The organism is Paenibacillus sp. W2I17 (assembly GCF_030815985.1).
Lineage (GTDB): Bacteria > Bacillota > Bacilli > Paenibacillales > Paenibacillaceae > Paenibacillus.
Map to the genome: position 1 here is coordinate 6,685,732 of NZ_JAUSXM010000001.1, position 115,343 is coordinate 6,801,074.

Here is a 115,343-nt window from a genome sequence, read left to right on the forward strand (position 1 = left end):
GGACAACGCCGTACGTATCATGACGATTCACCGGAGTAAAGGTTTGGAGTTTCCAATTGTCTTTGTCGGTGGCATATCCAAGATGTTTAATCAGCAGGACTTGAACGCGCCGTTTCTAATGCATAAGGAACTAGGATTTGGTCCGAGGTTTGTGGATCGTGAGAACCGGGTTGCCTATCCTACATTAGCCAATCTGGCGATTCGTCGTCGTGCGCAATTTGAACTGCTTGCTGAAGAGATGCGTGTGCTGTATGTTGCGTTGACCCGTCCCAAAGAGAAAATGATTCTGCTGGGTACCGTAAAAGATGCCGCGAAAAAAGCGCTGGCGTGGTCTCAGGTCAAAGATAGCCCTAAACTGGCATTGCCAGACCATCTGCTTGCTGCTGGACGGAGTTACCTGGACTGGATTGGACCATCCCTGATGAGACATCCAGATGCGGTTGTGCTGCGTGAACTTGCTGGAAGCAATGATTCGTTCTCAGCCTGTCTTGCAGATGATCAATCACGATGGGCGATCTCTATTATTTCCGCCGATCAGGTATCCCGTGACCATGTGGTGGATCAGACACTCGGAGAAGAAGACGGGATGACTGAGGTACGGAAAGAACGAATTGCTGCGCTAAAAGCCGTTCAGCCTGTGAAGTTGGTTACATCCTCAACGGTAGAAGAGCTGACGAAGATTGCACAAGATACGGCTAACCAAAACATTGAAGATGAAGGTGCAGATACAGTAGCTCTTCAACAAGAGGAGACACGGCTGATCCAGGAGGTTGATCAACGGCTTTCTTGGACGTACCCCTATGAAGCAGCAACTCAAGTGGCAGCCAGCACATCTGTCACGGAGTTGAAAACGTTACTTGCGATGCAGGACATCCAGTCCGTAGAGGTGATGGAGGAACTGGGAGAACAGTCCGAGAAATTATTGGATTATAACACCCCAGGAATCAATTACACCAAAGATGAAGCAGGCCATGTACTACGTGGCGTATCCGATGAATCTAACGAGCGTGAGACTGGATCATGGACAGATTCAAACGGTACGGTGAACCTTCCGGATGCGGGATCTGCAGGTACGTCTTTCAAACTGCACCTGCGTCGTCCCAAATTCATGGAGGCAACGCAGTTGACAGGGGCAGAACGGGGGAACGTGTATCATACGTTGATGCAGCATCTTCCTATAGATGGATCGGCCATTGATTCACAGCTTATTGAGCAGACCACTCAGCGATTGGTAGAGCTTCAGATTTTGCTGCCCCACCACGTGGAGGCTATCGAACTCGAAGAACTGGTCGAATTTTTCGATACAGAACCAGGGAAAGAGCTGTTGCGTGCAGCGTGGGTAAAACGGGAGATTCCGTTTGTGTATGGACTTCCGGCACATCAGTCTCCTGTGGAATGGCTACATGAACGGGCGGCGAACTCAGATATACAGATGCTAAAAGAAGGTAGCAAAATGCAGGCAACGATTGAAAATGAAACCGTGCTTGTACAGGGGATTATCGATTGTCTGTATGAGGTGGACGGCGAGCTTGTCTTGCTTGATTACAAGACGGATCGAGTTTTGGAGCATCGTGGTGGTTTGGATGAACTTACCAAAAATTATCGCTTCCAGCTAGATCTGTATGGACGGGCTATTGAAGATATATTAGGTCGGAAAGTTGACCGGAAATGGCTGTACTTTTTTGATGGTGGACATGCAGTGGAATTGTAAAGGAACTGGATCGGAATTTAAAACCATGGATTTCATATGGGAGAGGGGTGGAACGGACGATGCGTATTCTGCATACAGGGGACTGGCATTTGGGAAAAACGCTGGAAGGACGAAGCCGACTGCGTGAACAGGAAGATTTCGTTGATGAACTCGTCAGGGTCGCTGATGAGCAGCAGGCAGATGCCATATTGATGGCCGGAGATGTGTATGATTCGGTGAATCCTCCCGCAGCGGCGGAACAGCTTTTTTATGAAGCGGCAGCACGTCTGACGGAGCATGGAAGACCTCTTGTGGTGATTGCTGGAAATCATGATCAGCCAGAACGTGTAGCTTCTGTAACTCCACTTGTGAACAGACAGGGCATTACACTCGTAGGGATGCCTACTTCAGAAGCGGTAACCATCCATGCAAAGCGAACCGGAGAAATTGCACAGATTGCCGCATTACCTTATCCTTCTGAAGCCAGATTGAATGAACTGCTGACAACAGATGGTGACGAAAATGTGCTTCGTCAGGCATACAGTCACCGTGTGGGCATGTTAATGCAGCGTCTGGCAGCTTCTTTTCGCCCGGATACCGTGAACTTGGCCATGAGCCATATCTATGTGCTCGGCGGACTTGAGAGTGATTCGGAACGTCCGATTCAGATCGGTGGGGCCTACACGGTCGACCCTTCATCTTTAGCGACTGGTGCGCAATACACGGCGCTTGGGCATCTTCATCGTGCACAGGCTGTCAAAGGAGACGGTGTGATTCGATATAGCGGTTCTCCTCTCGCCTACAGCTTCTCGGAAGCAGGGCAGAGCAAGTCTGTTACGATGGTTGATCTGGCACCGGGCGGAGCTGCACAGGTGGAGGAAGTTTTGTTAACGTCCGGGCGTCCGCTTGTGCGTTGGCAGGCGCGTGGTGGTTTGGCAGAAGTATATCGCTGGCTGGACGAGGGACGTGATCCACAGGCTTTTATCGACATGGAAGTGTGGCTGGACGAGGCGATGTCCCTGAAGGAGATTCAGCAGCTGCGAAAATCACATGAAGGTATCATCCATATTCGCCCGGTGTATCCCGAGATGGCTGCAGCAGGCCTTTTGGAGCAACGATCCGAGCTGCCTGTACATGAACTGTTCCGCAAATTCTATCAGCGTCAGACCGGTGGTGCACAGCCGGAAGACAGCCTGGTACAGCTTTTCCTGGAACTTGTGGATGAAGACGAGCCGGGTGTGCGTGAGGAGGTCGAGGAAAGATGAAGCCGATTTTATTAAAAGTTGCCGGACTGCAAAGCTATCGGGAGATGCAGGAGATTGATTTTACCGTGCTGACGGAGACGGGACTATTCGGTATTTTTGGTCCAACGGGCAGTGGTAAATCTTCCTTGCTCGATGCCATCACACTCGCCATGTACGGAAAAGTGGAACGCGCGGTGAACGGGACGCAAGGCATTATGAACCATGCAGAAGATTCGTTGTCAGTTGCTTTTACATTTGAACTGATGTCGGCGGAAGGCACTCGAAGGTTCCGGGTAGAGCGACGTTTCAAACGAAATAATGAAGTGTCGGTGAGTAACACGATCAGCAAATTCATAGAGACGATTAATGGCGAAGAACAGGTACTTGCCGACAAATTGGCAGATGTGAATCGCTGTGTTGAAGATGTGATCGGTTTGAAGATGGATGATTTTACACGGGCAGTGGTTCTTCCGCAAGGGAAGTTTGCCGAGTTTTTATCACTTAAAGGCAGCGAACGTCGTCAGATGCTGCAACGATTGTTCCATCTGGAGAAGTATGGGGATCAGTTGGCCATCAAATTAAGTCGGCGGGTCAAGGATAATGATATGGTTCACCAATCTCTTGCTGCGGAGCAACAGGGACTGGGCAATGCCAGCAAGGAGACGCTGGAAGAAACGAAACGTCTACTTCAAACCGCTGTTCAGCAGTCTGAATTGTCCCGCAAAGCACTGGATGAAGCTGCGAAGGAAGCTGAACAACTGGGCAAAATTCGTGAGTTAAGTAACGAACGGCAGGCTCGGACAGATGAACAGCAGAAGCTGAAAGCAATGGAACCACAGATAGAGGCAGGGGAACAACGGCTGAAACAATCCGTTGCGGCAGATGCAATACTGCCTGCGTTGCAGACGGTTCGAGATGCCACGGCTACACAGAAGCAGCGGCAGGATACCGCCGAGACAGCTCATCAGCAAGCACTGGAACATGAGCGTCTGGCTGTTCAGGAAGCGGAGAAGGCTGAGACGGCACGTAAGCAAATGACTGAGGAAGAACCGAAACTTTTGCTGCGCCTGGAGCAACTCGAACAAGCAAAAGAGCTGCAACGGGAACGGGACGGGCTTCAGGCCGATTGCTCGCGCCTCGCGCAGCTTCTGGAACAGGGGCAGGGCGAACAGACTGCGCTAGGGCAGCAGCTTGAGAAAGAAAAGGAGTTGCAACAGCGTGGACGCAAACGACGTGAGGAACTACAGGAGAGCCTCAAGCCAAATGAAGTGAAGTCAGAGGAACGCAGACAGCTGCAGGCTGCGCTTGAACTGAAGCATCGTGTGGATACTGCCGCGGAGCAGTTGCAGCAAAATAAGGCTGACATGCAAGCCTATAAGCAGTCGGCAGAACAGGGAGCCGACAAGCTGAAGGCGGCGGCTGAGGAAGAAAAACGCCTGAGTGATGAGCGTCAGCATCTGGTAGAACAGGCGTCAGCAGGTCTTGAGGCCTTGCTTGCCTGTGAGCAGGATATTAGCCGCGAACAAAGCCTGCTGGCCCTTGCGGAGGAACAGCTGCGTGGCACAATGCGCGAGCAGGAGCTGCACCGGCTGTCCTCCGCCTTGCGCGCCGAGCTGCGTGACGGCGAGCCATGCCCGGTGTGCGGCTCGCCGCATCACCCGCTCCCGGCTGCGCGGCCGGGAGAAGGTCCGCACGCAGGCGATGCGGACCTGGAACTGCTGCGCAGCCTGCACGCGGAGCTGCAGGAGCTGCGCTTTGGGCTGCGCCAGCAGCTGCACGAACGTCGCAGCCTGCTGCCGCAGCTTGGCGCTGCGGCCGGCGAAGCTCCTGCCGCAGCCGAGGCCGCGCCTGCGGCAGCGGAGCCCGAGCCCGCCGGGTCGCCCGAACATGGGCGCTCCCCGGCAGGCTGGGCATCGCGTGCCGCTGCGCTGCGCGAAGCCGCGCAGGCGCTGGCTGCCGCAACAGCGCCGCTCCAGGCCGAAGCCGCCGCGTTGCAGCAGGCGGCTGTGGGCGCGCAGCAGCGCCGCATGGAAGCGGCAGCTGCGCAGGAGGCCGGCCGTGCCGGGCTCGCCCAGGCGGAGCGCAAGCTGGCCGAGAGCGAGGCTGCAGCGGCTGCCTTGCAGGGCCGCTGGGCCGCGGAACTGCCGGGCATCGCTCAGGAGGAGGCCAAGGCCCTCTATCAGGCGATGCAGGAGCGCGATGCGCGCGCCGAAGACATCAAGGAACGTCTGAACAAAAGCGTGACGTTCCTTGATGAAAAAGACCAAATCATCCAATCTCTCCAGCAGAAGCTGGTGGAATTGGAAAAACAACTGATTCAGTGGCAAACGGAGTGGCAGGGCAATAGCAAACAGCTGGCAGAGAAGGAAGAACGTTTGCGCCAGTGGGTTGGGGAGCAGCGGGTAGAAGATCTGATTACTGCGGCTCAGGCTCGTCTGGATGGACTGCGGAAAACAGCTTCGGACTCGGCACAACGCTTCAAAGAAGCGGATACACTGAAGCAGGAATCAGCCAAGAAAGACGTCATGGCACAGCAGGCAGCCGCCTCGGCCACAGAACATCTGCAACAGGCACAGGAACGGTGGAAGCAATTGCTGGAAAAATCTCCGTTTGACTCGGATGATGCTGTTGTATCGGCGGCAATTCCTTCACAGGAAGCAGAACGACTGGCAGGAGAGATCCAGCAGCACCGTGAACGTGAGCGTGAACTGGCATCCCAGTTGCGTGAATTGGAACAAAAGCTGGATGGAGCTGTCGTATCGGAGGAACAGTGGTTAGCCTGCACCGAACGTTTGCAGCAGGTCCGAATTGAGGATGAGGCTGCCCTTCGTGCCAAAGCACGTGCAGAACGTGATCTGGAGGATGTGGAGCAGCGACATGTTCGCTGGACCGAACTGGAGAACAAGCGGGTGGAGGTAAGCCGTCAAGGTGAGCTGCTCAGCAAATTGCAATCCGCGTTCAGAGGCAATGCTTTTGTCGAGTATATTGCCGAAGAACAACTGATGCAGGTTAGTCATGCGGCATCTCAGCGTCTGCGCTTCCTGACCAAACAGCGTTATTCACTGGAGGTGGATTCCGGTGGCGGTTTTGTGATCTGTGATGATGCCAACGGGGGAGTCAAACGACCGGTATCAACGTTGTCAGGTGGCGAGACGTTTTTGACCTCATTGTCGCTGGCCTTGGCACTGTCGGCCCAGATTCAGCTGCGAGGTCAGTACCCACTTCAATTCTTCTTCCTGGATGAAGGGTTTGGTACCCTTGACCCTGAGCTGTTGGATACCGTCATTACGTCTTTGGAAAAATTGCATGACGACCGATTAGCTGTTGGTGTAATCAGTCACGTGCCTGAACTGCGTGCACGCTTGCCGCGCAAACTTGTGGTGATTCCAGCAGGTGAGGCCGGAAACGGCTCACGTGTGGTCTTGGAGACCCTGTAGAGGGAAACGTGTATGATGCATATCCGCTTACAATACGGACTTGGGCCAGAATGCCGAAAATATAGTGCGGATGTATGTTTGTTACGAGTAGTGATCTGTCACCGATCGAAGAGCAGAACGTGGAGAAAAGAGGGAAGCAGTACGCTTCTCTCTACCCCAATTCTCAGCGAAATAAATGATAAAAGCTCTTATAGTCCAAGCAACTGAATATTACCGAATTGATAATGTAAAAATATTTCTTTTCTTGCTTTTATAACATAGTGGAGTGAGTTACATCACAGATACAGGTTCATCCGGCTGTTATACTACAGTTAAGCCGACAAACTTTATTTAAGTACCCCGGCGGACATCTGATCAGGACGTTTCCTGAATAGATGTCCGCGCAGCAGACTTCCAAGGAAGCCGCTCACGGGGTGCTTCATTTTTTGTGTTTTTTCGTCAGTAGTGTCAATTCGCCCAGTTCTGAATACCATGAAAAGGTGATCAAGAGCAGAATCAGGGAGGCGTTGGCAAGTGGAAAAAGTGGAAGCGAAGAAAATATGTAAGGAACATATGCACCGTTATGTATGTGTACAGATGAATGATGGTATGCACTACGATGGCATTATGGAAAATGTGGATGACGAAATGATCTACTTGGCTGTTCCCGTTGGACCAGAAGCCATGGTGAATCATGCGAACTGGGCTCCGAATGCAATGCCCGGAGCAAACTACCCGATAGGTCATACTCGCGGGTTTTACCCAGGATACGGGTACCCTACTCCTTATCCGTATTATGGTTATGGCCGTAGACGTTTTAACCGACTGGTGCTCCCGTTATTTGCGCTTACAGCGTTAACCCTTTTACCGTACTATTGAAATTGAAAAAAACAGGCATAACTACAGTGATTCATTCTCATGCTTCTTATGAAAATCCTCGAAAATACAAACTGAGGATGGATGTTTTTGTTCATGCTACTATACAGTATGGAATATAGAAGTCTTATCACATACGAAGTCTCAGCCTGATGTATCGCAACAGTCATTGCAATACAACTGGCAACATACGAACATCCAAAAGGTCATGCCTGTGCAGAAGCGAACTTCTGTAAGGCATGACCTTTTTTTGAACCTGATTAGTGTAAGATCGAAGATGAACGGATAGCACATAACTTGTATTTAAACCTACTGAAAGCAGACCTGGCCTGAACGTCCGCAGCAGCAATCGGTGTACTGCATCCTGAATATGCGAGAACGTGCCTATGTGCAAGCTTACGATCAAGACACCGAAAAAGCTTTAATTCTCTATTCCGATAAAAAGCTTCGCTTCGTGTGGAATCGATGCTGTTCTCTTGCCCACGGTTGGAGGAGCAGAGCATGATGTGAGCGCTGACGAATCTGAGGCATCTTATTAACGGCTTTGAAGCATCCGCAAAATTTTAAGGAGTCTGAGACACGTTATTACCGAATAAAGAGCCGTTTTCAGCATTTTTTTGAGGGTGTTTTGGGAAATAACGTGCCTGATGTTCCTCATAATTTCAAATAAGTGCTTGAACATCAAATAAGACGCCCTGTGTTCCTTAGAAAATCGTCGACTACCCATTCGCGAGTATCAGCCAGCATGGGTTTCAAAATGCCCTTAACTTAATGCGGATTTCAAATCCTCAAGTAAATCTTCAACATCCTCGATCCCAACGGAGATACGAATCAAACCATCCGTGATCCCCAATTCTTGCCGACGTTCATAGGGAATGGAAGCATGTGTCATTCGGGCAGGTACAGAAATTAAACTTTCCACCGCGCCCAGACTTTCAGCCAATGTGAAATAACGGACTTTGCTTAACACGTCATCTACTTTTTCAGCACTGCCTACATCAAAGGAAACCATACCGCCGTATCCTCTGGCTTGCGTGGAAGCAAGATTGTGCTGTGGATGGTCGGGCAACCCGGGATAATAGACTTTGCTCACTGTTGGATGCTGATTCAAAAATGTCACAAGTTGCTCTGTATTGCGTTCTTGCGCTTCCATTCGCAATCCCAATGTTTTAAGACCTCGCATTAACAGCCAGGAATCCATAGGTCCCAGAACTGCGCCAATTGCATTTTGAATAAAATGCAGATCTTCACCAAGTTGCTCGCTGTTGACAACCGCAAGTCCTGCCACGACATCACTATGCCCACCGATATATTTTGTTGCAGAATGCAATACAATATCTGCCCCCAGAGCCAGCGGAGTTTGCCAATAAGGCGTACTAAACGTGTTGTCCACAATGAATAGCAACTCATGTTGTTTCGACCATTTCGCTACAGCAGCAATATCGGTGACCTTGAGTAACGGATTGGTAGGTGTTTCTACATAGATGGCCTTTGTATTAGATTGCAAAGCTTGCTCCAGTGCTTGTAGTGAGGTGGTATCTACAAAGGTAGACTCGATCCCCAGACGATTCAGCACCTTGGTGAAAATGCGGTAAGTCCCGCCGTATACATCATCCGTCAGAATGACGTGATCTCCAGTTTCCAACAGAGACAGTACAGCGTGAATTGCAGCCATTCCCGAACTAAAAGCAAAACCTCGAACGCCATCCTCCAGCTCTTTAATGACTTCTTCCAACGCATGACGGGTAGGGTTCCCTGTTCGTGAATACTCGTATCCTTTGTGTACGCCAACCGATTCTTGCTCATACGTGCTTACTTGATAGATCGGTACACTCACTGCTCCAGTGTGTGGATCACCAACAATACCTGCATGAATCAGTTTGGTTTTTGGTCTCATTTTATTGTCCTCCATTATAGATATTTTGGCTTAAATACCGTTCGCTGCTATCCGGGAAAATAACAACGATGTTACTTCCGGGAGCTGCGTGAACAGCTTCGTTTAATGCGGCTTGCATAGCTGCACCTGAGGAACTTCCTACCAGTAAGCCTTCCAACAAGGCTAGATCCTTGACCCGCTCAAAGGCATCTTCATCTGAGATCGTATGAATGGCATCAAAGTAACTCACATCCATAAAAGAAGATAACGTTTCGACCCCTATTCCTTCTGTACGATGTGGTCCCGCTGGACCTCCTGCGAGAATCGAACCTTCGGGTTCTACGATACATGTTTTAATTAACGGGTTTTGCTCCTTCAAATAGCGAGATACTCCCATGAAAGTTCCGCCAGACCCGGCTCCGGCGACATATACATCCACCTGACCGTTCAGATCACGCCAAATCTCAGGGCCCAGATGTTCATAATGTGCGAGTGGGTTATCCGCATTGGAGAACTGACCTGGAATATACGAACCCGGTATTTCTTTCGCCAGCGATTCCGCCTTGCGTATGGCACCAGTGATACCTTCTGACGTGGGTGTGTTCACGACCTTAGCTCCAAGGGCTTTCATCAACTGCTGCTTCTCTTCGCTGAACTTCTGAGGTACCGTGAAAATGACCTTTAAATTCAGGCCTACAGCCGCCATTGCAAGACCAATGCCTGTATTGCCTGCGGTAGCTTCGATTACCGTTCCACCTGGCTTAACATCTCCTCGTGCCAAGGCCTTCTCCAATAAAAAAATGCCGATCCGGTCTTTCACACTTCCTCCAGGATTCATGAATTCCAGTTTGGCGAACAGGCGGATTCCTTCCGGTAATGGATATCGAGTTAATTCAAGCAGAGGTGTATTACCTATAAGTTCCTGTACATGTTGATAAACGGTCAAATTAACCAATCTCCTTTTGTGTGTCATTAACCATACATATTTGTTTAATTGGGAAAAGTGCGTGATAAAACCATATTTCGATAAAATGGCTTGGTATACTTCCAATGTTGTATAGTGTTCGGCTTGATGATAGATGGACAGTTGACCTAGATTACCTAATTGTGTGTCTAGAGATTGGACGTGGGTTTTTACTTTTAGTATGATAGAGGGGAATACATACACTGGAATACAAAGGAGGGTATGAACTATGGATTGCTTATTTTGCAAAATTGTAGAGGGCAGCATTCCCTCCAATAAAGTACTGGAGAATGACCATGTTATCGTTTTTCATGACATCCAGCCCGCTGCACCGACACATGTTCTTGTCATTCCGAAGAAACATATTTCTTCCATGAATGAAGTTACCGCAGAAGATCTGCCATTGATCGGCGAGATTCATCTGGCTGCTCAAGAAGCGGCGAAGCGTCTTGGCGTGGAGGAAACAGGATATCGCTTAATCAACAATTGTGGTAAGGATGGAGAACAAACCGTTCATCATCTGCATTACCATTTGTTGGGTGGTACCAGACTTGGCGTGTTGACAAGTCTGTCCGATTCTCACAAATAAACGAGCTAATGGGTACTAATATTGAGGATTTAGTCATATGCATTAAATCCACGAATGTGTGACCAAATGCTTATATAATGAATTCATTTCATAATACCTTTGAGTTATAAAATGGATTCAAATAAGTGATCATTACATTGAGGTTGACACCTTTATTATCTTTCGCCTATAATGTAAGATGATGAACCGTGTTATTGCTCTTGGACGGTCTGGTCGGAGGGAGGGAAAACTGGTGTCTGAAACTAAAGTTCGCAAAAACGAGACTATTGATGCTGCACTTCGTCGTTTTAAACGCTCCATCGCTAAAGATGGCGTATTGGCTGAGGTGAAGAAACGTAAGCATTATGAGAAGCCAAGCGTAAAGCGCAAGAAAAAGTCCGAGGCTGCTCGTAAGAGAAAGTTTTAGGAGGATTTTAATTACATGAATCTTAGCGAACGATTGAACGAAGATATGAAGCAAGCGATGAAGAGTAAGGACAAGTTCAGACTCTCCAACATTCGGTTGATTCGTTCGACGATCAAGAATCTTGAAATAGATTTGAAAAGAGATTTGGATGACAACGAAGTGCTTGATATCCTGAGTCGTGAAATCAAACAGCGCAAAGATGCCCTCCAAGAATTTGACAAAGCGGGCCGTGAAGATCTCGCGGCAAATGCAAAAGCGGAAATTGAAGTACTCATCCAGTACCTTCCCACACAGCTTACCGAAGAAGAAATTAAAGTTATTGTACAGCAGACCATCCAGGAAACCGGTGCTTCTTCGAAAGCCGAGATGGGGAAAGTCATGGCGGCCCTTATGCCGAAAGTTAAAGGCAAAGCGGACGGCAAACTGGTAAATCAAGCAGTTCAACAATTTCTGCAATAAAGCAAATCAATAAACACCTTCTGACTTGTCAGGAGGTGTTTTTTCCATTTATCAGAAAGCATGATGTCCTTGGGATGACGGAATTTCTTTTTAATGGTTAATATATATTATTATGGATTTTTATTCTTGCAATTGATCGAGTTTTCAAATATAATTTTAAGATTTTGAAACGAAATGTTGCATTGCACGTAATAAATACCATAAGCTGGACAGTATAACATTAATGGAAAAGGGGGGACTATTGTGAAGGGAAAGCGCCGGAAGAAGCTTACGGGGCCATTGATGCTCTTAATGCTGCTGACGCTGTTGCTTCCTGTTTGGATTGGATCACCGTCAGCGCATGCAGCTGAGAAGAGTGGTGCCGTATATATTATTCCGGTTGATAAACCAATCGAGCAGGGACTTGGCAAGTTCATGGAACGCGGGTTCAAGCAAGCAGAAGAGATGAATGCTGGCCTGATCGTTCTTGATATCAATACGCCGGGAGGCCGTGTCGACACTGCAGAAGCATTGGGTACCCTGATCAAGGACAGTCCGATCGAGACTGTTGCATTTGTTCGTGGAGATGCTGCTTCAGCCGGGAGTTTTCTGGCTCTGAATGCAGATAAGATCGTAATGTCACCAGGCAGTATGATTGGTGCGGCAGCAATGGTGGACAGTACGGGTAAACATGTTGATGATCCAAAACTCGTTGCATTCTGGAAAAGCAAAATGCAGGGAGCGGCTGAAATCAGTGGTCGTGATGGCAAGATTGCAGCTGGAATGACGGATGTTAACATCGTTGTTGAAATGCCAGAGATCAATAAAACCAAGCAAAAAGGTGAAATTATTGCTCTCTCGGCTGAAGAAGCGCTGAAAGTTGGTTATGCCGACCACATCAGCAACACACCGGAAGAAGCGGCAGCTTGGGCAGGTTACAGTCAGGATGACGTTTTTAAGGTAGAACGAACGACAGCGGAGAATATTTCCTCTTTTCTTACCAATCCGGTTGTTATGACTGTGTTATTGTTCCTCGGAATCGCGGGTGTGATCATTGAATTGATTGTTCCTGGTTTTGGAGTTCCAGGTATTGTAGGTATCGTGTGTTTCGTATTGTATTTCTCGGGTAACTACATTGCGGGATTTGCCGGAGCAGAGACATGGGTGCTATTCACCGTCGGACTCATCATGATGATTCTGGAGATGTTTATTCCGAGCTTTGGTATTCTGGGGATTTTGGGATCAATTGCGCTTGTGGCCGGTGTTGTAAGGGCTGCTTATGATACGAGTGATGCATTTGTATCTCTGGGTATCGCTTTTGGAGCAGCACTGGTAGTCATTGCGATCATCTCAATTATCTTTAAGGATCGAGGAATTTGGAATCGGTTCATACTGAGTGACAGCATGTCTGCGGATCGTGGTTATTCATCAGCCACAGAACGCAAAGAGCTGGTTGGTCTGCAAGGAATCAGTCTGACACCGCTTCGTCCTTCTGGAACAGCGATGTTTGAAGGGGAACGAATTGACGTTGTTACCGACGGAGATTTTATTCCCATCGATACTCCGATTATTGTGATTAAAGCGGAAGGTACCCGGATTGTGGTTCAGCAAGCTTTGCCGGTGTAACTCGCTCTGTTGTCGAAGCGGGTTAACGCTTCGGCAATGTACATAACCATTAGCTGAAACTGCCAGCGAGGTGGTGCATTCTTTCATTTAGCAGCGGACTCAAGAATGTCTTCTCAAATATTTTTATCAAATTCAAATTGCAAATGGAGGAATTTAAACAATGGACACATCAATGATTACGATTTTGCTCATTGCGGTAGTAGGTATTATCGTATTGAGCGTATTCTTCAGCTTTTTCCCGGTTATGCTCTGGGTTTCAGCGATTGCATCCGGCGTACGTGTAAGTATTATTACACTGGTAGCGATGAGACTGAGACGTGTAACGCCTAGCCGTATCGTTAATCCAATGATTAAAGCAACTAAAGCCGGTCTTAAACTCTCAATGAACCAACTGGAAAGTCACTTCTTGGCCGGTGGTAACGTTGACCGTGTTGTAAACGCTCTGATTGCTGCACAACGTGCCAACATTCCACTCGAATTTGAACGTGCTGCTGCGATTGACCTCGCAGGTCGTGACGTATTACAAGCCGTACAGATGAGCGTTAACCCACGTGTTATTGAAACACCAATTGTGTCTGCGGTTGCCAAAGATGGTATTGAAGTTAAAGTTAGAGCGCGGGTTACGGTTCGTGCCAATATTGACCGTCTCGTCGGTGGTGCTGGTGAAGAAACGATCATCGCCCGTGTTGGTGAAGGTATCGTAAGTACGAACGGTTCCTCCAATTCTCACAAAGACGTCTTGGAAAATCCGGATCTGATCTCCCGTACCGTATTGTCCAAAGGTCTGGATGCAGGTACTGCATTTGAAATCCTGTCCATTGATATTGCGGACGTTGATGTAGGTAAAAACATTGGTGCCTTCTTGCAAACAGAGCAAGCAGAAGCTGACAAACGTATCGCTCAGGCAAAAGCGGAAGAGCGTCGTGCAATGGCCGTAGCCCAAGAGCAAGAGATGAAAGCACGCGTAGTGGAAATGAGAGCACGCGTTGTTGAATCCGAATCCCAAGTACCTCTCGCCATGGCTGAGGCACTTCGTAACGGTAAAATCGGTGTGATGGATTATATGAACCTGAAGAACATTGAAGCGGATACTCAAATGCGTAACACATTGGGAAAACCTGGTGAAGGTTCGAATTCCAACGATCAGGGTGATTCCAAAAACGGAAGATAGGCGGTGAGTGCATATGGGCCTATTTGAATGGATTTTTGATAATCTGTATATTGTGGCCGTCATCGGTTTTGCACTCTTCTCCTTCTTGGGGAAAGCTGCCAAATCGGCTGATCCGAACAAAAAGCGTCCTGCCAACGGGATGCCTACATTTGGAGGCAGTGGTGATTCAGGCCGGGATGAACGTTCAAGAGACAATTCATCTCCGCAGCAGTCTTCCGGACCTACAGACCCCCGCTATGATGAACAGTATGACGATCGGTATGATGACGTGCAATATGAGAATCAGTATGATGAGCCGTATTCGGAGCCTGCTGCATCTTCTCGCCCCGCAACTGACTACAGAAGTGAGGGCACGATGAGTGCGATGGCAAATTCACTTGAGGAACAGATGAGAGGCATGGAAGAACAGCAGCGCTTGATTGAAGAACGCTTGAATCGCATCTCTTCTGCGAATCGGCCAGTTGTGTCTGATTCCAGTTGGGATGAGACCAGCACCGATGAATCGGGAGCGTCTCCACTTCGTCCTGCTGATATTCGTACAGGTGTCCTGTGGGCAGAAGTACTGGGTTCCCCTCGTTCCAAGCAACCGTTTGGTACAAGAGGAAAACTGTAAACAAGTCAATTTATTGGACGGAAATAAAGCCGTCTCTGGTGAGCATAAAGCCGCCGGAGACGGCTTTTTCTGTGTTCTATCCTTTTTTCTCAACATTCGTCCCTAACACGCCCCGGAATTTTCATAAATTCATGAATCTGCGCATAAGTTGAACTGTAGAGGAAGGGGGAAGACCTTCGAATGACCCGGATCAGCCGCAAGCTGCGCAGATGGACCAGTGAAGTGTTGGATCTGCCGCAGGATGTGCTTTATGATATGCCACGGTTAACCCTGATCGGCAGTAAGCAACTGTATATAGAGAATCATCGCGGTGTCATCCATTTTACACCGGATCGTATCGTGTTGGCTCTTTCCCAAGGCCAGTTGGAGATCAAAGGAACTGCCTTGGTGATACGTAACATTTTGCCGGATGAAGTAGCTGTTGAAGGAACAATTCTGGATATTCATATGAATGGAGTGGAGGGGAACGGATGAAGCAGCCCAGTCTGTACAAACTGCGGGGAGCAGTCCGAATCAGGGTCACTGGGGGAGACATTGAAACATTAATCAACACGGTGGCAGAGCAGGGACTGGAAGTTTGGGACCTGCGTGCTCACGATGGACGCGTGGCAGAGATGAATATTCTGCTGCCGCATTTTTTCAGGTTGCGTCCTGTATTGAAACGGACAGGCTGCAGGGTGAAAGTAACCCATCGCAGCGGTTTCCCCTTTTTTGCGGCCCGATTATTGCGGAGGAAGTTCTTTCTTGGGGGGATGCTGTTTTTTGTGGCAGCTTTGTTTGCGTTGTCGTCCATGGTATGGAGTGTGGAGGTTAAGGGTAACGTCACCATTCCCACCGACGAGGTGCTTGCAGCAGCGAAGAAAGAGGGCATATATCCTTTGCAATGGGGGTTCCGTCTGCAAAGCCAAGACAAGCTCTCCAGGCAGCTTGCACTCGCTCTGCCGGATGTAACCTGGATTGGCGTGAGCAAAGAGGGGACAACCATTACCATTCAGGTCGTAGAATCGGCGCAACCAAAGCGCGAACCATTGCTGAATCCCAGACATCTGATCAGTAAGTCAGATGCTGTTGTCACTCAAATCTATGCGGAGCAGGGACGCCCTGTTGTTCAGAAGGACATGCGTGTCAAAAAGGGTCAGGTATTGATCTCGGGGATTCTCGGGGATGAGGAGAACACCAAAACCATCGTTGCCAAAGGCGAAGTTCGTGGTCTGGTATGGCGTGAGTATCAGGTAGAGGTTCCGCTGGTGCAAAAACATAATACAATGACAGGTGAGAGCAAAGAACGTTTTTACATGGTGCTGGGGAATTGGGCGATCCAACTGTGGGGGTACGGAAGTACACCTTTCAGTTCATTTGATACCGAGAGTAATCATAAACCATTGACGTGGCGATCCTTTACACTTCCCATGGGTTGGCTGACAGAGAAAGATCTGGAGACCCAAGAGCATGAGCAACAACAGACGATAGAATGGGCCAGAACAAAAGGATTGGAAGGAGCAAGGAACGATATTATCGCCAAAAACGGCAAAGGAACAAAAATTATAAGTGAAAAAATTTTGCATGAGAAGAAAGAGAATGGTAAAGTTTATATGAAAGTCTTATTTGAAGTAGAAGAAAGCATTGCGGAAGAACTTCCGCTAGTCCATAGTCAAGGAGAATGAGGATATTTGTCAGAGCAAACACGCAGCATACAAATCTCCCTCCAGAGTGCGGGAGAGGGCCAATCTCTTTTTGGACCCCAAGATACTTTTCTTAAACTGATTGAATCCGAGATTCCCGCCCAGATTGCATCCCGTGAAGCGGAGATTGTGATTTTTGGCAACGCACAGCAGGTGGAATCGCTTGAACAATTATTTGATGTGTTATTGCAATTGATACGCAATGGATATGTGTTAACCGAGAGAGATGTGAAGTATGCAATTGAACTTGCCAAGGATATGCGGGCAGACCAGCTATTGGATCTGTTCAAGGGCGAGATTACAACGACATATCGAGGTAAACCAATCCGTGTTAAAACCATTGGACAGAAGCACTATGTAACTACAATTAAAAAACGTGATATTGTATTTGGCATTGGTCCTGCCGGTACGGGTAAAACCTACCTTGCTGTTGTACTGGCTGTTGCCGCAATTAAAGAAGGTAGCGTCAAACGCATTGTACTCACACGGCCTGCTGTTGAAGCGGGAGAGAGTCTTGGATTTTTGCCAGGTGATCTTCAGGAAAAGGTAGACCCTTATCTGAGACCACTGTACGATGCCCTATATGACGTTATGGGACAGGAACAGACCGCGAAGGCACTGGAGCGAGGGTTAATCGAAATCGCGCCACTCGCCTACATGCGGGGGCGTACGCTGGATGACTCCTTCATCATTCTGGATGAAGCGCAGAACACAACGCCGGAACAGATGAAGATGTTTCTAACCCGTCTTGGTTTTGGCTCCAAAATGGTCATCACCGGAGACGTGACACAGATTGATTTACCGCGTGGTAAGAAATCCGGGCTTGTGGAAGCGAATACGATCTTGAACGAAGTTAACGAGATTGGATTTGTCTATTTTGCCGAGCAAGATGTTGTACGGCATTCCCTTGTCCAGAAAATTATCGTGGCTTACAACCACGCCGCAGAAAATCAAGCATAGAAAGGGATTGTCTAAAGTGACCTCGAAGGAACCGTCAAAAGGCAAATCTTTTCAGAATAAGGCTACAGGATGGAAGTATAGCGTGTGGGCACGCTATCTTCTGTTTTTGTTTCTGGTGATTCTTTTCTACGTGAGTCTGGCTTCCAAGTTGCTCCCTGAGCGCTATGATATTCAGGAAGGGACACGGAGTGAAGTGGATATTGCTGCGCCCATGCAGATTCCGAATAACAAGGCCACACTCAAAGCACAGGAAGAAGCTGCTGAACGGGTACAGCCCATATTTCAGATTGTCCAGTTACGAAACGAAAATTTGATGACTACCTTGCTTGATCGTGTAGATCGATTAAATCAGGATGATCAGATTTCAAGTCAGGACAAGATTGATATTTATCGGGATGAAATTCCGCAGCGCCAGAAGGATTTTGTGACCAACTATATCAATAATAATCGGAAAGCCGGTACATACTCCGAGACTCTTTTGGAAGAGATCAGAAATGTGGTACAGGAGCAAAGCTACCGTATTCCCGAAGAAACTTACATCAAAATCTCACGTCTGACATCGGATGATATCCAGGAGATGAAACCGGTTGCGAGGGATATTGTTGCCCGGTTAATGACGGATCAGATCAGCGATGCAACCACTGCACGTGCCAAAGTAGCCGAGATGGTGAGTGTCAGCTCTCTTGGTAAGCGTACGCAACGTGAGGTCGTGCAAGAGCTTGCTCGCCTCGTGGTGACCGCTAATCGCTTCTACGACGAAGAGGGAACCAAGGAAGCGAAAGTTCAGGCGCGAGAGAACACGCAAACTGTCTTTATCAAGCAAGGGGACACATTAGTTGCCAAGGGTGAGATGATCACCCCGGAGATGTATACTTTGCTGGATGAGAATGATTTGCTGAAAAATGAAGTGAACTACTGGCCGCAGCTTGGACTTCTTATGTTTTCCTGCCTGTTGTCAGCAGCCATTCTGATGTATATTCAGCAAGGCAGCGGAACACATTTTAAGTATAATAATGCCCAGCTATTGATGCTTGTTCTCATCTTTATTATAACGATTGTAGTTATGCATGTGACAGCGATTATCCAAACCAATGAGCGGTCTTATGTGGGCTTCCTTGCACCTGTTGCGGTAGGGGCGATGTTAATTGCGCTGTTGCTGGATACGTCGCTTGCCTTTGTATGTTCGATTTTGATCGGTATGTTGTCCAGCATTATTTTGAATACGCATCAGGGTCAACTTTTTGACTTCGAACTAGGTTTCTTCGCTGTATTGGTTTCATTTGTTGCGATCTTCGCAACTCATAAGGCTAGCCAGCGATCAACGATCCTGAAAGGGGCCATCATGGTCTGCCTGTTCGGGTCGATAGCCGTCTTCACCTTGGCTTTGATTGACTCGGGCGATTGGAACCGAACCACGACACTGTATGGTGTTGGGTTTGCATTTGCAGGTGGCGTGCTGACTGCCATACTGGTCATTGGGCTGATGCCATTTTTCGAAACTTCATTTGGCATTTTATCAGCGCTCAAACTGGTAGAACTATCTAATCCGAACCATCCGCTTCTTCGCAAGTTGCTGACGGAGACACCGGGTACCTATCATCACAGCGTTATGGTAGGGAATCTGTCCGAAGCAGCAGCAGAAGCCATAGGAGCTAACGGATTGCTCTGCCGAGTCGGTTCGTATTATCATGATATTGGCAAGACGAAGCGCCCCATCTATTTTATTGAAAATCAGAACAATATGGAGAATCCACATGATTCAATTGATCCGAAACTGAGCAAATCCATTATCGTTGCCCATGCGCGCGATGGGGTGGAAATGCAGAAGGATTACAAGCTGCCCAGACCTATTCGGGATATTGCGGAACAGCATCACGGCACGACATTTCTCCACTATTTCTATCACAAAGCACTGCGCCAGGCGGAAGAAGCAGGTGTTGAGCCTGATTTCACGGAAGAAGATTTCCGTTACCCTGGGCCAAAGGCTCAGTCCAAGGAATCGGCTATTGTCGGCATTGCTGATAGTGTGGAGGCTGCTGTGAGATCTTTGCGCAAACCGACAGTGGAGCAAGTGGAGTCCATGATTGAGAAGATTATTAAAGGACGATTGGACGATCATCAATTCAATGATTGTGACCTTACGATGCGTGAACTGGATATCGTCGCCAGAACATTGAAGGAAACGGTGATGGGTATCTTCCACTCCAGGATCGAATATCCGGAGGAAATTAAGAAACCAAAGCCGACTTCACCCGAAGCGGGCTAATTTAATAATAGTTCGTGTTCAAAAAGGTTGGTTTTCAGTACCGAGAAGATGGGATGAAGTTAGAAATGGAGTAGCGGAGCGTAGGGAAAACTACGTGAGCAACGGACATTTCGGCTGAATTCCATATTCGATGTTGATGATGCCCTTAGGCATCATTTGTAATCAAAAGCGGGCTTTTTGAACAACCTCTAATATTAGTAGACAGGAGTTATGAAGGAATGAGTCTTAATCTGGCATGGAATAATGAACAACAGGATAAAGAAATTACAGAACCGATGATTGCAATGCTGGAACAGTTGCTGAATCTCGCGGGAGAAGCGGAAGGTGTTGCAGACGGGGAAGTGGCTCTGACTTTTGTAAACGATGAGCAGATCCATGAGTTGAACCGTGATTATCGCGGTATTGACCGTCCAACGGATGTATTATCTTTTGCGATGAACGAAACGGTGGATGAAGAACTCGATATTATCTATGAGCTGGACGAAGATGAAGAAATGGAAGAAATGCCGGATGTTCTTGGAGACATCATCATTTCCGTACCACGGACCATCCTGCAAAGTGAAGAGTATGGACACTCATTTGAACGTGAGCTTGGTTTTCTGTTTGTCCATGGTTTCTTGCACCTGCTCGGATACGACCATCAGGATGAAGCCAGTGAGGCTGAAATGATGGGCAAACAAGAAGCGGTATTGGCCCAGGCCGGGTTGACACGATAATGAAAAGACGCTCCTGGGGTCTGGTATTCCGCAATGCTGCGGAAGGAATCGCATATGGGTTGCGGACTCAGCGTAATGTGAGAGTTCACACGGGAGTGGCTATTTTGATGTGTGTAGCCGGCTTTTTTTTCAGAATCTCAAGAACGGATTGGATGTTTGTGCTGACCGCTGTCTTTTTGGTCCTGGTGACTGAATTGATGAACACGGCTGTAGAGGCAGCGGTTGACTTGGCACACCCCCATATCCATCCGCTGGCAAAAGCGGCAAAGGATACCGCGGCCGGGGCAGTTCTGCTGGCTGCGGTATTCGCCGTCATCATCGGTTGTATCGTTTTCATTAAGCCGGTGATGAGCTGGCTAGGTTTGTACTGATTTTGTAGTAACTTTGATTTGTTTTGATTTGATTTTAATACTACACACTAATTGTAAAGTTGGATCTTTTTTAAGTTGAACTTCTGATTTACACGATAACGTAGAGGCCAGAAATAACTTGTAGAAGCGTAGCGTTCGCCTTTATCCCCGGATTTTCACATTGAAAAGTGAATCAAAAAATCTGGGGATAACAGCGATCGAAGGGTTATTCTGGACTCGGAGTGACTAGTGTAAATTTGGCTTTGGTTGAACTTAATTCGTAGGTAGTAACTTTATATTGCACCCTAAGGGAGAGAATAATGATGGATAACGGTTTGTTAATGCAAGAAGCAATTAAGGCACGTACGAAGGCGTATACGCCGTACTCCCATTTTGGTGTAGGCGCGGCTTTGCTTGACAGTGAAGGTCATGTGCATCATGGTTGTAATATTGAGAATGCTGCGTATACACCAGGTAACTGTGCTGAGCGTACAGCGATGTTCAGTGCCATTGCAGGTGGGCAGAAGCCTCGCAGCTTCAAAGCGATCGCCATTGTGGGCGACACGGATGGTCCGATTGCTCCATGTGGCGTATGTCGTCAGGTGATGTACGAACTGTGTGAACCCGATATGAAAGTCATCTTGGGGAACTTGAAAGGTGATCTGCAAGAGACCACCGTTGCTGAACTGTTACCTTGGGCTTTTGGGCCTTCTGATCTGAATTCTGCCAAAAAATAAACCAATATTCCAGGCCTAGGCGCCTGAGGAGGAACATATGAAAAAACAAGCATTTAAATCCGGTTTTGTAGCCATTATTGGACGTCCAAACGTAGGTAAATCCACACTGATGAACCAAGTTATCGGACAGAAAATTGCGATTATGTCGGACAAGCCACAAACCACTCGTAATAAAATTCATGGTGTGTATACATCCGAACATCAGCAAATCGTATTCCTGGACACACCGGGTATTCACAAACGTCAATCCAAACTTGGCGATTACATGAATCAGACTGCTCTGAATACACTTGGAGAAGTAGAAGCAGCACTGTTCCTGATTGACGCTTCGGAAGGCTTGGGTGGCGGTGACCGTTATATTGCGGAACAGTTGAAAAATATCCGTACGCCTGTCATTCTTGTCATGAATAAAATAGACAAAATTGAGCCGGAAGCACTGCTGCCACTCATTGAGACGTATCGCAAGCTTCACGATTTCGCTGAAATCGTTCCTGTCTCTGCCATGCTTGGCAGCAATGTCAGCACGTTGCTGGAACAGCTCGGCAAGTATTTGCCAGAAGGTCCACAGTACTATCCTGATGACCAAGTTACTGACCATCCGGAGCAGTTTGTATGTGCCGAGTTGATTCGTGAGAAAATTCTGCAAATGACTCGTGAAGAAGTGCCTCACTCCATTGCTGTAACGATCGAAGATATGAAAGTGCAGGATAATGGTGTCGTTTATATCTCAGCCGTCATTTTTGTGGAACGGGATTCACAAAAAGGCATCATTATCGGCAAGCAAGGTGCCCTTCTGAAAGAAGTGGGTAAAAGAGCTCGACATGACATTCAGAATTTGCTTGGCTCCAAAATTTTCATGGACCTGTGGGTTAAAGTGAAAAAAGACTGGAGAAATCAGGATAGAGTTCTGCGTGACCTTGGCTTTGGCCGCGACTAATCGTCGGAATTGTATCCAGTAATTGCAACACATAGTTTACCTTGCAAGACTCCATCCTATTTGGTAGATGCAGACGTCATTTCCGAAGAGAGGATGAAATTCCGATGCGAGATTTTTCGTGGAAGGTTTTTGCGATGACGGGGGATGTAGAGTCCTATTTGTTATATACCGAGGCTTGTAACTCGTTAGGACAGGAGTCGGATAATGCAAGGGAAGTGATTGAAGATGAAGAAGCCGAAGGATAATTGGCTGATTCGGGAATGGTTAGGTGACGAGGCATGCTATACAGGGTGGAAGGGATTGTCATCCGCAGCATGGACTACGGCGAAGGGAACAAAATCATTACGCTTTGCACCGAAAGCGGCGGGAAAGTAGGGGTACTCGTCCGCGGTGCCAAAAAGCCCAAGAGCCGACATGCTGCACTGGTGCAGCCGTTTACGTATGGTCAATATGTATATTTTCGCAATACAGGTCTAGGCACACTGAACGCTGGAGAAATTGTTGAATCCTATCATGAGTTGCGTGAAGATCTGGTCAAGGCCTCTTATGCTTCTTATGCGTGTGAACTATTGGATCGGGTGCTTCAGGATGAAGAGACAGGTACATTTTGGTTCAAACAGTTAAAGGCGTGTTTGCAGGCGTTGAAGGAAGAGAAAGATCCGGTTGTTATTACAAGTCTGTACGAAATGAAAATATTACAGGCATCCGGATATGGTCCGCAGTTCGATGAATGCATCTCCTGTAACCAGGAGCGACCAGATGAGCAGTTGTTTATAAGCCCCAGACTTGGTGGAGTCTTGTGTCGAGCATGCAAACATTTCGATCCTCCAGCGATGTCAGTAAGTCCAAAGGCTCTGAAGTTGTTGCGCTTGTTCGCACAGTTGGATCTGCAGCGCTTGGGGAATATATCAGTGAGTGAGTCTACCCGTAATGAGATCAAAAAGTTGATGCGTGCCTTTATGGATCATCAGCTTGGTCTGAATCTTAAATCCCGTTCTTTCCTCGATCAGATGGAGAAGTACGGGATTTGAGGCGTTTTGGTGGAAGTGAAACTATATCTTGACTTCATACTAGATTTTATATATTATGAAATATAATTTCTCTTTATGAGACATGCATTGAACGAGAAAGTAAAAGACTGGATTTATTGCATTTATGGAGACAAGTCGTTGTACATACTTGAGAATCATGAATGAGCGAGCCGGGGATGGTGGGAGCCTGGCTGAATCGGTCTTTGAAACGGCACTCGGGAGCATGAATGGACACGGAAAAGTGGGCTGGAACGAACAGGATCATCCTGTTTGATCTAAGCCAAGTAGGGTGGAACCGCGGGAATAGCTCTCGTCCCTACGTCTGTACAACAGGCGTAGGACGGGGGCTATTTATTGTTGTCTTCACCGTCCTAAGCTTGCTAACAAACCATTGAAAAGGAGCATGATTATGAATTTTCAGCAGATGATTCTAACGCTGCAGCAATTCTGGGCCGAGCATAACTGTATTATTGTCCAGCCATACGATACGGAAAAAGGGGCAGGTACGATGAACCCGATGACCTTTTTGCGTTCGCTTGGACCCGAACCTTGGAAAGTGGCCTATGTGGAGCCTTCCCGTCGTCCTTCGGACGGACGTTATGGTGAGAACCCTAACCGGCTGTACCAGCATCATCAGTTCCAAGTAATCATCAAGCCTTCACCGGACAATATTCAGGAAATTTATCTGGAAAGTCTGAAACGTCTGGGCATTGATCCGCTCAAACATGATATTCGGTTTGTTGAAGATAACTGGGAGAATCCTTCCCTTGGTTGTGCAGGTCTTGGTTGGGAAGTATGGTTGGACGGAATGGAAATTACACAATTTACGTATTTCCAGCAGGTTGGTGGAATCGAGACAAATCCGGTAGCTGTTGAAATTACGTATGGTATGGAGCGTTTGGCTTCTTACATTCAAGATAAAGAGAATGTGTTTGATCTGGAATGGGTGGAAGGTATCACTTATGGTGATGTATTCCGTCAGCCAGAATTCGAACACTCCAAATATACGTTTGAAGTATCTGATGTCAAAATGCTGTTTACACTCTTCAACATGCATGAAGAAGAAGCAAACAAGGCCATGGCGCAGCATCTGGTATTCCCGGCATATGACTATGTGCTGAAATGTTCCCACACGTTCAACCTGTTGGATGCACGTGGGGCCATCAGTGTAACGGAACGTACGGGTTATATCACACGTGTTCGTAATCTGGCTCGTCAAGTTGCTGCAACATATATGGAAGAGCGTGAGAAGCTAGGCTTCCCGCTGATCAAGAAAGGGGGAACCGAGCATGTCTAAGGATCTGTTGTTTGAAATCGGTCTGGAAGAGGTACCTGCACGCTTCATGCGCGCAGCAATCGCACAGCTGCAAGAACGTGTCGTGAAATGGCTTGACGCATCCCGCATTTCTTATGGTGAAGTGAATGCATATGCTACACCGCGCCGACTGGCTGTTTTGATTCAAAATGTGGCTGAAAAGCAGGAAGATATTGAGGAAGAAGTGAAGGGTCCTTCACGCAAAATTGCCCTGGACGACAGTGGCAATTGGAGCAAGGCTGCACTCGGATTCGCCCGCAGTCAAGGCGTTGAACCCGACCAATTCACGTTCAAGGAACTGAACGGTGTCGAATATATCTATGCAACAAAGAGCAGCAAAGGTGTGGAAACGGCTTCTGTGGTTGGCGAAGGATTACTTTCTGTATTACATGCCATGACATTCCCGAAATTCATGCGTTGGGCTTCCTATGATTTCAAATTTGTACGTCCAATCCGCTGGATTGTGGCTATGCTCGGCAGTGATGTTATCGATCTGGAAGTGACAGGTGTTAAGTCGGGTAATGTAACTCGCGGACATCGTTTCCTCGGTAAGGAGGCTGTGATCTCCAATCCGTCTTCATACGTGGAAGTGTTGCGTGCAGAACATGTCATTGCTGATATCCAGGAACGTGAACAGATGATTGTATCCCAGATTCAGACACTGGCTGCTGAGAAAAAATGGGATATCGCGATTAAGGAAGACTTGCTGGAGGAAGTCCTGTTTCTGGTGGAAACACCTACCGTATTGTTCGGGACATTTGATTCCTCATTTTTGAATATTCCACAAGAAGTATTGATTACTTCCATGCGTGAGCATCAGCGTTATTTCCCTGTATTGGACAATGAAGGACAATTGTTGCCATTCTTCGTGACGGTACGTAACGGTGGAAGTGATTCACTGGACGTTATTGCCAAAGGGAATGAAAAAGTTCTGCGTGCACGTCTGTCTGATGCCAAGTTCTTCTATGAGGAAGACCAGAAGCTACAGATTAAGGATGCATTGTCGAAGCTGGAAAGTATCGTCTTCCAGGAAGAGCTGGGAACGGTTGGAGATAAAGTACGCCGTATTCGCAAGATTGCCGATGGACTTGCTGCCAAACTGCAAGTGTCCGGTGATGTTGCTGAATCCGTTAGCCGCTCAGCAGATATCTGCAAATTCGATCTGGTGACACTGATGGTGGGAGAATTCCCGGAACTGCAAGGTGTGATGGGTGAGGATTACGCTCGTAAAGCTGGCGAAAAAGAAGAAGTGGCCAAAGCGGTATTCGAACACTATCAGCCACGTTTCGCTGGAGATCAATCCCCTGCTTCTCTTGTTGGTGCCATTGTGAGTGCTGCGGACAAAATGGATACAATCGTGGGTTGTTTCTCCATCAACATTATTCCAACGGGGTCTCAGGATCCGTATGCGCTGCGCCGTCAGGCTGCAGGTATTGTACAGATTTTGCTGGATCACAAGCTTCCGCTGACATTGTCAGACGTGTTCGGAGTAGCACTTCAAGTGCATGCACAGATGAACCTGTTGAAACGTGCAGATGAAGAGGTTCGTAAAGATCTGCAAGACTTCTTCGGTCTTCGTGTGAAAAAATTGTTGTCCGAAACAGTTCGCTACGACGTAGTGGATGCCGTAATTTCTTCCGGATTCGATGATATCAGCGCTGTGGTTCCAAAAGGTGAAGCATTGATGGCGGCTGTTCTGACAGGAGACGCATTTAAAACAACGGTTGAATCGTTCAACCGTGTGGGTAATCTGGCTGCCAAAGCATCCAATGCTTCCGTACATCCAGAACTGTTCACAGAAGATGGAGAACGTCAGCTACATGAGGCATGGAGCAAAACGAATGCAGAATATCGTCAGGCGTTGACTCAGCATCATGCTGCTGAAGCACTGGCTATTGCATCTGCCTGGAAGGATGGTATTACCTCATTCTTCGATTCGGTTATGGTTATGGCTGAAGATGAAGCTGTTCGGGCGAATCGACTTGCCTTGCTCGCGGCTATTGATCGTGACTTGAAAGGATTTGCGGATTTTTCCAAGTTGGTTTGGTAATTGGACGTATTTCATGAGTCCTTTTCCACAGACTTGGCGCAAAGCTAAAATTCAGTATTAAAGAAGGATATATGAGGGTATAAATATACGGAACGGGTTGTGAAATGTATTTTTTACAACAGCTCCGTATTTTAGCCTTTGATTTCCCTTGTTGTGCCAGAAGGATTTTGCCTGGCCGGGGTCGTATATAACAATATGCAGCTATTTTATGAAAACCGGGTGGTCTGGGTTTGAGTGAGTTGAATATACGTCACATTGTTGTGGATGGTGATGCTTGCCCGGTCAAAACCGAGATTGCGCAAACCGCTCGCCTTTTCAACATCCCCGTATTGTTAGTCTCTTCATTTGATCATTTGCTTCAAGGAGGAGAAGGGGTACGAACCGTGCAAGTGGATCGCAGTGATCAGAGCGCAGACCTGTATATTGCTAATCATATTAAGCCATATGATGTAGTTATCACTCAGGACTATGGACTTGCGGCACTTGCGCTTGGCAAACGTTGTTATGTTTTGTCTTTTCGTGGTCGTGAGTTCAACGATCGTGACATTGATTTCATGTTGGATTCTCGTCATACTGCGGCCAAAGCACGAAAAAGAGGCCATTACGGGAAAGGCCCAAAGCCTTTCACAGAGCAGGATCGAGAAATGTTTCAACATAAACTGACAAAACTTTTAAAAGATTTGCAGGAGAATGTGTAAGTTTATCGAATTATATTTACGTGTTGAAGAGATGAAGGTGGCCAGAGATGAGTACCGGACAAGGCGGTATACCCGAAAGTATTATTGAATCGGTGTTACAGCAGAATGATATTGTCGATACGGTGAGCCGATTTGTGCATCTGACCAAACAGGGGAAGTATATGAAGGGCCTCTGTCCTTTTCATTCCGAGAAGACGCCTTCGTTCACCGTTACACCTGAGAAACAAATTTTCTACTGCTACGGTTGCGGCACGGGTGGAAATGCCATCAAATTCAGGATGGAAATCGAAGGGTTATCCTTTCCCGAGGCTGTCAAAACGATGGCGGAAGAAAGTCACATCTCTATGGGGGACTGGCAAGGGCGTGAATCTGCTCATGTGAATCCGGAGACTGAACGTCTGTTGGAGGCTTATGAGCTTACCGCGAAGCTGTATCATTTTTTGTTGAAAAATACAGAGCACGGCAAGTCAGCCATGGAGTATTTACGCTCAAGAGGTTTTGGCGACAAGTTGATCGACCAGTTCCAGATTGGTTTTGCACCAAATCGTTGGGACACACTGGTACAATTTCTTGAGAAACGTAACTATCCGCTCGAAGAGATGGAAAAGGGTGGGCTTCTGTCACCGCGAAATGAAGGTCAGGGATATGTGGACCGATTCCGAGACCGGATTATGTTCCCGATTAATGGCAGGAGCGGTAAACCGATTGCATTTGCAGGACGCATATTGGGAGATGGGCAACCGAAGTATCTAAATTCACCGGAAACCCGGTTATTTAACAAAAGCCGTGTTCTCTATAATCTGCATCATGCCAAAAATGCAATTCGCAAACAAAGACAAGCCATTTTGTTCGAGGGATATGGAGATGTCATCTCCGCATGGGATCAGGATATCCAGAATGGTGTAGCGGCAATGGGCACTGCGTTAACCGAGAATCAGGCACTGATGCTCAAAGGGATGTGCGACGAAGTCATCATATGTTATGACGGCGACAGAGCAGGACAGGCTGCTGCACTCAAAAACTTCCCTATTCTTGAGGAAGCTGGATTGCAGGTCAAAGTGGCTCTCATTCCCGAGGGACTTGACCCGGATGATTTTATCCGGAAGCATGGTGGTGAACGGTTCCGAAACCAGATTGTGGACGGTGCCGTGACAACTACAAAATTTAAACTTATAAACTTAAAAAAAAGCCATATACTGCTAGAGGGTGGCGGACAAATCGCCTATTCGAAAGAAGCAGTAAAGTTGATTGCACCCTTACCTTCTCCAACAGAAAGGGAAGTGTATCTTCGTGAACTGGCTGCAGAAGTGGACGTATCGTTCGAAACATTGAAGCAGGAGTGTAATGAAGAACGGGAGGCAATGAAAAATAACCTCCAGTATGGGGATAATAACCCGAAAAGGTGGAATAATGGTAGGCAACAAAATAGGCAGGTGCCTACACCCAATCTGTTGCCGGCTTATCACGCTGCCGAACGCAAACTGATTGCCTGGATGTTGCAGGATGATGAGGCTGCCCAGTACGTGAATGAGCATCTTGGTGAAGCTTTTAACTTGGATGATCATGCAGCTATTGCTGCTTATCTATATGCCTACTATGCGCAAGGCAAACCGTCGGATACAAGCCGTTTTATGTCTTCACTGCATGACGATCGTCTGGAGAAAACGGTCAGTTCAATCTCGATGATGGATGGTCCAGGTGAATGGAGTATTCAAATGCTCGATGATTGCATCAGGGAAGTGCTGAAGCATCCGCGTAAGAAAGAGTACGATTTGAAAAAAGAAGAAATGATTGCTGCAGAGCGGGCAGGTGATTCTGTACGCGCGGCACAGATTGCAATTGAAATGATTGCCCTAGAGAGACAGTGAACGTCTGATGATTAGATGTTTCTAGGGAGGAGGGAGTCGAGTTATGGCGAATGATCAGCATACTGAACTAGAAACAGAATTGACACTGGATCAGGTTAAAGATCAATTGATTGAATCAGGTAAAAAAAGAGCTTCGCTGAATTACAAGGAAATTATAGAGAAACTCTCTCCTTTTGAGCAGGATGCAGAGCAAATGGATGAGTTCTATGAGCAACTGAGCGATCTGGGTATCGATGTAGTGAATGAAAATAATGAAGAGGTTACACTTCGTCCTAGTGAAGATTCCGAGAACAACACCAGAGAGGGAGAGGACGAATTCCACTTTGATGATGATCTGAGCTTGCCGCCAGGTATCAAAATCAATGACCCTGTCCGTATGTATCTCAAGGAAATTGGTCGTGTGCCATTGTTGTCGGCAGATGATGAAGTACAACTGGCTAAACGGATTGAGAACGGGGATGAAGAAGCCAAGCGTCGTCTGGCTGAAGCGAACCTTCGACTTGTAGTCAGTATCGCCAAGCGTTACGTTGGACGTGGAATGTTGTTCCTTGATTTGATTCAGGAAGGTAATATGGGTCTGATCAAAGCGGTTGAGAAGTTCGACCACAAAAAAGGATACAAGTTCAGTACGTATGCTACATGGTGGATTCGCCAAGCAATCACTCGTGCTATTGCTGACCAGGCGCGTACAATTCGTATCCCTGTGCACATGGTGGAGACGATTAATAAGCTGATCCGGGTATCCCGTCAGCTGTTGCAGGAACTTGGGCGTGAACCGACACCAGAAGAAATCGCTGCTGAGATGGATCTGAGTGTAGAGAAAGTTCGTGAAATTACGAAGATTGCACAGGAACCGGTTTCTCTGGAAACACCGATTGGTGAGGAAGATGATTCCCATCTGGGTGACTTCATTGAGGATCAGGAAGCACTTGCTCCGGCGGATGCTGCTGCGTATGAGTTGCTGAAAGAACAGCTCGAAGATGTATTGGATACACTGACTGAACGTGAAGAGAACGTGCTTCGTCTACGTTTTGGTCTGGACGATGGACGGACGAGAACGCTGGAGGAAGTTGGCAAGGTATTTGGTGTTACGCGTGAGCGTATTCGTCAGATCGAAGCCAAGGCTCTTCGTAAATTGCGTCACCCGAGTCGTAGTAAACGACTCAAGGATTTCCTCGAATAATCGAACTATGGGAGACTTTCCGCAAGACGCTTTAGCGGCGGCGGGGTCTCCTTTATTTTTAATTTAAACGTCTTGATTTCTTGGTTTTGGAAATTCATCCTTGAAATGTTTTATTGGATTTTATTTTATCGCTTTTCCTTGTTCAATGCAAATCAATAAATTAAATGAATGGTGTAGGTGCTTCATGAAACTTTCGAATCGATTACAGCGAATACATGATCAAATTCCCAATGGCAGCCGCATGGCTGACATCGGTTCAGACCACGCGTTGCTGCCAGTAGCCGCAATTCGCAGTGGGAAAGCTACAAGTGCAGTAGCCGGGGAAGTCAATCCTGGCCCTTATGATGCTGCATGCAAACAAGTCAGTGATGCTGGCCTGAAAGAAAAAATCACGGTGCGTCGTGGAGACGGTCTTGATGTGATCTCTGCGGGTGAAGTGGATGTCATCACCATAGCAGGCATGGGCGGTGCCTTGATTGCTTCTATTTTGGACCGAGGTATATCCAAGCTGGAAGGAGTCCAGTTGCTTATTTTGCAACCAAATGTGGGTGAGGATATCCTCAGACGCTGGTTACTGGAGCATCACTGGGTAGTTGTAGCAGAACAGTTGCTCGAAGAAGATGGCAAGATCTATGAGATTATAACGGCGATGCCACAATCCGTAAGCCCGATTGCCAATGTAGAGGTGTATCGTGCACGTCCGCTTCAAGGCGGGGCAGAATTAACGGAAGATTTGCTGCTGCGGATGGGACCTTATTTGGTGGATCGTCCAACGGATGTATTTTTTGCCAAATGGGAAAGTGAGATCATCAAACTGCAAGGGGTTGTTAACTCCATCTCCAAATCCGATCAGGATTCTTCCCGGGACAAAGCGGCTGAGGTAGAGCGTCTTATCGCAAACTTGAAGGAGGTTTTGGCATGTTTGCCAAAGGTCAAACTGTAATTCAACTGATGGAGCAACTCGCTCCCAAACATCTGGCTGTACCGGATGACCGCATTGGTCTCCAGCTCGGCAGTTTGCAAAAAGAAATCCGTCACGTGTTAGTAGCTTTGGACGTGACGGATGAAGTGGTGGACGAAGCGATTCGCATCGGAGCCAACCTGATTATCGCTCATCACGCCATCATTTTCCGTCCGGTTAAGTCACTGAGTACAGATACACCTATGGGTAAATTGTATGAAAAGCTGATTAAGCATGATATTGCTGTCTATATCAGTCATACAAACCTGGATGTGGCCGAGGGTGGTATGAATGACTGGATGGCCGAGGCACTTGGCATCGAGAGTAAAGAATCGTTGGAAGATGTACACACAGATCATCTGTACAAGCTGGCTGTCTTTGTGCCTCGTACCCATCATGAGCAGGTTCTTCAGGCCATTCTGGAAGCCGGAGCGGGGAGTATCGGTCAATACAATAAGTGCAGCTTCAACACTGAAGGTACAGGAACGTTTTTACCTGGGGAAGGGACTCAACCGTTTATCGGTACCCAAGGGCAGATGGAACGTGTGGAAGAAATGCGGATTGAGACCATCGTACCCCAAAGTCTGAGAAGTAAGGTGGTTCAAGCGATGCTTAAGGCTCATCCGTATGAGGAAGTGGCCTATGACCTCTATGCAATGGATTTAAAGGGTCGTACGCTCGGTCTGGGACGCTTGGGACCCCTTAGGGAGCCTAAGACATTAGGTGAGCTAGTGGAGGTCGTGAAGACCCAATTCAATGTGCCTTATGTACGTGTTGTAGGAGATCTGAACAAGCAGATCAAAAAAGCAGCGGTTCTTGGCGGCTCTGGCAGCCGTTACGCGCTGACTGCCCGCTTCAAAGGTGCGGATGTTATTGTGACCGGAGATATTGATTATCACACGGCTCATGATGCGTTAATGGCAGGTATGTGTATCATCGACCCGGGACATAATTCCGAGAAGATTATGAAACCAAAAACAGCGGATTGGCTTCGTTCCCGTTTGGAAGAAAAACGATATGATACGCAAGTTACAGCTTCAGAGGTAAATACGGAAGTATTCCAATTTATCTAAAAAGACCTTTGCTATGTGGTTTCCAGTAATATTAAGCTTGTCTGGGAACCTAAATGCCTGTATACTATGTAATGTTGTTCGGAAAGCTTGACAGACAATCGCTGGTGGCCTTTGTTGCCACGAGAGGAAAGTCCGGGCTCCACAGGGCAGGATGCTGGATAACGTCCAGTCAGCGCGAGTTGAAGGATAGTGCCACAGAAATGGACCGCCGATGGCCGGATTTTCCGGCACAGGCAAGGATGGAACCGAGGTGTAAGAGACCCCGAGGAACGCTGGTGACTTCGTTCCTGGTAAACCCCATCTGGAGCAAGACCTAATGGGACACAGCCGCCTCTTCGGAGGAGGCAACCTTAGCCCGAGGTGTGTCTAGGTTGGTCGCTTGAGCTGTGCAGCAATGTATGGCCTAGATAGATGATTGTCGCTTCTGGTGGGAGGGTAGTTCCCGTATGAACCACGAAGAGCACAGAACCCGGCTTACGGTAAGCTTTCCTAACTGCAACAACAACACTATTGCAACACCATGTAGTCCACCTATCAGTCGAGGACAACTCGTATGAATCATCCGATGGCCTGACTGATCAGAAGGACCATGAACATCTAAAAAAACATAACTCCTGTTGATAACAGGTTCTATAAAAATAAGGCGGCAGTTCCGAGATTCTCGGGCCTGCCGCCTTATTTTTATTTCTCATATCAAGTTATTTAACCTTCATACGTTAATGGAATAGCGAAGCGTTTATGACAGTTCATTACAGTGTAACAACACTGTCCGATGTTAAGGAAGCATGCCAACGTTGGATGGCGCGATCCATTCTTTCCACGGCTTCCGGAAGGAGCTCAGGGTCCGTATGAGTAAAGTTGATTCGCATGCGGTTTAACTCTGGTGTACCTGCATAGAAGGAATCACCTGGCACAATGCACACTTTCTCCTGGATACCGTAAGTGAACAGATTGCTTGCAAGCATGCCTTCAGGCAATTGCAGCCACAAGAACATGCCGCCTTGTGGTGAATTCCACGAGATGCCTTCCCAAGCTTTGGCTGCCATAAGAGTAGTCAGTGTTTTCATGCGTTGTTCGTAATCCTCTGAAATATGGCGGATATGCGCATCCAGATCGAAAGATTCAAGCAGTGCATGAAGCGCTCTTTGGTCAATGCTGCTGGAGTGCAAGTCGGCACCTTGTTTGGCTCGTGCTGCCATTTTGACAATATCGGGAGCAGCCAGTATCCAGCCCGTACGAAGGCCAGGTGCTACCGTTTTGGAGAATGTACTGGTGTATATAACGTTGGAAGGGCCGTCATAGGATGCTGCATCCAGTTCTGCGAGAGCAGGGACATCCAATTGCTCCGGATTAAACCGAATTTCACCATAGGGATCATCTTCCAGAATGAGTACACCATACTTGCGGCACAGATCCACAGCCTGCTGTCTTCTTTCTCGCGACCATACTTTTCCCGTAGGATTGGAGAACGTGGGATTAATGTAGACAAGTTTTGGACGATGCAACTGGAGCTGTTCCTCCAGAGATTCAGGCAACATACCGTGATCATCACAGGCTACGCCGTGAGATTCAGCCTGATAGGAATGAATGACTTGCAGAGCAGCGAGGTAGGTTGGTGATTCAACCAATACGCGGTCACCCGGGTCGAGAAGGATGCGGCAAACCAAGTCAATGGATTGCTGTGAACCCGTAGTGAGAAGCATGTGATCGGGTGAAGCGGGAATGCCCTTGGATTCAAGACGTTCGGCGATTTTGGCGCGAAGAGGACGGTAACCTTCAGTCTCCGCATATTGAAGAGCGGCTGCTCCGCTCATAAATACTTTTTCATATGCAACGCGGATGGCTTCCAGCGGGAATGAAGTCTGGGCTGGTAATCCACCGGCTAGTGAGATCATTCCAGGTGCCTGAGCGGCCTGGAGCATGTCGCGAACGACAGAGGACGGGGTGTTTTGTGCCATTTTGGACCAAGGGATACTCATGTTATTCTCATCTCCTGTTATTCACTGTTATACTGATATTATAAACTATAATAGACGGACTACACTATAACAGTAAAATGAAGATCATAACAGTTGGGGGAGTACATATGCATATTGAATTAAAGCGGGGAAGCAGTACCAAATTGTACGTGCAGATTGCGCTAACGATTGCCGATCGCATCAGATCAGGACTCATTGAACCCGGAACCCGGCTTCCTTCTGTTCGTAAAATGACCACGGATTTGGGTGTCAGCCTGGTCACTGTATCCAAAGCGTATGCTGAACTTGAAGCGATTCAATTGATCACCTGCTCCCAGGGGAAAGGTTGTTATGTGAGAGGTACATTGAACGTGGATCAGATGGAGGATGTGGAGCGAACGCAGCGAAACAATGCCAACAGTGAATCCAGTACGTCATGGAATTGGCAGATGGCACTGGTGGATTATTTACCGCGAGCGCAGCTCTGGAGACATTTTGATACGTCACCTCAAGTACGGTATGAACTTCATATGTCAGCGATTCAGCCTGAACTGTTGCCTACACGAGAGATTATCGACAGCGCCTACCGACTCTCCTCTAATCATACCGAGCGTATGGCAGCTTACGGATCTTTTCAGGGGGATCGGGAGCTTAGACAGATCTTTGCCGAACATTTTGCCGAGCGTGGACTACAGGCTGCACCTGAACGCATGTTAATTACAAGTGGTGCTCAGCAGGGGATCGATCTTGTGGCACGGACTTTTGTCGGACCTGGGGATGTAGTATACATGGAGGCACCAAGCTATACCGGAGCCATTGATGTATTTACGAGTAGAGGCGCGAAGATCATTACGGTCCCGATGGATGACGAAGGCATGCGTATTGATCTGTTGACCCGATTATGTGATACCTATCCGCCCAAGCTGATCTATACGATCCCGACCTATCACAATCCAACAGGTATCACGATGAGTGCAAGAAGACGGGCACAGCTTCTTAATCTCGCGCAAAGCTACCACTGCCTCATTCTAGAGGATGATCCGTTTGCAGATCTTTATTTTAGGGAACCTCCCCCGGCTTCCATTAAATCGATGGATGGGACAGGTCATGTCGTATATATCAAAAGCTTCAGCAAGGTGCTGTCTCCCGGTTGCCGTATAGCCTGTGCCATCGCAGAAGGAAGTGTATTGACCCGGCTTGTGGCCGCGAAATCTACGGCGGATTTGGGGAGTCCGCTGCTTACACAAAAGGCATTGCAATCTTTTATTCAGAATCAGTACGGTGCCTATGTATCCCGATTGAGGGATGAATTGTATTCTCGCTTGTGCGCAGCATCTGAAGTGCTGGAAGAGCATGCTACTACGGGCATGCAATGGCGATTGCCAGAGGGAGGACTCAATCTGTGGCTCCAACTTCCGAGTAACTTGGATATGCGTGAGTTGCATCATCAGTCACTTGCTGCAGGGGTTTCTTTCCTGCCAGGTTCCGCCTGTTATGTAGGGGAGATGGATACACCAAGTCTGCGTATCTGCTTCACTGTAACAAACGTTGAGCTTTTGTGTGAAGGACTTCGTGTACTGTGCCAAGTCATTGACAGAGTTAAACCTGGGCAGGGTGGGACAGTGGCGGACAGGCTACCGCTCATATAATTTTTCGGACTATGGACATACATCCAATCCACTTTCGATCTGTTGCAATAGGTTATAGTATCACCAGAAAGGGAGTTGGTTTTGAAATGAACCATTACTGTCCACCGCTTTGCCCGATTGTCTGTGACCCGATCCAGGTTGTTGAGGATTATTACATCCCACAAATCGTGCCTGTAATCCACCCGATTGAAGTGATCAAAAAACATCACTGTGTTCCGATTCATCACCACATGTATCCTGTTGTTGTCAAAGAAGAAGACCCTTGCTATGTATCCAGCCATAATCCGAAGAAAAAATCCGTGAAAAAATCAAGCAAAGCCCGCACAACTTCTCGCAAACGCTAATCGCAGCGGGTGCCCCGGGGAATTGGATATAAACCAAAAAGAGCAGCGTACGCCCCGGGGCGCAGCTGCTTTTGTATTTTTTACAGATTATCCTCATTACGCTTACTGCGTATACTTTTTCATCGTATTATCCATTTGTTGTCTGACATGTTGCGGCCAGAACTGCAAAGGAGCGCTGTTGCCTGATGCGGCTTGCAGTGCCTTATAGACATCGATTTGGCCATAGCCGAAATACTTGTCGTGACCCGGATCACCGAGGTCAATAACACTTTGGCGCATCAAATCCATCACTTCCGTGTTGGTCAAGTCCGGGTTCAACGAACGAATCAAACCTGCAAGTGCGGCTACATGAGGGCTAGCCATGGACGTTCCAGACAAGGCCGCATACTGATTGTTTGGATAGGTACTGGCGATACTGGACCCCGGAGCCATCACATCCACATAGTCCCCGTAGTTGGAATAGGAAGCTTTGCTCATATCCGGGTCCGTAGCAGATACGGCAAATACTTCCGGATAAGCAGCAGGGTATCCTGGACGCTCGGTATTATCATTTCCCGTAGCTGCAATCAGGACGATATCCCGGTCAAAAGCGTATTTAATGGCATCATGAAGAAATTGCGCATCAGCATAATTGCCCAGACTCATATTGATAACTTTGGCTCCATGATCGGCTGCCCAGATGATGCCTTCGGCAACGGCATACGTGGTACCAGAACCCGAGTTGTCGAGTACTTTAACCGGTAGTACCTTGTTATACCAGCTCATGCCTGCCACGCCTTCATTATTGTTGACAGTAGCGCCGATAATGCCTGCGACATGTGTTCCATGTCCCACATCATCCATCGGTTGGCTTCCCGGCTCGACCACATTATAACCCTCAAGGAGCTTGCCCTTCAGGTCAGGATGATTCATATCAACCCCCGTGTCGACCACCGCAACGATGACATCTTTGTTTCCCTTGGTAATATTCCAACCTCTGTTTGTCTCAATCGCAGGCAGGTTCCACTGATAATCGGAGAACAAAATGTCATTGGGTATCGTTACATCTGTTTGTTCAGTTACAGTATCATTGGTTAAATACATATAGTGGGGTTCCATATAGAGTGGATTCCATTTGCTTTCGAAATAACTATGCAATTGTTTATAACTCATGTGTTCTGACCGAAAAACATACGTGTATCCCAGCTTGCGCGCAGATTGCGCTCTCAGATCGGATTTAATGATACGCATATCCCGTTCACCGGGATCTTGGCGAAAACGGATGACGATTTCATTTTCGTAAAAATGACTGGCATTTGCATTATCATGTCCGGTCTTCACTGTGATTTCGTTAAGCGTATCCGGGTGAACAGACTCAATTTTGAATTTACCCTCACGAGGATAAGGGATCATGCGCAGATTTTTGCGCTGATGTTGTTCAACAGCATTTAATACGTTCTGGCTGAACAAGGCAATTACAGCTCTTCTGCCATCTTTGGAGGGTTGCCCCATAACAAAATATTTTTCCTTTCCCAAAGGAAAAGAAGAGGATTCAAAACTTTGACGTTTGTTTACCGCTTTTTTGGCAAGGTTGAGCGAATGTTGAAGCTTCTGTTGTTCCAACTTGCTTCCTTGTGAGGTGGCTTGATCAAAGGGCTTGTTAAAAGAGCCATTGGTATTCATAAGATGAATGGATCTGATATGTTCATGTGAACTTTGGAGATCATTCACATATCGGCTAACCTGCGCAGCATTCATTGTGGCGGTTTTCTCCAGCATGATACTGAGATGTTGCTTGGCATCCATACGGGTCAGAAGATCGGTTGCTTTGATATCCTGCACTTTCAGGCGCTGCTTACTCGTGTGCTCTTCATGAGCAGAGTCGGACAGGGCACTTGGCTTAGGTTCGGGACGATTGGATGTTGGGAGCAAAAGCGTCAGGGCGAGTGCTCCTGCACCAGCTGCAAGGGCCCAGTTAATCCATTTCGGTCTGGACATGGTGGATGGAACCTCCTTCGTTCATTTTGGACAATCATTAACAGTGCTTCGTCGTTGTCACTGGTTATATCTATCGTTAGAAAAAGCGGATATTTTTATGCAGGCGAGTTCGAGTCTAACTGCGTATAATAGGCATGTTTAACGGCAGAAGCGGAAAGCATGATTAAGGGATACCGCTCGTCATCTTTTTATGGTAGGATTATAGCTGAGAATTCAAAGGTCAGGGGAAAACCACCGTTGGCCGACCTATATGTAAGGACTTATTTAAGGGGGAGCTACCTTTATGTCAGCAGCCAATGTACAGAAAACATGTGAGTCAACTAGGGAAAAGTTAAAACCGGCTATCGATCGGATTGAAAATTTTTTGAATGAGAATGCTTTGCCTGAACTGGATCAGAATCAGACGGAAGAATCAACAGCCTTCTACAAAGGATTTCTTTCAGATCTCCGTCATTTGCTCGTTTTTTCTGAAGTTTCTTACGAAAAACTTGGCGTTGTGCTGCGTCGTGCCAACTTTGATGTCGATTTTGCCGAAAAGGCTCTTTATAATACGTATCACCAATGCGTAAATAGCTTTTTCTATCCCAAAAATGAATGTTATTCCGAAGACGGAAGATATGCTTACACAGGACAAGATGCCATTCGTTTCCGTGACAAGCCAATCCGTGCAGTACGGGATGTCATTCTTGAGGTTTCCAAAACGTACGAAGAATTGCGCGATGATCTGGCATATTATGAAAGTGATTACCTGACTCAGCGCCGTATGCAAAATCAACGGAATCACGCCTAATGAACGTTTAAACCTGAATATGAATTGGACGAAACCGCCCTTGTGGCGGTTTTTTTGTGTTTTTAAGTGAGAATCAGACGAGGTGTGATCATGTCATCATCTGGCATTTTGACGGGGAATATCAGGTTTGTGGCGGGGAGACAATAGTAGTCGAGGTGATAAAAAATGAGCCAAGACAAACCAATTGTCAAATGCAGCGTCTCCAACTGCAACTTTTGGGGAGAAAACAACTTCTGCCACGCTGATGCCATCATGATTGACATTGACCAACATGCCACCCGTCGTCTGCATGAGGAATTTGCCGGTGAGACATTTGACTCCGATCACCATGATCATGCACGCACATCCTCTGCAACATGCTGTCACACGTTCAAACCCAAGTGAGCAGTCATCCCTATTCATAACGGAGGTGCTTCCCAATGAAAAATGACGATAATAACATCCATTCTACTGATCGCCCTGAAACCAAGGGTGACGTTGAAAAACAGCGTATGCGCGTTGATTATCCCAGAAAAGCACATCGGGAAGAATACGGGGCAGAGGTCGCTCCTCCGACTGTTGTAAGAACAGGAGGTACCGAACGCTCAGAACCTGTACCTGAGAAACATGAGGCAGACCGTGTCATGGAGTCAACAGGCAAGGTCGCGGGTTACATGGGACTTGCCTTCGGCATCGCGTCCTTGTTCATGTGGTCAATCGTACTTGGACCGGCCGCAGCCGTACTGGGTTACTATGCATATGTGAATGGTCGTAAAACAGCGGGAGCCTGGTCCATTGGACTGGGTATTGTAGCCACGCTGAGTTATTTTTTCATGATTCCATTCGCTCGCTAACGTATAAAATATTCATTCAACAGCCTTCTGTTCTCACCCAAATGTGGTGAATTACAGAAGGTTTTTTTCGTATATGCGAAGGTTAGGTGGGAAGATTCATATATTTTTTTGAAAACAATGGAACCTTGCTGTAAAACGATGTAGAATAAGGTCATAATACGCTTAATTATACGGGAGTGGGTATAACTCATGCAGATTGATCCAAGCGGATCGCGGCAGTTGTTGGAACTGCAATTATCCAATGTGAATAACCAAACCAGTGGATCACAACCAAATGCTGGTTCAACTGTGGATTTCGCCAATGTGATGGACGGGCTGTTAGGTACGGGTGCCAATTCGACGAGTAATACGGATTCCACCGCTACGGTCTCCAAAAGATCCAGTGATGGTTTGTTGTGGCTGCAACTCGGAAGCACGTACAATCCGGATATAAATACGGCAGGATCGTCCTCTGTCTCCAATAACATCGTTGGGTCCTTATTATCTTCATCCAATACAGGAATCGTGGATTCCGGGGCATCTGTACCTACGGATTATGAATCTTTGATTGCAGAGGCAAGTGCTAAATACAGTGTTCCTGAATCATTGATCAAGGCCGTCATTGACACAGAGTCCAATTTTAACCCCAATGTCGTGTCCTCCGCGGGTGCCAAAGGGCTTATGCAATTAATGGATGGTACGGCTGCAGGGCTGGGTGTGAGTAATTCATTTGACCCTGCTCAGAACATTGATGCGGGTACTAAGTATCTTTCCCTTCAGCTCCAGCGTTTCGGTGGAGAAGTGAAGATGGCACTTGCTGCATATAATGCAGGACCGGGCCGTGTTTCACGTCTGGGCGTGTCTAGTGATAGCGAACTGATGAGTGTACTTAACCGTTTGCCTTCTGAAACACAGAATTATATCTCCAAGGTGGAGAAGGCACAGTCGAAATATGTGATCTAAACTCACAGATAGACATTTGCGATAACAATGATAGGCAGGACAAGATCAAATGTGGGAACAGTAGCGCTTGAAATGCCTGTTCCCGGTTGGTCTTTTTGTGTTGTATGGGTATCGTGTTACAATGCTCACTGTAGGTACATGAACGAAGAGATAAAGGGAGGTCTAACCTCATTTGAAATATTTTGATTATGCTGCAACCACACCTCCCCATCCGGATGTGATTCGTACGATGGCCGAAATTATGGAGACACAATTCGGTAATCCGTCCTCCATCCATGGGTATGGAGAGCGTGCTCATCAGTTGCTGCGTCGTGCACGATCCGGCTGTGCTGCGGCAATCGGCGTTAAGCCTGAGGAGATTGTATTTACTTCCGGTGCGACCGAGAGCAATAATCTTGCGATAAAAGGTGCGGCATTACGTTATCAATCACGAGGCAGACACATCATCACTACGGCTACCGAGCATGCCTCGGTGTATGAAAGTTTTATGCAGTTGCAACTGTGGGGATGGGAAGTGACATTAGTTCCTGTGAATTCCGATGGAGTGGTCAACGCTCAGCAGGTTGTAGACGCGATCAGGCCCGACACGGTGCTTGTGAGTCTGATGCATGTAAATAATGAAACAGGAGCCATCCATCCGATTGCAGAAATCGGCAAACAGCTCAAAAAGAAAGCACCACGGGTGCTTTTCCATGTGGATGGTGTTCAAGGCTTTGGAAAAATGAAGGCTACACCTGCCGCTTGGGGGGCAGATCTATACAGTCTGTCTGCTCACAAGATTCGTGGACCGAAGGGAGCAGGTCTCCTGTATGTGCGAAGTGGAGTGGAGCTTACGCCACTATTGTCAGGAGGATCACAGGAGCAGGGCCTAAGAGCAGGCACAGAAAACGTGGCCTTGCTGGTAGGCATGGCAAAGGCCATGCGAATGGCAGCAGAAGATCAGGTTGATTTTGCCCGGCGTACAACGGTGCTCCGTGATCGATTGATGGACACGATACGTGACATTCCTGAATTTGAATTGAACAGTAGCCCAGAGGGGGCACCTCATATTGTACACTTCTCCTATCCCGGGATGAAGGCAGAAGTGGCGCTGCACACCTTGGAGCAACTTGGCGTAACCATATCGACCCAATCTGCCTGTTCTTCGCGTTCGGCTGAACCTAGTCGGGCTCTACTTGCGATGGGCAGAGATGCAGCTTGTGCTGGTGGCGGATTGCGTATTAGTCTTGGAGATGAACATACAGAAGAAGATGTAGCCTTGCTTGAACAGGCTTTACATCAGATGGTGGCGCAGTTGCGGCCCCTCGAAAGGCGGATGTAATGGATATGAAATATGATATGCTGCTTCTCCGTTTCGGAGAATTTATGTTAAAAGGGAAAAATCGTGCCCGATTTGAAAAAACGATCATTACACAGGTGAAAGCTTTGCTTAAACCTTATCCAGGAGCGAGCCTTCGCAAAGAATATGGCCGTGTCTATGTAGATCTTGGCGGTGAATCACATACTGAACTGATTAAGGTGCTGAAGCGGGTATTCGGTGTGATGTCGATTAGTCCGGTTAAAGTTACTCCATCAGAGCTTGATGAGATTGTAAAAACAGCAGTTGCGTTTATGGACGAAAGGGAACATGAATTCAAGGAAGGTACCACATTCAAGGTGAATGTAAGGCGGGTATGGAAGGAGTTCCCGAACTCTTCCCATGAAATGAATCATCTGGTTGGTTCCCCGATCCTTCGAAAGTTCCAGCAATTGAGTGTTGATGTTCGCCAACCTGATATTGAGCTGCGAGTGGAAATTCGGGATCAGGGCACCTATATTTTCAACGAAACCATTCCGGCAGTAGGCGGGTTTCCGCTGGGCACGAATGGAAAAGCGATGGTACTGCTATCAGGTGGAATAGACAGCCCGGTTGCAGCCTGGTCTTCCATGCGCCGTGGACTTGAAGTCGAATGTGTACATTTTTACAGTTACCCGTTCACAAGCGAGCGTGCCAAAGAGAAAGTCATTGATTTGGCACGTGCCCTTGCTGATCATGCAGGAACAATCAAGCTGCATCTGGTTCCATTTACGGAGATCCAAACGGCATTTACCCAACTGGGCCAGGATAACCTGATTATTACGCTGATGCGACGTTCAATGCTGCGAATTGCATCCAAACTTGCCGAGCGTGAGCGGGCATTAGCACTGATCACCGGGGATAGCTTGGGCCAAGTAGCGAGTCAGACTCTGCCGAGTATGAATGTCATTGGTCGTGCGACGGATCTGCCACTGTTGCGACCACTGGTTATGATGGATAAACAGGAGATCATTACCCTGTCCAAACAGATCGGAACGTATGACATTTCTATTTTGCCATATGAGGATTGCTGTACTCTCTTTGTGCCAAAGTCACCTTCAACCAATCCAAATCTTCGAATTGTGGATAAAATAGAATCAACAATGAGCCATCTGTCAGAATGGGTGGATCAAGCGGTGGAACAAACTGAAACGATCACACTGCACGCCGGTGAAACTTCTGTGGTAACGAATCCGACAGGCGACAATGGCATGAAGGATGACTGGTTCTAAACTCAATAAAAATTAGCATGGCTGACATAATAAGGGCTATGTTAACTGCAAAAAAGGACTGTCCGATGAAATATCGTTCAGTCCTTTGCTGTATTCAGATGAAATTGTTATTTTAAATTAGCCTAAGAATAGGAACGTTGCTGTTCCCCGCCAGATCCCTTGTGGCTGGAACTGCTGGAGCGTTTGCGATAACCTGCAAAGACTACACCTGCAATAACCACAACGATGAAGAGAATGCGCAATGCCGGATGTTCAGTAAAGTAAGGTAAGAGTCGCTGTTCCTCCGTGATCATATTAGAAGCCGTATACCCGAGAACAATGGCTCCGACATAGATGATCCAAGGAAAATGATTAATTAGTTTGATAAACAGGGTACTGCCCCAGACGATAATAGGTACACTAATCAGGAGTCCAAGGATGACAAGCACGAGATGCTGCTGCGCTGCTCCAGCAACTGCAATCACGTTATCTAATCCCATGGCTGCATCCGCGATTACGATGGTACGAATAGCGGTCCACAAGGAAGTTCCCGCCTGGACATCATTGTGTTCATCACCCTGATCCGCCAATAATTTATAGGCAATCCAGATCAGAAGTATGCCTCCCACAAGCAAGAGCCACGGAACTTTAAGCAACCATAAAACAACAACTGTTGCTAAAATTCGAATCAAAAGTGCGCCGCCAGTTCCATATAGAATCGCCTTTTTCTGCACGGAAGGGTGCAAATTTCGAGCTGCGAGACCAATGACGATGGCATTATCCCCAGCCAGAATTAGATCAATAAAGACAACGTTCAGCAAAGCCAGCCAGAATGTGGGACTAAATAGCTCCATGAGATATGTCACTCCTTATATACGGTTCAATCATTAAGAATAGCATGGACAACTCCGACATACAAGTTAATGTGGGGGGATGAGGACATGGATACACTATGGCTTTTAACTGAAATTTTAATGATCAATCTGGTATTAAGTGGAGATAATGCGGTTGTTATTGCGCTTGCCAGTAAGGATCTGCCACCAATACAACGCAAAAAAGCGGTATGGTGGGGAGCTTTTGGTGCGGTACTGCTGCGTTGTGTATTAACCTTTGTAGCAGTATTATTGCTGGGAATTCCCTTTATCCAAGCGGCAGGTGGGCTGTTGCTACTCTGGATTGCAGTGAAGCTGCTGCTTCAAAATGATGATGAAGTACATATTCGAGAAGTTTCTACGACCTGGAAAGCGATTCAAACCATTCTGATTGCCGATTTTGTAATGAGTCTGGATAATGTTTTAGCCATAGCGGCTTTGGCAGATGGAGATTTGGCTCTGATCGTCATTGGTATTGCAATCAGTATCCCCATCGTCGTATGGGGGAGCGGGTTAATTGTTGGTTTGTTGAAGCGATTTCCGATTCTTGTATTCGTCGGATCAGGCATTCTGGCCTTCACAGCAGGTGAGATGGTGATGAAAGACCCCAAGTTAGGAGAATGGCTGGGAGGTATGGCATCAGAGGTGCATACGCTGCTTCCCGTAGCAATGGCTTGTCTTGTGGTTGCGATTGGAGGCGCACATAAATTTGTGCGTAAGAACGCATAGTTTAATTTTGGATAAAAGCTTGAACATACGACCGTCTGAACCGTCCGGTTTAGGCGGTTTTGTGTTGAGAGAATACACTTGTGAATACAACAACCACTAGGCTGTCATAAGTTGCACATTTTAGGGTAATAAAGGTAAAGAACTCACACAAAGTGCGACATAAAGTATAGTTTTTTGCCGAAACATCGGATACACTAGTAGCAGGATTACAGGTTTGGAAATCAACAGTCAGCATGGAATGCGTATCACTTATGAAGAAATAAAGTACATAGCCATAGTATAAGAGGTGATTGATGATGAGGATGAGAAATGAAAAAGCGATTGGACTATTTATTGTAGCTGCGGGAATTATTATTCTGCTTGGCAAGTTTGGCGTGTTTGGATTTATTGGTCGCAATTTCTGGCCTTTGCTGATCCTGCTGCCAGGCATCGCCCTTCATGCGTTATATTATGCGCGTATTTCACCATCGTGGTCACTCGTTCCTGCCGGCATACTAACGGTGTATGGTGTTTTATTCAGTATAACGAATACATGGGGCGCTGGACTTATGAGCAGGATGTGGCCAGCATTCTTGCTTGGGATCGCCATAGGGTTACTCGAATATGGAATGGCTGAACGACGAAGACCGGAATATGTGTTACCTGCAGCTTTGATCCTTGGTGCGGTGTCCATCATATTATTCGGATTTACCTTGCTGCAAACGGGAATAATCTATGTACTTGCTGTCCTTTTGATCTTGGGCGGAGTCTGGTTATTACTTGGACGAGGACGTCAAGGGAGAGGCTGGTAACATTCCCAGTGGTCTTTTCGTGCGAAATATCTTGATTTTTACCTATAATAAACTATAATATAAGGGATATAGACATGCGTCGGGATATCACCGACGCTTATTTTGTGAGTAACCTGCGAAATTGCGGGAAGTTTAAGTAGATATGATTTGAAATTGGAAAGGATATGGATACAAAACATGCATTCAAGAGAACACATTCGCAATATTGCGATTATTGCCCACGTCGACCACGGAAAAACAACACTCGTTGACAAGTTGCTCCAGCAATCCGGTACTTACCGAGATCACGAAACGGTACAGGAGCGCGTAATGGACTCCAACGATTTGGAGCGTGAACGCGGTATTACGATTTTGGCCAAAAACACGGCTATAACTTATAAAGATTACCTGATTAATATTGTGGATACACCAGGACACGCCGACTTCGGTGGTGAAGTTGAACGTATCATGAAAATGGTTGACGGTGTATTGCTCGTTGTTGATGCTTATGAAGGCTGTATGCCACAAACGAAGTTCGTACTTCGTAAAGCACTTGAGCATAACTTGACACCAATCGTTGTTGTAAACAAAATTGACCGTCCAGCGGCTCGTCCGACTGAGGTTATTGATGAAGTATTGGACCTGTTCATTGAACTGGGTGCCAACGATCAACAACTCGAATTCCCTGTTGTATATGCTTCCGCATTGAACGGAACATCCAGCATGGATAATGATCCTGCCAAACAAGATGACAACATGATGGCGATCTACAATACCATCGTTAGTCATATCCCACACCCTACCGAAAATGTTGAAGAACCACTTCAATTCCTCGTTACTTTGATGGACTACAATGAATACCTTGGCCGTATTGCCATTGGTCGTGTTAACCGCGGTGTGATCCGTCAAGGACAATCGGTAACGGTTATTATGCGTGATGGTAAGAGCAAAACTGCACGTATCGAGAAACTGTTTGGTTTCCAAGGTCTCAAACGTATTGAGACGGAAGAAGCAGGAGCAGGCGACATCGTTGCCATTGCAGGGATCAAGGACATCAACATTGGTGAAACCATTGCCGACCCTAACAACCCGGAAGCTTTGCCAGTTCTGAAAATTGATGAGCCAACACTGCAAATGACGTTCCTCGTGAACAACAGTCCATTCGCAGGTCGTGAAGGTAAATGGGTAACTTCCCGTAAACTTCGTGAGCGTTTGTTAAAAGAGTTAGAAACAGACGTTTCCCTTCGTGTTGACGAAACGGATAGCCCTGATGCATTTATCGTTTCCGGACGTGGTGAGCTTCACTTGGGTATCCTGATTGAAAATATGCGTCGTGAAGGATATGAGCTTCAAGTATCCAAACCAGAAGTTATCGTAAGAGAAGTTGACGGTAAGAAAATGGAACCTGTTGAGCGCTTGTTGATTGATATCCCTGAAGAGAGCATGGGTTCCGTAATGGAGAGCCTGGGCGCACGTAAAGCAGAGATGGTTAACATGGTTAACACAGGCAGTGGTCAAGTTCGTCTGGAGTTCCTGATTCCAGCACGTGGTTTGATCGGATATAGCACAAACTTCCTGACATTGACTCGTGGTTACGGTGTAATGAACCATGCATTTGACAGCTACGCTCCAGTAGTATCCGGTCAAGTGGGTGGACGTCACCAAGGCGTGTTGATCTCAACTGAAACGGGTACATCTACGTTCTATGGCATGATGGGTGTTGAAGATCGCGGTACGCTCTTCTTGGAGCCGGGTACTGAAATCTACGAAGGTATGATTGTTGGTGAACATACACGTGACAATGATATCGTTGTTAACATCTGCAAAGAAAAACAACTGACTAACGTTCGTTCTTCCGGTAAAGATGATACGGTTAAAATCAAAACTCCGATTATCTTCTCGTTGGAACAGGCGCTTGAATATCTGAATGAAGATGAATATTGTGAGATTACACCAAAATCTATTCGTCTTCGTAAAAAGATCCTGAACAAATCCGAGCGTGAACGTGCAGAAAAACAACGCAAAATGGCTTCTAAAGCCTAATAACAACAAAATAATATATATAAGTTAGCGTTTGATTGGCCCGACAAGTAACGAGAGCTTGTACAGCTAAAGTAGTGTAGGGATCAGAATCGATTCTGAAGAAGCGAAGCGTTCGCCTTTATCCCCGGATTTTACCATTAAAAAATGGATCAAAAAAATCTGGGGATAACAGCGATCGTAAGAACGAGCTGAGACCGAAACGGTCACGACGCACGTACTGGGCTCTCTAAGTTGCTAGAGGGGATTCCATCAACCCAGTTAACTTATATCCTAGCATGAACACGAAAGGAGCTGGCTGTGCATGCAAGCATGGTTCGCATCACACCCGATCGTAGCCTACATCGTCATCTTTGTATTGATTACTTACGTATATAACAAGGTTTTTCGGGTACGTCAGAAATTACCGCTTGGTAAGGAAATCGTTCTCTATATTTTGATGGCGATGGGCACATTCATGCTTCTTATTTTTCAAATCGACAAGCTTCCCATCATTCAATGTTTGCTGGTGGCGGTTGGTTTGATGTTATTAGTGAGAGTGCGTTATTTTATTGAAGGTCGTCAAAAGAAAAAAGCGGAAGCTGCCGCTCGAAACTCATAAATCCTGTCTTGTACAGACCATCCGTTTTCCTTAGGGAAAGCGGTTGTCTTTTATTTAGACAAAAACAGATGTGATAAAGGTGTTGAAGATATGAACTCAAATTCGAACGGACTGCCTCCACGGAGACAGGCACCAACGCAATCCGGTGCTTCTGGATCGAAAAATGGCAAGGGCAAGCAGCCTAAGAAGAAAAAGAGAATGAATGCTTTTGGCAGAATCCTTTTAAGTCTATTGGTTATTGCCATTGTGGTAGGCGGTGGATATGCGTACTGGGTATACAATCAAGTCGTGGATACAGGCATCGATAAACCGGTACCTCCCGGGATGTCAGCCACAACCAAACCGATCACGATGCTGTTATTAGGCACAGATAACCGTCCTGAAACTGGCACATATCTCTCGGATGTTGTTATGGTAGCTTCGTTGAATCCGGAGACCAAGACGGCAACCATTGTATCTTTGCCTCGAGACACGCGTATTCAATTGGATGGGTACAAATCCAACAAGCTGAATTCCTATTATCCAAGATTCAAAGCACAGGAAAAAACCACTGGCAAAAATGCAGAGGATCAGATGAAAGAAATGATGGGCAAGTATTTGGATGTAGATATTAATTATACAACCGTCCTGAATTTCCAGGCATTCCGTGATGCTGTCAATGCCGTGGGTGGCGTGGATGTGACTGTGGATAAAAATATGTGTTATAGAGATACAGCCGATGGTACAGATATCAATCTGGTCGCAGGCGCACAACATCTCGATGGTAAAGCAGCACTAGATTTTGTTCGTTACCGCAAATCCAATTGTAATCCGAAGACTGATGAATCCAATGACTTTGATCGTAACAAACGTCAAAACCAAGTGCTGAACTCCATGCTAGATCAGATGAAATCTCTTGGGGGCATTACAAAGATCAGCAAAGTGATTGGTGCAGTTGACAAGAATATGACGACAGATGTGGAATCGGAACAAATGAAAAACTTTATCTCGACGTATTGGAACATTTCCACTTCGGATGTACATTATACTCCGGTTACCGGAGAGTGGAGAAGTCCATATGTGTATATTAATGAGACGGAACTCGCCAATGCAAAGCAGGCATTACAAAATACACTTTCAGGTAAAGTAACCACTTCAACTTCAGGTGAATAACCTTCATTCTTTTGGGATTGGAAGCACGTTAATCGGTATGCTATAATAACATAAACCAAGTACAAGAATTGCATAAAGAAGGTTAGGGGGCTGGTTGAATGTCCGAAGCCGTCACACAATTAACTGAATCTCTTTTACAGCAATTCAAGAATGAGACCTTTGTGCTTCTGAGCACAGTGGATGTAGAATCCGGAGGTCCGACTTCAACAGCCATCTCCTGGATTTATGCGGAGAATGCTTCTACTTTTCGTTTAGCGATCGATCATCGTTCACGTTTAGTGAATAACATGATTACTAATCCGCTCATTACAGTGACTGTCTTTGGAGAAGAGACGGTCTACGCAGTGAACGGACGTGCTGCGGTACGTCAAGATCCGCTGCAGGACGTTCCATTTAATATGTGCTGTTTTGACATTACAATTGAAGCGGTGAGGAATGCTCTGTTTTACGGCGCTCAATTGTCCTCTGTGCCTCAATATGTCAAAATATATGATCAGCGTGCTGCTGAGAAATTAGATGAGCAGGTTTTTGCTGCCATGAAAAAAGCCTAGTGAGAGATCACTGGGCTTTTTGTTGTCTTTTGTCAGATGAATGCAGCTGCTGCATTTGTTGTTTTTGATTCACGTTTTCATCCGGATTTTGGCGGACTTTGACGTCTTTCGGGAGTTGAGGGATAATTCGTCCCACCATGTCAGCAAGTTCTGAAGCAAAACCGGAGATTGGGTGCCCTTGACGAATATGTTCACCGATTTCTTTAATTCGTTCAGTGACATCTGCATCTGCAGTAACGATGGAATCTACACCTTCGGGGTCTTTGCGAAGCGCTTCGGCAACAGAGTACTTAATGGTACCAACCCGAGCACGTTCCAGTTCACCATCAACATCGATGCCAACTACGGCTGTATTACCGAGTATGACGCAGTTCGCATCTTCAACACCTTCCACTTGCTTGGCAAGGGCTTTAAGGTGATTGATTCGTTTTTCATTTGGCATCCGGCCACTCTGTGCATCATCCGCAATGTTGGTATCATGGACTTCACCTGTATTCTCATTGAGACGGTCCAAACGTGAAGGATTCATCCGATCTTCCTGTGCATTAAGCATATGAGATCCTTTCCCTTGATCTTGCTGAGTTGTTACATTTCCTCCGTAACCTTTCGCATGTGTACCTTGATTCGGCGAAGCGCTGCGTGTGGAACTGTTGCAACCTGTAAGTATAAAGATCAGAAGCAGCGTGCAAACCCATATTTTCATAAATGTTCATCCTTTCTTGGAGTTTTTCAGAATGGTTGACAATTATTTTGCCCTAGTCGAATACATTTATGTATGGGATCATGATTGTCCATGCCGCTGCTGAAAGATCACACTATTCATGCCTTTAACGACGCCGCTTTGGAGGGGATTGAATGAAAAAGATTTTTGTATTGGATACCAACGTGCTTCTGCATGACCCCAATGCCATATTTGCCTTTGAGGAACATGAGGTAATCATTCCCGCGGTTGTACTGGAGGAGATCGACTCCAAAAAAAGAAATGCCGATGAAATTGGGCGTAATGCCCGTAATGTATCCAGACTGTTAGACGGATTACGTGAGCTGGGTCACTTGCACAGTGGGGTACCTTTGGCTAATGGAGGTAACCTGAAAGTAGAGCTGAATCATCGGAGTTTCGTGAAAGTTCAGGAAATGTTTGGTGAAGTGTCCAACGATAATCGCATTTTGGCTGTCGCACTGAATTATCAGATTGAAGAGAATGAAAAGGAAGTAGTCGAAAGACAGGTCGTGCTTGTCAGTAAAGATGTACTTGTGCGTATCAAAGCGGATGTACTTGGTCTGTTCACACAGGATTACTTATCAGATCGGACGGCAGGACTCAGTGAGTTATATCCAGGATATACGGCCCTAAAAGTTCATCCGTCAGTGATTGATGAGTTTTACACATATCGTTTTTTACCAATCAAACCGTTGCAGTTGTCTTATTCGTTGTATCCGAATGAATTTGTCATTCTCAAGGATGAGATGGGAACCAATAAATCGGCTTTGCTTAAAGTCAATACAGAGGGAACAAAGCTGGAGCCGCTTTTCCTCAGTAATGATAATGTCTGGGGTATTAGCGCACGTAACGCACAACAACGCATGGCACTGGAACTGCTTTTGAATGATGACATCCCGCTTGTTACCATCACCGGTAAAGCTGGAACAGGGAAAACCTTGCTGGCACTTGCAGCAGGTCTGCTAAAGGTAGAGGATGATCATAAATACAAAAAACTGTTGATCGCTCGTCCTGTCGTTCCGATGGGGAAAGATATCGGTTACTTGCCTGGTGAGAAGGAGGAAAAACTTCGTCCATGGATGCAGCCGATTTATGATAATCTGGAGTTTTTGTTTGACACCAAAAAAGCCGGAGATATCGATAAAATTCTAATGGGGCTTGGCAGTATTCAGGTGGAAGCCTTAACGTATATTCGTGGAAGATCGATACCTGGACAGTTTATCATTATTGATGAAGCCCAGAACCTGTCGCGCCACGAAGTGAAGACCATTGTATCAAGGGTTGGTGAAGGCAGTAAAATTATTTTGATGGGAGACCCCGAACAGATAGACCATCCGTATCTTGATTCTGCCAGTAACGGTCTGACGTATATCGTGGAACGGTTCAAACAAGAGGGAATCAGCGGACACATCATGCTCGAAAAAGGAGAACGGTCCAAGCTGGCACAGCTTGCAGCTGATTTATTGTAATATTTAGGGGATTTATTTCCCGGAAAATGTTGTTATTAAAGCCGGCTCCTGAAGCCGGCTTTTTGCTGAAAAAATAAGTAAGCGTTATTACACAGAACTCGATATGCTCTTATTATGCAAAAATCCGAAAAAGTGTTTTTCGGCAGGGTAGGACAAGAGTACTACTTATTTGTTACAATAATTGCTGCAGGAAAAAACTAGGTGAACAGGGAGGGAAGTTAATGAAGCGTAGACATCAGGTTGTTTTATTCGCGGTATTGCTGCTTTCGTTAACGATCTTGTCACCGAGTTTTGACTTTGGAGGTTTGCAGCTCAATCAGGAACGCGATCAGGAAAAGGATGCTTTTCCTGGGTCTTTGTCCCGTAATGAAGATGCTCAAGCTCCGCTGGAGATTGTAGTGGCCATGTCGGATGAAGAGTTCCAAGCCTTTCAAAAGATAGGCAAAGAAGTTGCTGCTTCCCAGCTGGTAGAAATTAATCTTCGGAATGAGAAGCCGGATACATATAAGCATGTTTTGGATCTTGAATTTTCACTAGGGGAGAACGGTGATGTTGTTCTGCTTGATAGTGAGGAAGTGCAATACTACGCCCAAAAAGGGTACCTGTATCCGTTAAACGGAACCACATTATCGAAATCACTAGGAGATACGGTTGTTGGATTACGGGGAATGACAGAGTGGAATGGTTATCAGTGGGGAATGCCTTTTGATTTTGATCCGTACATTCTGGCTGCCCAATCTTCATTTCTGAAGAGAGCTGGTCTGGAGTCATTACCTCGAAATAAAGATCATTGGGTCAAACTTACTCAACAAGCCATTACGGAAGGCACCCCTATAATTACAATAAACATCAATGATATGTACGGGACAAATGCATGGCTGAATCATTTGGAACCGAGAATGGCACCAGATCAAGTTAAACGAACACAAATAGATTCGCAAACGGGAGATCTTCAGCAGGGGATTCAGTTGATGAATCAGATTCAGCCCCTTATTAGGCTTGATTCTACCAATTCGGGGTTCTCTCCGACTGCTGACCAGAACGACACACCGATGGTTGTATCATTGTTATCTCAATTATTAAGTGCAGATCAAGCGAGTACTGTTGATAAAGATTCTTTGGAGCGGATTTCTTTCGAAACCTTGGAAACTGTAAAATCCAGAAGCCTCGTCATTACTGCAGGTTCGGTTGAGGCTGAGGAGGCCAGTAGATGGATTGAAGGAATGACGTCCGCTACGACACAGCTGAAATGGTACCATCAGGTTAACCGGTTGCCCGCAAAGCAACAGGAACTGGATTTGGAGTCTGAGAAACTCGTTGGACGTTACGACATGACAAAGGGACAATCCTGGTTCCCGACCACCCAAGATGTCCCCGCTGCAACGATCGAAAGTCATGCTCTAATAACTCGTTTTCATCAAAAAGTACAACAATTCTTAAAGGGAGAAATTACAGCGAATCAATACGTAGACAGTATTAGAACGACGAATTAACTTTAAGTTCGTGTTCAAAAAGTCTGGATTTCAACTTCGATGCTGATGATGTCACAAGGCATCCTTCGTAATCAGAAGCGGACTTTTTGAACAAACTCTTTAAAAGGATATAGCTAGTTTTACTTCCAGTACGCCTTCACTTGTTGAAACATCAGTTGCTTTGACAAACGACAGGATTTTCTGCGGATAGAACCCAAGGTCAAATTCTCTTTCCAGCATTCGGCGAGTAGTATCTGGTAATTCAAGCTGGTTGAATACAAGTTTGTCCACATGAAAACGAATGGAGTTTTGAGGTTCATTTTCTACCGTATAATGTCCTTCAATGCTTAATTGCAATTGATCCCGCTGACCGGAAGCTATAATCTTATCCTGGTTAAACTGAAAGGCAAAGTCTTCAAAGATGGGATTTTGGGAACGCAGAAATGTATTAAGCTCATCCTGCCCAATTCGAATCGTATACGTTGTTCCAGTCGTGGATATACCTCCGTTTTGTTTTTGGATAAAATCGGGCAGGTTCTGCATGGCAGATGCCAATGCTTTGAAATATCGTTTCACCTCATAGATGCCGATATTCTCCCAATAAAGGGTCAGTTCATCCATCAGTTTCTGAATCGCTGCCGCATCTCCGCTGGTGGCTATTTGGGTATCCACTTCTTTTTGCAAGGTGACTACACGTTCCCGCTGGTTTTGAAGATTAGTCTTCATTTCGGTTAATTCTGTTGTAGCCTGACGAATCTGAGTGGAAGTCTGTTGCAGGTTGCGATAACGGTCCTGATACTTGTCCAGCACAGCCTGATCCCGTCCGATAATAATCTGGTAATAATCATACAGTACAAACAGGTCTTTGAATGACCTGGCTCCCAGGACCGTCATGAGGAGGCTGTCGCGTTCTCCTGTGTAGTAGGACCTCACTACAGCTCCGGCCCGATCTTGCTGAATATGTATCTGCTCTTCCTGTTCCTGAAGCTGGACGGATAATGTCTCGTATTGTTGAGCCAGCTGCTCCTGCCTTTCGGCGATGCGTTCGATTTCGTGATCGATTTCAACAATGGATAGACTTTTTTGCAATATCTCACGTGTATCCTCAGGTGAAGACTCTCCATAGGCATGGGCTAAAGGTAGCTGGAGGAATAAAATGATGCATAATATAAAGGCGGAAATGCCGTATTGACGTTTCACCGATCCATTCTCCTTTCCACTTCTTAAATGACAATCGTACAGGCTTGTTGTCTTCCAGACAATATATGAAACAAATACGTGAAATATCCTTAGTGGTTACATAACACCATGAACATTCATTTAATCTGAACACAACAAAAAAGCAACCCGACAGATATCGGATCACTTTGATGCTGCAGGTGGATTAGAGCGGCAACCCCATTTCGAATACGGTCCAGTAGCTGAACCCCGTGAATGTTACGATCATATAACCCCAGAAGAGCAATATGTACGTTCGCTCGGTAAATTTCAAGTATCCCAAAATGACAAAAAACGCAGTCTGCAGGAAAAAAAGCAAAGCCATTTCGACCAGATCTCCCGCAAAAGCCATCAGGCCAATTGCAAGCGTGAAGAACCCGAGTACCCGAAACATGCGTGCCACGGTAAATCCTCCTCTCCTAAGTACGTTCATAGATTGTCTACACAACATTATACCGGGAAAGGAAAAACGTGTAAACAAATTTGGATATGAAAGCGAATTCTTTTTTTGCTCAAAGTAAGTATAGAGGGATATGTTTTACGTATGTCACGTATGAGCAAGCCTGAATGTGGAAATACATTTTAGTATGAAATCAATTCTATGAACTCTATGAGAGGCATAAGAATGAATGAAGCAGCTTTTATACCTAATTCACATACCGGGCTTCCGGTAATGCGGACGGTTATTTTAGGATGTTGTTAGGAGGGTATTATAGCATGACTGCAGTGAGACAGGATGCTTGGAGTACAGAGGACGATTTGATATTGGCTGAGGTTACTTTGCGTCATATTCGGGAAGGCAGTACACAATTGGCCGCTTTTGAAGAGGTGGGCGAAAAAATAGGCAGAACATCTGCCGCATGCGGTTTTCGCTGGAACAGTTGTGTACGTAAAAAGTATGATTCTGCCATCAGTAACGCCAAGGCACAACGACAAAAACGAAGTTATCTCAGAAAGCAGCCAGCTATGCTCGGACCGCAGGTTGCAGCACTGTCTACACTGGACACTGAAGAACATCTGTACAAATCAGATGGGATCTCAGACGATTCATTATCGATGGATGCAGTAATCCGCTTCCTGCGACAATGGAAGGGAACAGTGCAGGAGAGTAATCGTCAACTCAAGATGCTGGAGAAGGAGCTTCGGGAGAAAGAAGATGAATTGCTTGAACTACGTCTTGAGAATGACCGTCTCTCCAAGGAAGTGAATGAAGTACAGACGGATTACCGTGTGGTGAATGACGACTACAAAGCTTTGATTCAGATTATGGATCGGGCTCGCAGACTCGCATTTTTGTCCGAAGAAGAAGAGGAACTTAAGACACGTTTCAAGATGGATGCCAACGGGAATCTGGAACGAATTGAATAACAAATTCAGACATTTGATTGGTGAAAGTCAGGTATGAACCCGCCACACCTCCGTTACACAACGGCAGGTATGACGGGTTTTTAGTTTGGTGTTTTTGTTCTATTATAGATAATAGAAGAGTAACTACTGAAGCGGAGAGGAGTGCATCATATGATCATTGACATCGTAGGAGCGGGGGCACTGGGTCTTTTGTATGGCGGGAAACTCCTGGCGTCAGGTAACCAGGTCAGATTTTGGACGAGAACAACTGCTCAGGCAGACCTCCTCAGCCATGATGGAGTAACCATTGTGGAACAAGACGAGGAAATACATATTCTACCGGATCAAATACAGGCGAAACCAATAAGTAAGCTGACGGACACATGGAAGAACACACCAGGAGAATGGTTACTGCTCATGGTTAAGCAGACAAGCATTGATGATTTCATTCATGAGATTAGTCCATTACAAGATCATGTGTTGAATATCGCTTGTTTTCAAAATGGGGTGGGCCATCTGGAGAAACTTCAAGCAGCTTTCCCAAAGTCGCTTCTGTGTAGTGCGGTTACAACAGAAGGTGCGAAGCGTACACAAAGTCAGGTGATTCGTGCAGGTACAGGTGAAACCAGGCTGGGGAGGTACAACATACATATAGTAGCTTCTACCTCTATAGAGGAGAAGAGAACATTTACTCTGTCGGGATCGTTGCAGCAGGCAGGATTTGACTGTACAGTGTCGAATGAAATCGATAAGCTGATATACAGGAAACTATTGATTAATGCAGTCATTAACCCGCTTACAGCACTATGGCGAATCCCTAATGGAGACTTGATCGTCAAGGAAGAACGAAAGAGGTTAATGCGTCAGTTATATGATGAAGTATTGTTAATCTACTCTGCAAGTGGAATATGTTTGGATCAGGATATGTGGGATCAACTGATATCGGTCTGTCGTTCTACTGCCACGAATACTTCCTCCATGCTTGCAGATGTTCTGGCTGGACGTGGTACAGAAGTGAGGTCAATTAACGGTCATATTGTAAGGATGGCACAGAAGTTGGACCTTGTTGCACCTACACATGAAATACTGCTTCATCTGATTGAAGGAATGCAACCGGAAGGAGTGAATTAATGGGACTTTTTATTGTGTTGAGCATATTGCCCTTTTTTCCGTTCTTTCTTGTCTATTGGGGCATGTACGTATGGAAAAAAGACAAACGGAACGCCATGCGGATGGCAATGGATGTAACCACTTTTTTTCTTGTTTTTTCAGTATCGGCGTTATTCAATTTAACATTTGATTCGAATTTTGGTTTTTATCTGACACTATTACTCATACTACTAGCACTTGGATTCATCGGAGGCGCGCAAAATCGACTAAAGGGGAAGGTCGATGGGGGTAGAATGTTCCGGGCCGTATGGCGCATGGCCTTCATCATTATGAGTTTTGGGTATATTTTGTTTACTTTATTTGGATTATTTAGATACTTCATGAAACAGATGTGAGGTTACATAACGCGAAAGAGGCGAAATATGTGTCGATTTTGTCGAAAACTGAAAAAAACATTACTTTCTGAAAAAGTAATGTAGATTTTTTTGACCGGTGGTTGTATAATCTATAAACATATAAACCATATCAATTTAGGGGGAACGTGTTAGATGAAAAGGAAAAGTCTATTAGTCCTTTTGACGCTGATTTTGGCGTTCGGTACCGTACTTGCAGCGTGCGGATCGAAAAACGAAGGCACAGGTAACACCGATACTGGTTCTGCAAGCGAAGGAAATGGTCTTGCTAAAGATCAAATTCTGAAAATCAACCTGTCAGCTGAACCTCCTACGTTGGACCCGGCTCAAGCAAAAGACAGCCAAACCAACACAGTTCTGAAATTCTTGTACGAAGGTCTTGTACGCATCGATGCTGATGGTAAAGAACAAGCGGGCGTAGCTAAAGACTGGAAAATTTCCGAAGATGGTTTGAAATATGTTTTCAACCTGAACCCGGATGCTAAATGGAGCAACGGTGATGCAATCACTGCCGAAGACTTTGTTCGTTCTTGGGAACGTGCTTTGAAACCGGAAACAGCTTCTCCATATGCATACCAATTGTACTATATTAAAGGCGCTGAAGGTTACAACCTCAGCAAAGATGAAACATACAAAGGTACTAAAGTCACAGATTTCTCACAAGTAGGCGTTAAAGCTACTGATGAACACACATTGGAAGTAACGTTGGAAAACCCAACACCTTACTTCTTGGGTCTGACAGCATTCTACACGTACTACCCAGTACATGCATCTGCTGACACCAATGACAAATTCTTCACAGACTACAAAAACATGATCGTTAACGGACCATTTGTAATGGATCAATACTCTAAAGGTCAAAAAATTGTTGTGAAGAAAAACGATGGTTACCATGCAGCTGCCGATATTAAATTGGCTCAAATCGATATGTCTCTGACGAACAGCAGTGCTTCCGAACTGCAAGCTTACAAATCAGGACAATTGGACTACACTGGTGCACCTAACGGTGAAATTCCATCCGACCAAATTCCTTCTGTAAAAGCGGAATTGCCGGACGAGTTCAAAGCTACTGGTATTGCAAGTACGTACTACTACCAGTTCAACGTAAACGAAGCACCATTTAACAACGTTAAAATCCGTAAAGCATTTGCAATGGCAATTCAGCGTCAGCTGATTGTTGACAAAGTTACACAAGGTGGACAAATTCCAGCATTCGGCTTTGTACCTCCAGGTATCCGTGGTGAAAACGGCGAATTCCGTGATGAGCACAAAGACGATTACTTCACAGAAAATGTGGAAGAAGCTAAAGCATTGCTTGCTGAAGGTATGAAAGAAGAAGGTTACACAACATTGCCAGCTGTTACGTTGATCTACAACACTAGTGATGGTCACGCGAAAATCGCTTTGGCGGTTGCTGACATGTGGAAACAAAATCTTGGTGTTGATGTGAAAACAGAAAACCAAGAGTGGGGCGTATTCCTTGAGAACCGTCAAAACCAAAACTTCCAAGTAGCTCGTGCAGGTTGGTCTGCTGACTACAACGATCCATACAACTTCTTGGAAATGTGGACTACTGGAAACACAAACAATGATTCCAAATTCAGCAACGAACAGTATGACAAAGATGTTAAAGAAACTGTAAAATCTGCTGATCCAGCTACACGTATGGCTGCATTTGCAGACGCTGAGAAAATCCTGATTCAAGATGAAATGGGCGTTATGCCAATCTATTATTACACTAACGTATCTTTGACTAAGCCTTACCTGAAAGGTGTACAACTTGATTTCAGTGGAGCTATTGACTACACTCGTGCATATCTGGAAGAGAAATAAGTTGTTCTGAAGTCTAATATGAATACTTCGGGATATATATGTGGAATTCCATATATATCCCGATTTTTTGTATGTGCACCGATTTTCCTTATAATTCTTGAAATTTCCGATAAATGGATTGGACTTTATTTCTGTCTAATTCTACAATCGATTTGTATACAAAATATTGTTTGTGGAGGTGTGCAAGGGTTGGTTAAGTATGTGTTGAAAAAACTATTATTTATGCTGCTATCGCTTTTCATACTCGCATCTGCAACCTTCTTCCTGATGAAGGCTATTCCGGGTGACCCTTTTACATCCGAGAAAAAAGTATCGCCTGAAATTCGGGTTTTGCTGGAACAGAAGTATGGATTGGACAAACCGATGTATGAACAATACCTGAAGTATATGGGTGGAATCCTTAAGGGAGATTTCGGAGTCTCAATGAAATATCTCAATCGAGATGTAGCCGGAATGATCGGCGAAACATTCACTGCTTCGCTGAAGCTTGGAGTGTTTGCAATTGTTATCTCCATTATCGTGGGTGTTTTGCTGGGGCTTATTGCTGCAGTTTACCATCGTAAACTCATTGATGATATCACGATGATCCTCGCTGTCATAGGTATAGCTGTTCCGAGCTTCTTGCTTGCGTCACTATTGCAGTATCTCTTTGCTACTAAATTAGGCTGGTTTAACGTTATGGGCTTTGATGGTCCATTGGATTACGTTCTTCCGGTTGCGGCGCTATCTGCATCTCCGATTGCTTTTATCGCTCGTTTGACGCGTTCGAGCATGCTTGAAGTCTTACATGCAGATTATATCAAAACAGCTAAAGCCAAAGGTCTGAAATGGCCTGCAATTATGTTTAAACACGTTGTAAGAAACGGTATTCTACCGGTAGTAACTTATGTTGGTCCAATGACAGCGAATATCATCACAGGTTCCGTTGTAATTGAACAGATCTTTAACATCGGGGGAATTGGTAAAGTATTCGTAGAGAGTATCACAAACCGTGATTACACTATGATCATGGGGATTACAATTTTCTATGGTATCCTCCTGATGTTGGCTCGTTTCTTTACGGATATCGCTTACGTGCTGATTGATCCTAGAATTAAGCTGGAAAGCCGGAAGGGGGCATAACGTTGTCTGGCACGAATAATAAAAAGAATGAAACGGCGAACACGAACCTGACTAGTCAGGCAGCGGTTAAACCGCAAGAAAGTGTATCCCTTTTTAAAGATGCCATGTACAGACTTGCAACCAATAAGGCTGCTATGATAAGTCTGGGTGTATTGGTTCTTGTCGTGATTTTCTCTTTGATTGGTCCAACTTCTTTGTTTACAAGTTATAATTATTATTCCAATGATTTGTTGAATGCCAATGCAGCGCCGAGTGCGGAGCACTGGTTCGGTACGGACGAGCTTGGTCGTGACGTGTGGGTAAGAACTTGGGTAGGAGCACGTGTATCCCTTACTGTAGGTCTGGCCGCAGCCTTGATTGACCTTGTTATCGGGGTTATTTATGGAGCGATCATGGGTTTCTACGGTGGACGTGTAGATGGAATTATGAACAAGTTTTCCGAAATCCTCTACTCCTTGCCGTACATGCTTGTTGTAATTTTGTTGCTGGTTGTACTGGAACCAAGTCTGACAACGATTATCATTGCCCTCACCATCACAGGCTGGATCAGCATGTCATGGATTGTGCGTGGTGAGATTATGCAACTCAAAAACAGAGACTTTATTCTTGCTGCAAGGTCCATGGGAGCAAGCACAGGGCGTCAATTGTTCCGTCATTTGCTGCCCAATGCAATAGGACCGATTCTTGTAACATTGACATTGTCTATTCCAAATGCAATCTTTGCCGAAGCGTTCCTGAGCTTCCTTGGATTGGGTGTATCTGCACCAAGATCTTCACTTGGTTCTATGATCAATGATGCACTTACTGGCTGGACGCTATTCCCGTGGCGGATGTGGTTCCCAGCAGGTCTGATGGTTCTTACAATGCTTGCATTTAACTTGCTCGGAGACGGTCTGCGTGACGCACTCGATCCGAAATTACGTAAATAGAAATAGGGGGTGGGATTATGGAGCCGATTTTAACAGTCAAAGACCTGAGTGTGTCGTTCTCAACACGTTCTGGTGAATTTGATGCCGTTAAACATGTGAGTTTTGAACTTGGCAAAGGAGAGACGCTGGGGATCGTAGGTGAATCGGGTAGTGGTAAGAGTGTTACCGCCCAAACCATCATGAAATTGATTCCCTCCCCGCCTTCGAAGGTCAAAAGCGGAGAAATTACTTTTCACGGGCAAGACCTGCTGAATAAGACAGACAAACAAATGGAAGCGATTCGTGGTAAAGATATCGGTATGATCTTCCAAGATCCAATGACTTCATTGAATCCTACCATTAAAATTGGTAAACAAATTACTGAAGTATTGCGCAAGCATCAGAACATGTCCAAACAAGCGGCGAATAAAGCGGCTTTGGAGATGCTGGAACTTGTAGGTATTAAAAATGCGGCTATTCGCATGAATCATTATCCTCACCAATTCTCTGGTGGTATGCGTCAGCGTGCAATGATTGCGATCGCGCTTGCATGTCGTCCATCCCTTCTGATTGCGGATGAGCCGACAACTGCACTTGACGTTACAATTCAGGCTCAAATTCTGGATGTCATGAAAGACATGCAGCAAAAGCTGGGAACATCGATCATGCTGATTACGCATGACCTTGGTGTCGTAGCGGGTATGTGTGACCGTGTTGTTGTTATGAAGGAAGGCGAAGTTGTTGAAACAGGAACAACTGCTGAAATCTTTAGTAACCCTCAACATCCATACACCATTAAATTGCTGAATGCTTTGCCTCGTCTGGACGAGCCCAAAAAGGAAAAACCAGCTCCGGCTGGTATTATCAAAGGCAGCAATAAGCCTCTGGTACAAGTGAAAAACTTGAAACAGTACTTTAATTTGGGTAAAGGTAACATTCTCAAAGCGGTCAATGATGTAAGCTTTGATATCTTTGAAGGTGAAACACTTGGCGTTGTAGGCGAGTCCGGCTGTGGTAAATCCACAACAGGTCGTACTATTCTGCGTCTTTACGAGCCAACGGGTGGAAATGTTAACTTTAACGGAACGGATATCTACAAGTTGTCCCCGCGCAAAATGAAAGAAATGCGTAAAGATATGCAGATGATCTTCCAAGATCCGTATGCATCCCTTAACCCGCGTTTCAACGTAATGGATATTATCGGGGAGTCCCTGGATATTCATGGCCTGGCTTCCAGCTCTAAAGAGCGTAAGAGACGAGTGGAGGAGCTGCTTGATCTGGTAGGTTTGAACCCAAGTCATGCACTGCGTTATCCACATGAATTCTCCGGTGGTCAAAGACAACGGATCGGGATTGCGCGTGCGCTTGCTGTAGACCCTAAATTCATCATCTGTGATGAGCCATTGTCTGCACTGGATGTATCCATTCAGGCGCAGGTCGTTAAATTGCTTGAAGAACTTCAGCAACGTCTCGGCTTGACATACCTGTTTATTGCGCATGACTTGTCGATGGTTAAACATATCAGTGACCGTGTAGCTGTAATGTACATGGGTAAAGTGGTTGAGCTCGCAGAAAGTGAAGAACTGTATGCGAACCCTGTTCACCCTTACACCAAAACATTGCTTTCAGCGATCCCTGTACCTGATCCGGAAGTGGAAGCGAACAAGCGTCGCATCTTGCTGCCGGATGAGCATATGAGCCCGATTCAGAATGGATCTGGCGGTCCTGCTAATGACCCGTACAACCTGGAAAATGCTCAATTGATTGAGGTTTCCAAAGGTCACTGGGTTGCAGAACCTTACGTATAATAGAATTTCTAAAGTGATATGCTATTATTGATGTATTAATTGCCGCCGACTTGTTCGGCGGTTTTTTTGTTTTTTTAATTACTTTCTTTTGACGAAGCGACCCTGAATTCGGTACAATCAAGAAAGGCTCTTTGAAGCAGAATAGGAGGCAGACCTCATGAACGGTATTACCGAGGCACTCCGCAGTGGATCTAAACTTGCAGAAGATTATATCTGTTCAAGAGATGCTGCGCGTGGCCTTTACGAGTATGACATTCGCTGGGAATCAGGACTTCAGGCGCGTGCCGAGTGGTTGGACCAATCGGAAAACACACGTATTGATCGTCGTGATCTGGCAGAGTATTTACGTATATATAATAAACGGGTGAACGACCATGGGGAGGTTCATGCGTCCATCACACGTTTGGCAGAACAAGGTGCATTGGTGGTTACAGGAGGACAGCAAAGTGGTTTGCTCACCGGACCACTGTTTGTCATATACAAAGCCGCCAGCGTAGTGGCAGCTGCGCGTGAAGCCGAAGAGAGGCTTCAACGCCCGGTAGTTCCAGTGTTCTGGATCGCGGGTGAAGACCATGACTGGGATGAAGTTAACCATACGTATCTGCCTGATCACCAGGGAGACATGAAGAAAGTTAAGTTACAAGGACGATTCGCAGGAAGGGATTCTGTGAGTAATGTTCAAGTGGATACGGAACAATGGATGAATGTAATCGAACAGGTGGAACATCTGTTACCTGATACGATACATAAACCAGGATTGATGAAATGCATCACAGAGATCCATCAATCCAGTTCGAATCTAAGTGATGCCTTTGCCCGCATGATATCTGCTTTGTTTGCCAGCAGTGGACTTGTTCTAATGGATGCATCAGATCCAGACTTGCGCAGATTGGAACAGCCTGTTTTTGAACGGCTGATCCGTAGTAATGAAGTGTTGCGTAACGCTTATATGCAAGGATCTTCGTTGGTAGAACAAGCTGGTTATGCTATGCCTGCCGAAGTGGCGGAGGATGGAGCCAATCTGTTCTATATCCATGAAGGCGCGCGGTTGCTTTTGACGTTGAAGGATGGCTTGTATACTGACCGTAAAGGTCTGGTTTCTTTCACAGAGGAGCGTCTGCTCCAGGAGCTGGAGGAACATCCTGAGCGCTTTAGTAACAACGTATTAACCCGGCCATTGATGCAGGATTCCGTTTTGCCTGTAGCCGCTGTTATTTTGGGGCAAGGTGAAATTGCATATTGGGGTTTGACTCGGGAAGCATTCCGTCAGTTTGGACTGCAAATGCCCATTTTGTTGCCGCGGTTATCTTTCACCATTATGGAAGATATTCATCACAAACATATGAAACAATATGGACTTTCTTTTCAGGATGTTCAATATCATATGGAAGAAAAGAAGGAGCAGTGGCTCGCACAGCAGGAGACGTTCCAGGTAGATGAACAGTTTGACAAGGTTCAGGAGGCGTTTCTTGATCTGTATGGACCGTTGCTAGATGAGATCGCGGAGATTCATCCTGGGCTGGAACGAATTGGCGATACCAATTTGAGTAAAATCAACGAGCAAATGCAGTATCTGAAGCAACAGACTCACAAAGCTATCGAAGATAAACATAATGTGAGTCTAAGGCACTGGAACGGCATTCAGAACTCCTTATTCCCAACGGGCAAACCACAGGAACGAGTACATAATGCACTCTTTTACCTGAATCGTTATGGCACCGAGTGGATCGATGAACTGATTAAGGCCTCAAGTGAATTCCTTGGAGAGCACAAGGTTATTGCACTATAGAGTCCTTTATAATAGAAGAAACAGATAAACGAGGAGGATATGAAATGACTACACCTGCATTGCAAAACAGTATTGTTAAAGATATGGGACTCGCTTCAGAGGGTCACCTGAAAATTGATTGGGTAGAAGCCCATATGCCGGTACTGAACCGCATTCGTCGCCAGTTCGAACAGGATCTGCCCTTCAAAGGTTTGAAGGTTGCGATTTGTCTTCATCTGGAAGCGAAAACAGCTTACTTGGCAAAAGTGATCCAAGCTGGTGGTGCAGAAGTAACAATTACGCATAGCAATCCATTGTCTACACAAGATGATGTTTGCGCAGCATTGGTGGAAGACGGGGTTACGGTGTATGCGAAGTACAATCCGGAGCCTGCGGAATTCAAATCACTGCAACTGCGTGCGCTTGAGGTGAAGCCTGATCTCATTATTGATGATGGTGGAGACTTTGCAACCATTATTGCATCCGAGCGCCCTGACCTCGCAGCAACAATTCGCGGAGGAGCAGAAGAAACGACAACGGGTATTATTCGTTTGAAAGCATTGGCGAAAGAAGGCCAATTGAAGTTTCCGATGGTTGCGGTTAATGACGCATACTGCAAGTATCTGTTTGACAATCGCTACGGTACTGGACAATCTGCATTCGACGGGATTATTCGTACAACCAACCTGGTTATCGCTGGTAAAAACGTAGTGGTAGCAGGTTATGGCTGGTGTGGTAAAGGTGTAGCGATGCGCGCCAAAGGTCTTGGTGCGAATGTGATCGTAACCGAAATCGATCCAATCAAAGCGGTAGAAGCACACATGGACGGGTTCCGGGTCATGACGATGGTGGAAGCCGCCAAATTGGGCGATTTCTTTATCGCAGTTACAGGCAATAAGGATGTTATCACAGGTGAGCATTACGATGTGATGAAGGATGGAGCGATCCTGAGTAATGCGGGTCACTTTGATGTTGAAGTGAATAAACCTGAACTGGCTAAACGTTCGGAATCGATTCGCACAGTTCGTCGCAACATTGAGGAATATCGTTTCAAAGATGGTCGTAAAATGTATCTTCTTGCAGAAGGTCGTCTTGTGAACCTGGGTGCAGCAGATGGTCACCCTGCCGAAATCATGGATACGACGTTTGCCCTGCAGGCACTTGGTCTGCGTTATGTAAGTGAGAATTATGAAGACTTGGGTAAAAACGTTGTTAATGTACCTTATGATATTGACCAGCAGGTTGCCAGCTATAAACTTGAAAGCCTGAATATTGGCATCGACTCCTTGTCAGCTGAGCAAGAGAAATACCTGGATAGCTGGAAATTTTAAGCAATATCCAATAATTACAAGCTGATGAAATGGTTCAATAGGTATAGAATGGTTTATTGATGATATGGCTCATGTGCGGGTAGACATACGATTGCCCGTTTAAGGGAAGCGTCTTTGATCCTGAGTGACAGGATCAAGGACGTTTTTTTATGCTGTAAAATTAAAAAATCAAGTCATGCAAGAAGGGTTTTGATTTTTTTGTGCGAATCTATTATGCTTAGGTGGTGGAAAGTGGGGCAAAGTGGGAGAAACGGGTGAGGAGTGAGTGGGCCAATGTTTATGGGGGAGTTCCAACATAGCATTGATGATAAGGGTCGGATTATCATTCCGGCTAAATTCCGCGAATCTCTGGGACCGTCTTTCGTTGTCACACGGGGTTTGGACCAGTGTCTTTTCGTGTACCCCATGGAGGAGTGGGGGGTCATGGAACAGAAGCTCAAAGCACTGCCATTGATGAAATCTGATGCACGTGCGTTTACCCGGTTTTTTTTCTCGGGTGCAACCGAATGTGAACTGGACAAACAGGGCAGGGTAAATCTGCCGGGCAATTTAAGAGAGTATGCCAAGCTGGACAAGGATTGTGTTGTTCTTGGCGTGTCGAACCGGGTGGAGATTTGGAGCAAAGGCATATGGGAGAGTTATTTCAATCAATCCGAAGAAGCATTCAACGACATTGCCGAAAAGCTGGTCGATTTTAATTTTGATTTATAAAGTCAGGAGGGGTGCAGGTTGTTTCACCACATAACCGTACTCAAAGAAGAGGCAACAGAGGGATTAAACATCAAGCAGGACGGTATATACGTGGACTGCACTTTAGGCGGTGGCGGACATAGCTCCGTGATTGCTTCCAAGCTCGGTCCAGGGGGACGTCTGATCGCACTTGATCAGGATGATTGGGCTTTGGATAATGCTCGCGAGAAGCTCGCAGCTTATGGAGAACGTGTAACATTGGTGAAAACCAATTTTCGGGATCTGGAACAGGTACTCAAGGATCTGGATGTACCAATGAAGGATGGTGCACCACAGGTCGACGGTATTTTGTACGACTTGGGTGTGTCATCCCCGCAATTTGATGAAGGAGAACGTGGATTCAGCTACAATCACGATGCTCCGCTCGATATGCGAATGGACCAGGATGCAATGCTGACGGCCAAAGAGATTGTGAATGAGTGGCCAGAAGAAGAGATTGCTCGAATTTTGTATCGCTATGGTGAAGAGAAATTTTCGAGGAGAATTGCCCGTGTTATCGTCGGAAAACGAGCGCAGTCTACCATTGAGACAACAGGTGAACTCGTGGAACTGATCAAGGAAGGCATCCCGGCGGCAGCTCGCCGTACTGGTGGACATCCTGCCAAACGCAGCTTCCAGGCATTACGCATTGCCGTCAACGATGAGTTGGGTGCGTTTGAAGAAGGCTTGCATCAGGCTGTTCGTTGTCTGGCACCAGGAGGACGTGTATCTGTTATTACCTTCCACTCCCTTGAGGATCGGATATGTAAACAGATTTTCAGCAGTTATCTGGAAAAATGTACATGTCCACCCGATTTTCCGTTGTGTGTATGCGGCGGCAAGGGGACCCTGCGTTTAGTTAACAGAAAACCGTTGATTCCAACGGAAACGGAATTGACCGAAAATTCACGTGCTCGTTCAGCCAAGCTGCGCGTAGCCGAGAAATTGTAGATCAAGAGTGGAGGAGAGAATCGGAGTATGGCATATACACGTGGTAATCTCGCTGTAAAAGAAAAAGCGTCCCAGGAACGTGTGACCCAGCAACGATACAAAGAAACCACCAAAGTGGTGACCCGTCGTACGGGTCTTCCGGCACGCGAGAAGATTTTGTATCTGATTACCCTGGTTGCAGTTATCCTTGTTGGAGGAGCCTTGATGTCTCGTTATGCTCATATCTATGATCTGAACAAGCAGGCGCAGTCCACTATTTCGGATATCAAGGTGTATGAAAAGACGATTGCAGACCTGCAGGTGGAAAAAGAAACATTGAACAACCAGGTCATCGAAAATGCAAAACAACTTGGTTACGTTGAAGCTTCCGGTAAGGATGTCATTTATGTACCTCGCTCAACAAGTACGAAATCAACTGGTACTGAATCGTCCTCAAATACAGCAAGCAGTAAGTAAAGAGGTGTTCCGATGATAAAAAGAATAAAGATGCGCACGTTGCTTATAGGGGGATGTATTACCCTCTTTTTTCTTGTACTCGTAACCCGAATCTTTTTCATTCAAGTTGTGAATGGCGGTGTATGGCAGGAACGGGCAGCCGGTTTGGTAGAGCGGGAACAGACGATTAAGGCTGCACGTGGAACGATTACGGATCGAAATGGAAATATTTTGGCTACTGATGCCCCTGCGTATACGGTTTCTGTTAATCCGTTATTAATTAATGAACTCGGAATTCAGGATGTTGTTACGGAGAAACTCTCTACCCTTCTTGGGAAAAATGAGAGTGAGATGCGCGCTCTGGTCACAGCGAAGAAAAAAGATGGTGAGTTTTTTCAGCAGCGTGAAGTACGCAGTGAAGGATATAAAATAAGTCCTGAACTTGCGGCACAAGTCAACGAGTTGCGTGAAGAACTGCATGATGAATATAAGGCGCGTAATGCAATTGTGATGGCTCAGGAGTCGAAGCGTTTTTACCCTGAAGAAACACTTGCTTCTCACCTCTTGGGATATATGAGCCGTGATGGGAAAGCTGTCAATGGACTTGAAGTCTCATATGATGAAGCACTGACAGGTACAGATGGATATCTGAATTATCAGAAGGATGCCAAAGGCATTAAACTTCCGGATTCACAGGATAACTATCTGCCACCTCAGAACGGTAAGAACCTTACGCTGACCATCGATGATACGATCCAGTTCTACATTGAGGATGCAATGAAAGAAGCCGTTGCCAAGTATAATCCATTGAGCATGACGGTCATTGCTGCGGACCCAAACACCATGGAAATTCTGGGGATGGCGAACTGGCCAACCTTTAACCCGAATACGTATGGAAGTACACCTGATCAAAAGAATTTTATCAACCATGCTACTCAATCCATCTATGAGCCAGGTAGTACATTCAAAATAGTTACGCTAGCAGGGGCTGTTGAAGAAAAACTCTTTGATCCCAATGCAAGTTTTGAATCCAAACGCATGTATATCGGTGGTTTCCCGATTAGTGATAATGGTCATGCCTATGGTTGGATCTCGTATCTAGAAGGTGTTAAACGGTCAAGTAACATTGCTTTTGTTAACTTGGGTTACAACATGCTTGGCGGTGAACGTCTGCGTCATTACATAGACGAATTCGGTTTCGGCAAAAAGACGGGTATTGATCTGCCAAATGAGGCAGCGTCCCCGATCAAGCCACTGGTTTACAAATCCGAGATTGCCACGGCAGCCTATGGGCATGGTCTTGTACAGGTAACACCAATTCAACAGGTCGCAGCCATCTCTGCGATTGCCAACGGCGGCAAATTGCTGGAGCCGCATCTGGTGAAGGAGATCAAGAACCCGAATGATGGAACAACGGAAGTCATCAAACCCAAAGTTGTCCGTCAGGTGATTTCCAAGGAATCTTCCAAACTGGTGAGTGGTTATCTGGAACAAGTGGTTGCAGATCAGACGATTGGTACCGGTCGTAACGCCTATATTGAAGGTTACCGTGTAGCTGGTAAGACAGGTACGGCAAGAAAGGTTGTTAACGGAGCATACAGCAAGTCGAAAGACGTTGTATCGTTTATTGGATTCGCGCCCGTGAATAATCCGAAGATTGCTATACTTGTTGTCATTGACCAACCGGATGGAACCAACATTGGGGGAGGAACTGCAGCTGCCCCAGTGTTCAAAAAGATTGTCAGCCAGACTCTTCAATACATGGGAATACCCAAAGATACAGCCAAAACTCCTGACAAAAAGTCAAAAGAAGTCTCTGTCGTGCAAGCCAAGGCGCCTGACTTGAGTGGCAAGACAGCCAAACAAGCCAGAAGCCAGCTTCTAAGCGCAGGTATTGCTTATGTTACTCTTGGTCAAGGTGATAATGTAATTCGGCAGTATCCGGTTGCTGGCGCCTCTATGAATCCAGGCCAACGAATCTATCTGCTAACGGAAGAAAGCAGCAAGATGAAGATTCCCGATCTAACAGGTGAATCTCTGCGTGATGCCCTTGAAGTACTTTCTCTCATGAAGGTGGGGGTTACGGTCAAGGGTGAGGGCTATGTCGTGAAGCAAACCGAGCAGGTCGCAGGTGAGCAGAGAACTGTACAGTTGAACTTGCAAACTGCCAAAGCTGCAGTGACAGGTATAGCCGATGAGGCTCCGATCTCTTCTGATCCGTCGTCAGAAGCTGAAGTGAAGGAACAAGAGCCTTCGGGCGGAGAAGCTAAAACCGACGAAACAGACGGAACAGAAGAAACAGATAACAACAAAGCTCCTGCCAATGAATCCGAATCCTCTGACGATCCAGCAACAAACGGAGCTTCGCTTCCTTAGGGAGCTATGACAGCTTGTTCTAACCCCCGGTTGTCCTGAATATTCATGAATGGAACGAATGTCATGATTTTGGGACGAGTGGGGGGATCTTTTCGTGAAGGGATCAAGCGTAAATCTGCGGCGCAGGTTGCTATGGAGTTTAATGATTTTAGTTTTGTTATTTTCGGCCCTGATGATCAGGCTTGCTTATGTACAGCTCGGGGAAGGCCCTGAATTGTCAGCAAAAGCAGAAGAATCCTGGCGGCGTAATATTCCTTACTCAGCCAAGCGGGGGGAGATCCTGGATCGAAATGGAACCTCTCTGGCCTATAATGTGACAACACCAACCATTATGGCTATTCCGGCTCAGGTTAAAGAAGCTGAAACGACAGCTAAAGCGCTGGCCCCATTGCTTGGGATGACGGAAGAAAAAGTGCTCGCAACCATCAAGAAACGAGAACTCATTGTACGACTACAACCCGGCGGCCGCAAAATTACGATGGAGAAAGCTCAGCGCATCCGTGATTTGAAGCTTCCGGGTATCGTTGTTGCTGAGGACAATAAACGTTTTTATCCTTATGATGATTTGGCTGCCCATATTCTTGGTTTTACGGGCATTGATAATCAGGGCTTAACGGGTGTTGAGAAGAAATATGATGATAAGCTGAATGGTTTGAATGGCAGTGTGTCCTACTTGTCCGATGCGGCCGGAAGGCTAATGCCGGGCTCATCCGAGAAGTATGTGGAACCGAAGGACGGCCTTAACCTCAAGCTGACCATTGATAAATCCATTCAGTCCATCATGGAGAGAGAACTGGATCAGGCCATGGTGAAGTTCCAGGCGAACTCAGCATTGGCCATAGCGATGAATCCCAAAACGGGTGAAATCTTGGGGATGTCCAGCAGGCCGGGATACGAACCTGCCGATTATCAGCAATATCCAGCGGAGATATACAATCGCAATTTACCGATCTGGATGACCTACGAGCCGGGCTCCACATTTAAGATCATTACTTTGGCGGCAGCGCTTGAAGAGAAAAAGGTCAATCTGCAACAGGATCAATTTTTTGATCCCGGATATGTTGAGGTGGGTGGAGCCCGTCTGCGTTGCTGGAAAAAGGGCGGCCACGGAAGTCAGACCTTCTTACAAGTTGTGGAGAACTCATGTAACCCGGGCTTTGTGGCTTTGGGGCAGAGGCTGGGCAAAGAATCGCTCTTCTCCTATATTAAAGACTTTGGTTTCGGTACCAAGACAGGGATCGACCTCAGCGGAGAAGCCAGTGGAATTCTGTTCAAACTGTCCAGAGTGGGACCTGTCGAGCTTGCAACAACGGCTTTTGGTCAAGGTGTATCCGTAACGCCCATTCAGCAAGTAGCAGCTGTGTCAGCGGCCATCAATGGGGGGAAACTTTACAAGCCTTATGTTACGAAAGCGTGGGTCCATCCGGTCACAGGGGAAGTCATGGAAGAAGCCAAGCCGGAACTGGTTCGTCAGGTGATCTCGGAGAATACATCCAAACAAGTACGTGAAGCACTCGAGAGTGTTGTTGCAAAAGGTACCGGGCGTCCAGCATTCATTGATGGATACCGGGTCGGTGGCAAAACAGGTACAGCCCAGAAGGTTATCAACGGACGTTATTCCTCGACCGAGCATATCGTATCCTTTATCGGATTTGCACCAGCAGATGATCCACAGATTGTGGTCTATACCGCAGTTGATAATCCCAAAGGAATTCAGTTCGGAGGTGTGGTTGCCGCCCCGATTGTGCAGAACATCCTTGAAGATGCTTTGCATTATATGAATGTCCCTGTTCGGAAGGATCAGGTCGCCAAAGAATACAAGTATGGTGAAACCAAAATCGTGACAGTCCCAGACCTGACAGGAGCTACTGTTGAAGATCTGTACGAAGACCTGAACATGAATTTTATGCTGGCGAAGTCTGGCAGTGGTAAATACGTGATTAATCAGGCACCCAAACCTGGGGCGAGGGTAGATCAGGGATCAACCATCCGCATTTATATGGGGGATGTACTGAATGATGCACATGATCACACAAAGGATGAATAACAGGACTTAGGGGTAGTTTGAGGCTTCTAGCGCAACAAAATTCATCCATGTGCGTTTCATTATTGGGTTGTATTGACGATATTAATAAATACAGACATATGTTAAAACAGAAGTATAATTGGAAAAGTGAGGTTATTCATGTGCTTTTAAAACAATTTGCATCGATGCTGACCACCGCCCGCCTCGTGGGCGAATCAAATACAGAATGTCAAAACCTTCAGACAGATTCCCGGCAGGTAAAACCGGGTGATCTGTTTATCTGTCTTCCGGGACATACGGTAGATGGTCATGATTATGCAGAAAAAGCTGTAAATGCCGGTGCAGTTGCATTGGTGGTTGAACGGCAGCTGGACCTGCCTGTACCACAATTGCTGGTGAAGGACAGCCGATTTGCGATGGCTGTTCTGGCAGATTTCTTTTTTGACTCGCCAAGCCAAAAAATGAATATGATTGGTGTAACGGGAACGAACGGAAAAACAACGACCACCTATTTGATTGAAAAAATCATGAGTGATTACGGACGCAAGACGGGATTAATCGGTACTATTCAAATGCGGTATGACGGTCGCACCTACCCGATGTCAGGAACAACACCAGAGGCGCTTGATCTGCAGCGTAGTCTGCATGATATGGTTCAGAAGGGTACGGAATGCTGTGTTATGGAAGTTTCTTCTCACGCATTGGAACAAGGGCGAGTAAAGGGAACAAATTTCCGTACTGCCGTATTCACTAACCTGACGCAGGATCATTTGGACTACCACCATTCCATGGAGGAATATCGCGGGGCCAAAGGATTGTTCTTTGCACGTCTGGGTAACGGTTATACGGAAGATGTCTCACAGCGTAAATTCGCTGTCATCAATGCAGATGATCCGGCTGCGGCTTATTTCATCTCTGTGACTGCGGCTGAAGTGATTACATATGGCATGGGTGAAAAGGCGGATGTACGCGCATCCCAAATCTCAATCACGTCTCAGGGAACTTCTTTCCACGTGGATACATTTGCAGGCAGTACGGATATTCGCTTGCGTATGGTAGGCAAATTCAATGTGTACAATGCAATGGCAGCCATCTCTGCAGCGCTGGTGGAGGGTATTCCGCTGGAAGAGATCAAGTGCAGTCTGGAGACGGTTCCGGGCGTGGATGGACGTGTTGAAGGAGTGGACGAAGGGCAGCCATTTGCTGTTATTGTCGATTATGCCCATACACCGGATGGACTGGAGAATGTGCTGCGGACGGTGAAAGAATTTGCCGAAGGACGTGTAATTTGCGTGTTTGGCTGTGGTGGTGACAGGGACCGTACCAAACGCCCTCTCATGGGGAAAATTGCTGCGAATTATAGTGATTTTGTACTGGTTACTTCCGATAATCCACGGACAGAAGATCCGGATCTGATTCTCAAAGACATTGAACAGGGCCTGATTGAAGAATCCGTTCCTGCTGAACGTTATACGATGATTGTGGATCGACGCCAGGCGATTCATGAAGCTATTGAAATGGCAAGCCCAGCCGATGTAGTATTGATTGCGGGCAAGGGTCACGAGACCTATCAGATTATCGGCACAACCAAAACCGATTTTGATGACCGAATCATAGCCAAAGAAGCGATAAGGGGCAAATCCAATTGATAAAAAGAACATTGGCACAATTGGCCGAGATGTGTGGAGGAACATTAAGTGACGTTGCCGCTCATGGCAATGTAATGGTCGAAGGGGTGTTTACCGATTCGCGTAAACCTCTGGAAGGCAGTTTATTTATTCCGCTAGTGGGTGAAAGGTTTGACGGACACGAATTTGTGCAAGCCTGTCTGGAAAAGGGGGCTGCAGGCGCGATCTGGCAAAAGGATCATGGTATTCCGCCACAAGGAGCTGTCATTGTTGTTGACGACACACTTGTCGCACTGCAAGCACTCGCATCTGCTTATCTAACGGAGAATAAAGCGGCTGTAGTCGGCATTACAGGCAGCAACGGCAAGACAACAACAAAGGACATCGTTGATGCCATTCTCTCAACGACGTTCAAAGTGCATAAGACGCAAGGAAACTTCAATAATCACATTGGTTTACCACTGACTGTACTAAGCATGGACCCGAATACCGAGATTATCATTTTGGAGATGGGTATGAGTGGTCGCGGGGAGATTAACGATTTGTCGGTTATTGCGCAGCCTGATGTAGCAATCATTACGAATATTGGTGAATCTCATCTGCTTCAGCTGGGGTCCAGATTGGAGATTGCCAGAGCCAAAGCCGAGATTGCCGCGGGATTGAAGCCTGGCGGGTTACTGATCTACAACGGAGACGAGCCTTTAATTGCGCAAGTTCTTGAAGAACCCGCAACGAAACAACCCGATGGATTGCAGCGGTTTACATTTGGTCTGCAAACCGATAATGATGACTATCCTACCGGACTCATGAATGCGCAGAACAGGGTTGTTTTCACCACCAAACAGTATGGAGATCATGCATTTACGCTCCCTCTGCTGGGAACGCATAATGTCGTTAACTGTCTGGCTGCCCTCGCTGTAGCCCGTCATTTCAAAGTGACGACGGAGCAGATTGCCGCGGGATTGTCTCGCTTGAAACTGACAGGCATGCGTATTGAGGTTACTCAAGGCGTTAGTGGTCTAACCCTGCTAAATGATGCATACAATGCAAGTCCAACCTCCATGAAGGCCGCAATTGATGTACTAGAAGGTCTGAAAGGATACCGCATGAAAGTGGCTGTGCTTGGTGATATGCTTGAACTCGGTCCTCAGGAGCAGGATTTGCATCTTGGAATTGGTGAGTATATTACATCTGCCAAAATGGACATGGTGCTCGTATATGGCCCGCTATCAGCACATATTGCTGAAGGAGCAAGAAAGCATATGCCGGCAGAGGCTGTGCATGCTTTTATAGATAAAGAAGAAATGACCCGTTATCTACTGGAGAAACTACATCCCAGAGACGTTGTCTTGTTCAAAGCCTCAAGAGGCATGAAGCTGGAGGACGTGGTCGAAGCACTACAAATAGCACCATTACAGAATCGAGTAGACTAGAGGGGTGAACCCATGGATTTTCAGGTATTACTGTTAACAATCGGTGTTTCATTTATTCTGGCGGTGATTGCCGCACCGCTCCTGATTCCGCTGTTACGTCGAATGAAATTCGGACAGCAAGTTAGGGAAGATGGGCCTCAGAGCCATTTGAAAAAAAGCGGAACACCTACAATGGGTGGAGTCGTCATTTTAGTTGCGTTCACATTGGCCTTTTTGAAATTTTCAGCAGTCAAGAATACAGACTTTTATGTCTTGCTCGTGGCTACGCTGGGATTCGGGCTGATTGGCTTCCTGGATGATTACATCAAAATTGTGTTCAAACGTTCATTGGGACTGACGGCCAGACAAAAAATGCTGGGCCAATTGTTCTTCAGTGCAGTGATGTGTTTCTTGCTGATCCAGAATGGACACAGCACAGCCATCTCTATTCCGGGCACGTCATTCTCGTTTGACTGGACCGGATGGTTCTATTATCCATTTGTCGTATTCATGATGCTTGCCATTACCAATGCGGTTAACTTTACCGACGGTCTGGATGGTTTGCTGTCAGGGGTAAGTGCAATTGCCTTTGGCGCGTTTGCCATTGTGGCGATGCAAGCCACGTCGATGCCGGCAGCAGTGTGTGCAGCAGCGATGATCGGAGCTGTACTCGGTTTTCTGGTATACAATGCACATCCGGCTAAAGTGTTTATGGGAGACACCGGTTCTCTGGGTATTGGCGGTGCGATTGGTGCGGTAGCGATTGTAACCAAGACAGAGCTTCTATTTGTCATCATTGGCGGTATTTTTGTTATCGAGATCCTGTCTGTCATCATTCAAGTGGTATCTTTCAAGACTCGTGGCAAGCGTGTATTTAAAATGAGCCCCATTCACCATCACTTTGAATTAAGTGGTTGGTCAGAATGGCGGGTTGTTATTACCTTTTGGGCGGTAGGCGCAATTTTGGCCGCTCTTGGACTTTATCTCAACAAGGGGTTGTAAATCATGAACCATCCTGAATCATATCGCGGACAACAAGTAGTTGTGCTCGGATTGGCCAAAAGCGGCGTACAGGTCGCCAAAGTGCTGGATCGCGCCGGAGCGAAGGTTACAGTAAATGATAAAAAAGAGAGAGAGCAATGTCCCGAAGCTTCCGAATTGGAGGCTTTGGGAATTTCTGTTGTATGCGGAGGACATCCGGATGATCTGATTCACAGTGGTGTGAAGCTGGTCGTTAAAAACCCGGGTATCCCATACCATGCAGCTCCTGTGCAGCAAGCTATGGCATTGGGCATTGAAGTGGTGACCGAAGTAGAGGTAGCTTATCATCTATGTGCTGCACCCATGATCGGGATTACGGGTTCCAACGGAAAAACAACAACGACCACTTGGGTGGGTAAAATGTTGGAGCATGCCGGCCTCAAGCCGATCGTTGCCGGTAATATCGGAACACCTCTCTGTGAAGCGGCAGAGCAAGCTTCTCCAGATAACTGGATGGTTGTTGAACTTAGCAGTTTCCAGCTCAAAGGAACGGTTGATTTCCGTCCTCGGATTGCCAGCTTGCTTAACGTTGCAGAGACGCATCTGGATTATCACGGGAACATGGATGATTATGTGGCTTCCAAAGCAAAACTGTTCGCCAATCAGCAGCCTGACGACGTAGCCATTCTAAATTGGGATGATGCGGTATGTCGTGGTCTGGTTCCTTACATCAAAGGCAGATTGATCCCCTTCTCAGTGACAGAGAAATTGGATACAGGTGTGTATGCAGATCCCCCTTATGTGGATGGAGAAGAGGATGATGTGAAGCGTCAGGTAATCTACGCGGATGAAAACGGAGATCACCACATCATTATCGACGTTGAGGACATTGGCCTTCCTGGGCGATTTAATGTGGAAAATGCACTGGCTGCTGTGGCGATTGCTGTAGCGGCAGGAGCTGATCCTGCGGTGCTGGCTGCTCCGCTTGCAGACTTCAAGGGAGTTGAACACCGACTTGAATATGTCCTGGAGCATAACGGCTCTGCATACTACAACAACTCCAAAGCGACCAATTCGAAAGCTACGGTTATGGCCCTGAATTCGTTCAAGGAACCGGTTGTATTAATTGCTGGAGGGTTGGACCGCGGGTCAGACATGATGGAGTTGTTACCCTTGTTCCAGGAACGGGTAAAAGCTGTCGTTGCAATTGGAGAGACACGGACAAAAATTGCCAAGGTCGCGGAACTTGCCGGATTAAAGCAAATTAAGGTCGTCGATAATGAGGAGGACGCTGCCCGGACGTTAACCGTTGCTGTGCAGGAAGCATCGAAGCTTGCCAGTGCCGGTGATGTCGTTTTGTTATCCCCGGCATGTGCAAGTTGGGACATGTTTGCTTCCTATGAAGAGCGGGGACGCATTTTTAAAGAGGCGGCGCATAACTTGTAAGTAGGGGGGTGGAAAAGCCCCTACTTCCATGCAAGGGGTGGCCTCCTGATGAAACAGACGCGACCGGCACCAGATATTTGGTTGCTGATTTGTATTTTGGCATTGCTTGCCATCGGCATTATTATGGTATATAGTGCGGGCTCGGTGCTTGCCTTTCATGACTATGGCGATTCATTTTATTTTGTAAAAAGACAGGCCCTGTTTGCGGTGCTTGGGCTTGTGGCCATGTTCGTAACTGCTAACGTAGACTACCGGGTGTGGAGGAAATATGCCAAGCCTATATTGATTGCCTGTTTTATCATGCTTATTGCGGTGCTCATTCCTGGAATCGGTGTGGTTCGCGGTGGTGCACGAAGTTGGCTGGGCATTGGTTCGTTCGGTATTCAGCCCTCAGAATTCATGAAGCTGGGCATGATTCTGTTTCTCGCTCACTGGCTGAGCAAGGAACCGGGTAAAATCAAAACCTTCACAACGGGGCTTCTGCCACCGCTGGGATTGATCGGTTTGGCTTTTGGGATTATTATGCTGCAACCTGATTTGGGGACTGGCACCGTGATGATGGGCGCATCGATGCTTATTATTTTCACAGCCGGAGCGCGAATGAAACATCTGAGCTTGCTTGCTCTTGGCGGCGTAGCGGGGTTTGCAGCTTTGATTGCAGCAGCACCCTATCGGTTGCAGCGTATCACAGCGTTTTTGGACCCGTGGTCCGATCCGCTGGGTGCCGGATATCAGATCATTCAATCCTTATACGCGATTGGTCCTGGTGGACTGGCGGGATTGGGACTGGGTATGAGTCGGCAGAAGTACAGTTATGTACCTGAACCTCAAACGGACTTTATTTTTAGTATTTTAGCCGAAGAACTCGGCTTTATAGGTGGAATGATTGTATTATTGTTGTTTCTGGTGCTGGTGTGGAGAGGGATGCGTGTAGCCATGACCGTTCCGGATGCCTTTGGCAGTCTGCTTGGTGTTGGTATCGTAGGAATGGTCGCCGTACAAGTCATTATTAACATTGGTGTTGTCATTGGCATGATGCCTGTTACGGGCATTACATTGCCTCTGATCAGTTACGGCGGATCATCATTGACCCTCATGCTTACAGCACTGGGCATTTTAGTGAATTTATCCCGTTATGCGAGGTGACTATGCGATGCGAGTCGTTCTAAGCGGTGGCGGTACGGGTGGACATATCTATCCGGCCGTTGCCATAGCAAGACAATGCGAGGCGGAGAACCCGGACTCGACATTTCTATACATCGGAGGAACCAGAGGGCTGGAAAGCAAGCTGGTTCCCCAAGAAAATATTCCTTTTAAATCCATTGATATTACAGGCTTTCGACGGAAATTGTCCATCGACAACCTGAAAACGGTCATGCGTTTCATTCAAGGTGTACGCAAGTCCAAAAAAATGCTGAAGGAATTCAAACCGGATGTTGTCATTGGTACAGGTGGATATGTGTGTGGACCTGTGGTATATGCAGCAACAAAACTGGGAATTCCGAGTATAATTCATGAACAGAACGCCATTCCTGGTCTGACGAACAAATTTTTGATGCGTTATGTGGACACGGTTGCCGTAAGCTTTGAAGGTTCTGAAAAATCGTTTTCCGGCGCAAAAAAGGTGATCTACACCGGTAATCCACGAGCGACTACGGTAGCCCAGGCTAGCCGTGATCGTGGTTTTGCCACGTTAGGTGTACCGATGAACAGCCGTGTTGTTCTTGTGGTTGGTGGCAGTCGCGGGGCAAAAGCAATCAATCAGGCCATGGTGGACATGGCTCCATTGCTGGAACAACTGGACGATGTACATGTCGTTTACGTGACAGGGGATACCTATTTTGATGAAACGCGTGAAGCCATTCGCAGCTCATTGGGTACGATGCCAAACCACCTGCATGTCCTGCCTTACGTGCATAATATGCCTGAGGTGCTTGCCTGCACATCCTTGATTGTAAACCGTGCAGGTGCATCATTCCTTGCGGAGATTACATCACTGGGTATTCCTTCGATCCTGATTCCGTCACCTAACGTGACTAATAATCATCAGGAAGCCAATGCACGCACGCTTGAAGGTGGAGGCGCATCACTCACGATGCTGGAGAAGGATCTTACAGGCAAAGCCCTGTATGAAGCCATCGCCAAGATTATGAATGATGAATCGGGACGCAAACGAATGGCTGAAGCCTCCCGGAAACTGGGGAAACCCGATGCAGCTGAAGTGCTTGTTCATGAAATTCAGCGTCTTGCTGCACGCCGATAAAGTGTGATTGTGGGCGATTGTCACACACAAGACGGGGCTGACATAAGATACCGTATAAATCGTGACCATCGTTCCATGGCGCCAGAACACGGTCTGTAACAACAGAACATACCGTGCTCATCGGTTTTGAAGCAAAGGAGGAAGCAAACATGCTTCAGTGGATATCGTTACTATCCCAGAATAATGTTGGCAGAGTTCTTGAAAACGAATCGCTAGCCAAATACACCACATGGAAGATCGGCGGTCCTGCGGATGCACTGGTCATTCCGGAGAATAAAGAGCAGATGATGAATCTCGTTCAATTGCTTCTCACCTATCAGATTCCGTGGATGCAACTTGGACGGGGCTCAAACATGCTGGTGTCAGACAAAGGAATACGTGGTGTTGTGGTGAAACCAGGCGAGGGCTTTGATTATGCCGAATTTCACGAAGGCGGTGTAACCGCCGGAGCGGCGCATTCTTTTGTTAAACTCAGTGTGGTTGCTGCCAAAAAGGAATGGACCGGTCTGGAATTCGGCAGCGGTATCCCCGGCACTGTCGGTGGAGCTGTGTACATGAATGCAGGCGCGCATGGATCGGATGTGTCACGGATATTCAAATTCGCTGAGATTGTACTGGAGACAGGGGAATTGGTACGTTACAGCAAGGAGGACATGGATTTTGCCTACCGCCACTCTGTTCTGCATGATCGGAGAGGCGTCGTGCTGGAAGCTACATTTGAACTCCAGCATGGAGAGCGCAACGTCATTTCGGAAACTATGGCGGCTTACAAAGATCGCCGGCGCCGCACACAGCCACTGCAGATGGCATGTGCAGGTAGTGTATTCCGAAATCCACCGGGTGATCATGCAGCCCGCCTGATTGAAGCAGCAGGGCTGAAAGGAATGACCCAGGGAGGCGCACAGGTATCCACCATGCATGCCAATTTCATTGTTAATACAGGCCAAGCAACAGCAGAGGACGTTATCACCCTAATGCAGCAGATACAGAGCACTATATCATCTCAAAACGGTATTAACCTGGTACCGGAAGTCTTCGTAGTGGGTGAGCGGTAAACCCCGGAGGTGATACATTGGACAAATTGGTGATTGAAGGCGGGAAACCCCTCTCAGGATCCATACGCATCCATGGAGCAAAAAATGCCGCTTTACCGATTATGGCCGCAAGTTTGTTGGCAGATGGAGAAGTTACACTGCATAACGTTCCACACTTGCTGGACATTGAAGTGATGCTGTATATCCTGGAACGGCTTGGATGCACGTGTCGGCATGAACAGGGAACAGTGACGATTAATACCTCGTCTATCCGGTCATATGATGTGCCAGAAGATCTAATGAAGCAGATGCGCTCTTCCATTTTTTTGATGGGACCATTGCTGGCTAAGTTTGGGCAAGTGTCAGTGTATCAGCCAGGAGGCTGTGCCATTGGAGAACGCAAAATTGATCTTCACCTCCGGGGCCTGGAAGCGCTCGGAGCTTTGATTGAAGAGCAGGACCAACAGATCATCTGTCATGGGCACAATCTGGTGGGTACAGATATTCATTTGGATTTCCCGAGTGTGGGAGCGACCGAGAATATCATGATGGCAGCCGTTATGGCTAAAGGGACAACAACCATTTGCAACGCGGCAAGAGAACCTGAAATACAAGACCTGCAACACTTTTTGAATGCTATGGGTGCAAGCATTATTGGTGCAGGAACGGATACAATCACGATCAATGGCGTTGAGAAACTGAAGCCTTGTTCCTATGAGATTATACCGGATCGAATCGTTGCTGGAACCGTAATGATTGCAGCAGCAGCAACACGAGGCAATGTTACGCTTACACACTGCAATCCTGCTCATCTTACTTCACTTATACATGTATTGAAGCGCACTGGTGTTCAAATCACAGTCTGCAATGATATAATGACGGTGAGCTGTATGAGCCGTCCCAAATCAGTAGACCGTATTGTGACTTCTCCGTATCCTTCGTTTCCGACAGATTTGCAATCGCAAATCATGGTGCTGCTCAGTTTGGCAGACGGATTCAGCGTAATGAAGGAAACGGTATTCGAGGGCCGGTTCAAACATGTGGATGAACTGAATGTGATGGGGGCTGATATTTCAGTCGATCTGAACGCAGCATTTATCCGTGGTGTTCCCCGTCTGTACGGGGCTACAGTAGAAGCAACCGATCTTCGTGCAGGTGCAGCTCTAGTAATTGCTGGTCTGGCTGCTCAAGGCAAAACGGTTGTGGAGCAAGTGCATCATATTGACCGGGGCTACGATCAGATCGAGAAGTTATTCCAAAGTCTTGGAGCATCGGTTGAGCGACAGTCGCCCGTTTCGAAACAGTTGGATTTTGCCAATTAACGTCCTTGGCGTCCCCTTCTTGAAGGGAGGGGACCTGAGGCTTTGTGGAGCGCTACTTATGCCTAAAAGTCAAATTCCGGTTCTGAAGAAGAATCGACCAAAAGGAAACACAAGCCGCAAAATTGTAATTATTCTCTTATTATTATTTATTGTATTGCTCGCTGTATTATTCTTTCGTTCTTCCATGAGTCGGATTTCGGCAATTGAAATTACGGGTAATGTATATACAGCAACTTCAGAACTGCTGGAGAAAAGCGGGCTGAAAGAAGGCGAACAATTTTTTGGGACAAGTACTGCCGAGGTTATTGAGCGTCTCAAGACCATCAAGGCCATTTCCACCGTTACCGTGGACAAAAAGTTTCCAGGTATTATCCATATCAAGGTTCAGGAATATGCCACGGTTGCTTATGAGCTTGGTTCTGACGGTACGCTAAAAGCGATATTAGCCAGTGGGACAAGCTTGACGGTTCCGGCAACAATTGGTGTTGCTGTGGAGAAGCCCATATTGACCCAATGGAAGGCTGATGATCCACTCAAAGCCAAACTGAGCCAGACACTGGCTAAAATTCCGAATGAATTAACGACGGATATTTCGGAAATTATTCCGAATCCAACGCCTTCATTTCCGGATCAGATTCGGATGTATACCAAATCGCAGTTTGAAGTGATTACAACCGTCTCTCTTTTATCGGATAAAGTGGAGTATCTGAATCAGGTGATTGAGACCGAACGGCCTGGGAAAATCACCATGCTTGAGGCAGATACTTATGTCCCTTTCATCCCGGATGACCCGGAAGATGATGCTGAACTAGGAGCAACCCCCTGATCTTTGCCATGATGAGGCTGGACTGAATATGAAAGCCTAGGCAGGTCGGGGGTTGGCCCCGTCAGAGCAATGAAACTTGTTCTTTCTGAGATGAAGAAAAAATGATACACTTGAACTTATGGCACATGAGTTGCCTCCTTCTTTTTTCTTCAATGTTTTATGTCTGGCAACCAGATTTTGACACCCAAAAACATTGTAGAAAAAAGAGGGAAAGCCTGAAGTGTGTTGAATATGTTTTAAGAGTGTTTAAATTCGAACGTAATTTACTATTGGAGTCAGGAGGTGCCACAGACTTGAGCAACAATGACATCATTGTTAGTTTGGACATCGGTACATCCAAAATTCGCGCTATTATTGGGGAAATGAATAATGGAACCTTTAATATTATAGGAGTTGGATCTGCCGACTCGGAGGGAATTCGCAAAGGTGTAATCGTAGATATCGATCAGACGGTGCAGTCGATTCGCAACGCAGTGGATCATGCAGAACGTATGGTAGGTATTCAAATATCCGAAGTGTATGTTGGAATCTCGGGAAATCATATCGGACTGATGAGCAGTCACGGCGTCGTGGCTGTGTCTAACGAGGATCGTGAAATCGGAGAAGAAGACATGGAACGGGTGTTGAAAGCAGCCGAAGTCATTGCAGTTCCGCCGGAACGGGAAATTATTGATGTTGTCGCCAAGCAATATGTTGTAGATGGCTTGGAGGGCATACAGGACCCCCGTGGTATGATTGGTGTTCGTCTGGAAGTTGAAGCAACGATCATAACGGGTGCAAAAACCGCGATACATAATCTTTTGCGCTGCGTGGAAAAAGCGGGTCTGAAAGTAAGTGATCTGGTTCTCATGTCGCTTGGAGCGGGTCAACTGGCTTTGTCCAAAGATGAAAAAACGATGGGTTCAGTGCTTGTTGATATTGGAGCAGGTGCAACAACCATCGCCATTTTTGAAGAAGACAGTCTTGTTGCAACATCAACGTTGCCTATAGGTGGGGAATTCGTAACAAATGATATCGCCTATGGCTTACGCACGTTAACGGATCAGGCGGAGAAGGTGAAACTGAAATATGGCTGCGCCTGGTTGGATGATGCTGCTGCGGATGTGATGTTCAAAGTCACCCGAATTGGCAGTAATGTAGACAAGGAGTTTTCACAGGAGGATCTGGCAGCAATTATTGAACCTAGGGTTCAGGAAATATTCCAGATGATATCCCAAGAAGTGAAGCGTCTTGGTTACAACGAGCTTCCTGGAGGTTATATACTAACGGGAGGTACGGTCTCTATGCCGGGGGTTCTGCAGGTCGCTCAGCATGAGCTTGCTGCTTCGGTACGAGTTGCAGTTCCGGATTATATTGGTGTGCGTGACCCTGGGTTTACAAGCGGAGTCGGCATATTGCACAGTGTAATTCGCAGTTTGCGCATTCGTCCCTCGATCAATAACGGCGGTGGAAATAACAACAACAACAATAATAACAACAAGAAACCGACCAACCGTCCGAAGCCAAATGCGGCACAGGAATCGGAGCAAAAACCCGGTCTGTTCGAGCGGCTGAAGAATATGTTCAGCGAATTTATATAACAGGTTGGATCCATTTCATACATTCTTGAAGCCGTCTGAATGCGCCGGTACTAAAATAAACGCTTTCGTTCGTCGATATATGAAATTGATTCGGTTCAAATCAAAAATTGGACGGGCCATCCATGCACATTGAGGGGGAGATGGAATAATATGTTGGAATTTGATTTCGAGATGGAGAGCTTGGCTCAAATTAAAGTCATCGGTGTAGGCGGCGGCGGAAGCAATGCAGTCAACCGTATGATTGAAAATGGTGTACAAGGTGTTGAATTTATTACGGTGAATACGGATGCTCAGGCGTTACACCTGGCGAAATCCGAGCATAAATTGCAAATCGGTGATAAATTGACTCGGGGTCTTGGTGCTGGCGCCAACCCGGATGTAGGTAAAAAAGCAGCGGAAGAGTCCCGCGATCTGATCATGAACACGTTGAAAGGTGCAGACATGGTATTTGTTACAGCCGGTATGGGCGGTGGTACAGGTACAGGTGCGGCTCCGGTTATTGCCGAAATCGCTAAAGAGTGTGGTGCACTTACCGTTGGTGTCGTAACTCGTCCATTTACATTTGAAGGACGCAAGCGTTCCAGCCATGCAGAGCAAGGTATTGAAGCTCTCAAGGAAAAAGTCGACACACTGATCGTGATTCCTAATGATCGTTTGCTCGAAATCGTAGACAAAAAGACTCCTATGCTTGAAGCATTCCGTCAAGCGGATAACGTACTTCGTCAAGCTGTACAAGGTATCTCTGATTTGATCGCTGTACCGGGTCTGATCAACCTTGACTTTGCTGACGTCAAAACGATTATGCACGAACGTGGTTCAGCCCTTATGGGGATTGGTGAATCAACTGGTGAGAATCGTGCCGCAGAAGCAGCACGGAAAGCCATTATGAGTCCTTTGCTTGAAACTTCTATTGAAGGTGCTCGCGGGGTAATCATGAACATTACGGGTGGCGTTAATCTGTCCCTGTATGAAGTGAATGAAGCGGCAGAGATCGTAACGTCTGCTTCCGACCCGGAAGTAAACATGATCTTTGGTGCCATCATTGACGAAGACCTGAAAGAGGAGATTAAGGTTACAGTTATTGCAACTGGTTTTGAAGATAAACCTGCTCCACCACCACCAGGACGTAAGCCAGCTCCAGCAACAGCGGAGACGACAGATACGCGTTCGCCGAACCTGCGTCCTTTTGGAAATCAGCCGAGCAATGATCAGCTGGACATTCCGACATTTTTACGCAATCGTTCACGCAATAATAACAACGATTAATACGCAAATCAATTTATTGGAAACCCGGTACTCCTTATGGAGCGACCGGGTTTTTTCTGTTTATGTAGATATCATAGCATACAGCAATGAACAAATTCTGAACAAAGGGCCTGAGCAATTCCGACAAAAAAAGTTGGAACCACACCCCCATGATTAGACAGACTTTGAACAGGGGGCTCCGTATACTTGTGAATATGCTCATGAATATCAGGATATCGGGTACCGGTATTTTGATATGTTGCGCGCAGGCAGGTGAAGACTTTGGTTGTTTATGTGGATCTAATTTTTTTGACAAACCTGTGTATTGACGGTGCACTCATCGGATTGACCGCCTGGATGCGCAAAACAAAGCTGGTTTGGTGGCGGTGGTTGCTGTCAGCCATTGTGGGTGCATTATACGTGGTCATGATGTTTGTACCGGAGTTTGATTTTATGTTCACCTTTTTGATCAAGTTCGGGTTCTCGCTGGTCATGCTTACGATTGCTTTTGGTTTTAAAGGTCTGCAGGCTTTTGCGAGGACGCTCGGTACCTTCTATGTGATTAATTTTGTCGCTGCCGGAGGTATTCTGGGTGTGCATTACATGCTTCAGAGCTCCGGTGAGTTGTTTAACGGCATTTGGTTCACGGCTTCTGGCGGTATGTCATTTGATCTGAAAATTGCTTTCTGGTTCACGTTTATCGTATTTTTTGCTGTCCTGTTTTTATTCAAAGCTGTGCAGAGTTCCAAACGGAAAACGGATCGCATGACGACCTATTTGGGCAAAGTTGAGGTCTACATCGATGAGGTAGTCATTTCTTGTACAGGCCTTCTGGATACGGGCAATCAACTTACAGATCCCTTATCGCGCATGCCGGTCATGGTGATGGAGGTTTCGTTATGGCAAGACATGTTACCCGCTTCATGGAAGGGTAGACTTAAGGACGAGGCGCCGGACAACCTTATTCTGGAGCTTGATCAGGAAAGTTTTCAGTGGCAGGATCGACTGCGGCTGGTGCCTTATCGGGGCATTAACAAAGGGACTGCGTTTATGCTGGCAATGAAGCCGGACCGGGTGAAGGTGACGATGGAGGAAACATGTTATGAGACGACAAGGGTACTTATTGGGCTGGATGGAGGTGTTTTGTCGTCGGATGGGAAATACCAGGCCGTGATTCATCCTGAACTTGTGCAAGACGCTGCTTCTGCGCAGTCTACGGCTCTCTCTGCGGGAGCAACAGAAAAGCCGCTGAATGTGGTATAGGAGGAACGTACATGCTTGTGAAATGGAAACTGGTGGCGCAGCTGCAATATTACCGTCTGTTATTTTTATTGGGACTCAAAAGCGAAGAGATCTATTATATTGGGGGAAGTGAGGCACTTCCGCCGCCATTGACAAGGGAAGAGGAAGAATTTTTGCTGCAAAAATTATCCTCGGGAGACTCGGCCATTCGCGCGATGCTCATTGAGCGCAACCTGCGTCTGGTGGTGTACATTGCACGCAAATTTGAAAATACAGGAATCAATATTGAGGATTTGGTCTCCATTGGAGCCATCGGATTGATTAAGGCAGTGAATACATTTGACCCGGAAAAGAAAATCAAACTGGCAACCTATGCTTCACGTTGTATCGAAAATGAAATTTTGATGTACCTAAGACGTAATAGTAAGATCCGAACTGAAGTTTCTTTTGATGAACCGCTCAACATTGATTGGGATGGAAATGAACTATTATTATCCGATGTATTGGGTACAGAAAACGATACAATCTATCGGAATATTGAAGAGCAGGTAGACCGGAAGCTTCTGCACAAGGCACTGGAAAAATTAACGGAGCGCGAGCGAATGATTATGGAGCTTCGTTTTGGCCTGACGGATGGGGAAGAAAAGACTCAAAAAGATGTAGCGGATCTACTTGGAATCTCCCAATCCTACATCTCTCGACTCGAAAAAAGAATCATTAAAAGACTCCGCAAGGAGTTCAATAAAATGGTCTGAAATACATCTTTGGTCAGAATGGGTATTACTGGCAAGGGTGCCAAGTACGAATAAAAAAGCCTGCCCCGGAGATAATGTACATTAATGTTTCTCCTTGGGAGGTAAATCACGATGACCCGAAACAAAGTCGAGATTTGTGGCGTGGACACCGCAAAATTGCCTGTCCTCACCAACACTGAAATGCGGGAATTGTTTCATTCCCTTCAGCAACACCATGATCGCTCAGCAAGAGAGAAATTAGTGAATGGCAACCTGCGTCTGGTACTCAGTGTCATTCAGCGTTTTAACAATCGGGGGGAGTTTGTCGATGATCTGTTCCAGGTTGGTTGCATCGGCCTGATGAAAGCCATTGATAATTTTGATTTATCCCAGAATGTCAAATTTTCAACCTACGCGGTGCCGATGATTATCGGTGAAATCCGTCGATACCTGCGTGATAATAACCCAATTCGGGTATCTCGCTCCTTGAGGGACATTGCTTACAAAGCACTTCAGGTCCGTGACAGCCTGACGAATAAAAATTCCCGGGAACCGACGATATTCGAAATTGCGGAAGTACTGAATGTGCCGAAGGAAGATGTTGTTTTTGCATTGGACGCCATTCAGGACCCGGTCTCGCTCTTCGAACCGATTTATCATGATGGTGGAGATCCGATCTATGTTATGGATCAGATCAGCGATGACAGAAACAAAGATGTGTCATGGATCGAGGAAATTGCACTCCGTGAAGCGATGCATCGTCTTGGTCAGCGGGAAAAAATGATTCTGTCGATGCGGTTTTTCGAAGGGAAAACCCAGATGGAAGTGGCTGATGAAATTGGTATTTCCCAGGCTCAGGTATCACGTCTGGAGAAATCAGCGATACAGCAGATGCAAAAACATGTAAAGTCGTAACACGATGCAAAGGCAGAAGGACGATCAATCGGGGCAGTGTATACCGTTGGTCGTCTTTTTGTTTTGGACCGTTTCCACATTCAATGAAAAACAGGACATTTTTCGCCCCTGAAACATATATTGTATAGAAGCGTGAAGAACGGGCAGAAGAGGAATAACAGGGGGCGGAAATGAATGAAAGTAAATACGAGCGAAGTAGCGGCACGAGGCATGAAAATCTCGGACTTTCAGACAAAGGATGTCATTAACATTACGGATGGTAAACGCCTCGGTCAGATCAGTGATTTGGAGCTGGATCTGAAGCAGGGACGAATTGAAGCGATTGTTGTGCCAGGGTACAGCCGTTTTATGGGTCTTTTTGGCGGGGGAACGGATCTGGTGATTCCCTGGAGAAACATTGTGAAGATTGGTTCAGATGTGATTCTGGTGAAGATGGATGAGGTGAAGGAAAATACGTATGACGAGCGTGATCGCGAAGCGCGCCTGTATGATGAACAGCAGCATAACCGAACAGAGCGTGTGGAACGCATTGAACGGTCGGAACGTAATCAGCGTCGAACGATATAAATGAGACAGAATGTGGCTCATTTGGTACACTGGAAGTAGTGAGGTGAGATAATGGAACCCTTTGTATTGGATAAGGAATTACTTGAACGGACCAAGAACCCAGATTCAGATTTCGGTCCTGATCCGTTATTATTATATGTTGAGCCCTGGACACAGCAATTTGAACAGTTGTCAGTCGGGTTTACGACGAGGCATGGTGGAGTTGGAAAAGTTCCGTATGCCACGCTCAATTGTGCTTATCATGTGGGGGATGAACCTGAAGTTGTACTTAACAACCGCAGGCTTGTAACCGAGAAGCTTGGCTTTGCAGCAGAAGCATGGACCTGTGGAGAGCAGGTGCATGGCAAACATGTGGCTGTAATTACCGCTGAAGATCGGAGCAGAGGATTACTTGATCGTCAATCTGCGTTGCAGGATACGGATGGATTGGTCACGAATGTGCCTGGTGTGCTGCTGACTTCTTTCTACGCAGACTGTGTTCCGCTTTATTTCTATGACCCTGTGCAGCAGGCGGTAGGTCTTGCTCATGCTGGCTGGAAAGGTACAGTCGCGGGTATCGCTGTATCCATGGTGGAGACGATGGAACGGGAGTATGGCAGCCGTAGGCAGGACATTCGAGCTGCAATCGGTCCGTCGATTGGGGATTGCTGTTATGAAGTGGATGAGGCGGTCATGCAGCATGTACGGGTTTGGTTTGATGATTCCCCGGTTAATGATGAATACAAGGATTCTGCTTCTAAACAAGCATATCGAGCCGTGAATAACGATAAAACGATGTTAAACTTGAAAGAATGTAATCGACACATTATGATGAAAGCAGGAATATTGCCGGATCATATCGAATGTACAACATGGTGTACAAGTTGTCATCCCGAACTATTTTTCTCCTATCGGAAGGAAAATGGTGTTACAGGGCGGATGGCGAGCTGGATTGGGCTGGAAGAGAGGTGACCCTCTGTGTCATTGGAGGAGCGTATTCAACAGGTAAATCAGAAGATCGAGGACGCATGTCGGCGCAGTAACCGTCATCGTGATGATGTGAATGTGATTGCGGTCACGAAATATGTCTCACTTGAAACAACGGGATCGGTGCTGAATCATGGTCTTGAGCATATTGGAGAAAACCGGTGGCAGGATGCACAGGCCAAATGGGAAGCTTTTGGTCAAAAGGGTACCTGGCATTTTATCGGTCATTTGCAGACGAACAAGGTGAAAGACGTGATTGGCAAGTTTCGTTACATACATTCACTGGATCGTTTGTCATTGGCGAAGGAGTTGGATAAGAAAGCAGCTTCACTTGGCACACAAGTGGAAACGTTTTTGCAGGTGAATATTTCGGGTGAAGAGAGCAAGTATGGCTTACAGCCTGAACAGGCAAGTTCTTTTTTGCGTGATATTCGTTCGTTCAACAATCTCAAGGTCGTCGGCCTGATGACCATGGCACCTCATGAGGAAGATCCGGAGCTGACGCGTCCCGTATTTCGTGGATTGCGTGAGCTGAGAGATCAATTGAATGGACAAGCCCTTACAGCAGAGCCATTGACTGAGCTGTCGATGGGGATGTCCAATGATTTTGAAGTGGCCATTGAAGAAGGGGCAACCTGGGTACGGCTAGGATCGATTCTCGTAGGAAAAGAGGAGGGTTCACGATGGGCGTAATGAATAAATTTATGAATTTCCTCGGACTTCAGGAAGAGGAAGAGATTGTGGAACGTGAACGAATGGCTGCGCAGGAGGAAAATGAGTCTGAACATCAGGAAGCTGAAACCTCCAGTCTCGATAAACGTAGAAACCAAAGGGGGAATAATGTGGTGAGCATTCATTCCCAGAAAAATGTTAAAGTTGTCCTGTATGAACCGCGTTCTTATGACGAGGCTCAGGAAATTGCCGACCATCTGCGTTCGCATCGTACCGTTGTGGTGAACTTGCAACGAATTCGCCAGGACCAAGCGCTGCGCGTTATTGATTTTTTGAGTGGCACGGTATATGCATTGGGTGGCGGTATTTCCAAAATCGGCGGAAACATTTTTCTCTGTACGCCAGATACGGTTGAAATTCAGGGCTCAATTACGGAAATACTGGCTGACAGCGAGCAAGATTATAACAGAATGAGGTGAGCCACTTTTGTATCAGATTGAAAGCGTGTTGTACACGTTATACCAGATTTACTTTTACATGGTCATTGTCTACATATTGATGTCTTGGCTTCCCAATGCGCGGGAAAGCTTCATCGGTGAATGGTTGGGCAAATTAGTGGAGCCATATCTAAGACCATTCCGTCGATTTATCCCCCCTTTGTTCGGTGTGCTGGATATTTCCCCAATTGTGGCGCTGATCGTTCTGCAACTCGCGCTTAATGGGCTGATCTCCATACTTCGGTATTTTGTATATTAGGGTAGGGTGAACATAGATGAGCGGTGAAATTTACGAACATTTTAGCCATGATGAGCGGGATTTTGTAGATAAGGCTTCGGATTGGGTTGAGCAGGCAGGTAAGTATCATGACATGAAGCTAACTGACTTTCTTGATCCAAGACAGGTTTTTATATTACAGACTCTTGCCAATCGCCGTAATGATGTTCAGATTCGTCTGGATGGTGGTTACGAGGCTGCTGAACGCAAGCGTGCGCTGGTTGCACCTGATTATATGTATCTGGATGATGAGGATATGGGAATGCAGGTGCTCAGTATCACGTCTGATGATCAGAAAATCTCAGAGCTGGAGCATGGGGACTATATGGGTTCCCTGCTCGGGCTTGGGATGAAACGTGGAAAGATCGGGGATATCCAAGTGCTGGAGGACGGTTGCCATACAGTGGTGGCGGCGGAAACCGGCGCTTTTTTATCGCTTCAACTGAATCAGGTGCATCGGTTACATGTGTTCACAGAGTTACTTCCTTTGGATCAGATGCGATGGTCAGAGAGTAAACTGGAGACGATGGACATTACGGTCGCTTCTCTTCGTTTGGATGGAATCTGCGCAGATGTGTATCGGCTTAGTCGCAGTAAAGTGCTGGTGCCGATCAAAGCTGGTCGCTGCCGTGTGAACTGGAAAGTCGAGGAAGATCCCTCCAAATCGCTAAAAGCGGGTGATGTCGTATCCATACAGGGATTTGGCCGTTTCAAGGTTATGGAACAGGATGGGATGACCAAAAAAGGGCGCTGCCGAGTGAAAATCGGCAAATTTGCCTGAGTCTGTTGCAGGAAAATCCGCTTTCTTGTCGAAATGTTTATCATAAAGGTGTAGAAAATACGCGGTGTATCCGATATACATTAAGTCAAAGCTTTACATGAACGTTGGAGGATGCAATTCTGATCCTGCATTCCGTATACGTTGCCGAGGTTAGGCATCAACGATACGGCCCCATGGGTGGTACCCATTTGCTGCAAACCTTCTCTGGACGGGAAGGAACTTTAACAGGAGGTGGACAGCATGCCATTAACGCCGCTGGACATACACAACAAGGAATTTTCCCGACGTTTGCGCGGGTATGACGAGGATGAAGTCAATGAATTCCTGGATCAAGTCATCAAAGATTACGAAGGCGTCATTCGCGAGAACAAAGAGCTGAGCAATCAGTTGCTGTCCGTTCAGGAAAAACTGGATCATTTTGCCACGATTGAAGAGACACTTAGCAAAACGATCATCATTGCGCAGGAAGCTGCTGATGATGTGAAGAACAATGCGAAGAAAGAAGCGCAGTTGATCGTGAAGGAAGCAGAGAAAAATGCAGACCGGATCGTGAACGAATCGCTGGGAAAATCGCGTAAAATTGCTTTGGAAGTGGAAGAACTGAAAAAGCAGGCATCGATTTATCGTGCCCGTTTCCGCACGCTTGTTGAAGCGCAGCTTGAACTGTTGACTCAGGATGGTTGGGAAGTGCTGGAGAGCCGGGAGCAGGAAGTGCGTGACCGTGAGCGGGAGATGAAAGAAATTTATTAGTCTCTCGCCTGGTTGACTTTTGTCTGCAAAGAGGCTATAACTATATTCATAATGAATAGTGATTCCATGACGGGTTCAGTACGTTATGATCTCATCCCTCAGAGAGTTGGTGGTTGGTGCAAACCAATGGATGAGTTATAGCCGAATATCTCCCCGGAGAAGTGACGCTGAAGCGGTGATCTTGATTGCCGTGTGTAAGCCGAACCGTAAGCCGTACGTTATAACGGCACCCTGCAGTAGTATAGCGGGGCATAAGCGCTGTTGATGACAGAGCATACCCAGGCTTGCCTGGATGTGGTTTGTGATGAACAGAATTAGGGTGGTAACGCGAGTATAGCCTCGTCCCTTTCCAGGGACGGGGCTTTTTTGTGTCCAAAAAAGGCGAACGCCCATGAGGCCCGAAGGGACCTCAGGGAGAGAGACCGCCCGCCGGGAAAGCGAAGCACCCGGCAACACCCGCCTCGCGGTAAGGCCATGCGGCGTTCACGCAGGGAACAGCCGCATAATGGCCGCCACTACGCACATCCACCCCTCGCCGATAAGCACCACAGATCCCCCAACGACCCCCATCCCGGGTGTCCAGAGGGCGGAGCGCCTATGGGGTCCCCCTTGGTAAGGGGGATTTAGGGGGATTGAAACGCTTTTTGTGGACGGTCCACAATCCAACCAAAGAAAGGGAAGATAATCATCATGCAACGAGTTGACGTCAAAGAGAAGGCACGTGCCAGAGAATTACGCGTGTTAGATAAATGGAAAACGGAGAATACATTCAAAAGATCCATCGAAAACCGGGAGGGCAAACCAAACTTCGTATTTTATGAAGGGCCGCCTACAGCGAACGGTAAACCGCATATTGGTCACGTACTGGGACGGGTAATCAAGGATTTCGTTGGACGGTATAACACGATGAAGGGTTACCGTGTCGTTCGTAAAGCAGGTTGGGATACACATGGTCTGCCTGTAGAACTGGGTGTACAGAAGAAGCTTGGTATCTCCCACAAGTGGGAAATCGAAGATTATGGCGTGGAGAAATTTATTAACGAATGTAAAGCGAGCGTATTCGAGTACGAGCAACAATGGCGTGATTTGACAGAAGGTATCGGATATTGGACGGATATGAATAACCCGTATATCACCCTTGATAACAACTACATCGAGAGTGTATGGAACATCCTGGCGACGATCCATGAGAAAGGCCTGTTGTATCGTGGTCACCGTGTGAGTCCGTATTGCCCATCTTGCCAGACAACACTGAGTTCCCATGAAGTTGCACAAGGGTACAAAGACGTCAAAGACCTGAGTGCTACAGCGAAATTCAAACTGAATGACAGCGGAGAATTTGTACTGGCTTGGACGACAACACCTTGGACACTGCCTTCACACGTTGCACTTGCCGTGAATCCGGATATGGACTACTCCCGTGTTCGTCAAGGTGATGAAGTGTACATCATGGCAACCAATCTGGTTGAGAAAGTGATGAAAGATACCAAGGGTGAGTATGAGATCATCGGTGCACTGAAAGGTGCCGATCTGGTTGGCAAAACGTATGATCCTCCGTTCAACTACGTACAGGCTGAGAAGGCCAACATCATTCTGGGTGCAAGCTTTGTAACAGATGCAAGTGGTACGGGTATCGTACACATGGCTCCTGCCCATGGTGAAGATGACTACCGTGTATGCCGTGAGAATGGGATCAGCTTTGTGAACATGGTGGACTTGGAAGGCAAATTTGTCGCTGAGGTTACTGACTTTGCCGGACGTTTCGTGAAGGATTGTGATATTGATATCGTGCGATATCTGTCTGAGCATGGACGTTTGTTCAGCAAAGAAAAATATGAGCACAGCTATCCATTCTGCTGGCGTTGTGATACACCGCTTCTGTACTATGCAATGGACAGCTGGTTTATCCAAACGACAGCCATCAAGGACCAATTGATTGCCAACAACAGTGAAGTGGATTGGTATCCGGGTCACATTCGTGAAGGTCGCTTCGGGAAATTCCTCGAGGATCTGGTGGATTGGAACATCAGCCGTGATCGTTATTGGGGAACTCCGCTGAACATCTGGGTGTGCGAGGAGACTGGCGAACAATTTGCTCCACACAGCATTGCAGAATTGCGTGCTCGTGCGGTAGGTGATGTGCCTGAGAATCTTGAATTGCATAAACCGTATGTGGATGACGTTAAAGTCATGAGCTCTTGTGGCAAATATGAGATGAAACGTACACCGGAAGTGATCGATGTCTGGTTCGACAGCGGCTCCATGCCGTTTGCCCAGCAGCACTATCCATTTGAAAATAAAGAAGTATTCGAACAGCAGTATCCTGCTGATATGATCTGTGAGGGAATTGACCAGACACGTGGCTGGTTCTACAGCTTGCTGGCAGTTTCCACCCTTTTGACAGGCAAAGCGCCTTACAAAGCGGTTATGGCTACAGGACACGTTCTTGACGAGAACGGACAGAAGATGTCCAAATCCAAAGGTAACGTTATCGATCCTTGGGAAGTGATTGAAGAATACGGTACAGATGCATTCCGTTGGGCTTTGTTGTCTGACAGTGCACCGTGGAACAGCAAACGTTTCTCCAAAGGTATCGTAGGCGAAGCCAAATCCAAAATGGTGGATACGCTGGTTAACACCCATGCATTCCTGACGCTTTATGCTACCATTGATGGATTTGATCCACAGGAGCACCCGTTCCAACTGTCCGCACACAAGCTGGATCGCTGGATTCTGTCGAGACTGAACAGCCTGATCCTGGTTGTAGAAAAAGCGTTGCTGGTTAACGACTATCTGAACTCTTCCAAAGCGATTGAAGCATTTGTTGATGAGTTGAGTAACTGGTATATCCGTCGTTCCCGTGACCGTTTCTGGGGAAGTGGCCTGACAGAGGATAAACTGGACGCTTACCGTACATTGACTGAGGTACTGGTGACTACTGCGAAGTTGGTTGCTCCGTTCACACCGATGCTGGCAGAAGACATCTATCTAAACCTTGCAACAGGTGAGAGTGTGCACATGGAAGACTATCCGGTAGCTAACGAAGCGCTGATTGATGCAGGACTGGAACAGGATATGGAGACGGCTCGCCGCGTGGTTGAACTTGCCCGTAACGTTCGTAACGAAACAGGCATCAAGACACGTCAGCCGCTGTCCGAATTGATTGTTTCCCTGGATAAAGGGTTTGACCTGGCAAGTTATGAAGAGATCATCAAGGAAGAGATCAATGTAAAAGGAATCCGTACGGAGCATAATGACGCGGAATTCGTTGACTTTACATTGAAGCTGAACCTGAAAGTTGCAGGTAAGAAATACGGTAAAAACGTAGGATTCCTGCAAAACTTCTTCAAGGGAATGTCGGCCGATGAGACGCGTAAAGTGGTTTCGGAGGGTGTGCTGAACATCGTTTCTCCGGAAGGCGAAGAGCTGCAAGTGACAAGCGAAGAATTATTGGTTGATAAACAGGCCAAATCAGGTTTTGCTTCTGCATCAGGTTACGGTCTGACGGTTGCACTCAATACCGAAATCACGCCAGCATTGGAACAGGAAGGCTGGGTCCGTGAAGTGGTTCGTGCTGTACAGGATACCCGGAAACGACTGGACCTGCCGATTGAGAAAAGAGTACGTTTGACACTGGATGTGGATGCAGCACTTCAAGAGGCTATTCAGGCGTTTGATGATGTGTTGCGTGAAAATGTTCTCGTAACCGAAGTGACATTTGCCACAAATGAGGCCATGGAACGTGTTGAAGCCGGAGGCAAATCGATCGGTATTTACATCGAAGCGTAATTCGGAGCATGTCCCATCCAATTAAGACAGAATATAGAGTATAAACAAACGAGCCGCAGAGGCAGGGACATATTCCCTGTATCTGGGCTCGTTTGTTTTTTAGGCAATAAGGCAATGATTCTATAGTGCAGTCAATCTATATTGATCAAAGGAACTGACCAAAACATGAGCGAACATGACAAGCAAACCGCATCCACTTCACAACAATCAACATCAGATAATCTGAATTCCCATGACAAAATTGAAGAGTTACATACCCTGACAAACCGTCTGGCGAATGAACTGGAACGTTCACGAATTGCGCAATACACAGAATTGCTGAACAGGCCATGGAAATTGATTGGACTTAACCTGTTGTCAGGAGCCGCACGAGGTGTGGGGATTGCGATTGGGTTTACCTTTTTCGCAGCAACGATCATTTACGTTTTGCAGCTACTTGGGGCGCTCAATCTTCCCATTGTTGGAGATTACATCGCTGATATTGTGCGCATTGTCCAGCGCCAGCTTGATATGAACACATACTAAGCGATTAGCAGCGATTAAAGGTGAAAGATATCAAAGTGCATTTAGTAAATGTCATCCGTCTCCATATCTGGTTCTAACAGACCCTCGCCCTCACGGTTCTCCAGGTACTGGCGATATTGCCGATTGCGCACGATGGAGACGTCATGACCATAGATGTCCGTTGCAACAAAGCTTTCGTACGCTTCAACGCAGCCTTCCACTTCATCGGTAGCTTCAATGGCCATAACATCATAGCTGTCGATATCGCGTCCTTCAGCCATGGCTGGTGAGTTCGATGTGCCCCAGCTTTCAACAATCTGCCAGGTGTCTTCACCATCGAATCCATTTTGATCATCACGCTCGTCCAGACTGGTTCGACCAAATGCCGGGGCAAGAAATTCTTCCTCTACAGGACGGTTCTCAGATACAACGGTTTCCGGTTGATGTTTTTTGCAGTATTTAGTGTAGGGAACAGCTTCCATACGTTCATAAGGGATGGGTTGCTGGCAGACCGCACATGTACCGTAATGTCCTTCTTCGATGGAGTGCAGTGCAGAATCGATTCGTTCCAATTGGAATTCATCATGTTCCAGCAGGGAAATATCTTTCTCGCGTTCATACACCTCCGTGGCTATGTCACCAGGATGGTTATCAATCGGTGATAATTCACCTGTCTGTAGTTTAAGGGAGTCTCCAAGGCCATAATGCTCATTTTCCGAAAGTCTATGTTCAATATCGCGCTTATCGGACATCAGTTGGGAACGTAAAAATTGCAGTTGTTCGTTAGTAAAGTTTGACATGATTTTCCCCTTTCTGCATTCATGCTGGAATCCGGATTTTGACTCTATTGTAGGATGTGCCATTAAGGGCAAGATTACAGAAGGGAAATGTTATCGTTTTTGCCATAAGCATTGCGATGTAGCACGTCGTGGACGATTTCCAAACAGCTGTGCTACAATAAACAAGTCTGGCGTAAGCCTGGTATCGTTTGGAAAAGACAAGAACGGAGTGACAAACAAACGTGGTGTATTATATCCTCGCTTTTATCGTATTTTTATTGGATCAGGGAACCAAGTATCTGATTGCAACCCGGATGGAACTCAGAGAAGAAATTCCGGTCATCGGCAATTTCTTTGTCATCACATCACATCGTAATTCAGGTGCAGCTTTTGGCATTCTGCAAGACCAGCGTTGGTTCTTTATCGTTGTTACGTTGATTGTGGTCGTTGCCTTGATTTGGTATTTGCAAAAGGTAAAAGATACCCCGCACAAATTGCTGCCTGTGGCGCTTAGTTTGGTGCTTGGTGGAGCAATTGGCAACTTCCTTGACCGGGCATTGACCGGAGAAGTTGTGGATTTTGTACAACTTAATTTTGGAAGTTATACGTTTCCCATTTTTAACATCGCCGATTCGGCAATCTGTATCGGTGTAGGGTTGATCATAGTGGAGACATTGCTTGAAGGACGGCGCGAAAAAGCAGCCGCGAAGATTGAAGGGAATGAACATCATGAGTAATCCGAATAAGGAACAGATTAACGACGAAGAACTAATGAATGGCAATGAACGTATGGAATGGACCGTTGCCGCTGAACATAAAAAAGAACGAATTGATAAATATATTACGGAAGCCGTAGATAACGTATCTCGCTCCCAAGTTCAATTGTGGATCGGAGACGGAATGGTTACGGTAAATGGTGCTGTAGTCAAAGCCAATGCCAAGTTATCCGAAGGGGATCTAGTTGAGTTACAGATTCCAGAACCAGCTGCTGTGGAGATCGTTGCCGAAGATATTCCGCTGGAAGTGGTATATGAAGACAGCGACCTGATCGTGATCAACAAACAGCGTGGTCTTGTGGTGCATCCGGCACCAGGACACACGTCGGGAACCCTCGTTAATGCACTTATGCATCACTGCAAAGACCTCTCGGGTATTAATGGGGAGTTGCGTCCTGGTATTGTGCATCGTATTGATAAGGATACATCCGGCCTGATTATGGCTGCCAAGAACGATCGTGCGCATGCATCACTGGCTGCTCAGTTGAAGGAACATACGGTGAATAGACGGTATATTGCGCTCGTTCATGGTCATCTTAACCATGATCAAGGGACCATTGATGCACCGATTGGACGAGATACCAATGACCGCAAAATGTATACGGTCACAGAACGTAACAGTAAACATGCCGTTACGCATTTTACCGTTACAGAGCGGATTAATGATTACACCTTGCTGGAATTGAAACTGGAGACAGGACGTACTCACCAGATTCGGGTTCACATGAAATTTATTGGTCACCCGCTTGTAGGAGATCCAACTTATGGACGGAATAAAGGCATCAAAATGCAAGGACAGGCTCTTCATGCGGCCATTCTTGGATTTGTGCATCCAACAACGGGAGAATACCTTGAATTTTCAGCTCCGATTCCGCAAGATATGGAAGACGTGCTTGCCTCGTTACGCAGTCGTTAACAGTTCCAAGAAAGTACAAATGTTCGGATACTTTGTCCATGGCTTTGATCACGCAAATGCTTCATATTAAAGTGTAGAAATTTGCGTCAAATGAGGAGATGAACAACGTTATGAGTATCGATAAATATCAAGAAACTTACATTCAGACTAATTTTGCCGACCGTATCGGTGGCTCCAACTATGGTAAAGACACGAACATTTATAAATTCGAGAAAATCAAACGTGCCAAAGCTTCGGCCAAAAAAGATTTTCCCGATGTGGAACTGATTGACCTTGGTGTAGGTGAACCGGACGAAATGGCTGATGCAGGCATTGTAGCTGCACTTGCAGAAGAAGCTTCCAGACCTGAGAACCGTGGTTATGCTGACAATGGTATTCCTGAATTCAAAGCTGCTGCTGCTTCCTACCTGAAAAACGTATTCAACGTAGAAGGTATCGATGCAGATACTGAGATCGTACACTCCATTGGTTCAAAACCGGCTTTGGCGATGATGCCTTCATGCTTCATCAATCCGGGTGATGTGACGATCATGACCGTTCCAGGTTACCCGGTTATGGGTACACATACGAAGTATCTGGGTGGAGAAGTGTTCAACATCCAGTTGACGAAAGAGAACAACTTCTTGCCTGATCTGACGGCTATCCCGGAAGACATCGCAAAACGTGCGAAGTTGCTCTACCTGAACTATCCGAACAACCCAACAGGCGCAAGCGCGACGGTGGAGTTCTTCACTGAAGTCGTTGAATGGGCTAAGAAATACAATGTTGTGGTTGTACATGATGCTCCATATGCAGCATTGACGTATGATGGCAAAAAACCGTTCAGCTTCCTGTCGGTACCTGGAGCGAAGGATGTCGGCGTAGAGCTGCACTCTCTGTCCAAGTCCTACAACATGACGGGTTGGAGAATCGGATTTGTAGCGGGTAACCCGCTTGTAGTCAAAGCATTCAGTGACGTGAAGGACAACAATGACTCCGGTCAGTTCATCGCGATTCAAAAGGCTGCTGCTTATGGATTGAATCATCCTGAAATTACGGAAAAAATTGCAGAGAAATATTCCCGTCGTCACGACATGCTCGTTGCCGCACTGAACGAACTGGGCTTCCAGGCTGAGAAACCTAAAGGTTCATTCTTCCTGTATGTAGAAGCACCAAAAGGTGTGGTTGGCGGACGTCGCTTCGAATCCGGCGAAGATTTCTCCCAATTCCTGATCCGTGAGAAACTGATCTCATCCGTACCTTGGGATGATGCGGGTAACTTTGTTCGTTTCTCCGTAACCTTTGAAGCGAAGGGTGAAGAGGAAGAGAAACGTGTTATTGCTGAGATCAAACGTCGTCTGAGCGACGTGCAATTCGAATTTTAATCGCATTACCCAATAATTAAATCACGTACTAACGAAGAGACCGGAAACGGTCTCTTTTTTTATGCCTATATTAGATTTTTTTCATTTACTCCCTTTACAAAATTATACAAGCAACATATGATTAGATCTTTACGTTATTTGTTATATACAGAAGTTGCTTTTGAAGGGAGTTATTACAATTGTTATCATCACGAACCAGTACGGTGTCTTCACCGGCAACAGGAACAGGCAGTACAGTGTCAGGATTATTCAGATTGTTAAGACCCAAACAGTGGACTAAAAATCTGCTGTTATTTGCTGCGTTACTATTCTCTTTTGAGGAGATTCGGACGGAAACCATTCTTGCGACGTTGCTTGGTTTTATTCTATTTAGCCTTGTTGCAGGCTGTGTTTATATTTTGAATGACTTTGTAGACCGGGACAGGGATCGACAGCATCCGGTGAAAAAGTATCGTCCTATGGCTTCTGGGCAGGTGAATCCGAGTCATGCTTTGTTGTTTGGCATTATTCTATTAATCCTTTCCGTAGGAACGGCCTTCATGATGAACCCTCTATTCGGGGTGTTATGTATCGTCTATTTCCTGTTGAATGTATCGTATTCATTTGTGCTGAAACATCTCGTTATCCTGGATATGATGACCATTGCAGCCGGCTTTGTACTTCGTGCCATTGCAGGTGGTGTGTTGATCCATGTGCAATTCACACCGTGGTTTTTGATCTGTACAATGCTGTTGTCGTTGTTTTTGGCCATTGGCAAACGCAGAAATGAACTTACGTTGCTTGAGGGAAATACGGGATCACATCGTAAGGTTTTGGATAAATACTCCATTACGTTACTGGATCAATTCAATACGATTGTGACGACAGCTACGATTATCAGTTATTCCCTGTTCACTTTCACTTCAGATCGAACCATTCATCTCATGTGGACGATTCCATTGGTCATTTACGGCATGTTCCGTTATCTGTATCTGATCCACATGAAGAACCAGGGAGGTTCGCCCGATCGTGTGCTGTTTGAGGACAAGCCCATATTAATTACGGTTATGTTGTATGTGATAAGTGTTATTACAATCTTTGCTATCTTTGAATAAAGGCTGAGGGGGATCAGGGTGAAAAGCACGAAAGTCGCCATTTTTGATATTGATAAAACGATCATACGCAGTGATTCCATGTTTCAATTTGTACATTACGGTGTTCGCCGTTACCCGTGGCAGGTATGGAGATTACCTCTCATTGCATTACATACCGTGTTATTCAAGGCAGGCTTCATGACTGTTGAACAAGTCAAACGATCCTACTTTCAAGAAATTGAGCGTATGTCTGAAAAAGATCTCGAACATTTCTTTGATACCCGCTTGCGTACGTCCATTTTTGCCGAGGCCAGTGTAGAGATGCAACATCGCAAAGAAGCAGGTTATCATGTCTTGCTGGTAACTGCATCTCCGCATGCCTATATGAAATACTTTAATAATTTTCCCTGGGTGGATCATGTAATTGGAACTGAACTTGTCCGTCATGAGAATGGTTACACATGCAGAATTGATGGCAGCAATTGCAAAGGGGAAGAGAAGGTACGCCGAATTCAGACTTATCTGAGTGAGAAGAATATGGTCATTGATTATGACCAGTCATGTTCCTACTCGGACTCCTTATCTGACCTTCCCGTCATGCAGCTAGTGAGCCAACGATACTTTATTAACAAGCGTGTTCCGAACATGGAGGCATTAACGTGGGGGAAATAAAATCGCGTCATACTGGTAAATGGTTGATGCTCGTTTCCGCATTTCTGACAGCAACGGGTCAATTGTTCTGGAAATGGGGACTAACCGAGTGGATCTACCTGGGTGTTGGTTTTCTATGTTATGGACTTGGAGCGATTTTGATGATTAAAGCTTTTGCTCTGGAGAAACTCTCTGTTGCTTATCCTCTGATGTGTGCCAGTTACGTATTTGCCTTAATCTATGGATATTTTTTGCTTGGGGAAGAAATTACGGTGCAGAAGCTGGCAGCAGTTGTGTTGCTTGGAATCGGGGTGACATTAACCAGTGTTGATCGATAACTGGATGGTTGCCGTATTAATTGTCATGACGTTGTGTGGTGCACTGGGCGGGGCCGGACTGAAAGCTTATGCATCCAGTCGCAATCGTCTGCATGTACTCATGGGACTTGGATTCTACGGAACGGGTGCGTTGCTGAATATTGTATTGTTGAAGTTTCTTCCATTAACCGTAGTGTTGCCTGCGAACGCATTAACATATGTGTGGACTCTCATCATAGCGCGGCTGGTATTTAAAGAGACAGTGGGCCCTTTACGCTGGATTGGTGTGGCATGTATTATGGGTGGCCTACTGTTACTGGTGTTCTAGAACTTAATTAATCAGGATGTGAAATGAAAGAATGAACTTTTTAGATTACTTATTTTATAATCGCAGAGCCAACTGGACAGCCTTTTACCTGTTTGCAGGATTTGCTCTGTTCTATGGTTTAATGAACGGCTCGTATGTTCTGTACATTGAAAATAATGCAGAGATGCTTGGGGCGTATAGCCCATTTAATACAACGCTGTTTCCAATCAATTTATTCAACTTTGATCCTTCAATGTATTATGGGGACAACAGTTCTTCCGTGATCCATCCGCTGATCTCCTTTCTCGCAGTCACCCTTGCGGCTGTAGCGAAACTTCTGGGAGGCAACTGGTTCTTTCTAATCTTGCAATCGCTGGTGAATGCGGGTTCGGTGGTGCTGGGGTATCTGTTCCTGAGTCAAAAAGAAGATAAACCTACCATCGTACCGCTACTGTTTGCCTTACTGTTTGGTTTCAGTTCCTACTTAATGTATACCGCATTGATTCCGGACTCGTATCCGTATGTACAGTTCGTTATCCTGCTCTCAGTGGTTTACATGCAGTATACTCGTGAGCGTCAGGACGTACGTTATGTACCTAATGCATTGCTTGCATCGATTAACTTTGGACTAACCTCGACAAACATCGTACCGTTTGCTGCTGCCACTTTCTTCAATATGCATGCATGGCGCAATAAGGCGAATTTGAAAAAATACATCGGGATCATGGCATTGGCGGTTCTGATCATCGTCGTATTAACTGGCATTCATTACGTTGCCTTTGGAGGTCGAAGCTGGGTTAGTAACTGGCTGTTGGGCATTCAAAATGGTGGAACCAGCTATGCAACACCATTCCAGTTCGCTGTTCATTGGAAAGCATTGAACATGTTAACTATTAATCCGATGATGACACCGAAGATGCATTTACTGGACCCGGGCATGGCAGCCTTTGTTACGGATCTATCCCGTTCCAATCCAATCTATGTGCAGATTACAGGTATCTTTATTTTACTACTGGCATTTATGGGCTTCATTAAGGGCATTCGTGAACGTGAAGTGTGGACCCTTGTGCCATATATTCTGTTTGCCTTTTTGCTTCATGTCGTCGTGGGCTTTGGTCTGGCTGTATTTCAATATGATATGTACCTGTATGCGGGGCATTATCTGTTTGCATTCTTCCTGTTGGGTGGAGGTTTTGTCATCAGCCTTCGTCCGGGATTGGGGAAAAAAGTGGTTATAGGCTTGATCATGTTATGTGTTATCGTTACGGCCAGTAACAACATCTATCGCCATGTAGAAACATTAACAACAATCAAACAATCCTATGATCAGTTGGAACAGGAACGCTCAGTGAATTAATCAAATAGTAAATGTATCGATTCATATAATGAAACGAGAAAAGGCCATTGGATGGAAAGTCCAATGGCCTTTTTTTATTTAGTGTTGAGCAAATGAGTTAAGCAATAATTTTGGTCTTTTTGGCATTCTCGGCTGAACGTTTGGTGAGACTGCTGAGTGGACGTTTCAAAGCGAGAGCAACAATGAGACTCAGCGCGATGAACATACACAACCACAGAATATCCTTGATGGCAGTAGACCACAATATCCCGCCGACCGACTCACGCAGCAGACTGATCGCATACGTGAAGGGCATGAACGGATTCAATGCTTGGAAAAAGGGTGATGTCATGCTGATTGGGAACGTACCGCCGGAGCTGGAGAACTGGAACACCATGAAGATAATGGCGATCCCTTTTCCGATATTCCCAAATACGGATAGCAGGGTGTACGTTATGGTGACAAATACGGCACTCACCAGCATGGCAAACAGGACAAACCACAGTTTATCTGCGACATAGGTACCCAGGATTAAGATATCTCCCAGGGTGACGCATATCGCCTGAAGTAACCCAATGGTCAGAAAAGTAGCGAGACGTCCAAGATACAATTCATATCCCCGGAACTTGCCCTCTGGATTTTCAGCTTCGGCACGAAGCAGAGAAATCAGCAGTGTTGAGCCAAACCCACAAGGACAGCACGCCATAAAATGGTGACATAGCCGATCCATAATTCGGAATTGGGTAAAGCTGTTGTTCCTTAATTTGCACTGGACTTGCAAGGAAAGCACTTTCTTCTTCGATATCACCACGCAAAAGTTTGGCAAGTTCGGCAAACTGGTTATTACCTTCGACTTCCCTAAGTTTGTCAGCAGCCTTACTGATGGCACTTTCCAAAGCTGGCAGATCATCACGTACCAGCGTGGCAACACGATGTACTCCTTTTTCGACCTCCGGAAGCTGGTTCTGGACAAAATCGGATGCCTTGCCTATCTGTTTCTCGGCATTAGGCAGATCATTACGAACAAAATTAGCAGCTTCGTTCAGTTTGCTTCCCAGCTTGGGCAGATCGGTTCGAATTAATGAAGACACTGTGTTCAAAGCTTGGATAAAACCTTCACTTTTGTTTGCGAGTGTCTCTGATATCTCATGGATCTTAGATTGTACTTGAGGCAGTTCGCTCTGGATTTTCATCAACTCGGTCTGCCCAAACATAATTCCTTCTTTGGCAGATGCAAGAATGTCCGCAATATCCGGAATACGATCCTTTGCTCCTTGTAGAGTTTCTGCTGAGGTGGAGAGGATAGACCTGAGCTTGTCCGCACCAGCTGCAAGTGCAGGCGATATTTCAATTTCATAGGTGTTTAAGATATTGCCAATCCCGCTGCTGATGTCCTTCGAGAGAGTATTTAACTGAGCGATGACGTCTGTCGGTGGAGTTGTATTACGACGCATGGCATCACTGATGATGCCAGCCAAGCGGATTTGCAACTGAAGTTTATCAGAAATGGAGTTCAGTTGTGTAATTTTATCGGCAAGCGGTTGGCTTGGAAGCAATTTATTGATGTTGCCCAATAGTTCTGCCATACTGTCCACGAGTTTTACCGCAATCCCTAAACGCGAAGCAATCCGGTCGAGATCTTCTACTGTAGGAAGGTTATTAAGATCCGAATTTTGCAATTGTGTAAATACTTCTCCTGCAGCGTTAGTAATCTGCTGCACCAGCAGCAGATTTTGGCGGATCGCCGGGCCAATTGTCTGAAACGCTTCTTCACTGGAATCCACGAACTGATTTAATCCCTCTGCAAGCTCAATCCCGTTGCCAGCGATTTGTGATACTTTGTCCAAATCTTGCTCTGCTGCCGTTACGATAGACAGAGCTTTGTTGGTTTTATCCAACGCCGTTTGGATGATATCTGCTACCTGGCCAAAGTTTTCATCCACTTCTCGAATGCGTTCTACCGCTTTTTGTATATCCGGTATCCGCCCTTGAATAGCCAGCACTTCGGAAGCCGCATCATTAATTTGTGGCCAATACTCCTGCACCTTGAGCACATACTGTGCTGCTTCATTGATTTCAGGCAGTTTTTTCTCGATTTCAACGATCTTTTGAGCATCTTTTACAATCTCGGGCATGGCTTTTTCTACTTCCAGAACCTTTTGACCTGCGGCTTGAATAGCCGGAAGATTTTTCTCCAGTGTAAAAATGCCATTCTCCATCTTGCGCAAAGTTGGAAGCTGGGTGTTAATTTCAACCCCGGCTTCCTTCAACTTGGTTAGGACGGCCTCACTAACGGCTTCAGTGAAATTTTCATTGATTTGTGTTGTTATGGCAGATACACCAGAGCCTGTGATTTTAGGAGCAATGGCATTCACCTTTTCATTAACGGTATAGATTACCTCTGGGCGTTCCAGCTTTCCGTCAACGATACCTGTAATTTTGGACGAAAAGTCTCCGGGAATGAGCAGGCTGGCATAATATTCTCCTGTTTGTACCCCCCGACTAGCCTCAGCTCGATCTACAAAAGTCCAGCCCAGCTTTTCGTTGTTTTTGAGGCTGGATACCAGTTCGTCTCCGATATTAATATTGGTTCCTTCAACAGTCGCACCCGCGTCCTCGCTTGTCACTGCAATTTTGATCCCCTGGGTATTACTGTACGGGTCCCATACGGACTTCACGTTGACCCAGTCATACACTCCGGGAAGTAGAATAATAGCCACAATTAGAAATATACCTGTGGGAACCTTCAGAATATGTAACCAGTCTGTTTTGTAAACGTGCCAAATGTGACGCATGACTTCCTCCTAAATGTACATAAATGTAGGGCGTATCTTATTTCTATGTCGCATATTTGTGAATCTTATGTATATCGGCATTATTGCAGCATCTATGAATGGGTTCATGTTTATAAACTGTACCCATTTCACTTGGTACTAATTCAGAGCCTTCATATATTGCGTAAAACGAAACTCACCGTTTGTTCTCAAAAGAAGTGTTTTGTCTCTACTTAAGTATAGTCAGAGGTTTATTTTGGTTATATCAAATTTCTCATTTGCCTATGGATAAATATGCAGAAATGTTGTATAATTATGAATAACCAATGAGATGTATTGTGCATGGATGTTTTTCAGCCTAACTGCTGATTCTAAGAAGAACGTAGCAGAGGGTTTTCACCTGCGATGGTGAGGTGTTGACAGGGGGTTGTCTTTCTGTCATAATTCATGAAGACAAACGGACATATTGATTACAGAACCCTGTGAGGTCCTGCAATATGAACGACATGAATAGCACCTTTAAATCAGTCCCGTGAGACTGGCAAGGTAACGTGAACGATACATCGTTTTTTTTGCTGCGGCAAATGAAGCGATGCATCCCCGAGAGTAAACTTTCTTCAGAGCGGTCTGAAGTTCGGAGACTCCTTGCCAATAAACACGGCAAGGAGTCTTTTTTTTTCTCCTCGTCACGGGGCCATGATGCTGAAGGGAAATCCTGAGGAGGCTGAACGCATGAGCACAGAGACACATGTCATTATGGATGAGACGGCGATCCGCCGCGCACTAACACGGATTGCCCATGAGATATTGGAGAAAAACAAAGGAATCGACGATTGTGTGTTGGTCGGTATCCGTACACGCGGGGTTTACCTGGCAGAACGGATTGCCGCCAAGATTGAAGAAATCGAGGGCGCCAAAGTCCCCTGGGGAGAACTGGATGTGACTCCTTACCGCGATGACCGCTTGGACGAAAATAAAGCGAATCGCAAGGAAATGTTGATTATGACACCTGAATCACTTTCGATCCATAACAAAAAAGTGATTTTGTTCGATGATGTGCTTTATACCGGACGGACGATTCGCGCAGCGATGGATGCTCTGATGGACTGTGGAAGACCGCAGAACATTCAGCTGGCTGTACTCGCAGACCGCGGACACCGGGAACTTCCAATTCGACCTGATTTTATCGGCAAGAATGTGCCGACTTCCAAATCAGAGGAGATCGAAGTTGCACTCATGGAAACGGACGGACAGGACGAAGTCAAAATCACTCAGAACCGGGGGGAGCAAGCATAATGATTACACAGACAGCATTGAGAGACCGAAGCTTGCTTGGACTGAAGGAACTTAGTCGAGGAGAAATCGAGTCCATTCTGAACCGAGCGGCTCACTGGGAAGCGCAGAAAGAGAAACTGGCTCCGGTACTGGAATCACGCTTTGTTGCGAACATGTTCTTCGAGAACAGCACACGTACCCGCTTCTCCTTCGAAATGGCAGAGAAACGCCTGGGTGCACAAGTGCTGAACTTTACGGCAGCCGCATCCAGTGTGGAAAAAGGAGAGTCCATCTACGATACGGTACGAACACTTGAGTCGATGGGCATTGATGCAGGCGTGATCCGGTTGAAACCGGCAGGCGTTCTGCAACAACTGGCTCAGAAAGTGAATGTACCACTCGTGAACGCCGGAGACGGCAACAATGAGCATCCCACACAGGCGTTGCTGGATCTCTACACGATGAGGAAAGCATTTGGCGAACTGAAGGGCTTGCGTGTCTCCATCATTGGTGACATCCTGCATAGCCGTGTAGCGCGTTCCAACCTGTGGGCACTGCAAAAGTTTGGTGCAGATGTACGCTTCTGTGCTCCGCAAACGATGCAGGCACCGGAACTCGCAGAGCATGCTCCTTATGTCGGTCTTGAAGAAGCGCTGGATGCAGATGTAGTCATGATGCTCCGTGTTCAACTGGAACGTCATCAACATGGCTTAATTACTTCAGCTGAGGATTATCGCGAACACTACGGATTGACGGAAGAACGGGCATCACGCCTAAAACCAAGCACCATTATCATGCACCCTGCTCCTGTGAATCGCAACGTCGAGGTAGATGACGCGGTTGTGGAAAGTGAAGCATCGCGGATCTTCCCGCAGATGGCAAACGGCGTTCCAATCCGCATGGCGGTTATGGAACGTGCGATGAAACTGTAACAGGGTCTGGCTGTGGGTCATAGGCTGACGGTACGGTAGTTCTTATAGAGCAATAAGAGAGTAAACGATAAAGAAAATCATTCGGCTTGCCTGGTAAGCCGGACAGAACCGAAGCGGAGGGCAATTATGCTACAGATTATAAAAAACGCGAACGTCTTGAACCAAAAAGGGGAACTTGAACGGAAAACCATCATTATAGATGAAGGTAAAATTAAAAAGATCGCTGGTCTGGAAGACCAAGCCGTACTGGATGCCGAAAAGTCAGCGCAAAGTGTGACAGACGCATCAGGCAAACTGGTCATTCCGGGACTGATCGATATGCACGTGCATCTGCGTGAACCTGGATTCGAACACAAAGAGACAATCGAGACAGGTGCCCGTTCAGCAGCACAAGGTGGTTTTACAACGATCGCTTGCATGCCGAACACGAGACCAGTTACAGATACAGCGGAAGTTGTGAAAATGGTATTGGATAAAGCCAAAGAAGCTGATCTGGTTAAAGTATTGCCTTATGCAGCCATTACAAAAAACGAACTGGGTCGTGAACTTACCGATTTTGCTGCATTGAAAGAAGCAGGCGCTATTGGATTCACAGATGACGGCGTAGGCGTACAAAACGCTCAAATGATGAAGGATGCCATGAGCCTCGCAGCAAGCATGGATATGCCAGTGATCGCTCACTGTGAAGATGACTCACTGGTTGTTGGTGGATATGTGACGGAAGGTGAGTTTTCGAAGCGCCACGGCATCAAAGGGATTCCAAATGAATCCGAAGCCATCCACGTTGGCCGTGATATCTTGCTCGCAGAAGCAACGGGAGTTCACTACCATGTCTGTCACGTAAGTACAGAGCAATCGGTTCGTCTGATTCGTCTAGCGAAGTCCATAGGCATTAAAGTAACTGCTGAGGTATGTCCGCACCATCTGGTGTTGTCGGATGAAGATATCCCGGGCATGGACGCCAACTGGAAAATGAACCCGCCGCTACGCTCACCACGCGATGTGCAGGCTTGTATCGAAGGTTTGCTAGACGGCACGCTGGACATGATCGTAACTGATCACGCGCCACACAGTGAAGAAGAGAAAGCCAAAGGCATGGAGCTGGCACCTTTCGGAATCGTAGGATTCGAAACAGCCTTCCCGCTGCTGTACACCAAGTTTGTGGAAACAGGGCTGTGGAGCTTGGACTTCCTGGTGCAACGTATGACAGCTGATCCGGCACGTGTATTCCGACTGGATACAGGCAAACTGGAAGAGGGAGCACCAGCGGATATCACGATGATTGACCTGAATGAGGAAAAAGCAGTTGATCCTGCAACGTTTGCAACCAAAGGAAGAAACACCCCATTCACAGGCTGGAAGCTGAAAGGCTGGGCCACACAAACATGGGTGGATGGCAAAAGCGTATGGAGCAACACTGTACAACAATAAAACAGCACCTCGGTAACTCAATGAATCATAAATCATTAGATCTTATTACTTGAATTTTCGAAAACAAATCTTTCTAACTCTAAAACTTATCTATAACTTCTACACAGTAACATCTTTTCAACTAACTCGAGGCAAATCATGCCGAGAGTCTAACATACGAAACAAAGCAAAGTTGAATGTCATGATTTTGAACATGGACGCCAACGTAACTGCGGAGAGGGCAGAAAGAACCCGAAGAAGCAAAGCGTTCGCCTTTATCACCGGATTACTCCATTTGAAGAATGGGATCAAAGTAATCCGGGGATAACAGCGATCAAAGGGTTTTCTGCCCACGGAGCCGCACCAAACGTAACGTCCCCCAATGTTCAACTCAAAGTATTCAACGTTGATAAACACAGAGGAGTGAAATGGGATGCAGGCACAGGCAAGATTATTGTTGGAAGACGGCACACTGTTCACCGGGAAAGCATTTGGTGCTGAAGGTGAAACTACAGGTGAGGTCGTTTTTAATACGGGAATTACAGGCTATCAAGAGGTGCTTTCGGATCCTTCCTATTGCGGTCAAATCGTAACCATGACGTATCCGCTGATCGGAAACTACGGCATTACGCGTGATGACTTTGAGTCGATTCGTCCATACGTACACGGTTTCGTTGTGCGTCGTCATGAGCCAACGCCGAGCAACTGGCGTGCGGAATACAGCGTAGACAATCTGCTCAAGGAATACGGCATCGTAGGAATCAGCGAAATTGATACACGCATGTTGACTCGCCGGATTCGTCACCACGGCACAATGAAGGGAATTCTCACAACAGGATCGAAGCCTGTGGAAGAACTGCTGGAGATGATGGGAGACACTACCATTGCCGAGCTGCGTAACCAGGTGCCTATGACTTCTACGGAGCATGTCTACAATAGCCCGGGAACGGCTGAACGTATTGTGCTCGTGGATTATGGTGCTAAAACAGGAATCTTGCGCGAACTCAGCAAACGTAACTGTGACGTTGTTGTTGTTCCACACGATGTAACAGCAGACGAGATTCGTCGCCTTAACCCGGACGGCATTCAACTATCCAATGGCCCTGGGGACCCGAAAGACGTACCTCACGCAGTTAAGATGATCAGTGAACTGCTTGGCGAATACCCGATCTTCGGCATCTGCCTGGGTCACCAGTTGTTCGCACTCGCGGCAGGAGCAGACACCGAAAAACTCAAGTTTGGACATCGCGGAGGAAACCACCCGGTGAAAGAACTGGAGAGCGGACGTTGCTTCATCACATCCCAGAACCATGGATTTACCGTAAACGAAGAGTCTGTGAAGAGTACAGACCTGGAAGTTACTCATATCAACAATAACGATAAGACCATTGAAGGTCTGAAACATAAATCATTCCCGGCATTCTCGGTTCAATATCACCCTGAAGCAGCCCCGGGTCCTTACGACAACAGCTACCTGTTCGACCGCTTCATCGAGATGATTCGCGAGCACAAGATCACTAACCCGCAAAAGCCGCGTCAAGCCGTATTGGCAGCCGCAGTGAAAGGAGCACAATAACATGCCGATTAACAAAGATCTCAAAAAAATCCTGGTGATTGGTTCCGGTCCAATCGTCATCGGTCAAGCGGCCGAGTTCGACTATGCCGGTACACAAGCTTGCCAGGCTCTGAAAGAAGAAGGCGTGGAAGTTGTACTTATCAACAGCAACCCGGCGACCATTATGACGGATACAAACATGGCTGACAAAGTATACATCGAGCCTATCACACTGGATTTTGTAACCCAAATCATTCGTCAAGAGCGTCCAGATGGCTTGTTGCCAACACTGGGTGGTCAAACAGGTCTGAACATGGCTGTTGAGCTGGCTCGTGCAGGCGTGCTGGAACGTGAAAATGTGAAATTGCTCGGAACACAGCTGACATCCATCGAGAAAGCGGAAGATCGTGATCTGTTCCGTGATCTGATGCGTGAATTGGAACAACCTGTACCAGAGAGTGTAATCGTAACGACACTTGAAGAATCACTTGAATTTGCAAATGAGATTGGTTATCCAATCATCGTGCGTCCAGCCTATACACTGGGCGGAACAGGCGGCGGAATCTGTGCTAACGAAGAAGAGCTGCGCGAGACGGTGGCAGCGGGAATTCGTTACAGCCCGATTGGGCAATGTCTGGTCGAGAAGAGCATTGCAGGTATGAAAGAAGTCGAGTATGAAGTGATGCGGGACAAAAACGATAACTGTATCGTTGTCTGCAACATGGAAAACTTTGACCCGGTAGGTGTTCATACAGGCGACAGTATCGTCGTAGCACCAAGCCAAACTCTGTCGGACCGTGAATATCAAATGCTGCGTTCAGCTTCCCTGAAAATCATCCGTGCCCTGAACATCGAGGGTGGATGTAACGTACAGTTTGCACTGGACCCACACAGCTTCCAATACTATGTTATCGAAGTA

At 46.5% G+C, this 115,343-nt stretch carries 105 protein-coding genes, 1 other RNA gene and 1 other annotated feature (2 of these 107 only partly in view); of the genes, 95 read left to right on the forward strand and 11 right to left on the reverse strand.

Translation table 11 applies throughout. The annotated features are described in order from the left end of the window. The 4 genes from addA to QF041_RS29710 all read left to right on the forward strand — a co-directional run. Positions 1-1,711 carry the 3' portion of a helicase-exonuclease AddAB subunit AddA gene (gene addA, locus QF041_RS29695; protein WP_307416703.1) on the forward strand. 2,717 nt of this gene lie to the left of the window's left edge, so 1,711 of the gene's 4,428 nt are visible here — the last part of the coding sequence; its start codon lies off the left edge, out of view; the stop codon is at positions 1,709-1,711. Positions 1,712-1,770: 59 nt separating this feature from the next. Beyond that, a complete protein-coding gene (locus QF041_RS29700) occupies positions 1,771-2,955 on the forward strand; it encodes an exonuclease SbcCD subunit D (RefSeq protein WP_307416704.1) in 1,185 nt (394 codons plus the stop codon). After that, the gene (locus tag QF041_RS29705; RefSeq protein WP_307416705.1) at positions 2,952-6,371 is read left to right on the forward strand and encodes an SbcC/MukB-like Walker B domain-containing protein; all 3,420 of its coding nucleotides are present in this window, start codon (positions 2,952-2,954) and stop codon (positions 6,369-6,371) included. The genes QF041_RS29700 and QF041_RS29705 overlap by 4 nt, the downstream gene beginning before the upstream one ends. A gap of 513 nt (positions 6,372-6,884) precedes the next feature. After that, a complete protein-coding gene (locus QF041_RS29710) occupies positions 6,885-7,229 on the forward strand; it encodes a hypothetical protein (protein ID WP_036674796.1) in 345 nt (114 codons plus the stop codon). A 760-nt stretch (positions 7,230-7,989) separates the two neighbouring features. Here the strand turns inward: QF041_RS29710 and QF041_RS29715 are convergent. Both QF041_RS29715 and QF041_RS29720 read right to left on the reverse strand, forming a co-directional pair. Beyond that, complete coding sequence (locus QF041_RS29715; protein ID WP_307416707.1) at positions 7,990-9,123, reverse strand: bifunctional cystathionine gamma-lyase/homocysteine desulfhydrase; 1,134 nt, start codon at positions 9,121-9,123, stop codon at positions 7,990-7,992. Position 9,124: 1 nt separating this feature from the next. Further along, complete coding sequence (locus tag QF041_RS29720; RefSeq protein WP_307416708.1) at positions 9,125-10,048, reverse strand: PLP-dependent cysteine synthase family protein; 924 nt, start codon at positions 10,046-10,048, stop codon at positions 9,125-9,127. A 247-nt stretch (positions 10,049-10,295) separates the two neighbouring features. Here QF041_RS29720 and QF041_RS29725 point away from each other — a divergent pair, with 247 nt between their 5' ends. From QF041_RS29725 to rnpB, 25 genes are all read left to right on the forward strand, one after another. Next, entirely contained in the window at positions 10,296-10,655 is a 360-nt protein-coding gene (locus QF041_RS29725; RefSeq protein WP_076288086.1) for a histidine triad nucleotide-binding protein, read from the forward strand. A gap of 232 nt (positions 10,656-10,887) precedes the next feature. Continuing rightward, positions 10,888-11,061: a 30S ribosomal protein S21 gene (gene rpsU, locus QF041_RS29730; RefSeq protein ID WP_005547957.1), complete on the forward strand. Its 174-nt coding sequence runs from the start codon at positions 10,888-10,890 to the stop codon at positions 11,059-11,061. 15 nt (positions 11,062-11,076) lie between these two features. Beyond that, positions 11,077-11,520 carry a GatB/YqeY domain-containing protein gene (locus QF041_RS29735; protein ID WP_017687237.1) on the forward strand — a complete coding sequence of 148 codons (444 nt, stop codon included), beginning with the start codon at positions 11,077-11,079 and terminating at the stop codon, positions 11,518-11,520. Between the two features lie 282 nt (positions 11,521-11,802). Continuing rightward, complete coding sequence (locus tag QF041_RS29740; RefSeq protein WP_051447387.1) at positions 11,803-13,125, forward strand: NfeD family protein; 1,323 nt, start codon at positions 11,803-11,805, stop codon at positions 13,123-13,125. 160 nt (positions 13,126-13,285) lie between these two features. Beyond that, complete coding sequence (floA, locus tag QF041_RS29745) at positions 13,286-14,296, forward strand: flotillin-like protein FloA (protein ID WP_036615045.1); 1,011 nt, start codon at positions 13,286-13,288, stop codon at positions 14,294-14,296. Positions 14,297-14,309: 13 nt separating this feature from the next. After that, positions 14,310-14,909 carry a hypothetical protein gene (locus QF041_RS29750; protein ID WP_047843783.1) on the forward strand — a complete coding sequence of 200 codons (600 nt, stop codon included), beginning with the start codon at positions 14,310-14,312 and terminating at the stop codon, positions 14,907-14,909. Positions 14,910-15,089: 180 nt separating this feature from the next. Continuing rightward, on the forward strand, positions 15,090-15,383 hold the full coding sequence (yqfC, locus tag QF041_RS29755) for a sporulation protein YqfC (RefSeq protein WP_017687241.1): 294 nt from the start codon (positions 15,090-15,092) through the stop codon (positions 15,381-15,383). Next, positions 15,380-16,573, forward strand: coding sequence for a sporulation protein YqfD (yqfD, locus tag QF041_RS29760; protein ID WP_307416709.1), 1,194 nt, complete (start codon positions 15,380-15,382; stop codon positions 16,571-16,573). The genes yqfC and yqfD overlap by 4 nt, the downstream gene beginning before the upstream one ends. A 6-nt stretch (positions 16,574-16,579) precedes the next feature. Then, positions 16,580-17,551, forward strand: a complete 972-nt coding sequence (locus QF041_RS29765; protein ID WP_017687243.1) for a PhoH family protein — start codon at positions 16,580-16,582, stop codon at positions 17,549-17,551. Between the two features lie 16 nt (positions 17,552-17,567). Further along, on the forward strand, positions 17,568-19,817 hold the full coding sequence (locus QF041_RS29770; RefSeq protein WP_036674803.1) for an HD family phosphohydrolase: 2,250 nt from the start codon (positions 17,568-17,570) through the stop codon (positions 19,815-19,817). Positions 19,818-20,035: 218 nt separating this feature from the next. Next, positions 20,036-20,533, forward strand: coding sequence for an rRNA maturation RNase YbeY (gene ybeY / locus QF041_RS29775; protein ID WP_036674804.1), 498 nt, complete (start codon positions 20,036-20,038; stop codon positions 20,531-20,533). After that, complete coding sequence (locus tag QF041_RS29780) at positions 20,533-20,904, forward strand: diacylglycerol kinase family protein (RefSeq protein WP_017687246.1); 372 nt, start codon at positions 20,533-20,535, stop codon at positions 20,902-20,904. Before ybeY ends, QF041_RS29780 begins: the two co-directional genes overlap by 1 nt. A gap of 302 nt (positions 20,905-21,206) precedes the next feature. Next, positions 21,207-21,620, forward strand: coding sequence for a cytidine deaminase (locus QF041_RS29785; protein ID WP_017687247.1), 414 nt, complete (start codon positions 21,207-21,209; stop codon positions 21,618-21,620). Between the two features lie 37 nt (positions 21,621-21,657). Beyond that, positions 21,658-22,557: a GTPase Era gene (era, locus tag QF041_RS29790; protein WP_047843779.1), complete on the forward strand. Its 900-nt coding sequence runs from the start codon at positions 21,658-21,660 to the stop codon at positions 22,555-22,557. 104 nt (positions 22,558-22,661) lie between these two features. Beyond that, positions 22,662-22,802 carry a YqzL family protein gene (locus QF041_RS29795; RefSeq protein WP_074095877.1) on the forward strand — a complete coding sequence of 47 codons (141 nt, stop codon included), beginning with the start codon at positions 22,662-22,664 and terminating at the stop codon, positions 22,800-22,802. A gap of 33 nt (positions 22,803-22,835) precedes the next feature. After that, a complete protein-coding gene (gene recO / locus QF041_RS29800) occupies positions 22,836-23,588 on the forward strand; it encodes a DNA repair protein RecO (protein ID WP_307416711.1) in 753 nt (250 codons plus the stop codon). 124 nt (positions 23,589-23,712) lie between these two features. Continuing rightward, positions 23,713-23,862: a hypothetical protein gene (locus QF041_RS29805; RefSeq protein ID WP_307416712.1), complete on the forward strand. Its 150-nt coding sequence runs from the start codon at positions 23,713-23,715 to the stop codon at positions 23,860-23,862. Between the two features lie 135 nt (positions 23,863-23,997). Continuing rightward, the gene (gene glyQ / locus QF041_RS29810; protein ID WP_062835493.1) at positions 23,998-24,885 is read left to right on the forward strand and encodes a glycine--tRNA ligase subunit alpha; all 888 of its coding nucleotides are present in this window, start codon (positions 23,998-24,000) and stop codon (positions 24,883-24,885) included. Further along, on the forward strand, positions 24,878-26,953 hold the full coding sequence (gene glyS / locus QF041_RS29815; RefSeq protein ID WP_307416713.1) for a glycine--tRNA ligase subunit beta: 2,076 nt from the start codon (positions 24,878-24,880) through the stop codon (positions 26,951-26,953). The genes glyQ and glyS overlap by 8 nt, the downstream gene beginning before the upstream one ends. Before the next feature lie 230 nt (positions 26,954-27,183). Beyond that, complete coding sequence (locus tag QF041_RS29820) at positions 27,184-27,651, forward strand: YaiI/YqxD family protein (protein ID WP_017687254.1); 468 nt, start codon at positions 27,184-27,186, stop codon at positions 27,649-27,651. Positions 27,652-27,698: 47 nt separating this feature from the next. Then, a complete protein-coding gene (gene dnaG, locus QF041_RS29825) occupies positions 27,699-29,519 on the forward strand; it encodes a DNA primase (RefSeq protein WP_307416714.1) in 1,821 nt (606 codons plus the stop codon). Between the two features lie 43 nt (positions 29,520-29,562). Further along, positions 29,563-30,702, forward strand: coding sequence for an RNA polymerase sigma factor RpoD (gene rpoD / locus QF041_RS29830; RefSeq protein WP_017687256.1), 1,140 nt, complete (start codon positions 29,563-29,565; stop codon positions 30,700-30,702). Between the two features lie 184 nt (positions 30,703-30,886). Next, on the forward strand, positions 30,887-31,645 hold the full coding sequence (locus QF041_RS29835) for a tRNA (adenine(22)-N(1))-methyltransferase (protein WP_307416715.1): 759 nt from the start codon (positions 30,887-30,889) through the stop codon (positions 31,643-31,645). Then, positions 31,621-32,736, forward strand: coding sequence for a Nif3-like dinuclear metal center hexameric protein (locus tag QF041_RS29840; RefSeq protein WP_307416716.1), 1,116 nt, complete (start codon positions 31,621-31,623; stop codon positions 32,734-32,736). Before QF041_RS29835 ends, QF041_RS29840 begins: the two co-directional genes overlap by 25 nt. A gap of 82 nt (positions 32,737-32,818) precedes the next feature. Next, positions 32,819-33,228: RNase P RNA component class A (gene rnpB / locus QF041_RS29845), an RNA gene on the forward strand. Between the two features lie 257 nt (positions 33,229-33,485). On the opposite strand, the gene QF041_RS29850 is transcribed toward rnpB, so the two are convergent. Further along, positions 33,486-34,715, reverse strand: a complete 1,230-nt coding sequence (locus QF041_RS29850) for an aminotransferase-like domain-containing protein (RefSeq protein ID WP_307416717.1) — start codon at positions 34,713-34,715, stop codon at positions 33,486-33,488. Between the two features lie 107 nt (positions 34,716-34,822). Here QF041_RS29850 and pdxR point away from each other — a divergent pair, with 107 nt between their 5' ends. Both pdxR and QF041_RS29860 read left to right on the forward strand, forming a co-directional pair. Next, positions 34,823-36,343 (forward strand): MocR-like pyridoxine biosynthesis transcription factor PdxR, encoded by a 1,521-nt coding sequence (gene pdxR, locus QF041_RS29855; RefSeq protein WP_307416718.1) that lies wholly within the window; start codon positions 34,823-34,825, stop codon positions 36,341-36,343. 86 nt (positions 36,344-36,429) lie between these two features. Next, positions 36,430-36,687: a hypothetical protein gene (locus QF041_RS29860; protein ID WP_036615016.1), complete on the forward strand. Its 258-nt coding sequence runs from the start codon at positions 36,430-36,432 to the stop codon at positions 36,685-36,687. Between the two features lie 102 nt (positions 36,688-36,789). Here QF041_RS29860 and QF041_RS29865 read toward each other — a convergent pair whose 3' ends face one another. Further along, positions 36,790-38,664 (reverse strand): S8 family peptidase, encoded by a 1,875-nt coding sequence (locus QF041_RS29865; RefSeq protein ID WP_307416719.1) that lies wholly within the window; start codon positions 38,662-38,664, stop codon positions 36,790-36,792. A gap of 283 nt (positions 38,665-38,947) precedes the next feature. On the opposite strand from QF041_RS29865, the gene QF041_RS29870 reads away from it, so the two are divergent. From QF041_RS29870 to thiI, 6 genes are all read left to right on the forward strand, one after another. Further along, complete coding sequence (locus tag QF041_RS29870) at positions 38,948-39,454, forward strand: YpuI family protein (RefSeq protein WP_017687263.1); 507 nt, start codon at positions 38,948-38,950, stop codon at positions 39,452-39,454. A 165-nt stretch (positions 39,455-39,619) separates the two neighbouring features. Continuing rightward, a complete protein-coding gene (locus tag QF041_RS29875; RefSeq protein ID WP_074095869.1) occupies positions 39,620-39,838 on the forward strand; it encodes a DUF1540 domain-containing protein in 219 nt (72 codons plus the stop codon). 35 nt (positions 39,839-39,873) lie between these two features. Next, entirely contained in the window at positions 39,874-40,287 is a 414-nt protein-coding gene (locus tag QF041_RS29880; RefSeq protein WP_373461371.1) for a hypothetical protein, read from the forward strand. 189 nt (positions 40,288-40,476) lie between these two features. Beyond that, complete coding sequence (locus tag QF041_RS29885) at positions 40,477-41,229, forward strand: lytic transglycosylase domain-containing protein (protein ID WP_307416720.1); 753 nt, start codon at positions 40,477-40,479, stop codon at positions 41,227-41,229. A gap of 172 nt (positions 41,230-41,401) precedes the next feature. Then, on the forward strand, positions 41,402-42,550 hold the full coding sequence (locus tag QF041_RS29890) for a cysteine desulfurase family protein (RefSeq protein ID WP_307416721.1): 1,149 nt from the start codon (positions 41,402-41,404) through the stop codon (positions 42,548-42,550). Positions 42,551-42,555: 5 nt separating this feature from the next. After that, positions 42,556-43,797 (forward strand): tRNA uracil 4-sulfurtransferase ThiI, encoded by a 1,242-nt coding sequence (gene thiI / locus QF041_RS29895; protein WP_307417086.1) that lies wholly within the window; start codon positions 42,556-42,558, stop codon positions 43,795-43,797. 122 nt (positions 43,798-43,919) lie between these two features. Here the strand turns inward: thiI and QF041_RS29900 are convergent, their stop codons facing one another. Beyond that, the gene (locus QF041_RS29900; protein ID WP_047843768.1) at positions 43,920-44,630 is read right to left on the reverse strand and encodes a TerC family protein; all 711 of its coding nucleotides are present in this window, start codon (positions 44,628-44,630) and stop codon (positions 43,920-43,922) included. An 87-nt stretch (positions 44,631-44,717) separates the two neighbouring features. On the opposite strand from QF041_RS29900, the gene QF041_RS29905 reads away from it, so the two are divergent. The 6 genes from QF041_RS29905 to QF041_RS29930 all read left to right on the forward strand — a co-directional run bounded on the left by QF041_RS29905 (position 44,718) and on the right by QF041_RS29930 (position 50,491). Continuing rightward, complete coding sequence (locus tag QF041_RS29905) at positions 44,718-45,377, forward strand: TerC family protein (protein ID WP_307416723.1); 660 nt, start codon at positions 44,718-44,720, stop codon at positions 45,375-45,377. Positions 45,378-45,673: 296 nt separating this feature from the next. After that, a complete protein-coding gene (locus QF041_RS29910; RefSeq protein WP_307417087.1) occupies positions 45,674-46,168 on the forward strand; it encodes a hypothetical protein in 495 nt (164 codons plus the stop codon). Positions 46,169-46,345: 177 nt separating this feature from the next. Further along, positions 46,346-48,190, forward strand: coding sequence for a translational GTPase TypA (typA, locus tag QF041_RS29915; RefSeq protein WP_036614992.1), 1,845 nt, complete (start codon positions 46,346-46,348; stop codon positions 48,188-48,190). Between the two features lie 301 nt (positions 48,191-48,491). Continuing rightward, a complete protein-coding gene (locus QF041_RS29920; RefSeq protein WP_036614990.1) occupies positions 48,492-48,788 on the forward strand; it encodes a YlaH-like family protein in 297 nt (98 codons plus the stop codon). A gap of 90 nt (positions 48,789-48,878) precedes the next feature. After that, the gene (locus tag QF041_RS29925) at positions 48,879-49,940 is read left to right on the forward strand and encodes an LCP family protein (RefSeq protein ID WP_307416724.1); all 1,062 of its coding nucleotides are present in this window, start codon (positions 48,879-48,881) and stop codon (positions 49,938-49,940) included. Between the two features lie 98 nt (positions 49,941-50,038). Further along, positions 50,039-50,491, forward strand: coding sequence for a pyridoxamine 5'-phosphate oxidase family protein (locus tag QF041_RS29930; RefSeq protein WP_076211583.1), 453 nt, complete (start codon positions 50,039-50,041; stop codon positions 50,489-50,491). Between the two features lie 7 nt (positions 50,492-50,498). Here QF041_RS29930 and QF041_RS29935 read toward each other — a convergent pair whose 3' ends face one another. Beyond that, positions 50,499-51,194 carry a YhcN/YlaJ family sporulation lipoprotein gene (locus tag QF041_RS29935; protein ID WP_307416725.1) on the reverse strand — a complete coding sequence of 232 codons (696 nt, stop codon included), beginning with the start codon at positions 51,192-51,194 and terminating at the stop codon, positions 50,499-50,501. A gap of 152 nt (positions 51,195-51,346) precedes the next feature. Here QF041_RS29935 and QF041_RS29940 point away from each other — a divergent pair, with 152 nt between their 5' ends. Both QF041_RS29940 and QF041_RS29945 read left to right on the forward strand, forming a co-directional pair. Beyond that, positions 51,347-52,681 carry a PhoH family protein gene (locus QF041_RS29940; RefSeq protein ID WP_024628438.1) on the forward strand — a complete coding sequence of 445 codons (1,335 nt, stop codon included), beginning with the start codon at positions 51,347-51,349 and terminating at the stop codon, positions 52,679-52,681. 221 nt (positions 52,682-52,902) lie between these two features. Continuing rightward, on the forward strand, positions 52,903-54,174 hold the full coding sequence (locus QF041_RS29945; protein ID WP_307416726.1) for an extracellular solute-binding protein: 1,272 nt from the start codon (positions 52,903-52,905) through the stop codon (positions 54,172-54,174). A 99-nt stretch (positions 54,175-54,273) separates the two neighbouring features. Here QF041_RS29945 and QF041_RS29950 read toward each other — a convergent pair whose 3' ends face one another. Beyond that, entirely contained in the window at positions 54,274-55,353 is a 1,080-nt protein-coding gene (locus tag QF041_RS29950; RefSeq protein ID WP_307416727.1) for a coiled-coil domain-containing protein, read from the reverse strand. A gap of 184 nt (positions 55,354-55,537) precedes the next feature. Continuing rightward, positions 55,538-55,774 (reverse strand): DUF2626 domain-containing protein, encoded by a 237-nt coding sequence (locus tag QF041_RS29955; protein WP_017687281.1) that lies wholly within the window; start codon positions 55,772-55,774, stop codon positions 55,538-55,540. Between the two features lie 314 nt (positions 55,775-56,088). Between QF041_RS29955 and QF041_RS29960 the strand changes: the two genes are divergently transcribed. From QF041_RS29960 to QF041_RS30140, 37 genes are all read left to right on the forward strand, one after another. Next, complete coding sequence (locus tag QF041_RS29960; protein ID WP_076211575.1) at positions 56,089-56,739, forward strand: RsfA family transcriptional regulator; 651 nt, start codon at positions 56,089-56,091, stop codon at positions 56,737-56,739. A 150-nt stretch (positions 56,740-56,889) separates the two neighbouring features. Further along, positions 56,890-57,849 (forward strand): ketopantoate reductase family protein, encoded by a 960-nt coding sequence (locus QF041_RS29965; RefSeq protein ID WP_307416728.1) that lies wholly within the window; start codon positions 56,890-56,892, stop codon positions 57,847-57,849. Beyond that, entirely contained in the window at positions 57,849-58,223 is a 375-nt protein-coding gene (locus tag QF041_RS29970; protein WP_307416729.1) for a DUF3397 domain-containing protein, read from the forward strand. Before QF041_RS29965 ends, QF041_RS29970 begins: the two co-directional genes overlap by 1 nt. A 153-nt stretch (positions 58,224-58,376) precedes the next feature. Further along, positions 58,377-60,074 carry a peptide ABC transporter substrate-binding protein gene (locus QF041_RS29975; protein ID WP_307416730.1) on the forward strand — a complete coding sequence of 566 codons (1,698 nt, stop codon included), beginning with the start codon at positions 58,377-58,379 and terminating at the stop codon, positions 60,072-60,074. A gap of 189 nt (positions 60,075-60,263) precedes the next feature. Further along, the gene (locus QF041_RS29980; RefSeq protein ID WP_076211567.1) at positions 60,264-61,196 is read left to right on the forward strand and encodes an ABC transporter permease; all 933 of its coding nucleotides are present in this window, start codon (positions 60,264-60,266) and stop codon (positions 61,194-61,196) included. Positions 61,197-61,243: 47 nt separating this feature from the next. After that, positions 61,244-62,125, forward strand: coding sequence for an ABC transporter permease (locus QF041_RS29985; RefSeq protein ID WP_371129057.1), 882 nt, complete (start codon positions 61,244-61,246; stop codon positions 62,123-62,125). A gap of 17 nt (positions 62,126-62,142) precedes the next feature. Continuing rightward, positions 62,143-63,912: an ABC transporter ATP-binding protein gene (locus tag QF041_RS29990; RefSeq protein WP_307416732.1), complete on the forward strand. Its 1,770-nt coding sequence runs from the start codon at positions 62,143-62,145 to the stop codon at positions 63,910-63,912. Between the two features lie 157 nt (positions 63,913-64,069). Beyond that, positions 64,070-65,701: a bacillithiol biosynthesis cysteine-adding enzyme BshC gene (bshC, locus tag QF041_RS29995; RefSeq protein ID WP_307416733.1), complete on the forward strand. Its 1,632-nt coding sequence runs from the start codon at positions 64,070-64,072 to the stop codon at positions 65,699-65,701. Positions 65,702-65,745: 44 nt separating this feature from the next. Next, the gene (locus QF041_RS30000; protein WP_307416734.1) at positions 65,746-67,011 is read left to right on the forward strand and encodes an adenosylhomocysteinase; all 1,266 of its coding nucleotides are present in this window, start codon (positions 65,746-65,748) and stop codon (positions 67,009-67,011) included. 273 nt (positions 67,012-67,284) lie between these two features. Then, on the forward strand, positions 67,285-67,722 hold the full coding sequence (gene mraZ, locus QF041_RS30005) for a division/cell wall cluster transcriptional repressor MraZ (RefSeq protein ID WP_307417088.1): 438 nt from the start codon (positions 67,285-67,287) through the stop codon (positions 67,720-67,722). Positions 67,723-67,740: 18 nt separating this feature from the next. Beyond that, positions 67,741-68,691 (forward strand): 16S rRNA (cytosine(1402)-N(4))-methyltransferase RsmH, encoded by a 951-nt coding sequence (gene rsmH, locus QF041_RS30010; RefSeq protein ID WP_036614882.1) that lies wholly within the window; start codon positions 67,741-67,743, stop codon positions 68,689-68,691. Positions 68,692-68,718: 27 nt separating this feature from the next. After that, the gene (locus QF041_RS30015) at positions 68,719-69,147 is read left to right on the forward strand and encodes a hypothetical protein (protein ID WP_036614881.1); all 429 of its coding nucleotides are present in this window, start codon (positions 68,719-68,721) and stop codon (positions 69,145-69,147) included. A gap of 12 nt (positions 69,148-69,159) precedes the next feature. Then, entirely contained in the window at positions 69,160-71,502 is a 2,343-nt protein-coding gene (locus tag QF041_RS30020) for a penicillin-binding transpeptidase domain-containing protein (protein WP_307416735.1), read from the forward strand. 94 nt (positions 71,503-71,596) lie between these two features. Beyond that, positions 71,597-73,549 (forward strand): stage V sporulation protein D, encoded by a 1,953-nt coding sequence (locus tag QF041_RS30025; protein ID WP_076211545.1) that lies wholly within the window; start codon positions 71,597-71,599, stop codon positions 73,547-73,549. A 140-nt stretch (positions 73,550-73,689) separates the two neighbouring features. After that, complete coding sequence (locus QF041_RS30030) at positions 73,690-75,177, forward strand: UDP-N-acetylmuramoyl-L-alanyl-D-glutamate--2,6-diaminopimelate ligase (RefSeq protein WP_307416736.1); 1,488 nt, start codon at positions 73,690-73,692, stop codon at positions 75,175-75,177. Continuing rightward, the gene (locus tag QF041_RS30035; protein WP_307417089.1) at positions 75,177-76,589 is read left to right on the forward strand and encodes a UDP-N-acetylmuramoyl-tripeptide--D-alanyl-D-alanine ligase; all 1,413 of its coding nucleotides are present in this window, start codon (positions 75,177-75,179) and stop codon (positions 76,587-76,589) included. The genes QF041_RS30030 and QF041_RS30035 overlap by 1 nt, the downstream gene beginning before the upstream one ends. A 12-nt stretch (positions 76,590-76,601) precedes the next feature. Further along, positions 76,602-77,570, forward strand: coding sequence for a phospho-N-acetylmuramoyl-pentapeptide-transferase (gene mraY, locus QF041_RS30040; RefSeq protein ID WP_047843751.1), 969 nt, complete (start codon positions 76,602-76,604; stop codon positions 77,568-77,570). A gap of 3 nt (positions 77,571-77,573) precedes the next feature. After that, the gene (gene murD / locus QF041_RS30045) at positions 77,574-78,995 is read left to right on the forward strand and encodes a UDP-N-acetylmuramoyl-L-alanine--D-glutamate ligase (protein WP_307416737.1); all 1,422 of its coding nucleotides are present in this window, start codon (positions 77,574-77,576) and stop codon (positions 78,993-78,995) included. Between the two features lie 48 nt (positions 78,996-79,043). Then, positions 79,044-80,141 (forward strand): stage V sporulation protein E, encoded by a 1,098-nt coding sequence (gene spoVE / locus QF041_RS30050; RefSeq protein WP_062835457.1) that lies wholly within the window; start codon positions 79,044-79,046, stop codon positions 80,139-80,141. A gap of 7 nt (positions 80,142-80,148) precedes the next feature. Further along, positions 80,149-81,258 carry an undecaprenyldiphospho-muramoylpentapeptide beta-N-acetylglucosaminyltransferase gene (murG, locus tag QF041_RS30055; RefSeq protein ID WP_307416738.1) on the forward strand — a complete coding sequence of 370 codons (1,110 nt, stop codon included), beginning with the start codon at positions 80,149-80,151 and terminating at the stop codon, positions 81,256-81,258. A gap of 149 nt (positions 81,259-81,407) precedes the next feature. Further along, positions 81,408-82,313, forward strand: a complete 906-nt coding sequence (gene murB, locus QF041_RS30060; RefSeq protein ID WP_307416739.1) for a UDP-N-acetylmuramate dehydrogenase — start codon at positions 81,408-81,410, stop codon at positions 82,311-82,313. A 17-nt stretch (positions 82,314-82,330) separates the two neighbouring features. Beyond that, positions 82,331-83,614 (forward strand): UDP-N-acetylglucosamine 1-carboxyvinyltransferase, encoded by a 1,284-nt coding sequence (murA, locus tag QF041_RS30065; RefSeq protein ID WP_036614867.1) that lies wholly within the window; start codon positions 82,331-82,333, stop codon positions 83,612-83,614. 58 nt (positions 83,615-83,672) lie between these two features. Continuing rightward, positions 83,673-84,440 (forward strand): cell division protein FtsQ/DivIB, encoded by a 768-nt coding sequence (locus QF041_RS30070; RefSeq protein ID WP_307416740.1) that lies wholly within the window; start codon positions 83,673-83,675, stop codon positions 84,438-84,440. Between the two features lie 293 nt (positions 84,441-84,733). Then, the gene (ftsA, locus tag QF041_RS30075; RefSeq protein ID WP_253501941.1) at positions 84,734-86,020 is read left to right on the forward strand and encodes a cell division protein FtsA; all 1,287 of its coding nucleotides are present in this window, start codon (positions 84,734-84,736) and stop codon (positions 86,018-86,020) included. Positions 86,021-86,170: 150 nt separating this feature from the next. Next, on the forward strand, positions 86,171-87,286 hold the full coding sequence (gene ftsZ, locus QF041_RS30080; protein WP_017687306.1) for a cell division protein FtsZ: 1,116 nt from the start codon (positions 86,171-86,173) through the stop codon (positions 87,284-87,286). A 261-nt stretch (positions 87,287-87,547) separates the two neighbouring features. Then, positions 87,548-88,528: a sigma-E processing peptidase SpoIIGA gene (spoIIGA, locus tag QF041_RS30085; RefSeq protein WP_307416741.1), complete on the forward strand. Its 981-nt coding sequence runs from the start codon at positions 87,548-87,550 to the stop codon at positions 88,526-88,528. 11 nt (positions 88,529-88,539) lie between these two features. Next, on the forward strand, positions 88,540-89,262 hold the full coding sequence (gene sigE / locus QF041_RS30090) for an RNA polymerase sporulation sigma factor SigE (protein WP_017687308.1): 723 nt from the start codon (positions 88,540-88,542) through the stop codon (positions 89,260-89,262). 111 nt (positions 89,263-89,373) lie between these two features. Continuing rightward, on the forward strand, positions 89,374-90,156 hold the full coding sequence (sigG, locus tag QF041_RS30095) for an RNA polymerase sporulation sigma factor SigG (RefSeq protein ID WP_017687309.1): 783 nt from the start codon (positions 89,374-89,376) through the stop codon (positions 90,154-90,156). A 174-nt stretch (positions 90,157-90,330) separates the two neighbouring features. Continuing rightward, on the forward strand, positions 90,331-90,723 hold the full coding sequence (locus QF041_RS30100; protein WP_017687310.1) for a YlmC/YmxH family sporulation protein: 393 nt from the start codon (positions 90,331-90,333) through the stop codon (positions 90,721-90,723). A 51-nt stretch (positions 90,724-90,774) separates the two neighbouring features. Beyond that, entirely contained in the window at positions 90,775-91,674 is a 900-nt protein-coding gene (gene pgeF, locus QF041_RS30105; protein ID WP_307416742.1) for a peptidoglycan editing factor PgeF, read from the forward strand. Between the two features lie 6 nt (positions 91,675-91,680). After that, positions 91,681-92,382: a YggS family pyridoxal phosphate-dependent enzyme gene (locus tag QF041_RS30110; RefSeq protein ID WP_307416743.1), complete on the forward strand. Its 702-nt coding sequence runs from the start codon at positions 91,681-91,683 to the stop codon at positions 92,380-92,382. Then, positions 92,373-92,840 (forward strand): cell division protein SepF, encoded by a 468-nt coding sequence (locus QF041_RS30115; protein WP_017687313.1) that lies wholly within the window; start codon positions 92,373-92,375, stop codon positions 92,838-92,840. Before QF041_RS30110 ends, QF041_RS30115 begins: the two co-directional genes overlap by 10 nt. A 7-nt stretch (positions 92,841-92,847) precedes the next feature. After that, entirely contained in the window at positions 92,848-93,117 is a 270-nt protein-coding gene (locus QF041_RS30120) for a YggT family protein (RefSeq protein WP_260632824.1), read from the forward strand. A 16-nt stretch (positions 93,118-93,133) separates the two neighbouring features. After that, positions 93,134-93,916, forward strand: a complete 783-nt coding sequence (locus tag QF041_RS30125) for a YlmH family RNA-binding protein (protein ID WP_307416744.1) — start codon at positions 93,134-93,136, stop codon at positions 93,914-93,916. A 240-nt stretch (positions 93,917-94,156) separates the two neighbouring features. Next, entirely contained in the window at positions 94,157-94,666 is a 510-nt protein-coding gene (locus QF041_RS30130) for a DivIVA domain-containing protein (RefSeq protein WP_062835445.1), read from the forward strand. Between the two features lie 57 nt (positions 94,667-94,723). Further along, positions 94,724-95,016: a binding site (T-box leader), on the forward strand. Between the two features lie 340 nt (positions 95,017-95,356). Next, the gene (ileS, locus tag QF041_RS30135) at positions 95,357-98,455 is read left to right on the forward strand and encodes an isoleucine--tRNA ligase (protein WP_307416745.1); all 3,099 of its coding nucleotides are present in this window, start codon (positions 95,357-95,359) and stop codon (positions 98,453-98,455) included. Positions 98,456-98,620: 165 nt separating this feature from the next. Next, complete coding sequence (locus tag QF041_RS30140; protein ID WP_017687319.1) at positions 98,621-98,980, forward strand: DUF5665 domain-containing protein; 360 nt, start codon at positions 98,621-98,623, stop codon at positions 98,978-98,980. Positions 98,981-99,021: 41 nt separating this feature from the next. Here the strand turns inward: QF041_RS30140 and QF041_RS30145 are convergent, their stop codons facing one another. Beyond that, positions 99,022-99,759 carry a TraR/DksA C4-type zinc finger protein gene (locus tag QF041_RS30145; RefSeq protein WP_307416746.1) on the reverse strand — a complete coding sequence of 246 codons (738 nt, stop codon included), beginning with the start codon at positions 99,757-99,759 and terminating at the stop codon, positions 99,022-99,024. A 221-nt stretch (positions 99,760-99,980) separates the two neighbouring features. Between QF041_RS30145 and lspA the strand changes: the two genes are divergently transcribed. The 8 genes from lspA to QF041_RS30185 all read left to right on the forward strand — a co-directional run bounded on the left by lspA (position 99,981) and on the right by QF041_RS30185 (position 106,499). After that, positions 99,981-100,475 (forward strand): signal peptidase II, encoded by a 495-nt coding sequence (gene lspA, locus QF041_RS30150; protein ID WP_017687321.1) that lies wholly within the window; start codon positions 99,981-99,983, stop codon positions 100,473-100,475. Then, entirely contained in the window at positions 100,468-101,430 is a 963-nt protein-coding gene (locus QF041_RS30155) for an RluA family pseudouridine synthase (protein WP_370739101.1), read from the forward strand. The genes lspA and QF041_RS30155 overlap by 8 nt, the downstream gene beginning before the upstream one ends. 110 nt (positions 101,431-101,540) lie before the next feature. Next, positions 101,541-102,794, forward strand: a complete 1,254-nt coding sequence (locus QF041_RS30160; RefSeq protein WP_036674844.1) for an LL-diaminopimelate aminotransferase — start codon at positions 101,541-101,543, stop codon at positions 102,792-102,794. A gap of 203 nt (positions 102,795-102,997) precedes the next feature. After that, positions 102,998-103,888, forward strand: a complete 891-nt coding sequence (locus tag QF041_RS30165) for a decaprenyl-phosphate phosphoribosyltransferase (RefSeq protein WP_307417090.1) — start codon at positions 102,998-103,000, stop codon at positions 103,886-103,888. An 18-nt stretch (positions 103,889-103,906) separates the two neighbouring features. Beyond that, positions 103,907-104,539, forward strand: a complete 633-nt coding sequence (locus tag QF041_RS30170) for an HAD-IB family hydrolase (protein WP_307416747.1) — start codon at positions 103,907-103,909, stop codon at positions 104,537-104,539. A gap of 26 nt (positions 104,540-104,565) precedes the next feature. Next, positions 104,566-104,856, forward strand: a complete 291-nt coding sequence (locus tag QF041_RS30175; RefSeq protein ID WP_197997836.1) for an EamA family transporter — start codon at positions 104,566-104,568, stop codon at positions 104,854-104,856. Beyond that, the gene (locus tag QF041_RS30180; protein ID WP_307416748.1) at positions 104,843-105,163 is read left to right on the forward strand and encodes an EamA family transporter; all 321 of its coding nucleotides are present in this window, start codon (positions 104,843-104,845) and stop codon (positions 105,161-105,163) included. Before QF041_RS30175 ends, QF041_RS30180 begins: the two co-directional genes overlap by 14 nt. Positions 105,164-105,194: 31 nt before the next feature. After that, entirely contained in the window at positions 105,195-106,499 is a 1,305-nt protein-coding gene (locus tag QF041_RS30185) for a DUF6080 domain-containing protein (protein ID WP_307416749.1), read from the forward strand. A 97-nt stretch (positions 106,500-106,596) separates the two neighbouring features. On the opposite strand, the gene QF041_RS30190 is transcribed toward QF041_RS30185, so the two are convergent. Both QF041_RS30190 and QF041_RS30195 read right to left on the reverse strand, forming a co-directional pair. Next, positions 106,597-107,088 (reverse strand): YhgE/Pip family protein, encoded by a 492-nt coding sequence (locus tag QF041_RS30190; RefSeq protein ID WP_307416750.1) that lies wholly within the window; start codon positions 107,086-107,088, stop codon positions 106,597-106,599. A gap of 31 nt (positions 107,089-107,119) precedes the next feature. Next, positions 107,120-109,273, reverse strand: a complete 2,154-nt coding sequence (locus QF041_RS30195) for a YhgE/Pip domain-containing protein (RefSeq protein ID WP_307416751.1) — start codon at positions 109,271-109,273, stop codon at positions 107,120-107,122. Between the two features lie 711 nt (positions 109,274-109,984). On the opposite strand from QF041_RS30195, the gene pyrR reads away from it, so the two are divergent. The 5 genes from pyrR to carB form a co-directional block, all read left to right on the forward strand. Next, on the forward strand, positions 109,985-110,548 hold the full coding sequence (pyrR, locus tag QF041_RS30200) for a bifunctional pyr operon transcriptional regulator/uracil phosphoribosyltransferase PyrR (RefSeq protein WP_017687330.1): 564 nt from the start codon (positions 109,985-109,987) through the stop codon (positions 110,546-110,548). Beyond that, positions 110,548-111,459, forward strand: coding sequence for an aspartate carbamoyltransferase catalytic subunit (locus QF041_RS30205; RefSeq protein ID WP_036614815.1), 912 nt, complete (start codon positions 110,548-110,550; stop codon positions 111,457-111,459). Before pyrR ends, QF041_RS30205 begins: the two co-directional genes overlap by 1 nt. Before the next feature lie 126 nt (positions 111,460-111,585). Then, entirely contained in the window at positions 111,586-112,890 is a 1,305-nt protein-coding gene (locus QF041_RS30210; RefSeq protein ID WP_307416752.1) for a dihydroorotase, read from the forward strand. Between the two features lie 412 nt (positions 112,891-113,302). After that, entirely contained in the window at positions 113,303-114,445 is a 1,143-nt protein-coding gene (gene carA, locus QF041_RS30215; protein ID WP_062835434.1) for a glutamine-hydrolyzing carbamoyl-phosphate synthase small subunit, read from the forward strand. Position 114,446: 1 nt separating this feature from the next. Beyond that, positions 114,447-115,343, forward strand: the beginning of a protein-coding gene (carB, locus tag QF041_RS30220; protein WP_047843734.1) for a carbamoyl-phosphate synthase large subunit. It continues 2,322 nt past the right edge of the window; only the first 897 of its 3,219 coding nucleotides appear in the window; it begins with the start codon at positions 114,447-114,449; its stop codon lies beyond the right edge, outside the window.

Excerpts from the sequence above, each read along its gene's own strand:
- bshC (WP_307416733.1), top strand. The coding sequence starts at position 64,070 with ATGAACGGTATTACCGAGGCACTCCGCAGTGGATCTAAACTTGCAGAA.
- QF041_RS30205 (WP_036614815.1), top strand. The coding sequence starts at position 110,548 with ATGATTACACAGACAGCATTGAGAGACCGAAGCTTGCTTGGACTGAAG.
- QF041_RS29870 (WP_017687263.1), top strand. The coding sequence starts at position 38,948 with ATGTCAGCAGCCAATGTACAGAAAACATGTGAGTCAACTAGGGAAAAG.
- QF041_RS29795 (WP_074095877.1), top strand. The coding sequence starts at position 22,662 with ATGCGAGATTTTTCGTGGAAGGTTTTTGCGATGACGGGGGATGTAGAG.
- glyS (WP_307416713.1), top strand. The coding sequence starts at position 24,878 with ATGTCTAAGGATCTGTTGTTTGAAATCGGTCTGGAAGAGGTACCTGCA.
- QF041_RS30210 (WP_307416752.1), top strand. The coding sequence starts at position 111,586 with ATGCTACAGATTATAAAAAACGCGAACGTCTTGAACCAAAAAGGGGAA.
- mraY (WP_047843751.1), top strand. The coding sequence starts at position 76,602 with ATGGATTTTCAGGTATTACTGTTAACAATCGGTGTTTCATTTATTCTG.
- QF041_RS29965 (WP_307416728.1), top strand. The coding sequence starts at position 56,890 with ATGATCATTGACATCGTAGGAGCGGGGGCACTGGGTCTTTTGTATGGC.
- QF041_RS29865 (WP_307416719.1), bottom strand. The coding sequence starts at position 38,664 with ATGTCCAGACCGAAATGGATTAACTGGGCCCTTGCAGCTGGTGCAGGA.
- QF041_RS30195 (WP_307416751.1), bottom strand. The coding sequence starts at position 109,273 with ATGCGTCACATTTGGCACGTTTACAAAACAGACTGGTTACATATTCTG.
- QF041_RS29835 (WP_307416715.1), top strand. The coding sequence starts at position 30,887 with ATGAAACTTTCGAATCGATTACAGCGAATACATGATCAAATTCCCAAT.
- QF041_RS29905 (WP_307416723.1), top strand. The coding sequence starts at position 44,718 with ATGGATACACTATGGCTTTTAACTGAAATTTTAATGATCAATCTGGTA.
- QF041_RS30000 (WP_307416734.1), top strand. The coding sequence starts at position 65,746 with ATGACTACACCTGCATTGCAAAACAGTATTGTTAAAGATATGGGACTC.
- murD (WP_307416737.1), top strand. The coding sequence starts at position 77,574 with ATGAACCATCCTGAATCATATCGCGGACAACAAGTAGTTGTGCTCGGA.
- QF041_RS29780 (WP_017687246.1), top strand. The coding sequence starts at position 20,533 with ATGAAAAGACGCTCCTGGGGTCTGGTATTCCGCAATGCTGCGGAAGGA.
- QF041_RS29885 (WP_307416720.1), top strand. The coding sequence starts at position 40,477 with ATGCAGATTGATCCAAGCGGATCGCGGCAGTTGTTGGAACTGCAATTA.
- sigE (WP_017687308.1), top strand. The coding sequence starts at position 88,540 with ATGCTTGTGAAATGGAAACTGGTGGCGCAGCTGCAATATTACCGTCTG.
- QF041_RS30145 (WP_307416746.1), bottom strand. The coding sequence starts at position 99,759 with ATGTCAAACTTTACTAACGAACAACTGCAATTTTTACGTTCCCAACTG.
- QF041_RS29970 (WP_307416729.1), top strand. The coding sequence starts at position 57,849 with ATGGGACTTTTTATTGTGTTGAGCATATTGCCCTTTTTTCCGTTCTTT.
- dnaG (WP_307416714.1), top strand. The coding sequence starts at position 27,699 with ATGAGTACCGGACAAGGCGGTATACCCGAAAGTATTATTGAATCGGTG.
- pdxR (WP_307416718.1), top strand. The coding sequence starts at position 34,823 with ATGCATATTGAATTAAAGCGGGGAAGCAGTACCAAATTGTACGTGCAG.
- QF041_RS29960 (WP_076211575.1), top strand. The coding sequence starts at position 56,089 with ATGACTGCAGTGAGACAGGATGCTTGGAGTACAGAGGACGATTTGATA.
- QF041_RS29935 (WP_307416725.1), bottom strand. The coding sequence starts at position 51,194 with ATGAAAATATGGGTTTGCACGCTGCTTCTGATCTTTATACTTACAGGT.
- murB (WP_307416739.1), top strand. The coding sequence starts at position 81,408 with ATGCTTCAGTGGATATCGTTACTATCCCAGAATAATGTTGGCAGAGTT.
- QF041_RS29860 (WP_036615016.1), top strand. The coding sequence starts at position 36,430 with ATGAACCATTACTGTCCACCGCTTTGCCCGATTGTCTGTGACCCGATC.
- ybeY (WP_036674804.1), top strand. The coding sequence starts at position 20,036 with ATGAGTCTTAATCTGGCATGGAATAATGAACAACAGGATAAAGAAATT.
- QF041_RS29785 (WP_017687247.1), top strand. The coding sequence starts at position 21,207 with ATGGATAACGGTTTGTTAATGCAAGAAGCAATTAAGGCACGTACGAAG.
- QF041_RS30015 (WP_036614881.1), top strand. The coding sequence starts at position 68,719 with ATGGCATATACACGTGGTAATCTCGCTGTAAAAGAAAAAGCGTCCCAG.
- QF041_RS29910 (WP_307417087.1), top strand. The coding sequence starts at position 45,674 with ATGAGGATGAGAAATGAAAAAGCGATTGGACTATTTATTGTAGCTGCG.
- QF041_RS29875 (WP_074095869.1), top strand. The coding sequence starts at position 39,620 with ATGAGCCAAGACAAACCAATTGTCAAATGCAGCGTCTCCAACTGCAAC.
- QF041_RS30130 (WP_062835445.1), top strand. The coding sequence starts at position 94,157 with ATGCCATTAACGCCGCTGGACATACACAACAAGGAATTTTCCCGACGT.
- ileS (WP_307416745.1), top strand. The coding sequence starts at position 95,357 with ATGCAACGAGTTGACGTCAAAGAGAAGGCACGTGCCAGAGAATTACGC.
- QF041_RS30140 (WP_017687319.1), top strand. The coding sequence starts at position 98,621 with ATGAGCGAACATGACAAGCAAACCGCATCCACTTCACAACAATCAACA.
- pyrR (WP_017687330.1), top strand. The coding sequence starts at position 109,985 with ATGAGCACAGAGACACATGTCATTATGGATGAGACGGCGATCCGCCGC.
- spoVE (WP_062835457.1), top strand. The coding sequence starts at position 79,044 with ATGAAACAGACGCGACCGGCACCAGATATTTGGTTGCTGATTTGTATT.
- QF041_RS29735 (WP_017687237.1), top strand. The coding sequence starts at position 11,077 with ATGAATCTTAGCGAACGATTGAACGAAGATATGAAGCAAGCGATGAAG.
- era (WP_047843779.1), top strand. The coding sequence starts at position 21,658 with ATGAAAAAACAAGCATTTAAATCCGGTTTTGTAGCCATTATTGGACGT.
- carA (WP_062835434.1), top strand. The coding sequence starts at position 113,303 with ATGCAGGCACAGGCAAGATTATTGTTGGAAGACGGCACACTGTTCACC.
- QF041_RS29975 (WP_307416730.1), top strand. The coding sequence starts at position 58,377 with ATGAAAAGGAAAAGTCTATTAGTCCTTTTGACGCTGATTTTGGCGTTC.
- QF041_RS30100 (WP_017687310.1), top strand. The coding sequence starts at position 90,331 with ATGAAAGTAAATACGAGCGAAGTAGCGGCACGAGGCATGAAAATCTCG.
- QF041_RS29705 (WP_307416705.1), top strand. The coding sequence starts at position 2,952 with ATGAAGCCGATTTTATTAAAAGTTGCCGGACTGCAAAGCTATCGGGAG.
- QF041_RS29925 (WP_307416724.1), top strand. The coding sequence starts at position 48,879 with ATGAACTCAAATTCGAACGGACTGCCTCCACGGAGACAGGCACCAACG.
- QF041_RS30125 (WP_307416744.1), top strand. The coding sequence starts at position 93,134 with ATGAGCGGTGAAATTTACGAACATTTTAGCCATGATGAGCGGGATTTT.
- recO (WP_307416711.1), top strand. The coding sequence starts at position 22,836 with ATGCTATACAGGGTGGAAGGGATTGTCATCCGCAGCATGGACTACGGC.
- QF041_RS29700 (WP_307416704.1), top strand. The coding sequence starts at position 1,771 with ATGCGTATTCTGCATACAGGGGACTGGCATTTGGGAAAAACGCTGGAA.
- QF041_RS30175 (WP_197997836.1), top strand. The coding sequence starts at position 104,566 with ATGCTCGTTTCCGCATTTCTGACAGCAACGGGTCAATTGTTCTGGAAA.
- typA (WP_036614992.1), top strand. The coding sequence starts at position 46,346 with ATGCATTCAAGAGAACACATTCGCAATATTGCGATTATTGCCCACGTC.
- yqfC (WP_017687241.1), top strand. The coding sequence starts at position 15,090 with ATGACCCGGATCAGCCGCAAGCTGCGCAGATGGACCAGTGAAGTGTTG.
- thiI (WP_307417086.1), top strand. The coding sequence starts at position 42,556 with ATGAAATATGATATGCTGCTTCTCCGTTTCGGAGAATTTATGTTAAAA.
- QF041_RS29715 (WP_307416707.1), bottom strand. The coding sequence starts at position 9,123 with ATGAGACCAAAAACCAAACTGATTCATGCAGGTATTGTTGGTGATCCA.
- QF041_RS29990 (WP_307416732.1), top strand. The coding sequence starts at position 62,143 with ATGGAGCCGATTTTAACAGTCAAAGACCTGAGTGTGTCGTTCTCAACA.
- sigG (WP_017687309.1), top strand. The coding sequence starts at position 89,374 with ATGACCCGAAACAAAGTCGAGATTTGTGGCGTGGACACCGCAAAATTG.
- QF041_RS30115 (WP_017687313.1), top strand. The coding sequence starts at position 92,373 with ATGGGCGTAATGAATAAATTTATGAATTTCCTCGGACTTCAGGAAGAG.
- QF041_RS29940 (WP_024628438.1), top strand. The coding sequence starts at position 51,347 with ATGAAAAAGATTTTTGTATTGGATACCAACGTGCTTCTGCATGACCCC.
- QF041_RS29930 (WP_076211583.1), top strand. The coding sequence starts at position 50,039 with ATGTCCGAAGCCGTCACACAATTAACTGAATCTCTTTTACAGCAATTC.
- rpoD (WP_017687256.1), top strand. The coding sequence starts at position 29,563 with ATGGCGAATGATCAGCATACTGAACTAGAAACAGAATTGACACTGGAT.
- yqfD (WP_307416709.1), top strand. The coding sequence starts at position 15,380 with ATGAAGCAGCCCAGTCTGTACAAACTGCGGGGAGCAGTCCGAATCAGG.
- QF041_RS29750 (WP_047843783.1), top strand. The coding sequence starts at position 14,310 with ATGGGCCTATTTGAATGGATTTTTGATAATCTGTATATTGTGGCCGTC.
- QF041_RS30160 (WP_036674844.1), top strand. The coding sequence starts at position 101,541 with ATGAGTATCGATAAATATCAAGAAACTTACATTCAGACTAATTTTGCC.
- QF041_RS30070 (WP_307416740.1), top strand. The coding sequence starts at position 83,673 with ATGCCTAAAAGTCAAATTCCGGTTCTGAAGAAGAATCGACCAAAAGGA.
- glyQ (WP_062835493.1), top strand. The coding sequence starts at position 23,998 with ATGAATTTTCAGCAGATGATTCTAACGCTGCAGCAATTCTGGGCCGAG.
- QF041_RS29900 (WP_047843768.1), bottom strand. The coding sequence starts at position 44,630 with ATGGAGCTATTTAGTCCCACATTCTGGCTGGCTTTGCTGAACGTTGTC.
- floA (WP_036615045.1), top strand. The coding sequence starts at position 13,286 with ATGGACACATCAATGATTACGATTTTGCTCATTGCGGTAGTAGGTATT.
- pgeF (WP_307416742.1), top strand. The coding sequence starts at position 90,775 with ATGGAACCCTTTGTATTGGATAAGGAATTACTTGAACGGACCAAGAAC.
- QF041_RS30155 (WP_370739101.1), top strand. The coding sequence starts at position 100,468 with ATGAGTAATCCGAATAAGGAACAGATTAACGACGAAGAACTAATGAAT.
- QF041_RS29740 (WP_051447387.1), top strand. The coding sequence starts at position 11,803 with ATGCTCTTAATGCTGCTGACGCTGTTGCTTCCTGTTTGGATTGGATCA.
- QF041_RS29880 (WP_373461371.1), top strand. The coding sequence starts at position 39,874 with ATGAAAAATGACGATAATAACATCCATTCTACTGATCGCCCTGAAACC.
- QF041_RS30020 (WP_307416735.1), top strand. The coding sequence starts at position 69,160 with ATGATAAAAAGAATAAAGATGCGCACGTTGCTTATAGGGGGATGTATT.
- QF041_RS29920 (WP_036614990.1), top strand. The coding sequence starts at position 48,492 with ATGCAAGCATGGTTCGCATCACACCCGATCGTAGCCTACATCGTCATC.
- QF041_RS29850 (WP_307416717.1), bottom strand. The coding sequence starts at position 34,715 with ATGAGTATCCCTTGGTCCAAAATGGCACAAAACACCCCGTCCTCTGTC.
- QF041_RS30185 (WP_307416749.1), top strand. The coding sequence starts at position 105,195 with ATGAACTTTTTAGATTACTTATTTTATAATCGCAGAGCCAACTGGACA.
- ftsZ (WP_017687306.1), top strand. The coding sequence starts at position 86,171 with ATGTTGGAATTTGATTTCGAGATGGAGAGCTTGGCTCAAATTAAAGTC.
- mraZ (WP_307417088.1), top strand. The coding sequence starts at position 67,285 with ATGTTTATGGGGGAGTTCCAACATAGCATTGATGATAAGGGTCGGATT.
- QF041_RS29945 (WP_307416726.1), top strand. The coding sequence starts at position 52,903 with ATGAAGCGTAGACATCAGGTTGTTTTATTCGCGGTATTGCTGCTTTCG.
- QF041_RS29725 (WP_076288086.1), top strand. The coding sequence starts at position 10,296 with ATGGATTGCTTATTTTGCAAAATTGTAGAGGGCAGCATTCCCTCCAAT.
- QF041_RS29805 (WP_307416712.1), top strand. The coding sequence starts at position 23,713 with ATGGAGACAAGTCGTTGTACATACTTGAGAATCATGAATGAGCGAGCC.
- murG (WP_307416738.1), top strand. The coding sequence starts at position 80,149 with ATGCGAGTCGTTCTAAGCGGTGGCGGTACGGGTGGACATATCTATCCG.
- QF041_RS29840 (WP_307416716.1), top strand. The coding sequence starts at position 31,621 with ATGTTTGCCAAAGGTCAAACTGTAATTCAACTGATGGAGCAACTCGCT.